Origin of the sequence: Tabrizicola sp., from assembly GCF_041913445.1 — a bacterium.
GTDB lineage: Bacteria > Pseudomonadota > Alphaproteobacteria > Rhodobacterales > Rhodobacteraceae > Tabrizicola.
Map to the genome: position 1 here is coordinate 188605 of NZ_JAYSFG010000003.1, position 108299 is coordinate 296903.

The 108299-nt window shown below is 66.6% G+C and carries 105 protein-coding genes (1 of these 105 running past the window's edge); 48 read left to right on the top strand and 57 right to left on the bottom strand.

The window, feature by feature from the left end; translation table 11 throughout:
* Together nusA and rimP are read right to left on the bottom strand one after the other, a co-directional pair.
* Positions 1-895 carry the 5' portion of a transcription termination factor NusA gene (gene nusA / locus ACE3Q6_RS05090; RefSeq protein WP_374429315.1) on the bottom strand. The gene continues 716 nt to the left of window position 1, outside the view, so only the first 895 of its 1611 coding nucleotides appear in the window; the start codon lies at positions 893-895; its stop codon lies beyond the left edge, outside the window.
* Between the two features lie 12 nt (positions 896-907).
* Entirely contained in the window at positions 908-1513 is a 606-nt protein-coding gene (gene rimP / locus ACE3Q6_RS05095) for a ribosome maturation factor RimP (RefSeq protein WP_374429317.1), read from the bottom strand.
* 234 nt (positions 1514-1747) lie between these two features.
* Here rimP and ACE3Q6_RS05100 point away from each other — a divergent pair, with 234 nt between their 5' ends.
* Together ACE3Q6_RS05100 and ACE3Q6_RS05105 are read left to right on the top strand one after the other, a co-directional pair.
* On the top strand, positions 1748-3565 hold the full coding sequence (locus tag ACE3Q6_RS05100) for an autotransporter assembly complex family protein (RefSeq protein WP_374429319.1): 1818 nt from the start codon (positions 1748-1750) through the stop codon (positions 3563-3565).
* On the top strand, positions 3565-7080 hold the full coding sequence (locus tag ACE3Q6_RS05105) for a translocation/assembly module TamB domain-containing protein (RefSeq protein ID WP_374429322.1): 3516 nt from the start codon (positions 3565-3567) through the stop codon (positions 7078-7080). Before ACE3Q6_RS05100 ends, ACE3Q6_RS05105 begins: the two co-directional genes overlap by 1 nt.
* Before the next feature lie 4 nt (positions 7081-7084).
* On the opposite strand, the gene ACE3Q6_RS05110 is transcribed toward ACE3Q6_RS05105, so the two are convergent.
* The 7 genes from ACE3Q6_RS05110 to ACE3Q6_RS05140 all read right to left on the bottom strand — a co-directional run bounded on the left by ACE3Q6_RS05110 (position 7085) and on the right by ACE3Q6_RS05140 (position 12610).
* Positions 7085-7279 (bottom strand): hypothetical protein, encoded by a 195-nt coding sequence (locus ACE3Q6_RS05110; protein WP_374429324.1) that lies wholly within the window; start codon positions 7277-7279, stop codon positions 7085-7087.
* A gap of 159 nt (positions 7280-7438) precedes the next feature.
* Positions 7439-8125: a YjbF family lipoprotein gene (locus tag ACE3Q6_RS05115; RefSeq protein WP_374429326.1), complete on the bottom strand. Its 687-nt coding sequence runs from the start codon at positions 8123-8125 to the stop codon at positions 7439-7441.
* Between the two features lie 5 nt (positions 8126-8130).
* Positions 8131-10206, bottom strand: coding sequence for a YjbH domain-containing protein (locus ACE3Q6_RS05120; protein ID WP_374429328.1), 2076 nt, complete (start codon positions 10204-10206; stop codon positions 8131-8133).
* 122 nt (positions 10207-10328) lie between these two features.
* Positions 10329-10769, bottom strand: coding sequence for a MarR family winged helix-turn-helix transcriptional regulator (locus ACE3Q6_RS05125; RefSeq protein WP_374429330.1), 441 nt, complete (start codon positions 10767-10769; stop codon positions 10329-10331).
* Entirely contained in the window at positions 10766-11596 is an 831-nt protein-coding gene (locus tag ACE3Q6_RS05130; RefSeq protein ID WP_374429332.1) for a carbon-nitrogen hydrolase family protein, read from the bottom strand. The genes ACE3Q6_RS05125 and ACE3Q6_RS05130 overlap by 4 nt, the downstream gene beginning before the upstream one ends.
* Entirely contained in the window at positions 11596-11853 is a 258-nt protein-coding gene (gene grxC / locus ACE3Q6_RS05135) for a glutaredoxin 3 (protein ID WP_374429334.1), read from the bottom strand. Before grxC ends, ACE3Q6_RS05130 begins: the two co-directional genes overlap by 1 nt.
* Positions 11854-11887: 34 nt before the next feature.
* On the bottom strand, positions 11888-12610 hold the full coding sequence (locus ACE3Q6_RS05140) for a double zinc ribbon domain-containing protein (protein ID WP_374429336.1): 723 nt from the start codon (positions 12608-12610) through the stop codon (positions 11888-11890).
* 23 nt (positions 12611-12633) lie between these two features.
* Here ACE3Q6_RS05140 and ACE3Q6_RS05145 point away from each other — a divergent pair, with 23 nt between their 5' ends.
* The 4 genes from ACE3Q6_RS05145 to ACE3Q6_RS05160 all read left to right on the top strand — a co-directional run bounded on the left by ACE3Q6_RS05145 (position 12634) and on the right by ACE3Q6_RS05160 (position 16713).
* Positions 12634-13470, top strand: a complete 837-nt coding sequence (locus tag ACE3Q6_RS05145; RefSeq protein WP_374429338.1) for a methyltransferase domain-containing protein — start codon at positions 12634-12636, stop codon at positions 13468-13470.
* 51 nt (positions 13471-13521) lie between these two features.
* Entirely contained in the window at positions 13522-14622 is a 1101-nt protein-coding gene (gene hemH, locus ACE3Q6_RS05150; RefSeq protein ID WP_374429341.1) for a ferrochelatase, read from the top strand.
* A gap of 122 nt (positions 14623-14744) precedes the next feature.
* Positions 14745-15506 carry an exodeoxyribonuclease III gene (gene xth, locus ACE3Q6_RS05155; protein WP_374429344.1) on the top strand — a complete coding sequence of 254 codons (762 nt, stop codon included), beginning with the start codon at positions 14745-14747 and terminating at the stop codon, positions 15504-15506.
* A 46-nt stretch (positions 15507-15552) separates the two neighbouring features.
* Positions 15553-16713: an amidohydrolase gene (locus ACE3Q6_RS05160; protein WP_374429346.1), complete on the top strand. Its 1161-nt coding sequence runs from the start codon at positions 15553-15555 to the stop codon at positions 16711-16713.
* 60 nt (positions 16714-16773) lie between these two features.
* Here the strand turns inward: ACE3Q6_RS05160 and ACE3Q6_RS05165 are convergent, their stop codons facing one another.
* The gene (locus tag ACE3Q6_RS05165; RefSeq protein WP_374429348.1) at positions 16774-17367 is read right to left on the bottom strand and encodes a L,D-transpeptidase; all 594 of its coding nucleotides are present in this window, start codon (positions 17365-17367) and stop codon (positions 16774-16776) included.
* 178 nt (positions 17368-17545) lie between these two features.
* Between ACE3Q6_RS05165 and ACE3Q6_RS05170 the strand changes: the two genes are divergently transcribed.
* The gene (locus ACE3Q6_RS05170; protein WP_374429350.1) at positions 17546-18052 is read left to right on the top strand and encodes a CAP domain-containing protein; all 507 of its coding nucleotides are present in this window, start codon (positions 17546-17548) and stop codon (positions 18050-18052) included.
* Positions 18053-18097: 45 nt separating this feature from the next.
* On the opposite strand, the gene ACE3Q6_RS05175 is transcribed toward ACE3Q6_RS05170, so the two are convergent.
* The 7 genes from ACE3Q6_RS05175 to ACE3Q6_RS05205 all read right to left on the bottom strand — a co-directional run bounded on the left by ACE3Q6_RS05175 (position 18098) and on the right by ACE3Q6_RS05205 (position 26685).
* On the bottom strand, positions 18098-18589 hold the full coding sequence (locus tag ACE3Q6_RS05175; RefSeq protein ID WP_374429352.1) for a murein L,D-transpeptidase family protein: 492 nt from the start codon (positions 18587-18589) through the stop codon (positions 18098-18100).
* Positions 18590-18680: 91 nt separating this feature from the next.
* Positions 18681-19892, bottom strand: a complete 1212-nt coding sequence (locus tag ACE3Q6_RS05180) for a class I SAM-dependent RNA methyltransferase (RefSeq protein ID WP_374429353.1) — start codon at positions 19890-19892, stop codon at positions 18681-18683.
* On the bottom strand, positions 19889-21745 hold the full coding sequence (locus ACE3Q6_RS05185; protein ID WP_374429356.1) for an ABC transporter ATP-binding protein: 1857 nt from the start codon (positions 21743-21745) through the stop codon (positions 19889-19891). Before ACE3Q6_RS05185 ends, ACE3Q6_RS05180 begins: the two co-directional genes overlap by 4 nt.
* Before the next feature lie 81 nt (positions 21746-21826).
* Positions 21827-23674, bottom strand: coding sequence for an ABC transporter ATP-binding protein (locus ACE3Q6_RS05190; RefSeq protein WP_374429359.1), 1848 nt, complete (start codon positions 23672-23674; stop codon positions 21827-21829).
* A gap of 160 nt (positions 23675-23834) precedes the next feature.
* Positions 23835-24992, bottom strand: coding sequence for a CCA tRNA nucleotidyltransferase (locus ACE3Q6_RS05195; protein ID WP_374429361.1), 1158 nt, complete (start codon positions 24990-24992; stop codon positions 23835-23837).
* Between the two features lie 113 nt (positions 24993-25105).
* Positions 25106-25702, bottom strand: coding sequence for a CoA pyrophosphatase (locus ACE3Q6_RS05200; protein ID WP_374429363.1), 597 nt, complete (start codon positions 25700-25702; stop codon positions 25106-25108).
* A complete protein-coding gene (locus ACE3Q6_RS05205) occupies positions 25699-26685 on the bottom strand; it encodes an Hsp33 family molecular chaperone HslO (protein ID WP_374429365.1) in 987 nt (328 codons plus the stop codon). Before ACE3Q6_RS05205 ends, ACE3Q6_RS05200 begins: the two co-directional genes overlap by 4 nt.
* A 78-nt stretch (positions 26686-26763) precedes the next feature.
* Here ACE3Q6_RS05205 and ACE3Q6_RS05210 point away from each other — a divergent pair, with 78 nt between their 5' ends.
* Positions 26764-27225, top strand: coding sequence for an NUDIX hydrolase (locus tag ACE3Q6_RS05210; protein ID WP_374429367.1), 462 nt, complete (start codon positions 26764-26766; stop codon positions 27223-27225).
* A gap of 18 nt (positions 27226-27243) precedes the next feature.
* Here ACE3Q6_RS05210 and ACE3Q6_RS05215 read toward each other — a convergent pair whose 3' ends face one another.
* From ACE3Q6_RS05215 to ACE3Q6_RS05225, 3 genes are all read right to left on the bottom strand, one after another.
* Positions 27244-27843 carry an invasion associated locus B family protein gene (locus tag ACE3Q6_RS05215; protein WP_374429369.1) on the bottom strand — a complete coding sequence of 200 codons (600 nt, stop codon included), beginning with the start codon at positions 27841-27843 and terminating at the stop codon, positions 27244-27246.
* Positions 27833-29206, bottom strand: a complete 1374-nt coding sequence (locus ACE3Q6_RS05220) for a hypothetical protein (RefSeq protein WP_374429371.1) — start codon at positions 29204-29206, stop codon at positions 27833-27835. Before ACE3Q6_RS05220 ends, ACE3Q6_RS05215 begins: the two co-directional genes overlap by 11 nt.
* 218 nt (positions 29207-29424) lie before the next feature.
* A complete protein-coding gene (locus tag ACE3Q6_RS05225) occupies positions 29425-30672 on the bottom strand; it encodes a PP2C family protein-serine/threonine phosphatase (protein ID WP_374429373.1) in 1248 nt (415 codons plus the stop codon).
* 166 nt (positions 30673-30838) lie between these two features.
* Here ACE3Q6_RS05225 and ACE3Q6_RS05230 point away from each other — a divergent pair, with 166 nt between their 5' ends.
* Entirely contained in the window at positions 30839-31171 is a 333-nt protein-coding gene (locus ACE3Q6_RS05230; protein WP_374429375.1) for an Hpt domain-containing protein, read from the top strand.
* Here the strand turns inward: ACE3Q6_RS05230 and ilvA are convergent.
* The gene (gene ilvA / locus ACE3Q6_RS05235) at positions 31168-32415 is read right to left on the bottom strand and encodes a threonine ammonia-lyase IlvA (protein ID WP_374429378.1); all 1248 of its coding nucleotides are present in this window, start codon (positions 32413-32415) and stop codon (positions 31168-31170) included. The genes ACE3Q6_RS05230 and ilvA overlap by 4 nt on opposite strands.
* A 138-nt stretch (positions 32416-32553) precedes the next feature.
* Between ilvA and ACE3Q6_RS05240 the strand changes: the two genes are divergently transcribed.
* Positions 32554-33780 carry an argininosuccinate synthase gene (locus ACE3Q6_RS05240; RefSeq protein ID WP_374429380.1) on the top strand — a complete coding sequence of 409 codons (1227 nt, stop codon included), beginning with the start codon at positions 32554-32556 and terminating at the stop codon, positions 33778-33780.
* 92 nt (positions 33781-33872) lie between these two features.
* Here ACE3Q6_RS05240 and ACE3Q6_RS05245 read toward each other — a convergent pair whose 3' ends face one another.
* Complete coding sequence (locus tag ACE3Q6_RS05245; protein ID WP_374429382.1) at positions 33873-35780, bottom strand: alpha/beta fold hydrolase; 1908 nt, start codon at positions 35778-35780, stop codon at positions 33873-33875.
* A gap of 203 nt (positions 35781-35983) precedes the next feature.
* Between ACE3Q6_RS05245 and msrA the strand changes: the two genes are divergently transcribed.
* Positions 35984-36586, top strand: coding sequence for a peptide-methionine (S)-S-oxide reductase MsrA (msrA, locus tag ACE3Q6_RS05250; RefSeq protein WP_374429384.1), 603 nt, complete (start codon positions 35984-35986; stop codon positions 36584-36586).
* Here msrA and ACE3Q6_RS05255 read toward each other — a convergent pair.
* Complete coding sequence (locus ACE3Q6_RS05255) at positions 36583-37326, bottom strand: SDR family NAD(P)-dependent oxidoreductase (protein ID WP_374429387.1); 744 nt, start codon at positions 37324-37326, stop codon at positions 36583-36585. The two genes, msrA and ACE3Q6_RS05255, sit on opposite strands and share 4 nt — an antisense overlap.
* A gap of 114 nt (positions 37327-37440) precedes the next feature.
* Between ACE3Q6_RS05255 and ACE3Q6_RS05260 the strand changes: the two genes are divergently transcribed.
* The gene (locus ACE3Q6_RS05260; protein ID WP_374429389.1) at positions 37441-38550 is read left to right on the top strand and encodes an alpha/beta hydrolase; all 1110 of its coding nucleotides are present in this window, start codon (positions 37441-37443) and stop codon (positions 38548-38550) included.
* 36 nt (positions 38551-38586) lie between these two features.
* On the opposite strand, the gene ACE3Q6_RS05265 is transcribed toward ACE3Q6_RS05260, so the two are convergent.
* The 3 genes from ACE3Q6_RS05265 to ACE3Q6_RS05275 are packed head-to-tail and all read right to left on the bottom strand — an operon-like array spanning position 38587 to position 40866.
* Positions 38587-39171, bottom strand: a complete 585-nt coding sequence (locus ACE3Q6_RS05265) for a Smr/MutS family protein (protein WP_374429392.1) — start codon at positions 39169-39171, stop codon at positions 38587-38589.
* A gap of 4 nt (positions 39172-39175) precedes the next feature.
* Positions 39176-40198, bottom strand: a complete 1023-nt coding sequence (locus ACE3Q6_RS05270) for a murein transglycosylase A (protein ID WP_374429394.1) — start codon at positions 40196-40198, stop codon at positions 39176-39178.
* An 8-nt stretch (positions 40199-40206) separates the two neighbouring features.
* Positions 40207-40866 carry a Tim44/TimA family putative adaptor protein gene (locus tag ACE3Q6_RS05275; RefSeq protein ID WP_374429396.1) on the bottom strand — a complete coding sequence of 220 codons (660 nt, stop codon included), beginning with the start codon at positions 40864-40866 and terminating at the stop codon, positions 40207-40209.
* Between the two features lie 106 nt (positions 40867-40972).
* Here ACE3Q6_RS05275 and ACE3Q6_RS05280 point away from each other — a divergent pair, with 106 nt between their 5' ends.
* The 4 genes from ACE3Q6_RS05280 to ACE3Q6_RS05295 all read left to right on the top strand — a co-directional run bounded on the left by ACE3Q6_RS05280 (position 40973) and on the right by ACE3Q6_RS05295 (position 45327).
* Entirely contained in the window at positions 40973-41353 is a 381-nt protein-coding gene (locus tag ACE3Q6_RS05280; RefSeq protein WP_374429397.1) for an FxsA family protein, read from the top strand.
* A 133-nt stretch (positions 41354-41486) separates the two neighbouring features.
* Complete coding sequence (locus tag ACE3Q6_RS05285; protein ID WP_374429399.1) at positions 41487-42698, top strand: glucose-1-phosphate adenylyltransferase family protein; 1212 nt, start codon at positions 41487-41489, stop codon at positions 42696-42698.
* Positions 42695-44740, top strand: a complete 2046-nt coding sequence (glgX, locus tag ACE3Q6_RS05290; RefSeq protein WP_374429401.1) for a glycogen debranching protein GlgX — start codon at positions 42695-42697, stop codon at positions 44738-44740. Before ACE3Q6_RS05285 ends, glgX begins: the two co-directional genes overlap by 4 nt.
* 68 nt (positions 44741-44808) lie before the next feature.
* Positions 44809-45327 carry a pyridoxamine 5'-phosphate oxidase family protein gene (locus ACE3Q6_RS05295; protein ID WP_374429403.1) on the top strand — a complete coding sequence of 173 codons (519 nt, stop codon included), beginning with the start codon at positions 44809-44811 and terminating at the stop codon, positions 45325-45327.
* Positions 45328-45329: 2 nt separating this feature from the next.
* Here the strand turns inward: ACE3Q6_RS05295 and ACE3Q6_RS05300 are convergent, their stop codons facing one another.
* A complete protein-coding gene (locus ACE3Q6_RS05300; RefSeq protein ID WP_374429405.1) occupies positions 45330-47180 on the bottom strand; it encodes an AI-2E family transporter in 1851 nt (616 codons plus the stop codon).
* 151 nt (positions 47181-47331) lie between these two features.
* On the opposite strand from ACE3Q6_RS05300, the gene ACE3Q6_RS05305 reads away from it, so the two are divergent.
* Positions 47332-47817, top strand: a complete 486-nt coding sequence (locus tag ACE3Q6_RS05305) for a hypothetical protein (RefSeq protein ID WP_374429407.1) — start codon at positions 47332-47334, stop codon at positions 47815-47817.
* 88 nt (positions 47818-47905) lie between these two features.
* On the opposite strand, the gene ACE3Q6_RS05310 is transcribed toward ACE3Q6_RS05305, so the two are convergent.
* Positions 47906-48067 (bottom strand): DUF1328 domain-containing protein, encoded by a 162-nt coding sequence (locus ACE3Q6_RS05310; protein ID WP_295072261.1) that lies wholly within the window; start codon positions 48065-48067, stop codon positions 47906-47908.
* A gap of 218 nt (positions 48068-48285) precedes the next feature.
* Between ACE3Q6_RS05310 and ACE3Q6_RS05315 the strand changes: the two genes are divergently transcribed.
* From ACE3Q6_RS05315 to ACE3Q6_RS05325, 3 genes are read left to right on the top strand one after another with little or no spacing between them, the layout of a single operon-like run.
* Positions 48286-48951: a hypothetical protein gene (locus ACE3Q6_RS05315; RefSeq protein ID WP_374429410.1), complete on the top strand. Its 666-nt coding sequence runs from the start codon at positions 48286-48288 to the stop codon at positions 48949-48951.
* Positions 48951-49361 carry a phage holin family protein gene (locus tag ACE3Q6_RS05320; RefSeq protein WP_374429412.1) on the top strand — a complete coding sequence of 137 codons (411 nt, stop codon included), beginning with the start codon at positions 48951-48953 and terminating at the stop codon, positions 49359-49361. Before ACE3Q6_RS05315 ends, ACE3Q6_RS05320 begins: the two co-directional genes overlap by 1 nt.
* A 1-nt stretch (position 49362) precedes the next feature.
* Positions 49363-50268, top strand: a complete 906-nt coding sequence (locus tag ACE3Q6_RS05325) for a hypothetical protein (RefSeq protein ID WP_374429414.1) — start codon at positions 49363-49365, stop codon at positions 50266-50268.
* 35 nt (positions 50269-50303) lie between these two features.
* Here ACE3Q6_RS05325 and ACE3Q6_RS05330 read toward each other — a convergent pair whose 3' ends face one another.
* From ACE3Q6_RS05330 to ACE3Q6_RS05340, 3 genes are read right to left on the bottom strand one after another with little or no spacing between them, the layout of a single operon-like run.
* Positions 50304-51962 carry a histidine kinase dimerization/phosphoacceptor domain -containing protein gene (locus ACE3Q6_RS05330; protein WP_374429416.1) on the bottom strand — a complete coding sequence of 553 codons (1659 nt, stop codon included), beginning with the start codon at positions 51960-51962 and terminating at the stop codon, positions 50304-50306.
* Positions 51963-52003: 41 nt separating this feature from the next.
* Complete coding sequence (locus ACE3Q6_RS05335; RefSeq protein WP_374429419.1) at positions 52004-52585, bottom strand: RNA polymerase sigma factor; 582 nt, start codon at positions 52583-52585, stop codon at positions 52004-52006.
* Positions 52582-52755: a NepR family anti-sigma factor gene (locus ACE3Q6_RS05340; protein WP_374429421.1), complete on the bottom strand. Its 174-nt coding sequence runs from the start codon at positions 52753-52755 to the stop codon at positions 52582-52584. The genes ACE3Q6_RS05335 and ACE3Q6_RS05340 overlap by 4 nt, the downstream gene beginning before the upstream one ends.
* Before the next feature lie 153 nt (positions 52756-52908).
* Between ACE3Q6_RS05340 and ACE3Q6_RS05345 the strand changes: the two genes are divergently transcribed.
* The 3 genes from ACE3Q6_RS05345 to ACE3Q6_RS05355 all read left to right on the top strand — a co-directional run bounded on the left by ACE3Q6_RS05345 (position 52909) and on the right by ACE3Q6_RS05355 (position 56522).
* Entirely contained in the window at positions 52909-53718 is an 810-nt protein-coding gene (locus ACE3Q6_RS05345) for a response regulator (protein WP_374429423.1), read from the top strand.
* A 31-nt stretch (positions 53719-53749) separates the two neighbouring features.
* On the top strand, positions 53750-55363 hold the full coding sequence (locus ACE3Q6_RS05350; protein ID WP_374429425.1) for a phospholipase D family protein: 1614 nt from the start codon (positions 53750-53752) through the stop codon (positions 55361-55363).
* Between the two features lie 121 nt (positions 55364-55484).
* Entirely contained in the window at positions 55485-56522 is a 1038-nt protein-coding gene (locus ACE3Q6_RS05355; RefSeq protein ID WP_374429427.1) for a PRC-barrel domain-containing protein, read from the top strand.
* An 81-nt stretch (positions 56523-56603) separates the two neighbouring features.
* Here ACE3Q6_RS05355 and ACE3Q6_RS05360 read toward each other — a convergent pair whose 3' ends face one another.
* Together ACE3Q6_RS05360 and ACE3Q6_RS05365 are read right to left on the bottom strand one after the other, a co-directional pair.
* Positions 56604-58238: a CHASE domain-containing protein gene (locus tag ACE3Q6_RS05360; protein ID WP_374429429.1), complete on the bottom strand. Its 1635-nt coding sequence runs from the start codon at positions 58236-58238 to the stop codon at positions 56604-56606.
* Positions 58239-58253: 15 nt separating this feature from the next.
* On the bottom strand, positions 58254-58988 hold the full coding sequence (locus ACE3Q6_RS05365) for a Crp/Fnr family transcriptional regulator (protein ID WP_374429431.1): 735 nt from the start codon (positions 58986-58988) through the stop codon (positions 58254-58256).
* A gap of 112 nt (positions 58989-59100) precedes the next feature.
* Between ACE3Q6_RS05365 and ACE3Q6_RS05370 the strand changes: the two genes are divergently transcribed.
* The 5 genes from ACE3Q6_RS05370 (at position 59101) to ACE3Q6_RS05390 (ending at position 63421) form a co-directional block, all read left to right on the top strand.
* On the top strand, positions 59101-59424 hold the full coding sequence (locus ACE3Q6_RS05370) for a hypothetical protein (RefSeq protein ID WP_374429433.1): 324 nt from the start codon (positions 59101-59103) through the stop codon (positions 59422-59424).
* Positions 59425-59575: 151 nt separating this feature from the next.
* A complete protein-coding gene (locus tag ACE3Q6_RS05375) occupies positions 59576-60442 on the top strand; it encodes a xanthine dehydrogenase family protein subunit M (RefSeq protein ID WP_374429435.1) in 867 nt (288 codons plus the stop codon).
* Complete coding sequence (locus ACE3Q6_RS05380) at positions 60439-60927, top strand: (2Fe-2S)-binding protein (protein ID WP_374429437.1); 489 nt, start codon at positions 60439-60441, stop codon at positions 60925-60927. The genes ACE3Q6_RS05375 and ACE3Q6_RS05380 overlap by 4 nt, the downstream gene beginning before the upstream one ends.
* Complete coding sequence (locus tag ACE3Q6_RS05385) at positions 60927-63176, top strand: xanthine dehydrogenase family protein molybdopterin-binding subunit (protein ID WP_374429443.1); 2250 nt, start codon at positions 60927-60929, stop codon at positions 63174-63176. The genes ACE3Q6_RS05380 and ACE3Q6_RS05385 overlap by 1 nt, the downstream gene beginning before the upstream one ends.
* The gene (locus ACE3Q6_RS05390) at positions 63176-63421 is read left to right on the top strand and encodes a MoaD/ThiS family protein (RefSeq protein ID WP_374429445.1); all 246 of its coding nucleotides are present in this window, start codon (positions 63176-63178) and stop codon (positions 63419-63421) included. The genes ACE3Q6_RS05385 and ACE3Q6_RS05390 overlap by 1 nt, the downstream gene beginning before the upstream one ends.
* Here ACE3Q6_RS05390 and ACE3Q6_RS05395 read toward each other — a convergent pair.
* Entirely contained in the window at positions 63418-64137 is a 720-nt protein-coding gene (locus tag ACE3Q6_RS05395; protein WP_374429447.1) for a GntR family transcriptional regulator, read from the bottom strand. The genes ACE3Q6_RS05390 and ACE3Q6_RS05395 overlap by 4 nt on opposite strands.
* Positions 64138-64269: 132 nt before the next feature.
* Here ACE3Q6_RS05395 and ACE3Q6_RS05400 point away from each other — a divergent pair, with 132 nt between their 5' ends.
* From ACE3Q6_RS05400 to ACE3Q6_RS05410, 3 genes are read left to right on the top strand one after another with little or no spacing between them, the layout of a single operon-like run.
* Positions 64270-65154 carry a dihydrodipicolinate synthase family protein gene (locus ACE3Q6_RS05400; protein WP_374429449.1) on the top strand — a complete coding sequence of 295 codons (885 nt, stop codon included), beginning with the start codon at positions 64270-64272 and terminating at the stop codon, positions 65152-65154.
* Complete coding sequence (locus ACE3Q6_RS05405) at positions 65151-66383, top strand: NAD(P)/FAD-dependent oxidoreductase (RefSeq protein WP_374429451.1); 1233 nt, start codon at positions 65151-65153, stop codon at positions 66381-66383. Before ACE3Q6_RS05400 ends, ACE3Q6_RS05405 begins: the two co-directional genes overlap by 4 nt.
* A gap of 10 nt (positions 66384-66393) precedes the next feature.
* Positions 66394-67407 carry a proline racemase family protein gene (locus ACE3Q6_RS05410; protein WP_374429453.1) on the top strand — a complete coding sequence of 338 codons (1014 nt, stop codon included), beginning with the start codon at positions 66394-66396 and terminating at the stop codon, positions 67405-67407.
* 85 nt (positions 67408-67492) lie between these two features.
* Here ACE3Q6_RS05410 and ACE3Q6_RS05415 read toward each other — a convergent pair whose 3' ends face one another.
* The 13 genes from ACE3Q6_RS05415 to chvE form a co-directional block, all read right to left on the bottom strand.
* Complete coding sequence (locus ACE3Q6_RS05415) at positions 67493-68212, bottom strand: FadR/GntR family transcriptional regulator (RefSeq protein ID WP_374429455.1); 720 nt, start codon at positions 68210-68212, stop codon at positions 67493-67495.
* A gap of 15 nt (positions 68213-68227) precedes the next feature.
* Positions 68228-69187 carry a galactofuranose ABC transporter, permease protein YjfF gene (gene yjfF / locus ACE3Q6_RS05420; protein WP_374429457.1) on the bottom strand — a complete coding sequence of 320 codons (960 nt, stop codon included), beginning with the start codon at positions 69185-69187 and terminating at the stop codon, positions 68228-68230.
* Positions 69184-70224, bottom strand: coding sequence for an ABC transporter permease (locus tag ACE3Q6_RS05425; RefSeq protein WP_374429459.1), 1041 nt, complete (start codon positions 70222-70224; stop codon positions 69184-69186). The genes yjfF and ACE3Q6_RS05425 overlap by 4 nt, the downstream gene beginning before the upstream one ends.
* Positions 70221-71735, bottom strand: coding sequence for a sugar ABC transporter ATP-binding protein (locus ACE3Q6_RS05430; protein ID WP_374429461.1), 1515 nt, complete (start codon positions 71733-71735; stop codon positions 70221-70223). The genes ACE3Q6_RS05425 and ACE3Q6_RS05430 overlap by 4 nt, the downstream gene beginning before the upstream one ends.
* A 102-nt stretch (positions 71736-71837) precedes the next feature.
* A complete protein-coding gene (gene ytfQ / locus ACE3Q6_RS05435) occupies positions 71838-72809 on the bottom strand; it encodes a galactofuranose ABC transporter, galactofuranose-binding protein YtfQ (protein ID WP_374429463.1) in 972 nt (323 codons plus the stop codon).
* 202 nt (positions 72810-73011) lie between these two features.
* A complete protein-coding gene (locus ACE3Q6_RS05440; RefSeq protein ID WP_374429467.1) occupies positions 73012-74028 on the bottom strand; it encodes an aldose epimerase family protein in 1017 nt (338 codons plus the stop codon).
* Between the two features lies 1 nt (position 74029).
* Complete coding sequence (locus ACE3Q6_RS05445) at positions 74030-75538, bottom strand: aldehyde dehydrogenase (NADP(+)) (protein ID WP_374429469.1); 1509 nt, start codon at positions 75536-75538, stop codon at positions 74030-74032.
* A 12-nt stretch (positions 75539-75550) separates the two neighbouring features.
* The gene (locus tag ACE3Q6_RS05450; protein ID WP_374429471.1) at positions 75551-76471 is read right to left on the bottom strand and encodes a Gfo/Idh/MocA family protein; all 921 of its coding nucleotides are present in this window, start codon (positions 76469-76471) and stop codon (positions 75551-75553) included.
* A gap of 132 nt (positions 76472-76603) precedes the next feature.
* A complete protein-coding gene (gene araD / locus ACE3Q6_RS05455; protein WP_374429473.1) occupies positions 76604-78349 on the bottom strand; it encodes an L-arabinonate dehydratase in 1746 nt (581 codons plus the stop codon).
* Between the two features lie 10 nt (positions 78350-78359).
* A complete protein-coding gene (araD1, locus tag ACE3Q6_RS05460; protein WP_374429475.1) occupies positions 78360-79328 on the bottom strand; it encodes an AraD1 family protein in 969 nt (322 codons plus the stop codon).
* A gap of 8 nt (positions 79329-79336) precedes the next feature.
* Positions 79337-80506 (bottom strand): multiple monosaccharide ABC transporter permease, encoded by a 1170-nt coding sequence (mmsB, locus tag ACE3Q6_RS05465; RefSeq protein ID WP_374429477.1) that lies wholly within the window; start codon positions 80504-80506, stop codon positions 79337-79339.
* Positions 80507-82060 carry a multiple monosaccharide ABC transporter ATP-binding protein gene (mmsA, locus tag ACE3Q6_RS05470; RefSeq protein ID WP_374429479.1) on the bottom strand — a complete coding sequence of 518 codons (1554 nt, stop codon included), beginning with the start codon at positions 82058-82060 and terminating at the stop codon, positions 80507-80509. It abuts the gene before it with no gap.
* 59 nt (positions 82061-82119) lie between these two features.
* Positions 82120-83166: a multiple monosaccharide ABC transporter substrate-binding protein gene (gene chvE / locus ACE3Q6_RS05475; RefSeq protein ID WP_374429683.1), complete on the bottom strand. Its 1047-nt coding sequence runs from the start codon at positions 83164-83166 to the stop codon at positions 82120-82122.
* A 165-nt stretch (positions 83167-83331) separates the two neighbouring features.
* Here chvE and ACE3Q6_RS05480 point away from each other — a divergent pair, with 165 nt between their 5' ends.
* Positions 83332-84258 (top strand): LysR family transcriptional regulator, encoded by a 927-nt coding sequence (locus ACE3Q6_RS05480; protein ID WP_374429481.1) that lies wholly within the window; start codon positions 83332-83334, stop codon positions 84256-84258.
* On the opposite strand, the gene ACE3Q6_RS05485 is transcribed toward ACE3Q6_RS05480, so the two are convergent.
* From ACE3Q6_RS05485 to ACE3Q6_RS05495, 3 genes are read right to left on the bottom strand one after another with little or no spacing between them, the layout of a single operon-like run.
* Positions 84255-85052, bottom strand: coding sequence for a 3-methyl-2-oxobutanoate hydroxymethyltransferase (locus ACE3Q6_RS05485; RefSeq protein WP_374429484.1), 798 nt, complete (start codon positions 85050-85052; stop codon positions 84255-84257). The two genes, ACE3Q6_RS05480 and ACE3Q6_RS05485, sit on opposite strands and share 4 nt — an antisense overlap.
* A complete protein-coding gene (locus ACE3Q6_RS05490) occupies positions 85052-85363 on the bottom strand; it encodes a MocE family 2Fe-2S type ferredoxin (protein WP_374429486.1) in 312 nt (103 codons plus the stop codon). The genes ACE3Q6_RS05485 and ACE3Q6_RS05490 overlap by 1 nt, the downstream gene beginning before the upstream one ends.
* 10 nt (positions 85364-85373) lie before the next feature.
* Positions 85374-86465: a fatty acid desaturase family protein gene (locus ACE3Q6_RS05495; protein ID WP_374429488.1), complete on the bottom strand. Its 1092-nt coding sequence runs from the start codon at positions 86463-86465 to the stop codon at positions 85374-85376.
* 150 nt (positions 86466-86615) lie between these two features.
* On the opposite strand from ACE3Q6_RS05495, the gene ACE3Q6_RS05500 reads away from it, so the two are divergent.
* The 7 genes from ACE3Q6_RS05500 to secB all read left to right on the top strand — a co-directional run bounded on the left by ACE3Q6_RS05500 (position 86616) and on the right by secB (position 93442).
* Positions 86616-87647 carry a LacI family DNA-binding transcriptional regulator gene (locus ACE3Q6_RS05500; RefSeq protein ID WP_374429490.1) on the top strand — a complete coding sequence of 344 codons (1032 nt, stop codon included), beginning with the start codon at positions 86616-86618 and terminating at the stop codon, positions 87645-87647.
* A gap of 130 nt (positions 87648-87777) precedes the next feature.
* A complete protein-coding gene (locus ACE3Q6_RS05505; RefSeq protein WP_374429492.1) occupies positions 87778-88584 on the top strand; it encodes a TIM barrel protein in 807 nt (268 codons plus the stop codon).
* Positions 88585-88739: 155 nt separating this feature from the next.
* Positions 88740-89681 (top strand): substrate-binding domain-containing protein, encoded by a 942-nt coding sequence (locus ACE3Q6_RS05510; protein ID WP_374429494.1) that lies wholly within the window; start codon positions 88740-88742, stop codon positions 89679-89681.
* 106 nt (positions 89682-89787) lie between these two features.
* On the top strand, positions 89788-90900 hold the full coding sequence (locus tag ACE3Q6_RS05515; RefSeq protein ID WP_374429496.1) for an ABC transporter permease: 1113 nt from the start codon (positions 89788-89790) through the stop codon (positions 90898-90900).
* Positions 90901-90912: 12 nt separating this feature from the next.
* Positions 90913-91680 carry an ATP-binding cassette domain-containing protein gene (locus ACE3Q6_RS05520; RefSeq protein WP_374429498.1) on the top strand — a complete coding sequence of 256 codons (768 nt, stop codon included), beginning with the start codon at positions 90913-90915 and terminating at the stop codon, positions 91678-91680.
* Between the two features lie 39 nt (positions 91681-91719).
* A complete protein-coding gene (iolG, locus tag ACE3Q6_RS05525) occupies positions 91720-92721 on the top strand; it encodes an inositol 2-dehydrogenase (RefSeq protein WP_374429500.1) in 1002 nt (333 codons plus the stop codon).
* A 193-nt stretch (positions 92722-92914) separates the two neighbouring features.
* Entirely contained in the window at positions 92915-93442 is a 528-nt protein-coding gene (gene secB / locus ACE3Q6_RS05530; RefSeq protein WP_374429502.1) for a protein-export chaperone SecB, read from the top strand.
* 101 nt (positions 93443-93543) lie between these two features.
* On the opposite strand, the gene dnaQ is transcribed toward secB, so the two are convergent.
* Genes dnaQ through ACE3Q6_RS05550 form a run of 4 tightly spaced genes read right to left on the bottom strand, consistent with a single transcriptional unit; the run spans position 93544 to position 96290 of the window.
* Positions 93544-94281, bottom strand: coding sequence for a DNA polymerase III subunit epsilon (gene dnaQ, locus ACE3Q6_RS05535; RefSeq protein ID WP_374429504.1), 738 nt, complete (start codon positions 94279-94281; stop codon positions 93544-93546).
* On the bottom strand, positions 94274-94870 hold the full coding sequence (coaE, locus tag ACE3Q6_RS05540; protein ID WP_374429507.1) for a dephospho-CoA kinase: 597 nt from the start codon (positions 94868-94870) through the stop codon (positions 94274-94276). The genes dnaQ and coaE overlap by 8 nt, the downstream gene beginning before the upstream one ends.
* Positions 94867-95706, bottom strand: coding sequence for a shikimate dehydrogenase (locus ACE3Q6_RS05545; RefSeq protein WP_374429509.1), 840 nt, complete (start codon positions 95704-95706; stop codon positions 94867-94869). The genes coaE and ACE3Q6_RS05545 overlap by 4 nt, the downstream gene beginning before the upstream one ends.
* A complete protein-coding gene (locus tag ACE3Q6_RS05550; RefSeq protein WP_374429512.1) occupies positions 95703-96290 on the bottom strand; it encodes a nucleoside triphosphate pyrophosphatase in 588 nt (195 codons plus the stop codon). Before ACE3Q6_RS05550 ends, ACE3Q6_RS05545 begins: the two co-directional genes overlap by 4 nt.
* A gap of 422 nt (positions 96291-96712) precedes the next feature.
* On the opposite strand from ACE3Q6_RS05550, the gene ACE3Q6_RS05555 reads away from it, so the two are divergent.
* From ACE3Q6_RS05555 to ACE3Q6_RS05585, 7 genes are all read left to right on the top strand, one after another.
* Positions 96713-97174, top strand: a complete 462-nt coding sequence (locus ACE3Q6_RS05555; protein WP_374429514.1) for a CopD family protein — start codon at positions 96713-96715, stop codon at positions 97172-97174.
* Positions 97175-97294: 120 nt separating this feature from the next.
* Positions 97295-98566 carry a transcription termination factor Rho gene (gene rho / locus ACE3Q6_RS05560; protein ID WP_374429516.1) on the top strand — a complete coding sequence of 424 codons (1272 nt, stop codon included), beginning with the start codon at positions 97295-97297 and terminating at the stop codon, positions 98564-98566.
* A gap of 9 nt (positions 98567-98575) precedes the next feature.
* Complete coding sequence (mnmE, locus tag ACE3Q6_RS05565) at positions 98576-99859, top strand: tRNA uridine-5-carboxymethylaminomethyl(34) synthesis GTPase MnmE (protein WP_374429518.1); 1284 nt, start codon at positions 98576-98578, stop codon at positions 99857-99859.
* Between the two features lie 9 nt (positions 99860-99868).
* The gene (mnmG, locus tag ACE3Q6_RS05570; protein WP_374429520.1) at positions 99869-101731 is read left to right on the top strand and encodes a tRNA uridine-5-carboxymethylaminomethyl(34) synthesis enzyme MnmG; all 1863 of its coding nucleotides are present in this window, start codon (positions 99869-99871) and stop codon (positions 101729-101731) included.
* Complete coding sequence (gene rsmG / locus ACE3Q6_RS05575; RefSeq protein ID WP_374429522.1) at positions 101728-102363, top strand: 16S rRNA (guanine(527)-N(7))-methyltransferase RsmG; 636 nt, start codon at positions 101728-101730, stop codon at positions 102361-102363. Before mnmG ends, rsmG begins: the two co-directional genes overlap by 4 nt.
* Positions 102356-103159 (top strand): ParA family protein, encoded by an 804-nt coding sequence (locus ACE3Q6_RS05580; RefSeq protein ID WP_374429685.1) that lies wholly within the window; start codon positions 102356-102358, stop codon positions 103157-103159. Before rsmG ends, ACE3Q6_RS05580 begins: the two co-directional genes overlap by 8 nt.
* A complete protein-coding gene (locus tag ACE3Q6_RS05585; RefSeq protein ID WP_374429687.1) occupies positions 103156-104058 on the top strand; it encodes a ParB/RepB/Spo0J family partition protein in 903 nt (300 codons plus the stop codon). The genes ACE3Q6_RS05580 and ACE3Q6_RS05585 overlap by 4 nt, the downstream gene beginning before the upstream one ends.
* Here ACE3Q6_RS05585 and hemW read toward each other — a convergent pair whose 3' ends face one another.
* The 3 genes from hemW to rph are packed head-to-tail and all read right to left on the bottom strand — an operon-like array spanning position 104059 to position 106552.
* The gene (gene hemW, locus ACE3Q6_RS05590) at positions 104059-105231 is read right to left on the bottom strand and encodes a radical SAM family heme chaperone HemW (protein WP_374429524.1); all 1173 of its coding nucleotides are present in this window, start codon (positions 105229-105231) and stop codon (positions 104059-104061) included. It abuts the gene before it with no gap.
* Entirely contained in the window at positions 105231-105836 is a 606-nt protein-coding gene (rdgB, locus tag ACE3Q6_RS05595) for an RdgB/HAM1 family non-canonical purine NTP pyrophosphatase (protein WP_374429526.1), read from the bottom strand. Before rdgB ends, hemW begins: the two co-directional genes overlap by 1 nt.
* Positions 105836-106552, bottom strand: coding sequence for a ribonuclease PH (gene rph, locus ACE3Q6_RS05600; RefSeq protein WP_374429528.1), 717 nt, complete (start codon positions 106550-106552; stop codon positions 105836-105838). The genes rdgB and rph overlap by 1 nt, the downstream gene beginning before the upstream one ends.
* A 73-nt stretch (positions 106553-106625) precedes the next feature.
* On the opposite strand from rph, the gene hrcA reads away from it, so the two are divergent.
* Entirely contained in the window at positions 106626-107696 is a 1071-nt protein-coding gene (gene hrcA, locus ACE3Q6_RS05605; protein WP_374429530.1) for a heat-inducible transcriptional repressor HrcA, read from the top strand.
* Between the two features lie 16 nt (positions 107697-107712).
* A complete protein-coding gene (locus tag ACE3Q6_RS05610; RefSeq protein WP_374429532.1) occupies positions 107713-108237 on the top strand; it encodes a nucleotide exchange factor GrpE in 525 nt (174 codons plus the stop codon).
* Positions 108238-108299 lie beyond the last annotated feature (62 nt).

The following is a 108299-nucleotide window of genomic DNA, read 5'->3' on the forward strand; positions in this document are numbered from 1 at the left end:
CGGCCGGCTGCAGCGCGTTCACGAGGAAGGTCGCGGTGTCCTGGTTCCACGGGATGATGTCGATCTTTTCGCCCTGGAGTTCGTTCACCACGGCCTGAACGCGCGAACCACGCATACCGACGCAGGCGCCGACCGGGTCGATGGAGTTGTCGTAGCTGATGACAGCGATCTTGGCACGGCTGCCCGGGTCGCGGGCGACGGCCTTGATCTCGATGATGCCGTCATAGATTTCCGGCACTTCCATCTTGAAGAGCTCGGCCATGAACTGCGGGTCGGTGCGCGAGAGGAAGACCTGCGGGCCGCGTGGTTCGCGGCGGACGTCCTTGATGTAGCAGCGGATGCGGTCGCCGATGCGGTAGGCTTCGCGGCCGATCTTCTCGTTCCGGCGCAGGATGCCTTCGCCCCGGCCGATGTCGACGATGACGTTGCCGTATTCCTCGCGCTTGACGGCGCCGTTGATGATGGTGCCCTTGCGGTCCTTGAATTCCTCGAACTGGCGGTCACGCTCGGCCTCACGCACCTTCTGCAGGATCACCTGCTTCGCGGACTGCGCGGCGATGCGGCCGAGGTCGACGGGCGGGACCTCGTCCACGATCTCGTCCCCGATCTGCGGGTCGGCGAGGTAGGATTTCGCCTGCTTTACGGTGATCTGGGCGTGGTGGTTTTCCACCGCGTCATCCTCGACCACCGTCCGCACGCGGGAGAAGGAGGCGCGGCCGGTCTTGCGGTCGATCTTCACCCGGATGTCCATCTCGGCCCCGTAGCGCGACTTGGCGGCGCGGGCGAGGCTGTCCTCCATCGCCTGGATCACCAGGTCGGGGTCGATCATCTTTTCGCGGGCCACGGCTTCGGCGGTCTGCAGAAGCTCCAGCTGGTTGGCAGAGGTGATTGCCATCGGGTCTACTCCCTAGTGTTTCGTCTCGGGGGTGGGATCTTCATCCTCGTCCCCGTCAATCTCTTCGATCTCGTCGAACTGGCCGTCCGTGGGCTCGGCCACCTTCTTCTGGCGCAGCATCTCGGTGATCAGCGCGTCGGACAGGATCAGCTTGGCGTCCGACAGCCAGTCGAACTGGAGTCCGATGGTCACGTCCTCGCCGCCTTCCTCGATGGTGATGAGGACTTCTTCGCCCTCCACGCCAGCGAGGTCGCCCTTGAAGCGGCGGCGGCCGTCGATGAGTTCGGTGGTCTCCACCCGGGCCTCCCAGCCCTTCCACATCTCGAAGTCCTTGAGCCGGGTCAGCGGCCGGTCGATGCCGGGGGAGGAGACTTCGAGGACGTAGTTGTCTTCGAGCGGGTCTTCCACGTCGAGGACGGCCGAGACGGCGGTAGAGATGTCGCCGCATTCGTCGACGCCGATGCCGCCATCGGGACGGTCGGCCATGATCTGAAGGACACGCGTCTTGCCGCCCATCAGCCGCAGGCGGATGAGTTCAAATCCCAGCCCTTCGATCACCGGCTGGACGATGTCCGCAAGGCGACGGTCGATGGCGGTCTTGGCGACGAGATCGGTCATGGAGTCCAGAAACAAAAAAGCGGACCCAGCGGCCCGCCCGTGACTTTCGGTCGCTTCAGGTTTGGACCCTGAAGCAGCTGTTGAGGTGCATATAGGCGCCTTCACCCGAGTCTGCAACAGGAACCTTGGACGCGCGCGGGGCGGAACCCAACTCCGCCCAGCCGGTTTCCTCTGATTGAAGGGGTCGACACAAGCTGCAATAGTCCGGCATGTGCCGATAAAGGGGATGGCGGAATGGGCTCCGGGCCTGAGGTGAAGCGGTTGCGGGGGGTCGTCGCGGCGGCCCTCTTGTGGGCCGCAGCGCCGGCCCTTGCGCTGGACCGCCTGGACGTCGTCGTCGCGGGCGGGTCGGAGGATCTGACCGAGGCGGTACAGGGCGCGTCCCAGGTGCGGGCCTTGCAGGTGCAGGGCCAAACCGCCCCGCAGGACCTGTTGGCGGCCGCGCGATCGGACTATTCGCGCATTCTGGCAGCGCTTTATGCGAAGGGGCACTATTCGGTGGTGGTCCGGATCCGCATCGACGGACGCGAGGCCGCTGCGATCCCGGCGCTGGAGGCACCGACGTCGATTTCCACGATCCGGATCGAGGTGGACCCGGGCCCACCCTTCCGCTTCGGCGTGGCGCGGGTGGCTCCGCTGGCGCCCGAGACAGAACTGCCGGCGGAATTCAGGTCCGGGGCGGTGGCGGAAAGCGGCGCCGTCTCCTCGGCTGTCGACGTGGCGATCACCGCCTGGCGCGAGACCGGCCACGCGAAAGCCTTCGTGGCGTCCGAGGCGGTGGTGGCCGACCATGCGGCGCGGCGGCTGGACGCGGATGTCCGTCTGGACCCGGGGCCGCGCCTGCGCTTCGGACGGCTGGAGATCACCGGCGAAGAGCGGATGCGGGAGCAGCGGATCCGCAAGATCGCGGGCCTGCCCGAGGGCGAGACCTTCAGCGAAACCGAGCTGCGTCGGGCCGAGACGCGGTTGCGGCGGACGGGGATCTTTTCTTCGGTGGCGCTAAGCGAGGATGAGGCGGTCACCGCACCGGCCCTTCTGGGCATCACAGCGACGGTCGTCGAGCAGAAGCCGCGGCGCTATTCTTTCGGGGTCGAGATCGCCAGTCTGGACGGGGTGTCGCTGACGGGGTCCTGGATCCACCGCAACCTTATGGGCGGGGGTGAGCGGCTGGGGATCGGGGCCGAGGTGACCAACATCGGGTCGGGCGAAAGCGGCATCGACTATGCGCTGGAGGTCACGCTTGACCGGCCGGCCACGCTGACGCCTGACACGACCGCCGGTCTGGTGCTGGGCTTCGAGCATCTGGACGAGATCGACTACTCGCTCGATTCGGTCTCGTTCGGGCTGCAGTTCTCGCATATCTTTTCCGAGGAGCTGACGGCGCGGGCCGGGCTGACCTACGATTACCAGGACGGCACCGACCCCGGCGGGGACTTCACCTTCCGCAACCTGTCGCTGCCCATCGGCGTGACCTGGGACAAGCGGGACAACCGCAACGATTCCACGCGCGGCTTCTACCTGGATGCGACGGCCAAGCCCTTCCTGGGCTTCGGCACCACGGGGTCCGGCCTGCGGACAACCGTGGACGGCCGGGTCTACCGCAGTCTGGGTGAGCCGGGCCGGTTCGTCGTGGCCGCCCGGGCGCAAGCGGGCGCGGTTCTGGGGTCGGCGTTGCTTGAGACACCGCGCGACGACCTGTTCTTCTCGGGCGGCGGAGGAACGGTGCGGGGTCAGCCCTACCGGTCGCTGGGGATCCCGGTCCTGCGCGGCTTCGGGCCGGAGTTCCAGATCGGTGGCAAGTATTTCCTGGGGGCCTCGCTCGAGCTTCGCGCCAAGGTCAGCGACAAGATCGGCGTTGTGGGCTTCGTGGACTGGGGCAGCATCGGTCTGGACGGCTTCACCGGCGGGTTCAGCGATTCGCATGCGGGGGCGGGGCTGGGGCTGCGCTATGACACCGGGCTTGGGCCGATCCGGCTGGACGTCGCCGCGCCGATCAGCGGCAGGACAGGCGACGGGGTGCAGATCTACGTCGGCCTGGGGCAGTCCTTCTGATGCGGCGGGCGCTTCTGATCGCGGCCTGCATGGTCCCCGGCCTCGCCTGGGCGCAGGAGGACGACCGCGACTACCTGACTGCGTTCCTTGAGGACACGTTGTCCGATGCGGGGCGGCAGGTGACAGTGACGGGCTTTGCCGGTGCGCTATCGTCGCGGGCGACCATCGAACAGCTGACCATCGCGGACGACCAGGGCATCTGGATCACCTTGAACGGGGTGGTGCTGGACTGGAGCCGGTCGGCCCTGTTCTCGGGCGAGTTGAACGTCAGCGAGCTTTCCGCGGAAGAGATCATCGTCGCGCGCCTGCCCGAGACGGACGATGGCACGCCAGAGGTCGAGGCTTCAGGGTTCAGCCTGCCGGAACTGCCGGTCTCGGTCAGCGTCGACCGGGTGGCTGCCGAACGGATCGTGCTGGCCGAGGAGGTGCTGGGCCAGCCGGTCGCCGGGACGCTGGAAGCCTCGCTGCAGCTGTCGGGGGGCGAGGGGCAGGCGAAGCTGGACCTCATCCGCCTGGGCGAGGGGCCGCAGGGCGAGATCACGCTGGATGCCTCCTATTCCAATGCCACGCGGGCCCTGGTGCTGGACCTTGTCGCTGAAGAGGATGCCGAGGGGATCGTGGTGAACCTGCTTGGCGTGCCGGGGCGGCCCTCGGCCTCGCTTCGGGTGCAGGGCGAGGGAACGATCGACGATTTCCTGGCGGATGTGGTGCTTGCGACCGACGGGGCGGAGCGACTGCAGGGATCGGTCCAGGTCCAAGAGGCCGAGCCGTCAGGCCACCGCCTGATCGCAGACCTTGCGGGCGACCTTGCGCCGCTGCTTGCGCCGGACCAGGTGGCGTTCTTCGGCAACGAGGTTGCCCTGAAGCTGGACGCGCGGCGGACAGCGGCGGGGCGGACGACGGTCGACCGGTTCGACCTGTCGGCGCGCTCGCTAGCCCTGGGCGGCACGGCCGAGATTGCCGCGGACGGTCTGCCGGAATGGTTCGATGTGACCGGAACGCTCGCCGCCCCCGATGGCGAGCCGGTCGGGCTGCCCTTCGCGGCAGATACCCTGATCACCCGCGCGGACTTCCACCTGCGGACCGAGCCGGGGCGGGAGGGCTGGTCGGGCGAAGCCGTGGTGGAAGGCCTGGACCGCCCGGACCTGAAGCTTGCGCGGGCGGAGCTGACCGGATCGGGCCGGATCGGCCGGACCTCGGCCGGGAACAGCTTTGGCGGGACGCTGGCGCTGAAGGCTTCGGGGATCGCGCCGACCGATCCGGCGCTGGCGCAGGCTCTTGGGTCAGAGATCGCGGGCTCGCTGCGGATGTTCCTGCAGGAAGGCGCCGGGGCGCTGCAGCTTTCGGATATCCGGCTGGAGGGCGCAGGGTTGACCGGGACCGGAGCGGTCAAGGTCGAGGGGCTGGAGGACGCCTTCCTCGCCAGCGGCAAGCTGACCGTGCGGGCTGAGGATTTCGCGCGTTTCTCGGGTCTGGCGGGGCGGCAGTTGGGCGGGTCGGGGACGCTGGTGGCCAGCGGATCGGCCAGCCGGCTTTCAGGCTTCTTCGACCTGGACCTGGCCTTCGACGGAACGGGTCTGCAGGTTGACGTGCCGCAGCTGGATCGCCTGCTGGCGGAGCGGTCCACCCTGTCCGCCTCGATCCGGCGGGACGAGGGCGGGACAGTGCTGCGTCGGTTGGACCTGGTGGCGGGGGGCCTGACGGCCAAAGCGGACGGGACATTGTCGAGCGAAGGGTCCAACCTTGCGGGAACGGTCCGGCTGGACGACCTGTCGGTTCTGGGACCGGGCTATGGCGGGGCGCTGGCCCTGGAGGGGAGCTTCACCGGCCGGCCCGAGGATGGTCGCGTGCAGCTGACCGGTACGGGGCGGTCGCTGCGGGTGGGTAGCCCCCAGGCCGACAGGTTGCTAGCCGGGGAAAGCCGGCTGGAGCTTGATCTTGGGGTGAAGGACGGGGCGCTGCAGGTGCAGTCGGCCCGGCTGGCGAACCCGCAGCTTTCCGCCACGGCTGCCGGCGAAATCACCGGCGATACAAGGCGGATCGAGCTTGAGGCACGGCTGGCCAACCTTGGCCTGATCGTTCCGGAACTTGAGGGACCGCTCACATTTGATGGGACAGCCACGCAGGATGCCTCGGGCTATGCGGTGAACCTTTCGGGCGCGGGACCGGGGCAGATCCGGGCCACGGTTACGGGGCGGATTGCCAATGGCTTCGGCTCGGCGGATCTGGAGATCCGGGGCTCGGGGGCGGCGGGGCTGGCAAACCTGTTCATCGCGCCGCGGTCGGCGTCGGGGAACATCGGCTATGACCTTCGGCTGAACGGCCCCCTGACGCTGGCGTCGCTGTCGGGGCGGGTGACGCTGTCGGACGGACGGATCGTGGACCCGAACCTGGGTCTGTCACTGCAGGGGGTCGAGGCGATTGGCAACCTGCAGGGGGGAAGCCTGCGGTTGCAGGCCACGTCGGCACTGTCCTCGGGTGGGAGGCTGCGGGTCGATGGGCCGATCCAGCTGACGGGCGCTCGCGATGCCGACCTTGCCCTGACCCTGGACGCGCTGCGCCTGTACGATCCGGAGCTTTATGACACCCGGGTCAGCGGCACGCTGTCCCTGCGCGGCCCGCTGCAGGGCGGTGCGCTTCTGTCCGGCGCGCTGTCCCTTTCGGAAACCGAGATACGGGTCCCGGCCTCGGGCTTCAGCTCGGCCGCCGCGCTGATGGACATCCGCCATGCGCGCGAGCCTGGGGCCGTCCGCGAGACGCGCCGGAAAGCGGGTCTTCTTGGCGAGGCGGGTGGCCGTGAGGGTCGCGAGCAGGCCCGACCGATTGCGCTAGATGTTACGATCTCGGCCCCGTCGCAGGTGTTCATTCGCGGCCGGGGGATCGACGCGGAACTGGGCGGTTCGGTGCGGCTGCTGGGCACGACCGAGAACGTCCTCCCCTCGGGCAGTTTCCAGTTGATCCGGGGGCGGCTGGATATCCTGGGCCGGCGGCTGGTCCTGTCGCGCGCCGACCTTAGCCTGGAGGGAAGCCTGATCCCGCAGATCAGTGTTGCGGCCAGCACGGAAAATGACGGGATCACCAGCACGGTGACCGTCGAGGGACCGGCGAACGATCCGGTGGTCAGCTTCGCCTCATCACCCGAACTGCCGCAGGAAGAGGTGCTGGCGCAACTGCTGTTCGGGCGCGGGCTGGACAAGATCTCGGCCCTGCAGGCGGCGCAGCTTGCCAATGCTGTGGCCGTCCTCGCAGGCCGCAGCGGCGAAGGCGTGGTGGGGAATCTGCGGCGCAACTTCGGGCTGGATGACCTGGACATCACCACGACCGAGGATGGATCGGCGGCGTTGAAGGCGGGGAAATACCTGTCCGAAAACATCTACACCGAGATCGAGATCGACCAGGAGGGCAAGAGCCAGATCAACCTGAACCTCGACCTGCGCGAGGGGGTCACGGTCAAGGGGCGTGTCGGCGCGGATGGCGAGACCGGGATCGGGGTGTTCCTGGAAAACGACTACTAGACCGTTACTCGGCATCCTCTTCGCCGCACATCACGACGCACAGAACCAAGGGCACCATCAGCCAGGGCAGCAAGCCCTTGCCGGAGGACGGGTTTTCCTCGACGACCACCGGAGGCTCTTCGACCACGACGACCGGCCCACCGGCCAGCGACGGCAGGGCGAGCGCCACGGAAAGGACGACGGCGAACAGCGATTTCATGACGACCCTCCTTTCAGCAACGTGCCGTGCTCAGGATAGGCATGTGACCCGTCCCGCAAACATCTGTCCGCGAGACAGGTAAAGAATACCTAAAAATGCGTGCATTTTGCAGCACTTTTCCAGGGATCAGCCTGGAAACGGGCGAATTCCGCCAGATGGTCAGTCGATGACGCGCGCGAAGTCGACGTAACCCAGTCCGGCGCTGACCCATTGGCGCGACTGGCGAATCGTTGTGCCCTCGATCCAGAATTCGTTGGTGACCTTCCCGCCGCCGGAACTCCGGGTGCAGGTTTCGGTCACATGGGTGGTCGCGTGGCTGCGGGCGAGGACGTCGATGCTTTCGCGGCCGACGGGGCTGGTGACGCAAGTGTAGGTGCGCCGCGTGCCCTGGTCGTCGGGGCCGAGGAAGAAGTAGACCCGTTCATAGGGCGTTCCGGTCCGCAGAAGCTGGCCGACCGAGGGGACCTGCGCCGACATCAGGTCGAAGCCAAGGCCTCGGGTCTGGATCAAGACACCGTCGCGCTGGGTGAAGGTCGCGCCGTCGGGCGTGGCCCAGGTCAGCACGCCCCCCTTCGCGTCGCTGACACCCAGGAACCCGGTTTGGCCAAGGGTCTTGGACGAGACGAGAAGGATCGGCTGACCTGCCTTCGCAAGCTCGGCCCGCAGGTCCTGGGGCGACGGGGCCTGGGCCGGGTTGGCCGGGGTGGCGTCGCTCTTGCCCTTCAGCTTGGCCATCCCGGTTTTCGCGGCAGCGCCCACCGCCGCAGCCAGGGGGTTCGGCGCGCGGTCGTTGCCGCAGCCGGCAAGCAGGGCCAGGCAAAAAAGCCCCGCCAGCGACGATTTCATCTGCTTCACCGCCAGACCCTTCCCCAGTCGGGATCAAGACCATCGGTGTGATAGTCGCGGATGGATTGGTAAAGCCGGTCGTCGACGTTCAGCCGCGCGCCGCCGTCGCCGCCGCTGGGCCGGAAGGTCAGGTCGAACCCGCGGCGGGTATCGCTGCCCAGCGCCCAGTTGAACGGAATGGTGATGCGAACGCCCTTGTCAAAGCCGCCCTCGCCGAACTCCTCGGCGCTGACGTCGGTGACCGTGGCGAAGGCGCCGACCCGCCAGCCGTTGGCGAACACGCGGTCCACCGACAGGGTGGCCCCCACGTCACCGGCCAGGTAGCGGCCCACGTCCAGCTGGCCGAGATAGCCGTTGCCGAAATCATAGTAGGCCGACACATGCCCCGTCATGACGTCGTAGTCGTATTCGCCAAAGCCCAGCCCACCATCGGTGTCGCGCTGCTTGGTGTAGTTGAGCTCGGCCCCGAGGGCGAGCTGGCTGTCCACCGGCTTCCACAGAAGCTCGCCCGAGACGCCCGCGTGCATCCGCTCCAGATAGCCGACCGACACGCGGGAGTAGAGGTTTTCCGCCGGGCGGGCGAACCAGGCCAGGGTCAGCTTCTCCAGCGCGGGGTCGCCGAATTCGGTGTAGCGCGACCCGTCGGTGCGGACGCGCGGCAAGGTCGAGGTCGAGGTGGAAAGCTCGCGGTTGCTGGCGATCTCCTTGTAGACCGAACCGGACAGCACCCAACCCGGGGCCATGTCGTAGCTGGCCTGAAGGCGCAGGCCGACGTCACCCTCCATCGGTTCGGACAGGCGGACGACGGGCCGCAGGCTCCAGCGGAACTTGGGATAAAGCTCTTCATCGCCGATCGACCAGGCCGGAGCGGGGCCTGCATCGGTCACGGTGATCCGTTCGCGCAGCAGGCTGGCGTTGTCGGCGGTGTATTCCAGCGCCTCAAGGTCGCTGCGGCGGATGGTGACCTTCGAGACGCCGATGCCGTTCACCACCGGGACGATCTCGAACACCTCGACCGAGGCGGGCATGACGTGGCTCAGCGCGCGTGCCGTGCGGCCGATGGCCTGCGATCCGGCGTCGATCCGGCCGTTGCGGATGCGGACCTGCACCGTGTCGGCGGTGTAGGCCAGGTCCTCGACCGCGATCCCGTCCTTGGCCAGCCGCTTGGCCAGGTTCTGGCGCAGGATCGGCCCGGCGTCAGGCTGGGTGACCCAGCCGCCGTCATAGGCCTCGGGGTCGGCGGCGCGGGCGGGGCGCGCCTTGACGGCGACCGGGGCCTTCCCGACGATCCCGCCCGTGGCGCGGCTTTTCGGGTCCAGGGTGATGTGGAAGGCCAGGGCGAATTCCGAGCCATAAAGCGAATAGGCCCCGAAGCGCATATACGGGTTGCGCTGGTACTCGATGCCGAAGTTGAAGGGGCTATCGCGTTCGATCAGCCCGCCCGTCTCCTCCAGCACATAGGCGTCCGAGGAGTATTCGGCCTTCAGCGTCCAGTTGTCGTTGACCTTGTATTCGACGCCCGCGAAGGGTGCCGCCTCGCCGCGGAACCACTGGTCGGTGTTGGGAACGCCCGTCGGGTCGACCGGAGGCCGGCTGCCGAAGGGTGATCCGATGCCACCATCCGTCCCCAGGCGGCCCCAGCCGAGGCCGGCAGTGACCTTCACCTTGTCCCCGAAGGTTTTCGTCGCCGCGACATATTCCGAGGAGTAAAGCCCCTTCCCCGTCAGGTCCTGCAACCCGATGGTCAGCGCCGGGGCGATCTTGCCTTCTTTCAGCACCTGGTAGCGCAGGTCGATGCTGCGATCGCTTTCATCGCCAGCGTCGTACCGCCAGGTCTGGAAGCGGAACGAGCCGGACAGGCGCTCCGAGAACTGGAAGCTCACCGTCGCACGGGTGATCGGCCCGATGAGCGAGGTCGAGAACGAGAAGGTCGCATCCTTCTGCGCATCGCCCGAGGGCATGTCGATCAGGCCAGTCGCGCCGTTCAGGTTCAGCGTGCCGGACATCTCGGCCAGGGCGGGAACGGTGACCAGCGCGGTGCCCAGGGCAAGCGAGGCAAGAAGGCGGGAGGAAGGCTGCATGGCGACCGGTTCTTGGGATGATGTCCCAAGTTATGCGAAGAACCCCAGGGCAGGGCAAGGGCGTTCCGTTGCGCAGGGCGTCAAAGCCGCTGGCTATGGCATTCCGGTCGTGACCCGAAGGGTCAACCCTCAAGCTTGATCCGCAACTCGCGCAGCACGGGCAGCAGCGCGCGCACCCGGTCGGCGCCCACGGCCTGAACGACCTCGGCAATCAGCGGCACGACGCTGGCCAGCGCGGATTCGCGGGCGGCCCGGCCCGAGGGGCTGATCGCGACGAATTTCTGCCGCGCGTCCTCCCAGTCGGGGCGGATATGGACGTGGCCGGCCCATTCCAGCTTGGTCAGCGTGTTGGTCATGGCGCCGCGCGTGACGTGGAACGACCGGGCAAGCTGCGCGGGGGTGCGTTCGTCGTTGACGCGCGCAAGGTGGTTCAGGACGCTGAAATGCGACAGCTCCATCCCCCGGGGCAGGACCTTCGAGATGCGGTTCCGCGCCAGCTGGTCGGCCATGAACAGCTCGCCAAACAGCGCGACCGCGATGTCGTCGGCCTTTTCCGCGCTCATGGCCCGTCGAAGTCCCGGTCGTGGCTCAGCGAGGGCACCCTGCCCCGCGCCTTCCCGACCTCGCCCAGGTCCAGGTCCACCAGCGTCACGCCCGGCTCGGTCCCGGCATCGGCGAGGATTTCTCCCCAGGGGGCGATGGCCAGCGAGTGGCCGTGAGTCTTCCGGCCCTTGCCGTTGGTTTCCGGGTGGAAGCCGGTCTGCGCGGGGGCAAGGACGAAGCATCCGGTCTCAATGGCCCGGGCGCGCAGCAGCGTTTCCCAATGCGCGGCACCCGTGATGTGGTTGAAGGCCGCCGGAACGGTGATGACCTGCGCGCCGCCTTGTGCGAGCCGGCGGTAGAGCGCCGGGAACCGGACGTCGTAGCAGACGGTCATGCCCAGCTTGGCAAAGGGCGTCTCGGCGACGACGGCCCTGGTGCCCGGCCGGTATCCTTCGCTCTCGCGGTAGACCTCGGTCGCCGAGACATTGACGTCGAACATGTGGATCTTGTCGTAGCGCGCGGCCACCGACCCGTCGGGCGCGATGAGGAAGCTTCGGTTGGCGAAACGTCCGTCGGCGTCGTGGGTCAGAAGGCCAAGCGACCCGATCAGCAGCCAGATTCCGGCCGCCTTCGCCTCGTCCCGCAGGGCGGTAAGGGTCGGGTCGTCCTCCTCATGCCGGAAGACGCTGCGCTGGTGGGCGCGGCTGGACGAGAGGCCGTTGGTCAGTTCGGGCGTCAGGACGAAGCCCGCGCCCTCTGCGACCGCCTGCCGGATGTACCCCACGGTCACCGGCAGGTTCGCCGCCGGATCATCGGTGACGGTCAGTTGGACCAGTCCGACACGCATCAGTCGGCCAGCATCGGGTCGAGCTTGCCGGCGTAATCCAGCGCGTGCAGGTCGTCCGATCCGCCGACATGCTGGCCGCCGATGAAGATCTGCGGAACGGTCCGGCGGCCATTGGCGCGCTGGGTCATCTTCGCGCGCAGGTCCGGGTCCTGGCTGACGTCGATCTCGGTGTAATCGGCCCCCTTCTTCTGCAGCAGCCGCTTGGCGGCATGACAGTAGGGGCAGAACGGCGTGGTGTAGATTTCGACCGGGCGCATGGCGGATTCCTCTTCCGCGCCAGTCTACAGGGGTTCAGCCGCCTTTCGCAACGCGTGCCAGCCCCAGCACGGAAACCGAGCGGGCCCCTGCCGCAAAAAGCGCCTCGCTTGCCGCCGCAAAGGTCGCCCCCGAGGTCATGACGTCGTCGACAAGCAGGATCTCACGGTCCCGGACACGCCGTTCCCGCGACTTCGGGACAGCGAAGGCATCGACCAGGTTCGCAAAGCGGGCCTCCCGCGTCTTGCCGTCCTGGTTGCCGGTGGACCGTCGCCGGATCAGGGCGTCGGGGCAATGCTCCAGCCCGGCGGCCTTGGCGATGTTCCGTGACAGAAGCGCGGCCTGGTTGAAGCGCCGGCGGAACAGCCGCATCCAGTGCAGCGGGACCGGCACCACCAGCATTCCGGGACGCAGGATCGGTTGCGCCGCCTTCAGCATCCAGCCCGAGGCGGGGCGGGCAAGGTCCATCCGATCGCCGTGCTTCAGCGCCAGGACCAGGCGTCGTCCGTTCTCGTCATACATCAGCGCGGCGCGACCACGGTCCCAGGGGCGGGCGATCGTCATGCAGTCATCGCAGAGCGCGCGTTCGCTGGCATCCTGACCGGGCAGCGGCAGCCCGCACTGGTCGCAGACGAGGCCGGAGATGAAGGGTGTCTCACGCCAGCAATCGGCGCAAAGGCCGAAGTCGGACTGCACCGGTTCGGAACAGGAGATGCATTGCGGCGGGTAAAGAAGCTGTAGCGCGCCTTGCAATCCCATCCCGCACCCCTAATGTCCCGGCGATGACCCAACCGCCGACCCTGACCGACCGCGAGGCGCTGGCCCGCCACCGTGCCCGTGCCCAAGCTTTGCCCGGGCATGAGGACGCACTGTTCCTGCACCGCCTTGCCCTTGCCGACCTTGAGGAGAGACTCAGCGAAGTTAACAAATCGTTTACGTCTGCAGCCGTGGTGACCGGTTTCCCTTCGATTTTCGCGGGTTGGCGGGAGGCAAGGGTCGTCCCGGACGACGAGGTGCTTGCACTTGAACCTGTCGCGCACGATCTTGTCGTGCATTTCATGGCGCTGCACTGGGCCAACGATCCCGTGGGCCAGCTTGTGCAATGCCGCCGGGCGTTGAAGCCCGACGGTCTTTGCCTCGTGGTCCTGCCGGGGGGCCGCAGCCTGCAGGAACTCCGTGCGGCTTTGGCCGAGGCAGAGGCGGCAGTGAGGGGCGGCCTCTCGCCCCGGGTGGTCCCGATGGGCGAGATCCGTGATCTTGGCGGGCTTATGCAGCGGGCGGGGTTTGCGCTGCCCGTCGCGGACAGCCTGCAGCAGACGGTTGAGTATCGCAGCTTCCCAGCCCTGCTGGCCGACCTGCGGGCCGCCGGGGAAACCAACGCGCTCCAGTCGCGACTTCGCCGCTTCACGGGGCGGTCCGTATTGACGGAAGCGGCCCGTATCTACGCGGATAGCTACAGCACCCCCGATCGCCGACTGGCCGCCACGGCCGAGCTTGTGGTCCTGACCGGCTGGGCCCCGCATGAAAGCCAGCAGCAGCCGTTGCGACCCGGCTCGGCCAAGGCGAGGCTGGCGGATGCGCTGGGGGTTCCCGAGAAGCCTTTGCCCAAAGACGGTTGACCCCGCCAACCAACCCCTTATGTCCCGTCCTGAACCATTGGGAAGAACACCATGCTGGATGCCCGGAGCACTGCCGTGACGGGGACCGTCGTCAATCCCGGCGAGGGACGCCTTGCCCATGCGCCCGCCAACCATCCGCCCGTGCGGCAAGCGAAGATCGGGGTGCTGCTGGCGAACCTCGGCACTCCGGACGCCTACGACTACTGGTCGATGCGGCGCTATCTGAACGAGTTCCTGTCGGACAAGCGGGTGGTCGACATCCCGGACTGGAAATGGCAGCCGCTTCTGCAGCTGATCATCCTGTCCCGGCGGCCTTTCACCAGCGGGGCGAACTACAAGCTGATCTGGAACGAGGAGCTGAACGAAAGCCCGCTTCTCACGATCACGAAGGCCCAGACCGCGGCGATTGCGGCGATGATGGCAGAAAGGCACGGGGCGGAGGTCATGGTCGACTTCTGCATGCGCTACGGCAACCCCTCGACCGAGGCGAAGGTGCGGGCGATGGTCGAGGCGGGGTGCGAGAAGGTGCTGTTCTTCCCGCTTTACCCCCACTACGCCGGCGCGACCTCGGCCACTGCGAACGACCAGTTCTTCCGGGCGCTGATGAAGGAGAAGCGGCAGCCGGCGGTGCGGACCGTGGCGGAGTATTTCGACCACCCCCTTTATATCGACGCGCTGGCGAAGTCGGTGGAGGCGGCCTATGCGAAGCTGGATCACCGGCCCGACGTGCTGGTGGCAAGCTATCACGGGATGCCGAAGCGCTACCTGATGGAGGGCGACCCCTATCACTGCCAGTGCGCAAAGACCTCGCGGTTGCTGAGGGAGAGATTGGGGTGGGAGAAGGGATCGATCGACACGACCTTCCAGTCGGTCTTCGGGCGCGAAGAATGGCTGCGGCCCTATACGGTCGAGCATGTGGCAGAGCTGGCGAAGCAGGGGAAGAAGCGGATCGCGGTGATGGCGCCGGCTTTTTCCGCGGACTGCATCGAGACGCTGGAGGAGATCAACGGGGAGATCCGGGAGGCCTTCGAACATGCGGGGGGCGAGGAGTTCACCTATATCCCCTGCCTGAACGATGACGAGGCCCATATTCAGGCGCTGGTCGCGGTGATCGAGGAGAACCTGGGCGGGTGGCTGCCCCGGAAGGGGTGATCTGTCCACGGTGGACATTTTCGGATTATCTAGCTGAATCAGATAGATGCTCGCGGACGGTAGGGGTTTGTTAACCCTGCCTCCGACCGGAACCGTGCGGCTTCGGCGGGCGTTTTCAGCCCATGCGGATCGCCACCTTCAACGTCAACGGGATCAACGGGCGCTTGCCGGTGCTGCTGCGCTGGCTGGAGGAGGCCTCCCCCGACGTTGTCTGCCTGCAGGAGTTGAAGACGGACCGCTTTCCTGCAAAGGCCACCGAGGCCGCAGGCTATGGGGCGATCTGGCAGGGGCAGAAAAGCTGGAACGGGGTGGCGATCCTGGCGAAGGGCCGCGAGCCGGTGGAGACGCGGCGGGGCGTGCCGGGGGTCGAGGATGGGCAGAGCCGGTATATCGAGGCGGCGGTGGGCGGGGTGCTGATCGGGGGGCTGTACCTGCCGAACGGCAATCCGGCGCCGGGGCCGAAGTTCGCGGCGAAGCTCGACTGGTTCCACCTGTTCCGCGACCATGCGGCGGACCTTTTGCGTCAGGAGGTGCCGGTGGTGCTGGCGGGGGATTACAACGTCATGCCGACCGAGCTTGACGTCTACAAGCCGGAACGCTGGAAGAAGGACGCCCTGTTCCGCCCCGAAGTGCAGGCGGAATATGCGGCTCTGCTGGAGCAAGGCTGGACGGATTGCCTGCGTCACCTGCATCCGGGAGAGCGGATCTATACATTCTGGGACTATTTCCGGAACGCCTGGGGGCGGGATGCCGGGCTGCGACTGGATCACCTGCTGATCTCTCCCGACCTGCGGCGGCGGCTGAAGGCGGCGGGGGTGGACCGGCACGTGCGGGGCTGGGAGAAGGCCAGCGATCATGCCCCGGTCTGGATCGAGCTGGACTAGACGGTTACGCCTTGCCGAGGCGGACGGTGGGGGCGATGCTGGCGGGATGGAGGACACCATGCGCCTGACCAACAGCGATATCGCCGAGCTGACCGAGTTCCGCCGCCACCTGCACCGCCATCCCGAGCTGTCCGGGCGGGAGGCCTGGACAGCCGCCGAGGTCGTGGCGGCGCTGCAGCCTCTGGCCCCCGACCAGATCCTGACAGGGCTTGGCGGACACGGCGTCGCGGCGGTGTGGGAGGCGACGGAACCGGGGCCGACCGTCCTCTTCCGGTCGGAACTGGACGCCCTGCCGATCGAAGAGTTGTCCGAGGCTCCTTATCGGTCCAGCGTGCCGGGCACGGCGCATCTGTGCGGGCACGAAGGGCACTCGACGATCCTGCTGGGACTTGCGCGATTGATCGCGCGCGATGGACCGAAGCGGGGCCGGGTGGTGCTGATGTTCCAGCCGGCGGAGGAGGACGGGTCCGGTGCCGCGGCAGTGCTGGCGGACCCGCGCTTTGCCGGGATCCGTCCGGACTGGGCCTTTGCGCTGCACAACATGCCCGGGATGCCCCTGGGACATGCGGTGATTGCGCCGGGAGCGGCCAACTGCGCCTCGGAGGGGTTGCGGGTGGTGTTCCGGGGGCGCACGGCCCATGCCTCGGCCCCCGATACCGGGGTATCGCCTGCCCTGGCACTGGCCGCGCTTATGCCCGCCGCGATGGCCGCCGGTCCGGGCGGGGCGCTGGGGCCGGGGTTCCGGCTGGTCAGCCTGTGCCATGCGCGGATGGGGGCGCCGGCCTTCGGGGTCACGCCCGGCGAGGGTGAGTTGTGGCTGACGCTGCGCACTCTGGCCGATGCCGACATGGCGGCACTGCGGGACGATGTGATGGGTCAGGCGCGCCATCTGGCGGAACAGCATGGGCTGGCGGTGGAGTTCAGCCACCACGACCGTTTCGCGGCCTGCACCAACGACCCCGAGGCGGCAGCGGCCATCGCCAAGGCGCTGGATGCGCTGGGACTGCGGCATGACAGCCGCGGCCTGCCGATGCGCGCGTCCGAGGACTTCGGGCTCTTCGGCAGCGTCTCGCGGTCGGCGATGTTTCTTCTGGGGTCGGGAGAGACCCTGCCCGCCCTGCACAACCCGGACTACGACTTTCCCGATGCGCTGATCCCGCAGGGCGTGGCGATCTTCGACCGGCTGAGACGCGATCTGCTGGGCTGAAATGACAGGGACCGCAGGCCGGATCGGCTGCGGTCCCCCAATCGCAGAAAAGTCCGTCGGTCAGATCAGGCGGACCTGCGTGCCGACCTTGGCGTATTCGTAGAGCTCTTCGATGTGCTCGTTGTAAAGACCGATGCAGCCGTTCGACGAGCGGCGGCCGATCTTGCGGGTGTCGTGCGTGCCGTGGACGCGGTAGTAGGTCCAGCCGAGATAAAGCGCGCGGGAGCCGAGCGGATTGTCCGGTGCGCCGCCTTCGACCACGTCGGGCCATTCCGGGTGGCGTTCCTTCATCGAGGCGGTCGGGCGCCAGGTCGGGTTGACGACCTTCTGGACGACCGAGGTCAGACCGCGGCGGGTCAGCTCTTCGGACAGCGGGACCGAGGTCGGGTAGAGACGGTAGATCGACTCATCCTCGGACCAGAAGTGCAGGGCGCGCGAGGTGGTGTCGGCCAGGATCGCCCCGTTCCGCAGGTTGTCGAAGTAGTCGCGCCACTGCAGCATCCGGAAGCTGGAGATGTTGTTGCGCACCGACGCCGAGGCCGGCTGGGCAAATTCGGTGGTGCCATCCTGTGCGAAGGACGGCAGGGCTGCCAGACCGGCGGCGCCAACCACTCCACCCAGGACCGCGCGACGGTTGATCGGACCGTTCGCCATGCTGATACTCCTCAAAGGCTGTCTTTTCCCGCGCATATAGCGGCTTTGTGACTTGGGCGCAAATCAAAGACCTGTCAGCGGGCCGCCGATTGCCGAGATGCCTGTTTGAACCTGCCGCAAGCTTCCGTTAAGGAGGGTCCGGAGAGCCGCAACAGACGGCGATGGACTGGTGGACAGAATGGATAGACGCGTTTTCCTGGTGCAGGGCCTGGCTCTGGCGCTTGCCGCCTGCGGGACGACGAGCGAGCCGCAAGTGGGCGCCGATGGCAAGCCCCTGCCGCGGGTGTACCGGATTTCGGACGAGCGCGAAGTGTCGTTCCGCTTCCTTGACGCGATGAACACGCTGCGGTCGGCGAAAGGGCTGCCGCAGGTGCAGTTCGACGCGAACCTGAACGCGGCGGCCGCGACTCATGCCCGGGACATGTCGGTGCAGAACCGGCCGTGGCACTTCGGGTCCGACGGCTCGTCGCCGCTGGTCCGGGCGCAGCGGGCGGGCTTCACCGGCCGGCTTCTGGGCGAGAACATCTCGGAGACCTACGAGACCGAGCTGGAGACGCTGTCTTCGTGGATGGCGCAGCCGGATACCCGCGTGGTGATCATGGACCCGCTGGCGACGCGGCTGGGCTTTGCCTGGTTCCAGGAGCCGGGCGGCAAGATCTGGTGGACGATGGTGACGGGGGCCTGAGCGGCCCTTCTGCCAGGCGGGATCAGGGGCCTTCGGGCCCCTTTTTCATGGCAGGATGAAGATGGGCGTGCCGGGCTTCACCATGGAATAGACCCGCTCCATCTCCTTGTCGGTGAGCGCGATGCAGCCCCAGGTCCAGTCGCGGCGGCTGACGCGTTCGTTCGGGCCGCCATGGATGAAGATGTCGCCGCCGGGGGATTTGCCCTGGGATTCGGCGAAGGCGATGTCGGTGGCGTTCGGGTAGGAGATGCCGAGCGACAGGTGGAACTTGGAATCCGGGTTCTTGTGGCTGATGAAGTACTGGCCCTCGGGCGTCTTGCCGTCGCCTTCGAACTGCTTGTGGCCTTCGGGCGCGAAGCCAAGGGCGATGTCGTAGGACTTCAGCACCTTGTCGTGGTGGAAGAGGTACATCTTGCGGTCGGCCTTGTGGACCTGGACCTGCGTCACCTCGGGTCCGTTGTAGCGTTTGAATTTCGAGCCGCAGCCGGCAAGCCCGAACACGACCACAAGGATCGTCAGAACCCGGATGAAGTGCATTCCCTAGTCCGCCTGTATTTTTTTCCAATGGATACAGGAAACTGGCCCGTTTGACTAGACGGATGGCGGGGCGGCGGGCTTCACGGATATGTCAGCGGGAGAGGCGCGCGACGAGCTCGATATGTGTGGACCAGCGGAACTGGTCGACGACCTGGATCCAGTCGAGGCGGTAGCCTGCGGCGACAAGGGCCCTGGCGTCGCGGGCGAAGGTGACGGGGTTGCAGGAGACGGCGGCGATCACCGGGATTTTGCTTGCTGCAAGGCGGTCCGTCTGCGCCTCGGCCCCGGCGCGCGGGGGGTCGATGACGGCGCCGGTGAAGGTGAGCAGTTCGTCGGGTTCCAGCGGGCGGCGGAAAAGGTCGCGGGTTTCCGTGGAGATGCGGTGGAGGTTCGGGGTGTTGCGGGCGGCAACGTCGAGCGCCTTGGTCATGGCGGCGTCGCCTTCGACGGCGTGGACCTCCATGTCCTGCGCGAGGGGCAGGGTAAAGGTGCCGACGCCGGAGAAGAGGTCGACGATGCGCTTCTGGGGACCGAGGGCTTGGCGGACGGCGTGGAGGAGGGCGGCTTCACCTTCCCGCGTGGCTTGAAGGAAGGCCCCGGCGGGGGGGACGACGGTGGCGGTGCCCATCGTCAGGGCCGGGCGGTCGCGGAGGGCGATGGTCTCTCCATCCCAGGTGAGGCGGGAGAAGCTGTGGGTTTCGACGAGGCGGGCGAGGTCCAGGCGGAGGTTCGCGTCGAGGGGTTTGCCGCCGGTGACCACGACATCTGGCCCGCCGCGCGTCAGGGTCACCTGCAAGGAGAGTTCCGTCGTGCGCGATCCTCCGGCCATGACCAGCGCCTGCAGGCCGGGGAAGGCCGCAAGGATGCCGGGGTGGAGGAGCTGGCAGTCGGGGATCTCCGCGATAGTGTCGGAGGCGCGGGCGTGGAAGCCGATCAGGACTCCGCTTTTGGTGCGGCGTGCCGAGAGGGTGGCGCGGCGGCGGGAATTCGGCGGTGAGGTCACGAGGGGGAGGAAGTCGGTGGAAAGGCCCTGACCGGCGAGCGCGTTGGCGACGACCTCTTGCTTCCAGGCGGCCACGAAGGGCTCCGAGGCATGTTGCAGCTGGCAACCGCCGCAGGCGCGGGCGTGGCGGCAGGGCGGCTTCACGCGGTTGGGCGAGGGGGTGACGATCTTGGGGTCAGCCAAGCGGTCGCCGTCGGGGGTGCCTTCCACGACTTCGCCGGGAAGGGTGCCGGGTACGTAGATCGGACCTTGGGCGATGCCGTGCCCAAGGTGCCCAAGCCGGTCGATGGTGACGATCACTCTGCCGCTTCCGCTTCTTCGTCTTCGGTACCGATGAAGCCGCCTGATTGCCGCTTCCAGTAGCGCGCGTAAAGCCCGTCTTTCTGGAGGAGCTCGTCATGGCTGCCGACTTCGACGATCCGGCCACGGTCGAGGACGATGATCCGGTCCATCGCGGCGATGGTCGACAGGCGGTGGGCGATGGCCAGCACGGTCTTGCCTTCCATCACGCGGCCCAGGGCTTCCTGGATCGAGGCTTCGACCTCAGAGTCGAGGGCGGAGGTCGCCTCGTCCAGCACGAGGATCGGCGCGTCCTTCAGGAAGGCGCGGGCAAGGGCGATCCGCTGGCGCTGGCCGCCGGAAAGCTTGACGCCGCGTTCGCCGAGGAAGGCGTCATAGCCCTTGCGGCCGTTGTGATCGAGCATGTTGGCAATGAATTCATCGGCTTCCGCGGCCTTGGCGGCGGCGATGATCTCTGCCTCGGAGGCCTCGGGTCGACCGTAGGCGATATTGTCGCGCGCGCTGCGATTGAACATCGCGGTTTCCTGCGTGACCATGCCGATCTGGCGGCGGAGCGACTCTTGCGTGACGCTGCGGACGTCCTGTCCGTCGATGGTGATGCGGCCCTGTTCGGGGTCGTAAAGGCGCAGGAGGAGCGAGACGAGCGAGGACTTGCCCGCCCCCGACGCGCCGACGATGCCCAGTTTCTCGCCCGCGCGGATCGTCAGGTCGATGTCCTGGACCCCGCCGCGGCTCCGGCCATAGGCGAAGGTAACGTGGTCGAACCGGATCTCGCCCTTGATGCGGGGGAGCGGGGTGGCGTCGGGGGCGTCGGCGAGGGTGTGCGGGACGGAGAGGGTGCGCATCCCGTCCTCGACCTCACCGACGCTGGTGTAGATCGACATGAGCGTGAAGCTGACCCAGCCAGACATCTGCGCGATCCGCAGCGCGATGGCCCCGGCGGCGGCGATGTCGCCCGCGGTGGCCGCGCCCTGTTGCCAAAGCATCACCGTACCGCCGATCAGAAGGACGGGCAGGACGCCCGCGAGCAGCATGAGCGCGAAGCGGAACCAGGTGGAGATGACGCCGAATTCAAGCGAGCGTTCGCGGAAGACCTCCATCGCGTCCAGCGCGACGCGGTCCTCGAAGGCGTGGTGGGCGAAGAGTTTGACGGTCTTGATGTTGGTGATCGTGTCGACGACCTGGCCCGAAACCATCGCGCGGGAGGAGGCGCGGGCGGCGGAGTTCTTGCGGACCATCGGCATGAAGAAGCGGATCAGCCAGATGTAGGCGATCAGCCAGACGAGCAGCGCGACGGCGACCTTGGCATCGACGGCGACGAGGAAGGCGACCGAGCCGATGACGGAGGCAAGCGCGAAGCAGACGGTGTTGATGACCTCGGTCGCCACGTCGGTGACGGCGCGGGCGGCCTGCATCTGTTTCTGCGCGATGCGGCCGGCGAAGTCGTTGTCGAAGAAGGTGACGGCCTGGCCGAGGGTCCAGCGGTGGAGGCGGGACAGGACGAGCGGCATCACGTTGGGGCCGATGATGATGCTGTTCGAGGCCGAGGAGACGGCGAAGGCGAGGGGGCGGAGGATCAGGTAGAAGACGAGGAACCAGACGACGAGGCTCCAGTGCGCGGCGAAGAAGTCGGTGGGGCCGGAGTTGACGGCGGCGTCGATGACCCAGCCGAGGATCAGGGCGCTGACCACTTCCGTGACGCCCGCGAGCGACGAGAGGATGCCCGCGACGATGAGCATCGGCCAGGAACCCGCCAGCGACCAGCGCATGAACGCGCCCAGCCGTTGCGGCGGGGGGCCGTCGGCGGGTCGGAAGGCATCGATGAGGGAGCCGAGGCTTTGAAGGGCGCTCATGGAGGAGAGGTAGGCCGGTCCTTGAGGGGAAGCAAGGGATTACGCCGTGCGGAGGTGCTCAGTTCCCTGTGAGGCGGGGGATCACTCCGCCGCTTCCTCTTCCAGGCCGATGAAGCCGCCGGACTGGCGCGCCCAGAAGCGGGCGTAGAGGCCGCCTTTGCGGAGGAGGTCGGCGTGGGGGCCGTCCTCGACCACCTCGCCGTCCTCCAGCACCACGATCCGGTCCATCGCGGCAATGGTGGAGAGGCGGTGGGCGATGGCGATCACCGTCTTGCCCTCCATCACGCCGTAAAGCGCGCCCTGGATGGCGGCTTCTGCTTCGGAGTCGAGGGCGCTCGTCGCCTCGTCCAGGATCAGGATCGGGGCGTCCTTCAGGATCACCCGGGCGATGGCGACACGCTGGCGCTGGCCGCCGGAGAGCTTGACGCCGCGTTCGCCGACATGGGCGTCGTAGCCCTTGCGGCCCTGCGGGTCCTCTAGCGTGAGGATGAAGTCATGCGCCTCGGCCTTCTTTGCGGCGGCGATCATCTGCTCTTCGCTCGCCTCGGGGCGGCCGTAGAGGATGTTGTCGCGGACCGAGCGGTGGAGGAGCGAGCTATCCTGCTGGACCATGCCGATCTTCTGGCGGAGGCTTTCCTGCGTCACGTCGCCGATGTTCTGGCCGTCGATCAGGATTGCCCCGCTTTCGGTGTCGTAGAAGCGCAGGATCAGCTTGACCAGCGTGGACTTCCCCGCACCGGAACGACCGACGACGCCGATCTTCTCGCCCGGACGGATCGTCAGGCTCACGTTCTTCAGGCCCCCGAAGCCGCGGCCGTAGTGGTGGGAAACGTTTTTAAGCTCCAGGAGGCCCTCGCGGAACTGGAGCGGCTTGGCGCCGGGCTTGTCGACCAGGGTGACGGGCTGGGCAATGGTCTCCATCCCTTCGGCGAGCGTGCCGAGGTTCTGGACGAGTTGGGTCGAGGCCCACATGATCCAGTAGGTCATCGAGTGCAGCCGCAGGACCAGCGCGACGGCCCCGGCGACGACGCCGACGGTGGCGAGGTCGTGGGTCCAGAGCCACATGGCCAAGGCGGAGACGGACAGGATCATCAGCCCGTTCAGGAAGGTCAGCGTGATGTCCATCTTGGTCACGATCCGCATTTCCTTCTGGAAGGTGCTGCGGGCGTGTTCGATGGCCTCCTTGGCGTAGTTCTCCTCGGATGCCTGGTGGGCGAAGAGCTTGACCGAGTGGATGTTGGTGTAGCTGTCCACCACGCGTCCCGTCACGGCGCTGCGCGCGTCGGAGGAGGCCGTGGCGGCGGGGCCGGCGCGGCGGATGGTCCAGCGCATCAGCGACAGGTAGCCGACGAGCCAGAGGAGGAGCGGAACCATCAGCCGGGGGTCCGCCTCGGCCAGCATGATCAGCGCGCCGAGGAAGGTGGCGGCGGCGAAGGCGGCCATGTCGAAGACCTGGAACACCGCGTCCCCGGCGGCGGGCGGGGCCTGCATGATGCGGTTGGCGATGCGGCCCGCGAAGTCGCTTTCGAACCAGCCGACAGGCTGGCGCAGGACATGGCGGTGCGCCCGCCACCGCATCATCGTGCCGAAGTTCGTCAGGATCGTGTTGTGGAGGAGGCCCACGGACCCACCCGCGACCAGGGGCCGGACGACCAGGATCACCAGCGCGGCGATCATGATCTCGGTCCAGTGGTTCTGCAGGAAGGCCTGGGGGGTCTGGCCGGACATCAGGTCGACGAGGCGGCTCAGGTACCAGATCATGCCGACGTCCAGCACCGCGTTGCCGACCGAGAAAAGGGCGGTGATCGCGAAGATGCCTTTGAACGGACGGATGTAGTCCTTCAGGAAGGGCCAGAGCTTGCGGGGCGGGGCGTCCTGCTCAGCATAGGGCTGATAGGGATCGACGAGGTTTTCGAGAAAACGGAACATTGGGGAGGACCCTGAAGAGATGCAGCAATGGGCTTGGGCGGGGCTGGTGAGCGACCGCCACGACGGGACCGGTCAACTCAGGCGAGCTGATGTGAGATCCCGTGTTCCATGCTGGTCTCCTTCTTGGGTCGGCCATGCGTAGCCGAGTCGCGGCGTTTTGTCACGCCCCTTTCAGCAGATCGTCCTTCGAGAGCGTCAGGTTGGAGGAAAGCCACTGCGATTCCAGCAGCTTGAGCTTTGCGCCAAGGGCTTCGCCCTGCAGGCCGGGCATCAGGTCGGCGGCGGAAACCGGGAAGCGGGCGGTCGCGCCGCGCTGGAGTTCGGCCTGCCAGTCGGTGGGGGGATGAGCGCCGAAGGTGGCGGCGCGAGCGAAGATAGCGTCGGTGCCAAGGGTCTCGCCCAGCCGCCAGCCCAGCGCGGCAGGGGTGTCGGAGGAGCCGGTGGCGGATCGGAGGGCGGTGAGGTCGCGGGCCTCGGCCTTGGAGAGGCGGAGCTGGTCGGTGTCGCCGCCGAGGACGGCCAGGCGGCGGAGCCAGCGGGGGTTTTCCTCGGCGTCGAGGTGGACGAGCGGGGCCAGGGCGCGGGGGTCGGCGCCGGGAAGGACCAAAGCGAGGATACCGGCGTGGGACATGGCGGCGACGGCGGGGGCGGGGTCGTGGGCGGTGAGGAGTTTCTTCAGCTCCGCGGTGATGCGTTCTTTCGAGATGCTGTTCAGGCCGTCGGCGAGCGCGGCGCAGGCAGCGAGCCCTTCGGGGTCGAGGCCCTCGGCCGGGTCGCCATAGGCGGCGTGGAAGCGGAAGAAGCGGAGGATGCGGAGGTAGTCCTCGCGGATGCGGATCTCGGGGTCGCCGACGAAGCGGACGCGGCGGGCTTGCAGGTCGGGGAGGCCGTGCAGGGGGTCGATCACCTGGCCGTGTCGATCGGCGTAAAGGGCGTTCATCGTGAAGTCGCGGCGTTGGGCGTCTTCCTCGATCTTGTCCGAAAAGGCCACCACGGCGCGGCGGCCGTCGGTCTCCACGTCACGGCGGAAGGTGGTGACCTCGTGCGGCTTGCGCTCGGCCACGACGGTGACGGTGCCGTGGTCGATGCCGGTCGGGACGGGTTTGAAACCAGCCCTTTCCGCGATGGTGGAGACGGTTTCGGGGGTCGCGTCGGTGGAAATGTCGACGTCGCTGACGGGTTCTTGGAGGAGCGCATTGCGGACGCAGCCGCCGACGAACAGCGCCTTGTGGCCCGCTGTTTCCAGCGCCTGCATCAGGCCTTGGGTGCCTGGGTGGGTCAGCCAGTCGCCGGTGATGGTGTTGGGTGAGACGCTCATGGGGGCAGGATAGGGGCGGATTCGCGAGACGGATAGGGGTGCGCTTGCGGCTGGCCCCCGGGGCGCTGCCCCGGACCCCGGGATATTTGGGGACATAGAATGGAAGGGGAGGGTTAGGCCTGCACTCGGTCCGCAAGCCCCCGCAGGATGCGCGCGGTGGCGCCCCAGATATAATAGGGGCCGTAGGGGACGGCATAGTAGCGGCGCCAGACGCCCATCCACCGGCGGCGCTCGATTGCGAAGCGGGCGGGGGTGAGGACGTGGGAGAGGGGGACAGTGAAGACCTCGTCGACCTCTCCGGCCTCGGGCACGGGGTCGAAGGGGCCGCGGATCAGGCCGACGAAGGGGGTGACGGCGAAGCCGGTGACGGTTTCGTGGATGGGGAGGTGGCCCAGGATTTCGACGCGGGGTTCGGGGAGGCCGATTTCCTCACGCGTCTCGCGCAGCGCGGCGGCCTCGGGGGTGGCGTCGGTAGGGTCGACCTTGCCGCCCGGGAAGGCGATCTGGCCGGGGTGGTGCTTCAGGTGCGAGGAGCGTTTGGTCAGGATCAGTCGGGGGCCATCCTCGCGCAGCCAGACCGGGACCAGCACGGCGGCGGGGCGGAGGGGTTTGTCCGTTAGGGGCCGGATGCCGGGGTTCAGGTCGAAATCCGAGGACGGCCCGGCGGGGCGGGCGAGCGCCGCGCGCAGGGCGTCCTCGGGGTTGGTCATTCCGGCTTGACCCCTTCGAACCCCAGGGTCTTGGGGTCCAGCTCGTAATGCGCGCCGCAGAACTGGCAGTCGGCGGTGACGACGCCTTCGGCGGTGGTCATCTGCGCGATGTCCTTCTGGCTGTAGATCGACATCGTGTTGCGCACCTTGTCCTCGGAGCAGGAGCAGCCAAAGCGCACCGGCTGGGCGTCGAAAACGCGGGGGCCTTCCTCGTGGAAGAGGCGGACGAGGAGGTCGGTGGGCGGGACCGAGGGGCCGATCATCTCCAGCGTTTCCACGGTGTCGAGGAGGAGGTTGGCTCGGTTCCAGTCCTCCGACTCGGCGCCGCCCAGGATGTCGGCGTGGGTCAGAAGGCCGCCCTCGCCCGAGCCCTGTTCGGCGGCGACACCACCCACGGCGGGCATGTGCTGCAGCATGATGCCGCCGGCGCGCCAGTGCATCGGGCGGCCGGGTTCGGTGCTTTCGCCGTAGGCGAGCTGGAAGCGGGTCGGGATCTGTTCGGACTGGGCGAAGTAGGTCTGGGCGCAGTCGGACAGGCTTTTCCCGGCGATGGGGGTGAAGCCCTGGTAGGGGAGCATGCCTTCGCCCTGGTCGATCATGACGGCGAAATAGCCCTCACCGATCTGGGAGAAGGGGTCGGCGTTCGGGTCCAGCCGGTCGGCGTCGTAGCTCGCGTAGGCGCGGATGCGGGCGGGCTCGCCGTCCTCGGTCGGGCCGTAGTAGTCGGTGGCGATGAGGCGGGCGGCGCCCTTGCCGCGGACCTGCAGCGAGAGCTTCCAGCGCAGCTTGATGGTCTGGCCGATCAGCGCGGTGAGCAGGGCGGTTTCGGCCACCAGGGCCTCGATCACCGAGGGGTAGGCGTGCTGCTTCAGGACCTGGTCGAGGACCCCGTCCAGGCGGGCGACGCGGCCGCGGATGCCCGAGGCGTCAAGCTGGAATGGCAGGACGGTATCGTCCCAGGCGATTTGCGAACCGGTGGTCATGGGGAGTTCCTGATGGTGCCAAATGCTGGCATATCGCGCCTATATAGGCAGAGCAACCGAAGGTCCAAGGGGTAAGGCATGATCCGGCGCTATGGCGAGGCGGTGAAACCGGGGCAGCGATACCGGCGGCGGCCGGGGGTCTATGCGGTGCTTCTGGACGGCGACCACATCCTTGCGACGCACCAGGCGGAACCGGTGCCGGAGTTCCAGCTGCCCGGCGGGGGGATCGACAAGGGCGAGCATCCGATCGCGGCGCTGCACCGCGAGGTGTTCGAGGAAACCGGCTGGAAGATTGCGGTGCGTCGGCAGCTGGGGGCGTTCCGGCGGTTCACCTACATGCCGGAATACGACCTTTGGGCCGAGAAGCTGTGCACGGTCTACCTGGCCCAGCCGGTGCGGCGGCTGGGTCCGCCGTCCGAGGCCGGGCACACTGCGGTCTGGCTGCCGGTCAAGGAGGCCCTGGTGCGGCTGGGGAATTCGGGTGACCGGGCGATGCTGGCGCGTGTGTTGGGCGTGCGCCAACAAGATCAGCGCCTGTAACTGAGCGGATGAACGCGGTCAGCTGCTGCGGTCAATCATGGCCGACCAGGCTTCGGCAAAGCCGGTAAGCGACAAGGGGACCGCCACTTGCGTTCCATCGGCCCGCGTCAGGGAAAAGCGCGTCAAGACCTGCGGATCGGCTGCGACCAGGGCAGCGACGACATCCTCGGGAAGGGGGCCGTCGGCCGCGCAGACCGCGCCGCGGCAGGCGCGCAAGGTCAGCGGGACCAAGGTCTCGCCCGCCGACCAGGTGATCGGCGCGGTTGCGACCACATCCACCGGGAACCGGGCCAGCATCGCGTAGTTCGGAGCCGGCTGATTGAAGAGACCGACCTGAAGCTGCATCACCGGCTTGCCGGTCGAATCGGCAATGTTCTGGTTCATTTCGCACGCCGTCGCCTTGCCGTCGTCGACGCAAGTCAGAACCCAGCTTCCAAAGGTCTCGCTGCTGGCGGTCGGCTGCGAAGGCTCCTGGGCCGCCACGGCGGATGCGAATGCCAGGGCGGCCAAGGTCAGACCTGCCGCGGAAACGTGGTGTCTTGCCGAGCGAGACATGGCTTTTTCCTTCATTCCGATTGCGCCGCCGGTTCGCCCGTCACCGCTGGTGTCAGCCGTCAATGCTGACGATTCCGTTCACGACCGCGTCCACACCGCTGGTGATCGTCCCGGTGTTGACGGCGCCAAGGGCCGTCGTCGACAAAGCACCCACCGTGCCGTTGACCGAGTACATGGTATTGGCAATCGACCCGTCGATGCCGGTCATGTTGGACGCGATGTTAAGCACGAGGACGCCAGTATCCGCGCTGCCGCCCAGCTGGTCGACCGCCGACGAGACGGCATAGGTCCGCCGGGTCTTGGCCTGGTCGACAGCTGAACTGACGCCCAGGGCGATTTCGCCGGTATTCACTGCGCCAAGCGCGGTGGTGCCCATGTCTCCGAAGGCAAGCGACGGCACTTCGAACTCGATCGCCTCGGTAGAGGCGTCGGCAACAACCCGTTGAGTGTGCTGGGTCAATCCCATGACCACGTTCGTGATCGAGCCGTCGATCCCCGCGCCCGCCGGGCCACCGAGATTTTCGGCGATGTTGACGAAAGTACCGTTCAGCTTCGCGAGATTGGTCCCCTCATCGACCTGGACGAGAACCCGCTCCAGCACGGAAAGCTGTGGCTCTTCTGGAACCGGATCGGGCTCGGGCTCGCTATCGTCTGGATTCGGGTCGAAAGGTGTCGGCGCAACGTTGCCGGTGCCGTCACCGAAGAGATCATAGACGGCAACCGTTTCACCGGCCGATTCGTTTTCGACCGTGGTCAGGCCGACGTTGACGCCGTGCCAGACCTCGACGCCGGTGATGGTCCAGCTGATGCTGTCATAAGTGCCCAGGAACTGGATGACACCGTTCCCCTCCTGCCCCGTAAGAGTATAGCCGGTCTCTGCGTCGCCCCCGGCGGTCAGGTATTCGTTGCCGCTCAGCACGACGAAAGGCTGGCTGAAGGTCAATTGCCCCTCGATGCCCGGCCTGCCCAACGAATAGATCCCCAGCACGGCGTTGGTGACATCGGTGCCGAATTCCAGCGTGTGCGCGAGGTACTGCGGCTCCGTGGCGCCTGTTGCGGTGATGATCTCGCCGGAGTTGATTTCCTCACCGCCATCAGGTGCGGTCGGCGACACCTCCGACTCATAGGCAGGACTGCCCCATTCGCTCCAGTCGAAATCCGTGGATGACGCTTGGTACACCTCTCCCGACAAGGTCAGGTTGATCGTGTTTCCCGTGATCGGATCAACAACGGAACCGGCAGCACCGGGAGCAAAGTAGATGCCCGGTTCGGTGCCCGTCAGCGGATACTCGGCCGGGAGCGTCCAGGTCGCCCAGTTGGTCGTATTCGCTTCGGCCATGGCCGCGCCCGACATCGAGAGGGTTATGGGAAGACCCAGGGCAACAGTGGTCAGCGCGGTGCGACCGGACAGGGCGAACTTGGTCATCTACTTCCCTTGCTGCAAGACCTGCCGGGTCAGGGGCAAGGCGCTTGACTTGTTATTATTCAAGAAATGGAGGTTATCCGGTCGGGCAGCATTTGACGCAGTTCCGGATGATAGTTGGCGACGCTCCTTCCATGAAGGGTGGTCCGAAAGATACTATCGGTCCAGTCGGGGGCGCGAGGCAGCGTTGCGCTTTGGTGAGTCCTTCAAGAGGAACACGGTCAGCCCAAAAGATCGAACACGATCCCCGATACGTCGTCTGGAAACGAGTCGGTCCCCGCCTTGGCGGTCAGGTCCCAGATCATCGCCTCCAGAAGGTCGGACCCGCTAAGATGGGCCGATAGGCGCAGGCTTTCGATCAAGCCGTCCTCGCCAAAATCGCGGCCATCGGGCAGCGGGCATTCGGTGAAACCGTCCGACACCAGAACCAGGCGGTCGCCGGGGGAAATTCGGGTCGTGATCTGGTCGTAGCGCGCGCCGTCGACAAGGCCGACGGGAAGGCCGCCGTGGCCAAGCTTCTGCACGCGCCCGTCGCGGTGGATAAGCATCGGATGGGGGTGGCCGGCCTGGACGAGGTCCATCCGGCCGGTCGCGCGGTCGATGACGGCAAAGGCCATGGTAAAGTATTGCTCTGCCTGGATTTCCTCCAGCATGAGGCGGTTGAAGCGGTCGACGACGGCGGCGGGGGGCAGCAGGATGTGCTCCCCCTCCGGTCCGGTCTGGAACGCGAGGTTCTGTTCCGGCGAGGACCCGGTCAGAAAACCGGCAAGCCGGGCTGTCATCATCGCCGAGGCCACGCCATGGCCGGAGACGTCGATGGAATAGACGACGACCCGGTCCTCGCCCACGCGGAAGCTGCCGACGAGGTCGCCGCCCACCCGGCCGGAATTCCGGAGGATCAGCGAGGCGCGCGACCAGCCGTAATCGCGGACGCGGTCGCGGATCAGCGTCTGCTGAAGCTTCCGCGCCTCGATCAGGTCGCGGTCGAGCGAATCGTAGAGTTTCTGCAACTCGACCAGGGTCGAGACGATGACCTTGTTCTTTGCCAGAAGCTCGGCCTGCATGGCGAGCATCCGTTCCCCGGCGCGCAAGCGGGCGCGCAATTCGCTGGACGCGACGGGTTTGGTCAGGAAATCATCGGCCCCGGCCTCCAGTCCGTCGGCGATTTCGGTCGTTTCGGACTTGGAGGTCAGCAGGATGAAATAGCCATAGCTTTCCCGATCCAGGCCCCTGAATTCGCGGCAGAATTCAAGGCCCGTCAGGCCCGGCATCATCCAGTCGCTGATGATGATGTCGATATCCGAGGAGCGGCACAAGTCCAGTGCGGCGCGGGCGTTTTCACATTCGCTGACGCGGTATCCCCAGCGGCGAAGCTGCATCGAGACCATGTGCCGTTGCGCCCGGCTGTCATCGACGACGAGCACGTGGCGCGGCACCTCGGCCACGGGCGTTCCATCCTGAAGTTTCATTGGGCTGACAAACACGCATCACCTCCGCTGCGGTCAGACTGGAGGCGGGGTGTTAACGGCGGGTGAAAGATCGAATGCGAGGGAAATCGGCGGCGGGCAGCCACGAATTGTTAAGGGCGATGTCGGCAGGATGCAGCCTTGGGTATGCCGAACGGGGTGTGGTGGCATGATTGACTGGAGACGGGTCGCAGAATTGCGGGAGGAGATCGGCGCCGACGGATTCGTCGAGGTCGCCGACATGTTCCTGGACGAAGCCGAGGGCGCGGTACAGGCGCTGGTCTCGGGACTTCCGCCAGCCGAGGTGGAGGGGCAGTTGCATTTCCTGAAGGGAAGCGCGCTGAACCTGGGCCTGTCGGACCTGGCCGCCATCTGCCAGGATGGTGAGCGGCGGGCGGCCGCAGGGCAGGTGATCGATACGGGCCAGGTCGCTGCGATCTGGCAGGCGTCGCGCGCCGGACTGCTGGGCGGGCTTGCCTCGGGCGAGGCGGGCGCGGCCTAGATCAGGAACTCGGACAGCGCCTCGTCGTTGGTGATGTCCCGGAAGGCAAGACCCGCCCCCTCCATCCGGCGGCGGAAGTCGTCGAAATGGCCGGCGGTCTTTGTCTCGATCCCGATCAGGACCGAACCGAAGTTGCGCGCGGATTTCTTCAGGTATTCGAACCGGGTGATGTCGTCATCCGGGCCGAGCAGATTCAGGAATTCGCGCAGGGACCCGGGGCGCTGGGGCATCCGAAGGATGAAGTACTTCTTCAGGCCGGCAAAGCGCTGGGCACGTTCCTTCACTTCGGGCAGGCGCTCGAAGTCGAAGTTCCCGCCAGAGGTGACGCAGACCACGGTCTTGCCTCGGATTTCCTCGGCGAGTTCCGGCAGCACGTCGACGGACAGCGCGCCTGCAGGTTCCAGGACGATGCCTTCGTGGTTCAGCATTTCCAGCATGGTGACGCAGATCCGGTCCTCGGGCGCGAGGAGGACATTGCCTGCATCGACCCAGGAGAGCATGCGGAAGGTGTTGTCGCCGATCCGCGCCACGGCGGCGCCGTCGACGAAGCTGTTCACGCGGGGAAGTTTCGTCGGAGTCCCTTCCTGCAATGCGGCCGTCAGGCTGGCCCCGCCCAAGGGTTCCACGAATCGGAAGTCGGTCTCGGGCGCCACATCGCGCAGGTAGCCGGTTACGCCAGAGGAGAGGCCGCCCCCGCCGACTGGCAGGACGACAAGGTCCGGGGCCTGTCCCAACTGCTCAAGCAGTTCGACGGCGACGGAGGCCTGGCCCTCGATGACGTCGGGATCATCGAAGGGGGACAGGAAATGCGCCTGGTGGTCGGCGCAATAGGACTGGGCGGCCGCGAGGGTCTGGTCGAAATAGTCGCCCGTCAGCTCGATCCGGATGTTGTCGCCGCCGAAGACGCGGGTCTTGTCGATCTTCTGTTGCGGCGTGGTGACCGGCATGAAGATCACGCCCTGGACCCCGAAGTGGCGGCAGGCGAAGGCGACGCCCTGGGCATGGTTTCCCGCACTGGCGCAGACGAACTGGTGCTGGTCCGGCTTGCGCTTGCGCACCTTGCGCATGGCGTTGAAGGCGCCGCGCAGCTTGTAGCTGCGGACGGGGGAGAGGTCCTCGCGCTTCAGCCAGATCTCGGCGTCGTAGCGGGCCGAGAGGAAGTCGTTCCGCTGGAGCGGCGTCTCGGGGAAGAGCTCGCGCAGGGCGGCGGTGGCTTGGCGGGCGGCGGTGCTGAACTGGGTCATGGAACCCAGATGCCGGAAGGGCGGGGCTGTGGCAAGGAATGCCTTGGTATGCCGGGATTGTAAGGGGCACAGGGCATTGCTTGCCCTTGGGGGCGTTTGGGATTAAGCGCCAGCAAAACCGCGCATGGAGCCTTCCCGATGCTGAAGCCCAAGAAAGTCGTCCTTGCCTATTCGGGCGGCCTTGATACCTCGATCATCCTCAAGTGGCTGCAGACGGAATACGGCTGCGAGGTGGTGACCTTCACTGCCGACCTGGGCCAGGGCGAAGAGCTGGAACCGGCGCGGGCGAAGGCGCAGCTGATGGGGATCAAGCCGGAGAACATCCACATCGTCGATGTCCGGGAAGAGTTCGTGCGAGATTTCGTGTTCCCGATGTTCCGGGCCAACGCGCTGTACGAGGGGCTGTATCTTCTGGGCACCTCCATCGCCCGCCCGCTGATCAGCCAGCACCTGGTGCGGATCGCGCATGAGACCGGGGCCGATGCGGTGGCGCATGGGGCGACGGGCAAGGGGAACGACCAGGTGCGGTTCGAACTGTCGGCCGCGGCGCTGGACCCCGCGATCAAGGTCATCGCGCCGTGGCGGCTGTGGGACCTGACCAGCCGGACGAAGCTTCTGGAGTTTGCCGAGGCGAACCAGATCCCGATTGCCAAGGACAAGCGCGGGGAGGCCCCGTTCAGCGTGGACGCGAACCTGCTGCACACCTCCTCCGAAGGCCGCGTGCTCGAGAACCCGGCGGAGGAGTTCCCGGAGTATGTCCTGCAGCGCGTGGTGCCGGTCGAGCAGGCCCCGGACACGGCCGAGATGGTGGAGATCACCTTCGAGAAGGGCGATGCGGTCGCCATCAATGGCGAGCGGCTGAGCCCGGCGACGATCCTGACCCGGCTGAACGAGCTGGGCGGCAAGCATGGCGTGGGCGTGCTGGACCTGGTGGAGAACCGCTTTGTGGGGATGAAGAGCCGTGGGGTCTATGAGACCCCCGGTGGGACGATCCTGCTGGAGGCGCACCGGGGGATCGAGCAGATCACGCTGGACGCTGGCGCGGGGCACCTGAAGGACAGCATCATGCCGCGCTATGCAGAGCTGATCTACAACGGCTTCTGGTTCAGCCCCGAGCGTGAGGCGCTTCAGGCGCTGATCGACAAGACCCAGGAACACGTGACCGGGACGGTGCGGGTGAAGCTTTACAAGGGCTCGGCCCGGACGGTGGCGCGGTGGTCGGAGCATTCGCTTTACAGCGAGAAGCACGTCACTTTCGAGGACGACGCCGGGGCCTACGACCAGAAGGACGCCGAGGGCTTCATTCGGCTGAACGCGCTGCGGCTGCGGCTGATCGCAAGCCGGAACGCCCGGGTGGCGAAGTAGGCTGTCCAGCGTGGACAGGATTGTCCACAAAGAGAAATCAAGGGGTTGCAGGGGGCGGTTTACGCCCCCTTAACTTTTGCGGCGACGGAGCCTCAGGGCGCGCGCGGCAACTCGGCCGGTTGACCGTTCCAGGTGCCCGAGAGGCTGAAGGATTCGTCCTTGGTGCGGTGGAGGTAGGTGAGCTTGCCCTCGGCAGCCCCGCGGACCGTCACGTCGATGCTGAGGCTGTCATCGGGTTCGTCCATCAGGATTTCGAGCGCCGTCCCGGTGAAGGAAAGATCCCGCCAGAAACTGCAGTCGATGAGAGAAAAGTCGGTCCCCTGGTCGCCGGGCGTGGCAAAGATCGTGCCGCCCAAGGGGCAACCGATCGAGACGGGATGGTCGCCATTCCAGGTGACCAGGGGGATATAGTGCAGAAGCTCGGTCTCGATGGCGCGGGCGACGTCGAGGGGCCGGGACAGCTGCTCGGGGTCGGTCAGGGTGAGGGGCACATAGGCGGCGATGGGGTCCTGTTCGCAAAGCTGCTCGCGCGCGGCAGGGAGCTTGCCGTCGTAGAGGAGGGCCTGGACGATCCGGTCGGGGCAGGGATGACCCCGGCCCCAGATGACGTGCGGACCGCCGGTCATGAAGATCCCGTAGGCGTTCCTTGCGTTGTCGAGGACGGAATAGGCCATCGAGATGGGCGTGATCGGGTCGTTGGACCCGTTCAGCACCAGGGTTGGCCAGTCGCCCCCGGCATAAGGCGCGGGGCGGGTCGCGGAACCCTGGTGGGGCCAGTAGGCGCAGGCCAGCCGCTCGATGAAGTAGGAGCGCAGAAGCCGCGGCGCCTGGGGCGCAAGGGCGCGGGCCTCGTCCAGGATGCGGCGGGCGCGGTCGTCGGGACTGCCCGCACCGCTGTCATAGTCAGAGCAGGTGATCCCGTAGTAGGCGGCGCCGAACCAGGCGGGATCCTCCATCCCGATTTCGGTTTCGGGGTCGATGAAGAGGTTGGAATAGCCAAGCTGAAGAAGCGGCACATGGTTGCCGCGTCCTGCGGCGGCCAGCGCCCGGAGAAACTCGGCCCGGCCTTCGGGTGAGTAGAGCGCATAGAAGGCGCTGGCTTCCAGGTGGCTGGCAGTGAGGCTGCGGTCGACCTGACCGCCGTGGCCGAGCGTGTAGGGTACGGTGACGGCGCCGGTGGCGAGGCGGGCGGCCAGGTCGTCGTAGACCTGCGCCGGGTCCGTCGCGAAATCCGCCTGGCAGGCCGGGATCCCACGGCAAAGCGCGAAGGTGTCGGACAGAAGCGCCTCGGCTGCAAGGGTGTAGCGGCGGTAAAAGGCTTCGGCGTCCAGCGTCAGGTCGACGACGCCGTCCAGGATCACGCCCTGCACCGCCTGCGGAACCTGGGTGGCATAGGCCTGCACAAGCTGGGTCCCGTAGCTTTCGCCGTAAAGCCAGACCTTTGGCGCGCCGATGGCCTGGCGGAAGGCCTCGGAATCGCGGATGGCCTGGTCGGTGTTCACCACGGGCAGCAGGTCGTCGGCCCCCATCTCGGCGGTGCAATCGGTGACATAGGTGCGGGCAGAGGCGAGGAGGGCCTCGGTTTCCGAGAGCGGGACGAAGGCGCTGTCGAAGCGGGCCTGGGCGATCGGGCAGGACAGGCCGTGGACCTGGCCGATGCCACGCTGATCGACGAAGACGATGTCCATGTTCTCGGTCAGCGATGGGTCGAAGGCGGAAAGGTAGCTGTCGGCCGAGGCAAGGCCCGAGCCCCCGGGGCCGCCGACGAAGTAGAACAGGATGCCCCGGCTTTCATTGGTGGCGAAGGACAGCGCGAAGGTGATGTCGAGCGTCCGCGCGGGATCGTTGGCGCGGTGGTCCAGGGGGACGGTCAGCGTCGTGCAGGTCAGGCTGCCCAGCTCGCAGGGAAAGAGGTCAAGGCCCGAGACCGCGTCCGAGAGCGAGGGGCCGGCGTGCGAGGGCGCGGCAAGAAGGCAAAGGGCAAGAAGGGCGTGGCGCATCCAGGTCCTGGGTCGGTTTCGGGTCAGCGGGATGGGCCCGCGCGCTGGGAGGCAGGCTATTGCGGGATCGGGGGCAGGCCAAGGAGTTTCGGACGGTCTGGCCCGGTCAGGCCGGGGCTTCACCTTCCGGTGAGCCACGGATCGGTGATTGGTCACGCGGTCCGGCTGGGGTCACGGTCCGCACGACAGCAGGGGAGGTGCGGATGTTTCGTTTGGCCATGGTGATGCTTCTGGGTCTGACAGGCGCGGTGAAGGCAGAGACGGCCATCCTCGCGGGCGGGTGCTTCTGGTGCGTCGAAGCGGATTTCGAGCCGGTGGCGGGGGTGAGCGATGTCGTCTCGGGCTTCACCGGCGGCGAGATGCAGAACCCGACCTACCGCAACCATGACGGCCACCTGGAGGCGGTGATGATCACCTTCGATCCGGCGGTGATCTCGTATGGCGAGCTGGTGGCGAAGTTCCTGCGGTCGGTGGATGTGCTGGATGCCGGTGGCCAGTTCTGCGACCGGGGCGCGTCCTACCGGACGGCGATCTTCGTGCAGGATGCGGCGCAGAGGAAGGCGGCCGAGGCAGCCGTGGCCGAGGCGGAGGCGGCGCTGGGGCAGAAGGTGGTGACGCCCGTTCTGGAGGCGGGGACGTTCTGGATGGCCGAGGGCTACCACCAGGATTACTACAAGTCGTCCGAGATCGTGCTGACCCGGGCCGGTCCGAAGAAGAAGTCCAACGCCTACAAGTTCTACCGCGAGGCCTGCGGGCGCGATGCCCGGGTGCGGGAGCTGTGGGGGGCCGAGGCCTTCCCGCGCTAAGGAAGGGGCGGCAGGCCCGCGGCGGCGCGGAGGTCCGGGGCGCGGACGTCAAGCTCTTGTCCCGCCAGCGGATCGGCGGCGGGGGTGCAGAGCCAGGCGATGGCGCGGGCGGGTTCGTGCGCGGGGGCGAGGTTCTCGCGCGGGATCTTCGAGACCGGGTTGATGCCCGAGGCGCGGATCGCGACCTGCATGTCGGTGTCGACGACTCCCGGGGCGAAGCCGAAGATCCGGATGCCCTGCTCCCCGTATTCCAGGTGGACGGAGCGCGTCAGCATGGCGAGGCCCGCCTTGCCGGCGCAGTAGGCCGACCAGCCTTCCTGTGGGCGGTGGGCCGCGCCTGAGGAGATGTTGACGATGGTCCCGCCACCCTTGGCAACCATTCCCCGCAGCGCGCGTTGGGTCGCGTGGAATTGCGAGGTGAGGTTGATGTCGATGCTGGTGGCCCAATCCTCGGCCGAGATGTCGAGGATCCGACCGATGGGGGCGATGACGGCGGCGTTGTTCACCAGGATGTCGAACGGCTGGTCCAGCAGGGTGGCCATCGCGATCCGGTCGGACATGTTCGCGAGGTGGCCGGTGGCGGGGATGTCCCCAAGCTCGCGCTGGGCGGCGGCGATGTTGGCGGCGTTTCGGGCGGTGAAGTGGACGGTGGCGCCCGCCTCGGCCAAGGCGCGTACCGTGGCGAGGCCGATGCCGCGATTGCCGCCGGTGACGAGGGCGGTCTTGCCGGAAAGGGTCATGGGGCCTCCTGTTCGATGGGAGTGCAGTGTGCGGCGGAGGGACGCCCGTGTCCACCGGGGTCGGGTTGACGCCGATCGGTGGGCGGGCGAGGGTCAGTGAAAGAGGAGATCGCGGTGCGCAAGCTGTTGATGGTTCTGGTGCTGGCGGGCTGCGCGGCGCGGGGCGAGTTCACCATGGCCCCCGAAGGTCTGGCCGGTGGAACGCCGGAGACGATCTTCGTCGGAACGACCCGGATGAAGGACGGCGAGGTCTATGCCTTCGGCCGGTCCGGCGAGCCGGGCTTCCTGCGCTATGACGTGGCGATCCCGCCCGAGCGGGAGCCGGGCGAGGTGAACTGGCCGCCGAAGACGCGGAAGCCGGACGGCAAGCGGGATTTCCTGACGCTGGACGCGCGCGGGTTCGATTCGGCGGATGCCTTCAGCGATGCGCTGCGGTCGGCGATGAAGCTGCGCGGGCAGACCGACGCGGTCGTCTATGTGCACGGCTTCAACAACACGATGGCCGAGGGCGTCTATCGGGTGGCGCAGATGCACCATGACCTGAAGGTGCCGGGCGTGGCGGTGCATTATGCCTGGCCCTCGCGCGGGTCGGCGCTGGGCTATGTCTACGACCGCGACTCGGTGATGTTCGCGCGGAGCGGGTTCGTCTCGCTTCTGGACGAGGTCGAGGATGCGGGGGCGCGGGAAATCATCATCATCGCGCATTCGATGGGGGCCTTCCTGACGATGGAGGGCCTGCGGCAGATGGCGTTGAAGGACGGGCCGGGCGCGCTGGACCGGATCAAGGGCGTGGTGCTGATCGCCCCGGACCTCGACCTGGACGTGTTCCGGGCACAGGCGCGCGACATCGGCAAGCTGCCCGAGCCCTTCGTGATCTTCGGCAGTTCGCGCGACCGCGTCCTGAACATTTCGGCCACGCTGTCGGGGACCGGAGACCGGCTGGGGAACATGGAAAGCGTGGCGCAGGTCGCGGACCTGAACGTGATCTACCTGGACACGGCGGCCTACAACACCGGGGACGGACACTTGAACCTTGGGGAAAATCCGGCGCTGCTCAGCCTGTTCGGCGGGCTGATCGGGATTGCGGATGCGTTCACGGCGGATGCCCGGGCGCGGGTCGGTCTGCTTCCCGGGCTGGTGCTGACGGTGCGCAATGCGACCGAGATTGTCCTGCGGCCCGTGGGGGCCATTGCAGAAGGGCGGCCGAGACTGGCGCCGCGCTGATCCGGGTGCGCGGCGGACTGATTGGCGACGCCTGGCCTAGCGGCGACGGAGGTAGACGTAGTAGGCCCCACCGCCCCCGTGCTTCAGGTGCGCCTCGCTGACCTGAAGCACCACGGGGCCGAGCGGCGGCAGGTACAGCCAGTGCGGCACCTGGTGGCGCAGCGCACCCATGCGCTGGGGGATCGGGCCGGTATCCTCGCGCCGCTTGCCCTTGCCGGTGATGACCAGCACAAGCCGCAGCCCGGCGGAATGGGCGTTGAGGATGAAGCGGATCAATTCGGGATGCGCCTCGGCCAGGGTCAGGCCGTGCAGGTCGATCCGCGCCTCGGGCTGAAGCTTGCCGCGCGTCATCTTGGCATGGGTGCCCGCGTCCATCCGCAAGGGGGCCTGGCCCAGAAGCTCGGGCAGGGTCGGGGCCAGTTCCCGCTTTTCCGGGGCGCGGTGCTTTTCGCCCAGGACGAAGGGCGAGAGGCGCGGCTTGGCATGGGCCATCGGCGGCGGCTCTGGCGCTTGGGGCGGTTCGGGCAGGTGGAGCGGCTGGCTGTGCAGCGGCCGCGCGGTCCGTGCGACGCTGCGCCAGAGGTCGGCTTCCTCGGGCGAGAGATGGCGGCGGCGGGGCATCGGACTAGTCTTCGAGCATCGCGAAGGCGCGGTCGATGGGCAAAAGAAGGACCATGCGGCCGGGGTCCTTGACCGTGCCTGCTGCCGCGCCTGCCTCCGCGCCGGTCCCGTAGAAGATGTCGGCGCGCTGCATGCCCTTGATTGCGCCGCCCGTGTCCTGGGCCACCATCAGGCTGCGGATCGGGCGCTTGCCATCCTTTTCGATCCAGACCGGGGCGCCCAGCGGCGTGAACTTGGGATCGATGGCGACCGACCGCAGCGTGGTGATCGACCGACCCATCGCACCGATGGGGCCGTCCTCGGGGTTCAGGGTGCCGATCTTGCGGAAGAAAACGTAGGAGGGGTTGGTTTCCAGCAGCTCCTTGCCGGACCCTGGGTTCGTCCGCACGTAGTTGGCGATCTCGGGCGCCGAGACCTGGTCCAGCGTATGGGTGCCGCGCCGGATCATTTCCTGCCCGACGGAGCGGTAGGCGTGGCCGTTCTTGCCCGCATAGCCCACCCGCATCACCGAGCCGTCCGTCAGCCGGATCCGGCCCGAGCCTTGGACCTGCAGGAAATAGACGTCCACGGCATCGTCCAGCCACGCGATCTCCAGCCCTCGGCCGGCGATGGCCCCGCCGTCGATGGCGGCGCGGGAATGGTAGACCATCCCTTCGCGCAATTCGGGCGGGCGGGCATAGATCGGAAAGCGGAAGCGGCCGGTGCGGGTCAGGGAGCCTTCAAGTTCAGGCTCGAAATAGCCGGTGAAAAGCGCGGGCGGCTGGCCGACGACGACGGGCTTGAAGAACAGCTCGAAGAAGCTGCGGGCAGAGGCTTCATCCTTCGGGACATCGGCGGCGAGGGCACAGATCGGTTTCCAGTCGGGCTGGTCGATCAGGTCGCAGGTGCCAAGGAAGGAATCCAGCGCGGCGAGATGGTTGTCATCGCGCCAGCCGTCGAGCGCTTCGAAATCAAGGACTTCGGCAGAAACGGGAACGGCGGCCATCACGGCCGCCGCGAAAGACAGGGTGCGGAGCGCGCGGCGCATCCCAAGGATCAGTCGCCAGTCGCGACCAGCTGCCAGTTCGGGTCGTCCGACCCCATCTGGCGGGCGAAGGTCCAGATGTCGCGGGACTTCTTCACCTCGCGCGGGGAGCCTTCGACGATCTCGCCGGCCTTGTTGCGCACGACGTAGTTCTGTTCGCCGACGAAGCGGACGGTGATCTCGGCCATGCGGGTATCGGGGGCGAAGGTCGCGTCGTGCAGCACCAGTTCCTTGATGCCAAGGAAGCTCGCCTCGACCGTCAGACCCTCGGCCTCGCGCGCGGCGATGGCTTCGGCGAAGCTCGCCTCGACGTCATCGGCGAGGAAGGGGCGGATGCGGTCAAGCTCGCCCTTTTCGAAAGCCATGAGGATCATCTCGTAGGCACCCCGGGCGCCCTGGAGGAAGGGGCCGACAGTGAAGGACGGTTCTGCCTTCTTCATCTCGGCCAGGGCGCGGGCGGCGTCCGAGCCTTCGGGAACGTGGTCGGTGATGTCGCGGTCGGGACCGCCCTCAATCACCTCGAAGTCGCGGCGGACGCGGGGGCGGACCTCATCCAGCGGGATCGGGGGCTTTTCGAAGCCGTCGCGGGTGCCAAGGACGGAACGGAGCTTCAGGATGAGGAAGATCGCGATCCCGGCAAGGACCAGGAGTTGGATCAGGCTTCCGTTCATGAATGACCTCGGACTTTCCGTTTAAAACCTTCGGGCTCGCCCTTATGTAGGGTGGGGTCGCAGCGAAGTCTACCATGCGACCGAAGAACGCAATCGGAGATTGGCGATGTGGGTCGTCCTGGCTGTCCTGGCTTTGCCGCTGGTGGAAATCGCCCTGTTCGTCACGCTGGGCGCGGAGCTGGGCCTGGGGCTGACGCTGCTGTGGGTTCTGCTGACGGCGGTGGTGGGCGTGCTGCTGCTGCGGGGCATGGCACTGGGCGGCCGCCGGGGCCTGCGCGAGGGGTTCCAGGAGGGGCTGCAGGACCCCCTGTCGCCGCTGGCGCACCGGGCGCTGATCGGTATGGCGGCGGTTCTGTTGATCCTGCCGGGTTTCTTCACCGATGCGCTGGGGCTGATCCTGTTGTTGCCGCCCGTACGGACTGCGATGATCCGGATGCTGGCCCGCAGGGTGCGGGGCGTGCGCATCATTCCCCGGGATTTTCCCTGAACATCCGTGGGTTGAAAGGCTTGGCAAGGTCTGGGTCTTAGCCGGAAATCTGCCGTTGTGGCGGGAACCTTTCGCCGCGTGGCAGGTTTAAGTCGGACTACCCGTCCCTTCCCAAAACCAAGCGAGGCCGCCCGTGGGTAATTCCCCCGAACTGAAGGATACTGTCGCGATCGTTCTGGCCGGTGGTCAGGGGACGCGGTTGTTCGAGCTGACGGGGCGCGACTGCAAGCCCGCCCTGCCCTTCGCGCGCTTTCATCGCATCGTGGACTTCACCATGGCGGCCCTGGCGCGGTCGGGGGTGGAGAGGGTGATGGTGGCGACGCAATATCGCCCGGAGGGTCTGTCGGCCCATCTGCGCGATGTCTGGAGCCCGGTCTGGGCCGAGGGCGGACTGATGTTGAGGGACGGGGCCGCTGCCAAGGGCGGCAGCTACCGCGGGACGGCGGACGTGCTGCGCGCCAATGCGGCAGAGCTGGACGCGATGGGTGCGCGCGAAGTGCTGGTGGTCGCGGCCGACCACATCTATTCGATGGATTACCGGGGCTTCGTCGAGGCCCACCGCGAGACGGGCGCTCCCCTGACGCTGGCGGCCATGCCGGTCCCGCGCGAGGAGGCCGGGCGGTTCGGCATCGTGACCGAGGGGCCGGGCCACCGGATCGCAGGCTTTGCGGAGAAACCCGACCAGCCGGCCGCGATCTTCGGGGATCCCAAGCACTCGCTGGCGTCCCTGGGGATCTACGTGGTCGACTGGCCCTGGCTGCGCGAGATGTTGGCTGATCCCAAGATCCTGGACTTTGGCGAGGACGTGATCCCGCTCGCCGTGCATGGCGGCGAGGCGGCGGTATGGCGCTGGGACGGCTACTGGCGGGACGTGGGCACGCTGGATGGGCTGCGGGAAAGCTGGCTCGACTTCGAGGCCGGACCTCCGCCCTGCCGGCGGCCTCTGGTGCCGGGGATGAAGGTGCGGATGCAGGCGGCGACGCTGCCGCGCGATGCCTTCCATGCCAGCGTGAACCTGGGCGGGTTGCGGCTGATGTCGCCGATGCTGGGAAGCGGCAACCCTGAACGCTGGACCGCGCTGGACCGGTCGATCCTGATGCCGGGGGCGCGGGTGTCTCCGGGCGTGCGGCTGACGAATGTCATCGTCGCGCCGAATACGGTGATCCCGCACGGGCTGCACATCGGCGAGGACCCCGAGGAGGATGCCCGCTGGTTCCGCGTCGCGGGTGAGACCACGCTGGTCAACTCGGCCATGCTGGCGCGACGGGGTGCCTTGCGGACGCCCGTCTTCTCGCTCTTTCACGGCTCGGTGGCCGGGACCCGCAAGGTGCAGGGGGCACAATGATCCACGAGCAACCTGCCGTATTGGCGTTTGATGCACTCAAGGGCCGCCCCGACACGATCGGGGCGGTTCCGGATGGAGAGGGCACCAACTTTGCGCTGTTTTCGGAAAACGCGACCCGGGTGGAGCTTTGCCTTTACGACGAAGCGGGCGAGGTCGAGACGGCGCGGCTGGACCTGCCCGAGATGCAGGGCGGCATCTGGTTCGGCTATCTGCCGGGCATCGGCGCGGGGCAGGTCTATGGCTACCGGGTGCATGGCCCCTGGGAGCCGGAGGCGGGCCACCGTTTCAATCCGGCCAAGCTGGTCCTGGACCCCTATGCGCGCGAGTTGCGCGGTGAGCTGGTCTGGGACCCGGCGGTCTTTGGCCACACCGGCGACGACCTGACGCGGGATGATCGGGACTCGGCGCCCTTCGTGCCCAAGGCGGTGGTGGTGGACCCGGACTTCGACTGGAACGCCGACGAGGCCTTGCGCCACCGCTGGGAGGACACGCTGATCTGGGAGGTGCATCCCAAGGGCGCGACGATGCGCCACCCGGAGGTGGATGAGGAGGATAGGGGATCGCTGTGCGGGTTGGCCTCGGACGCGATCATCGCACACCTTCAGCGGGTCGGGGTCACGGCCGTCGAGCTTCTGCCGATGCACGGCTTCCTTCATGACCAGTTCCTGCTGGACAAGGGGCTGAAGAATTACTGGGGCTACAATACGTTATCCTTCTTTGCGCCGCACCGTGCCTATCTGAAAACCGGGCGCGCGGACGAGGTGAAGGAAGTCGTGCGCAAGCTGCACAGGGCCGGGATCGAGGTGATCCTGGACGTGGTCTACAACCACACGGCGGAGGGGTCTGAGCTGGGGCCGACGCTGTCGTTCCGGGGGATCGACAATGCGTCCTACTACCTGCTGGCCGACAACAAGCGGCACTGTTTCGACACGACGGGCTGCGGCAACACGCTGAACGTGGCGCATCCGATGGTGCTGCGGATGGTGATCGATTCCTTGCGCTACTGGGTGCAGGTGATGCACGTGGACGGGTTCCGCTTCGACCTGGCCTCGACTTTGGGGCGCGAGGCCGCGGGGTTCGAGCGCGAGGGGTCGTTCTTCGCGGCGATCCGGCAGGACCCGGTGCTGAGCCAGGTCAAGCTGATCGCCGAACCCTGGGACATCGGCGAAGGCGGCTATCAGGTGGGAGGTTTCCCCTTTCCGTTCCGCGAATGGAACGACAAGGCCCGGGACGACATGCGCGCCTTCTGGCGGCGCGATCCGGGGTTGAAGGGCGACCTTGCCCAGCGGCTTCTGGGCTCGCCCATCCAGTTCGATCATTCGCAGCGGCCGGCAACGTCTTCCATCAACTTCCTGGCGGCCCATGACGGCTTCACCCTGCGCGACGTGGTGAGCTACGACGGGAAGCACAACGAGGCCAACGGCGAGGACAACCGCGATGGCCACGACCACAACCTCAGCCACAACCTAGGCGCCGAAGGGCCTACCGACGACGAAGGCATCCTGGAGGCGCGGCACCGGCGGTCGAAGGCAATGCTGGCGACGCTGATGTTGAGCCAGGGCGTGCCGATGCTGCTGGCGGGCGACGAGTTCGGCCAAAGCCAGGGCGGCAACAACAACACCTATGCCCAGGACAGCGAGATTTCCTGGCTGCATTGGGAGGCGGCGGATGAGCGTCTGGTCTCTGCCGTGGCTGACCTGGTGGCCTTCCGGCGCAAGGTCGGGCTGGCAGACTCCCGCTTTGCCCGCGCGCCGGGCGACGGCAACGACGGGCCCGAGATCAGCTGGCTTGGCCCCGATGGGCCGCTGGACGAAAGTGGCTGGGGACAAGAGACAGCGCTGGGGCTGCGCTATCACAGGGCGGAGGACGATCTGCTGATCGTCCTGAACCAGGGCCACGACGCGGAATTCGACCTTCCAGAGGGGTCGTGGCGGCGGCGGATGGACACGGCGGCTGATCCCATCGTGTGCGACAGGATCGAGAGCGGCAGGATCAAGCTGGGCTGGCAATCGGTGTCCGTCTGGCAGGAAGCCGCGGGGTAAGGGCCGGAACCCCGCAGGCCACCGAGGCGTTGGATTGGGGACTTCCCTCAACGCAACGGAGACGACAAATGGCCCTCGTCAGCGACCACGAGAACACCCAGAACCCGCCGAACATCCAGACCCTTCCCGCCGCCCGGATCTGGGAGATGCTGAAGGCGATCGACATTGCGATGCTGGTCACCCACAGCCCCGAAGGGCCGAAGGGCCGGCCGATGTCCACCATCCCCACGCCTGAAAAGGGGGTGATCTATGTCCTTACGGAAAGCGAAAGCTCGGCGGCGCGGGATATCCGCGTCAATGGCGCGGTGTTCCTGGGCTACCAGGGCCGTGGCGACTATGTCGCGCTGATCGGACAGGCGACGGTCAACCCGGACCAGGGCCTGGTCAAGGACCTGTGGAACCCCGGTGCCGAGATCTTCTGGCCCGGCGGGCCGGCGGGGCACGACATCGTGGCGCTGGAGATCGATCCCGGCCATGCCGATGTCTGGGACGGCCCGGGCATCCTGCGCGGGATCGCCGAGATCTTTGCGGGCGCGGTCAAGGGCAAGTCGCCCGACCTTGGCACGCGGGGCCAGGCCGAGCTGTAAGCTTACGCCGCGGCGGAGGTCGTCCTGTCGAAGGCATGGGAGAAGAGATCTTCCATGCCGTCGACGGCGAAATCCGCCGAGCCCTTCGCCGGGGGCAAGGGCTTGGTCTCGGTCGGGTCGGACCAGCGCGCCAGCCCAAGCTTCACGCCGGGCATCCGGCGGCGCAGAAGGCGCATCTGCAGGTCAACCGCGGCGCTGCGCGTCGCATCAAGCGTCACCACAACCACGGTTTCGGGTCTGAAGTCGGCCAGCATCCGCGGCAGCGCCGCACGCGGCGGGACGGTCAGCACCTCGGCCCCCTCCGCCTTCAGTGCCTGCGACACCATCCGGGCCGCGGCCTCGTCCAGCCGGGTCAGCGCGCCCATCACGACGATCTTCCGGCCCAGCCCGTCCAGGAGGCCGTTGCCGACCAGCGTGGAGGGGTCCGTGTCCAAGGACGGCCCGGTGGTTTCTTCGGCAAGGGCAAGCTCTTCTTCGACGACGGTTTCCAGCTCTTCCGTCAGCGTCCAGGCGGCATTGGCGATGCGCTGGGTCTGGTAGTCGGACAAGAGACCCGTCGAGTGGTCCGACTGCGCCAGGACAAGGGCGGGGATCGCGGTCTTGTCGTAGTAGTCCGCGAGGTAGCGCTTTGCAGTCGAGGTGGTGGCGGCCTCGGTGAACTCGACGATGCGGCCGGCGAGCAGGCGGTCGTAGAGCCGCGCGGAATCGGCAAGCACGGGCTGGTCGCCGAAGAGGATCGGGAAGACGCGCAGGCTGGGCACGTGGTGGCCGATCACCACGAGGCAGACCGTGAGCGGCGTGGCGATGATCAGGCCCATCGGCCCCCAGAGCCAGGTCCAGAACATCGCGGATACGATGACGGCCAGCGGCGAGACCCCGGTGCGGCTACCGTAGAAGAAGGGCTCGATGATGTTCGAGGTGACGAATTCGACGACCAGGAACAGCGCTCCGGTCCACAGGACGAGCGACCAGTCGGGCGAAACGGCGAAGGCCATCAGAAGCGGCAGGATCGCCGAGATGGCCGAGCCGATGTAGGGGACGAAGCGCAGGACCAGGGTGACAAGGCCGAAGAAGAGCGCGTTTGGCACGCCGATCAGCCAGAGGCCAAGCCAGATCGGAATGGCGTAGATCACGTTCACCACCAGCTGCGCCAGGAGGTAGGTGGAGACGCGCCCCCCGGCCTCGGCCAGAAGGCGCGAGGTGGCCAGGATGTTCGACCCTCCGATCAGCTGGACCAGCCGGTCGCGCAGGGTGGCGCGTTCGAGAAGGGCGAAGATGACGACGACGAAGATGAGGCCGAAGATCCCCACGGGGGCAAGTGCCGGCAGGATGATGTCGGTCAGCCATTCCCGCATGCCGGGTTGTTCAACGACCTCGACCTTCATGGTCGGGTCGGTGGCCTCGGTATCCGCGGCGAGACGTTCCGAGATCCGGTCCACCATGACCTGCAGGTGGGCGACGATCCGGCTGTCGGTGCCGGCGGCCAGAATGGTGTCCACCTTGGTCAGGACGTTGCCCTGGTACTTGGGAAGGTTCATGCCGATCTGGCTGAGCTGGTAGGCCAGGACCAGAACGAAGGCCGCCACGGCTGCCCCGGCGGCGACGACGGTGACGATGACCGCAGCCGTGTCGCGCAGGCCCCAGCGGCGCAGGTGGTTGACGACCGGCGTCAGGATGAAGGCGAACAGCATCCCCAGCGCCAGGGGCAGGAACAGGTCCTGCGCGACGTAGAGGATAGCGCAGACGGCGGCGATGGTGGCCAGGGTGGTGAGGGAAACGATGGAGTGGCCGGAGTCGGTCCACAGGTCGTCGCGATCCTGCCGTGTCATGGCAGCGTCATCGGTCTTCGGCATTCTCTCCCCCCGCGGAACCGCCTTGAAGAACGCCGCTGCCGGATCGGAGGTTCCCTGTCGCCCCGACACCCCCTGACTGGCAGGGCCGGGAACTTCCGGGCCGGTTCAGCGTTTGCGGTCGTTGGAGTGCGATAGTGCGAGGAGGGCGAAGATGACGTCACAGGAAGCCGGACGCAATGTCATCCTGATCAATGCAGCGGTGCTGTCCCTGCCGCGCGAGACGATCACGCTGGACGAGGCGGCGACGGTCTTCGTCGCGGGCCGGTCGGTGGTGCAGATGACCCTGGCCGAGCTGGCCCTTCCCGATGCCCATATGGTGCTGACCGATTTCAGCCAGAGCGCCTCGTTAAGTGCGCTGAACGCGACGCTGCAGGCAGCGGGCGGTCTGGACCGGCTGATCCTGGCGGCGGACGGCGAGGAAAGCGAGGCGGTCTTCTCGCTGATGTGCGCGGTCCTGACCTTCCGCCCGGCCCTGCGGCGGCGGCGGGGCGGTCGGATCGAGCTGATCCTGGAAGACGGGCGGGCGGTGCCTTCTCTGGTGGAGTTCCTGCAGCGGATCGGCGGCACCCTGGACCTGGACGGGATCGCGACCGAGCTTCGCATCACCGAGCGGCGCATCGTCCCGGCCGTCGCCTGACCCCTAGACAGAAAAATGGGCTGCGAGGTCATCGCAGCCCAGTAGAAGGGAGGCGGCAGGGAAGAACCGCTTCCTCAGGGGTTGGAGATCACCGCGTCATCATTCCGCGCACGAGCGAGATGACGAACAGGATGATGAAGATGACGAACAGGATCTGCGCGATCCCGGCCGAAGTGCCAGCGATGCCGCCGAAGCCGAGAACACCGGCGATGATCGCGATGATCAGGAAGGTAACTGCCCAACCAAGCATGGGATTTCTCCTTTGATTACATGAAGCCCCGCAGGGCCAAGCGTCCGATTGCTGGACAAACACGGGTCGGGCGTGTCGGTTCCCTGGGCACGGCAAGAATTCGCCCCGCGCCGCCTGCGGGGGAACCGGAAGCCCCTTTGACGATTGTATCCACACAGTGCCGGCGCCGTGACGCAGGGGCCGCGCAGGACATCCCAAAGGATTTCAGGAGAAGTGCGATGAACGCGAGCGACAAGGACACCTCACAGCGCGGCCAGATGTCGGGTTCGACCGGCGAGATGGAGCGCAACGGGCAGAATGCCGGCAAAAGCGCGACCCGCGCGGCGGGCTCTGCGGCGGATACCGCCAAGCGCGGCATGGAAGACATGGGCAAGTCGGTCCGCGATGGGGCCTCGACCATGAAGGACGAGGCGACGGACGCGATGGAAGAGGGCCGTTCGCGCGTGAGCGGCATGGTCGGCAAGGTCCAGGACATGGCACAGGACGCCAAGGAAGCCGTCGTCAGCGGGGCGGGCTCTACCCTGTCCGCAGTCAAGGACGTTGCCGTCGAAAAGGCGGACATGGCGCGCGAAAGCCTGTCGGACGTGGGCCAGAGGATCGCGGCGACGTTGGAGAGAGCCTCGGCCGAAGGCGACAACGACGCGCTGAAGTCGCGGGTGATGACCTCGGTCGCGCAAGGTCTTAGCACGGCCTCGGACGCGCTGCGGCAGCGGTCGGTGGCCGACCTGACCTCGGACGTCAAGGAACTGGCCAAGCGGCACCCGGGGGCCTTCATGGCCGCGGCGGCCGTCGCCGGTTTTGCGGCGGCGCGCTTCATCCGGTCGTCGAGCCGGCGTCGGATGGCGGATCGGGACACCGATTACGGCCAGGGACCGCGGGTCTGATGCGCGGGGTCGAGCCAGAGAGAGAAGGCACGCGGGCGCTTCTGTCCGAGGTCATCTCGGGCATGAGCCGGCTGATCCGGGGCGAGCTGAAGCTGGCGAAGGCCGAGGCGGCCGAGGGCGTCAAGCACGCCCTGGGCGGCCTGGTGAAGATCGCCATCGCGGCTGTCCTTGCCCTGGTCGGCCTGAATGTCCTTGCCGGGGCCGCCGTGGCCGCGCTGGCAGCCACCGGGATGGGTCCAGCCTGGGCCTCGCTGATCGTCGGCGTGGCGCTGTGTGTGCTGGCCGTGGTCCTGGTGCTGGCCGGCAAGGCGGCGCTGACGCTGCGTGGCCTGTGGCCGGACCGGGCGATGCGGGGCGCGCGCCGCGACGTCGAGGCGGTGCAGGCCGGGCTTAACGAGACGGGAGCATGAGATGGCTGAGAAAAGCATGACCGAAATCGAGCAATCGCTCGAACGTGACCGCCAGGCGTTGGCCCAGGCCCTTGTGGCGCTGCGGCACCGCCTGGACCCCGCAACCCTGATCGCCGAGGGCAAGGAGGCGCTGATGTCCAGGGCCTCGCCGCTGGTGTCGCGGGTGGACAGCACGGTGCGCGAGCATCCGCTGGCCGCTGCGGCAGCCGGCGTGGCGCTGGCGGCGCTGATCTTCGGGCGAAAGGCGATCAGCAGCCACGACGGGCCGGTGGTAACCCCCGTCACCACGGGCACGCGCTACGAGGCGTTGACCCGCTGGGAAGGCGAGGGCGGCCCTCCGGCCCCCGAGCCGGTGGACCCGGAGGAAGAGTGGCTGACGGAGGCACGTGGGCTGCGCCGGAACGCCAGGAAGATGCTGCGCCAGATCGACGATGCGGCCCGGCGCGGCCTGGCACCGGCCGCCCAACTGGCCAAGCACCGGGCCGAAGTCGTCTCCGCCCTTGCGGTCGACACGCGCGACGCCCTTGGCCGGGGGCTTGAGTCCCTGACCGGGACCGCGCGCGAACAGGCGATCCTGGCGCGCGAGCGGATCTACATGGGCAAGGTCGCCCTGGCCGAGAAGAGCCGCGTCCAGGTCGAGGAGCATCCGCTTCTGACCGGGGCAATCCTGGCGGCGGCGGGGGCGGGGCTTGCCTTCCTGTTCCCGCAGACGGAAACCGAGGATCGCCTGATGGGCGAAGCGCGGGACCGGCTGATGAACGACGCGATCAATGCCGCCAAGGCCGAGGCGATGAAGGCCAGCGAGCTGGCGCAGACGCTGAGATCGGCGCTGAAGAGCGACATCGAAAGCGCATCCGCGCTGCTGTCGCCCAACGATCAGCGACGACCCACCTTCCGGCACCACTGAGCCTTCCGGAACCGGCCCCTCGCGGGCCGGTTTCTTCATGGATGGCGCAGCGGGCTTCGACGCGGAAAGACGAGGTCGACCGACGCCCGCCCGTCGTGCAGCCGGACGCTGATCGTCCCCGAGAGCTGTGCCGCGAATTGTCTGAGCATCCGCTGCGGCAAGGAGACGAGTCCCTCGCTCACCTGCGGGCGGAGCTCGGGCACCTCGGGTCCTTCGACCAGAAGGTGGATGGTGCCCTCGTTCTCGGTCAGCGCGACGGCAACGGCATCCTTTTCAAGACCTCCGCGCGAAAAGTAGCATCCGATCGCCTCGGCCAGCGCGAGGGCCAGCGGGACCGCCGCCTCGGCGTCGATCTGGACAGGTTGCAGGCGCTTCGACGCCACGCCCAGCGCCACGCCGTGGATCTCTTTCAGCCGCTTGATCACGTTGCCGAGGATGACATCGACCGAGACATCCCGCTGGCCGGACACGGTGTAGAGGCTGGTGTGCGTGGACGAAAGCGCGATGACCCGGTTGATCAGACCGTCCAGCACGGCGCGCAGCTTGGTGTCCTCTGCCTCGCGACGGTACATCCGCATGATGGAGGCGATGATCTGCAGGCTGTTGCCGCTGCGGTGGCTGACCTCGCGGATCAGCAGGTCCTTGTCGACGACGAGGTTCTGCAGCTCGGCCTCTTCCTGCTCGATGGTGCGGATCATCTCTTCGTAGGCGGCGTGGAGACGCTGGATCTCGTCCGGGGCGCCGGCCATGTCGGGGATCTGCATCCGCTGGCGCGAGGACACGTAGTCCGCCATGGACCGGGACAGCGCACGGACGTGCCGCACGACAAGCCGGCTTGAGGCGAAGGCAGCAGCGACGAGGGCGGCAAGCCAGGTCAGAAGCGGCATCATGTAGGGGACGGCGACGTTGGTCCAGAAGCTGGCGCTGAGGGGCCGCCAGACCGATACCAGGACCAGGTCGTGCGCGATTGGCACCACGGAAAGGATGTGGCGTCCCCGGTCGTCTTTGACGAAGGTCGCCAGCTCTTTCTGCCTGGCAAGTTCCGCAAGCGTAACCTGGCCGGGGATGGCCACTTCGGGGTCTATCTCGGGATCAGAGGCGACAAGCACGCTTCCGTCGGCCACGACCGTTGCCAGATAGGTCGGTTTCCACTGCGACAGCGCATCGTCGTAGACCGAAGGCGACACGGCCTGGTAGGCAAGGGAAATCCCGACATACCCCTGGCTCACGCCCGCCGAGTCGAACACCGGGTGGCGAACGCCGACGATGGGCTGTTTCGAGAGCAGGCCGTGGCGGTCATATTCGAGCCCCGGAACTGCCAGCGCGACCAGTTCCTGGAACCTGGGATTCTGGGAAAGGTCATAGACCTTGCCGTCGGACGCGCAGGTGACGAGGCCGTTCTTCGGAGCATAGGCGACCATCGTGGCCTGAGGAAACTGGCGCTTGATGGCGGCCACCTGCTCCATGCAGGAGGGGCCACCGGAATTGGGCCGGCCAAGGACGGACGCAAGGATGCGGGCCGAGACCTGGGCCTCCTTGATCAGTTCGACCTGCGAACGGACGGACTGCAGCGCCGCCCCACCGACCCCCTTCAGGGTAGAGGCGTCCACCTGCTGAAGCGCGTCGCGGGTCTGGACCACGGACAGGATGCCCAGCGGCATGAGCGCAAGGATGATCGTCGAGCCCAGGCGCACGCCAAGGCCGCTGAAGCTTAGAAGTTGTTTGAGTCTTCGGATCAAAACCCGACTGCGGACGTTCGCATCACGACCGCCTGGGTTGCTCCGTCCGTACCGGAAAACATGTCCTCTCCGTTCTGCAGGTGCAGCAGTTCTGCCAGACGTTTCCGGGCGCGGCTAGCGCGGCTTTTGACGGTGCCGATGGCAACCCCCATCATCTCTGCCGCTTCTTCGCAGGAAAAGCCGGACGCGCCGACCAGGATCAGCACCTCGCGGTGTTCGGGGCTAAGCGTGTCGAAGGCGCGCTGGAATTCCTGCATCGCCATGTGCCCGTCATGGGCCGGCTTCACCGACAGGCTTGCGGCATGGATGCCCTCGCTGTCCTGCACCTCGCGCCGGGTCTTGCGGAGCGACGAGTAGAAGGTGTTGCGAAGGATGGTGAAGAGCCAGGCGTCGAGGTTGGTCGCGGGGTCGAATTTCTCGATGTTGGACCAGGCCTTCAGGATCGTGTCCTGTACAAGGTCATCCGCCATGGTCGCGTCGCGCGCGAGGCTGATCGCGAAGGCTCGCAGCTTCGGAATGGCCCCGGCGAGCCGATCACGGGGATCTGCCTGCTGCGGAGCTGGGAAGGCAGCGGTCATTCCGCCCCGTCCTTTCCTGCCGCCTTATTCTGGAGCTGGGCGAGAAGGTCCCGAAACCGGTCCGGCAGTTCCTCGTTCAAGGTCGCCGCGTAAACGCGTTTCAGGTTCTCGTCGATTTGCGCGCGGATGGCCTGCCGGTTTGGCACATCCCCCTCCTTATCCTTCTTCATCACATTCCATTCCCAACTTTGCGCCTTAACTCGCGCGACTACGTCATGGTTCCGGCCTATCATGCACCCGGATAATTTTGTTGCAGCGCTGGGAACCAAACGTCGTCTCGCAGGTTTGGTTCCCGTCGAATTGTGCAATCAGGGAGATTTTTTATGTTCGCACAGGAAGCGGTCGATCATTCCGCAACGGTGGCACGTCACCTCCCCTATCTTCGGCGCTATGCCCGGGCGCTGACGGGGAACCAGTCCAGCGGGGACAAGTATGCCATAGCCGTCCTGGAGTCGATCATCGCGGATCCTTCCCTGCTGACCGCACAGCCCGATCCCAAGGTGTCGCTGTTCGCAGTGTTCCACTCGATCTGGGCGACCGCCGGGGCCCCGGTGACCGATGCCGAGGATCACCTCACCAGCGCCGCGCAGGCCCATATGGCCGGGCTGACGCTGAATTCGCGCGAGGCGCTGCTTCTGAACACGGTGGAAGGTTTCGACCATGACCAGGTCGCGGCAATCATGGGCATCGACGCGGACGAGGCGCGCCACCTGATCGACGTTGCCGTGCAGGAGATGGAGCGGTCGGTCCGCGGGTCGGTCCTGGTGATCGAGGACGAAGCGATCATCGCCATGGACATTGTCGCCATCGTGGAAGGGATGGGCCACCGCGTCACGTCGAACGCCCGGACCCATACCGAGGCGGTCGAGATGGCGGCGGCGGAAAAGCCGGACCTGATCCTTGCCGACATCCAGCTTGCCGACAACTCTTCCGGCGTCGAGGCGGTCAACGAGATCCTGGCCCAGTTCGGGGACATTCCGGTCATCTTCATCACCGCCTTCCCCGAGCGGCTTCTGACCGGCGAACGGCCCGAGCCCGCGTTCCTGATCAACAAGCCGTACACCGAGGAACAGGTGCGCTCGGCAGTCAGCCAGGCGATGTTCTTCTCATCCACGGCCACGCTGCGGGCCTGAACCGACGGGAACCGGGGCGTGCGCTTGGGGGTTGACCCTCGTTGCATCCCCGGAAGCCCAAGTGCCGCAGGCCGCCATCCATCGTCATCCGTCCTCTCCGCCGCCGATCGAAATCTTCGTTACGGCGGCCGAGGCCTATCCGGCGCTGGAGCGCGCCTTCCTGCAGGCCGAACGCGAGATCGTGGCGGGCTTCCGGGTCTTCGACCTGAAGACGAAGCTGCGGTCGCCCGAGGGACAGTCCATCGGTCCGACCTGGTTCGAGCTGATGATCCACACCCTGCGCCGTGGGGTGTCGGTCCGGATCGTGCTGGCGGACTTCGATCCCCTAGCCCGGCCGCGTCTGCACCGGGCGACTTGGCGCAGCGTGCGGATGTTCTGGGCAGCGGCAGAAATGGCCGGTCCGGGCGCGCGGCTGGAGGTCGTGCCGTCGATGCATTCGGCGGTCGCGGGGATCTGGCCGCGGATCCTGTTCTGGCCCGTGGTGAAGACGCGCCTTGGCCGGGTGACGGGATGGTTGCGGCGGCAGGTCTCCTCGCGCCGGTTGCGAGCGCTGCGCGAGATGCCGGGGATCGAGGAGATGCTGGTTGCCAAGGACGAACTGCCGCGGCCAAGGCTGTTCGTCGTCCCGCCGCTGTATCCCGCCACCCATCACCAGAAGCTGGCGGTGTTCGACGAGCGGCGGCTTTACATCGGCGGGCTGGACCTGGACGAAAGGTTTTACGACACGCCGCAGCACCGCCAGCCGGGCCACCAGACATGGCATGACGTGCAGCTCATGCTCGACGGGCCCATCGCCCGGGATGGCCGGGCGCATCTGCTGGACTTCCTCGATATCATCGACGGAAAGGCAGAAGCGAGCGATCCCTTCCCCGACCGCACCGGTCTGCGCTTTGTCCGCACGCTGTCGCGGCGCCGGGGGCGAGGTGCGTGGCGGTTCATCTCGCCAGAGCCGGCGGTGGCCGAGATCGAGGCTGCGCACCGCGCCGGGATCGCCGGGGCGACGCAGCTTGTCTATGTCGAGACACAGTATTTCCGTGACCGCAGATTGGCGCGTCTTCTGGCCGAGGAAGCGCGGCGGAAGCCGGATCTGCGGATGATCCTGATCCTTCCCGGCGCACCCGACGACGTGGCGTTCGAGGGTTCGACCAGGTTGGACGCGCGTCTGGGGGAGTTCCTGCAGGCCAAGTGCCTGCGCATCCTGCGCCGCGGATTCGGCCGACGGCTTTTCGTGGGCGGGGCAGCGCAGGCGCGACGGACGGACGCGACGGGCCGGGCGCAGTTGCGGGGCGCGCCGCTGGTCTACATCCACGCCAAGGTCAGCATCTTCGATGACGCCCAGGCCATCGTCGCCTCGGCCAACCTGAACGGCAGGTCCCTGCGTTGGGACACCGAGGCGGGTGTGGTGCTGACCCGGCCGGCCGAGGTCGCTCGGCTGCGGCAAAGGCTGATGGCGCACTGGCTGCCGAAGGATGCGGCAGGGGAGTTCTTCGATCCCGACCGCGCGGTCGCTGCGTGGTGGCGATTGGCGGCGCAGAACGCCAAGCTGCCCCCCGAACGGCGGCGCGGCTTCCTGCTGCCTTACGACCTGCGCTCGGCCGAGGAATTCGGGCGCGCCTTTCCGCTTGTCCCCGACGAAATGGTGTGATGCGCGGTTTCTTGCCGGATCGCACCGATCGGGCATCGCGGTCGGAACTGATCCCGCCAACCGACGTTGGGATTTCACAAGCGGTCAGGTGCCGCAAGAAATCGCAACCAAGGAGATTCACGTGAAAGCTCTGCTTCTTACAACCGCTCTGGCGGCTGGCTTCGCATTGCCTGCGATGGCGCAAGACGCCGCCTCCCCGTTCCAGACCGAGGCCGCCGGCCCGTCGCTTGCGGCGTCCGAGGTGATCGGTGCCCGCATCTATGCAAGCGAAGGCGCGATCGATGCCGACGCCTATTCGGGCGTGCAGGAAGGCTGGGAAGACATCGGCGAAGTGAACGACATCATCCTGGGCCGTGACGGCACCGTCGACGCGGTCCTGGTGGATATCGGGGGCTTCCTCGGCATGGGTGAACGTCAGATCGCCGTGGACATGGCGGCGCTGAAGGTCGTCCAGGACGATGCGACCGATGCCGATGACTGGTTCCTGGTGCTGCAGTCCGACCGGGCCGGCCTGGAGAGCGCGCCGGAATACGTGATGCCGGGCGCCCAGCCGATGGCCGAGGGTGACGCCAACGCTGATGCGAATGCCGACGCAAATGCTGACGCAAATGCCGGTGCTGCCGAAACCGATGCCAATGCGGAAGCTGGCACCGATGCCGTCCAGCCCGACACCACCCAGCAGGGCACGGCAACGGACGAAGCCGTGGCCGAATCGACCGAAGGTGCGGCCACCGAAGGTGTCGGCAATGCGACCGAGACCGAGATGCCCGCGGATGGCGACGTGGCCGCCGAGGGCAACGAGACCGAAGGCGCTTCCGCCTCGGCCCCGGCTGTCAACGCGGACGGCACCATGACGCTGCCCGATGGCTACACGGCCGTCGAAAGCGACGTGCTGACCGCCGAGCTGCTGACGGGCGCCGACGTCCGCGACCCGAACGATGCTTCGATCGCGGAAGTGTCGGACCTTGTGCTGACCGGCGAAGGCCAGGTGACGGACGTGGTGCTTGACGTCGGCGGCTTCCTCGGCATCGGCGCCCGTTCGGTCGCCATCCCGATGGACCGCCTGACCGTGGCGCAGACCGAAGGTGGCGCTGTGCGGATCTGGGTCAACATGACCAAGGAAGAGCTTGAAGCCCTTCCCGAGCACACCGTGCAGTAAGCAATGGTCGTCCGCTGTGGCAGTGCCCTCTGACAGCGGAAGGCCCGGCCCGCATCCACTCCGGTGGGTGCGGGCCACTTTCTAGGGAGTCGGGTTCAGCGCCGGTTCCACCGGGAACGACAGGCGGATCACCAACCCCTCGGGTCCGTATTCCCGCTGAATGTTCCCCCTCAGTTCGCCTTTCAGACTGGCATCGATCAGACGCGATCCAAAACCGGAGGTCCGGTTGTGCGGTTCGTGCGGCAGGTCGATACGCTCGGTCCAGACGAGGTCGAGCCAAGGAATGCCCATCTCGGGCCGCAGGGACCAGCGGATTTCCAGGCCCTGCCCACCCACGGAAAGCCCGCCGTATTTCATCGCGTTGGTGAAAAGTTCATGCACCACGAGCGCGAAGGCATGGGCCTGTCGTTCGTCCAGTCGGACCGATGGCCCATCGACCCGGTGCGCGACTTCGGTGGCATCCAGGCTTTGCTGCAGCTCCTTCATCAGGACGGACCGCAGATCGGCCTGTGCCACCGCATCACCGACCAGGATCTCCTGCACCGCCGACATGGCCTGCAGCCGCGCGTCGAAGTCGGTGGTGAAGGCCTTGACGTCCGTCGCCCCCCGCGCACTTTGCCGGGCGATCGACTGGATGCGGGCGATGTGGTTCTTGATGCGGTGCTTCATCTCTTGCAGGAGAAGCTCGCGGTAATCGGCCTCGCGGGCAGCGGCGGCGGCCACGGCGCGGGCCTGCACGGCCTCTTTCTGGCGCGCCACCACGGCGTAGGCGGCGGCGGCGGCGAAGAGAAAGCTCGTCAGGCCCAGAAGAAGGCTGTTCAGGTGCCAACCACGGCCCGAAGTCGCCGCGTCGGACCAGGTGTCGAAGGTCCATTTCCGACCGAAGACCACCAGATCGTGGCGATGGTGCCAGGGACGCTCACCCGCCTGGGCGCTGTCGTCGAAGAGCGGCAGGTCGGGTTGTTCCAAGTCGACGATGCGCATGACCACCGGCAAAGGCGGGCCCGCGGCCAGGGCCGCGCGGATCAGGTCCCCGCCCCGGAAGGGAGCGTAGACGAAGCCGTTCACCGGACGCGCCTCGGTGCCGGGTGGAGGGGTGCTGTCCTTGAATGGAAGATAGATCAGGAAGCCCGCCTGCTTTTCGCTGGTGATTTCCTGCACAAGGTGCACCGGCGCGGTCATCTGCGCCTCGCCGGTCAGCATGGCCAGTTCCATGGCCGCGCGGCGATGGGCTTCCGAATACATGTCGTATCCCAGGGCGGCGCGGTTGCGGTCGTTCTGCGGCTCGAGAAGGACGATGGGGGTCTGCCAGGGCTGGCCCGTCTCGGGATGGACCTCGACCCCAAGGCCGTAGTGCCGGCGCACTTCCTCTTCCGCCAGCGCGGTGTCGGTCCGCGCGATCATCCGGGCAAAGCCAATGCCCTGGACGCCCGCAAGCTCGTTCACGATGTCGACCGAGGACAGGAAGCGCAGGAATTCGTCCCGCAAGATGTGGCCACGGGTGGCAGAGAGAAGCCCACGCGCGGCGCGGAGCACGATGACATGCTGCTGCAGGCGGGACACCACGCGGTCGACGGCAAGTTCCGAGCTTCGTAGGAACTCGGCCTCCTGCCGCCGCTCGGCGCCGGAATAGACCGCGACGGTGACCGCGATTCCTGGCAGGAACGCCAGTACGAAGACAAGCTTCGGAAGCTGGGCGGACAGGAATTCCTTCAACGCCTGGCGCTTCGGTCAGAGGATCGGCCGCACATCTTCCTTCTCCATATCCATCAGCGCCAGCCGGGACAGTCCGGGATGATCCAGCATCTCCAGCCGCCGACCCGCGATTCTGACCAGCCCCTCTGCCCGAAGAGCGACGATGACCCGGCTGGTGTGCACCACCGACAGGCCCAGCGCGTCCGACAGGTCGTGCTGCCGGAAGGGAAACGGGACTGTACCGCCGTCCTCCATACCAAGTGCCACAAGCCGTCGCCAGATGCGCACCAATGCCCAGGCGATGCGTTGGGTTGCATCGCGCTGGCCAAGGGTCGCCACCGTCTCGCCCAGGAAATGCTCTTCGACGGCGGCAATCCAGGTCAGGTCATAGGCCCGCGGGGGATGACTGCGGAACAGGTCCCACACTCCGTTGCGGGGAAAGGTGCAAAGCACGGTGTCGGTCACCGCGGTCACCGTGTGGCGCGCTTCGCCCATGATCCCGGATTGCAGGCCGACCAGGTCGCCAGGAAAGACGAAGCTGATGACCTGGCGCTGCCCGCTTTCCAGCGTGACCGAACGGACCGCCAGCCCCGACAGCACCGTGTAGAGCGAGGCCGAGGGCTGTCCCTGGACCAGGATGTCGCCACCGGCGGGGACGAGTGTCTCGCCCCGCTTGAACTGGCGCTGGAACTGCAGCTCGTCCCCGGTCATCGGAACGAACAGCGGGCGGCAGCGCAACGGGCAGTCCAGGCAATCGGTGACGGCCGTCATCGTTGTCCTTCCGGATTCATCACAGGTTGATGCGGGTGGTGCGCTTTACCTTCATGGTGTCCGGCGGGCACGTCAACGAGGCAAAGGCAGGATATTGCAGAATCGATACTTCGTGATCGAACCCGACCCGATCATTGCGCAGGATCTGGCGCATGCTATCCAGGTGCATGACCCGGCGGCCGAGGTCCTGGTCTTCCCGTCACCGGACGCAGCCCTTGGCGAGCTTGCGCTGCGGCCGCCCAAGGCGGCGTTGATCCACTATGCGCCCCGGGGGTTCAGGCGGACTCCGGCGGGGATCGAACTGGACCGCCTGGCGGTTCCCTATGCCTTTCGCGGTATCGTCGAGGACGACGGCGATGGCGCGCCTGTGCTTGCTTCCCCGTTCAGCGAGAACTCGGTTGCTGACCTGCTGCGGCGGATGCTGGCCCAGGGCTAGGCCTTGGCCACCAGGATGTCGCTGGCGGCGCCCATCTGGTCGGCGACAGACCGAGGGCGTCGCAGACTGGGATTGCGGCGAGCGGCTGGCTGCAGCAAAGTCGGGATAATCGGCGACGACGAAACGCCTGTCCAAAGGTCAGGGAGACGACATGCGATATCATACACCCACCAGCTTTGCGGACGCTGCGGCGATAGCCGCCCAGGCCACGGGAACCCTGCGCTTTCTGGCGGGGGGGACGGATGTCCTGGTGCAGATGCGCGCGGGCATGGTTCAGCCGGATGACCTGATCGACCTCAAGCACATCCCGGGCGTGGACAAGATCGAACGGACGCCCGAGGGCGGCTGGCGGATCGGAGTCGCGGTGCCGGGGATCGTCCTTGGGAGCCATGCCGAGCTGGTGCGCGACTGGCCGGGCGTGGTCGAGGGGATGAACCTCGTCGGCTCGACCCAGGTGCAGGGCCGTGCGACCTTGGCGGGGAACCTGTGCAACGGCTCACCCGCCGCCGATTCGGTGCCGGGGCTGTTCGCGGCGGGGGCCGTGGTGACGGTCACGGGGCCGAACGGTTCTCGTGATATTCCGGTGGAGCAGGTTCCGGCCGGGCCGGGCAAGACCAATCTGGCGAAGGGCGAGGTGATTTCCTCGATCACCCTGCCGCCGCGCGGGAAGAACGGCGGGGATGCATACCTGCGGTTCATTCCGCGGACCGAGATGGACATTGCGGTCGTGGGCTGCGCGGTGAGCCTACGGCTGGATGGCGACAAGGTGGTGGAAGCCCGGGTGGCGCTGGGGGCGGTGGCTCCGACGGTGCTGCTGTCCGAGACCTGCGCCAAGGCGATCATCGGCACGACGCTGGACGATTCGGCCATGGCGGCGCTGGCCAAGGCGGCGGAAGGGGAAGCGAAGCCCATTTCGGACAAGCGCGGGACCAAGGAGTTCCGGATCGAAGTGGCGGGGGTATTGGCGCGGCGGGCGGCGAAGATCGCCTATGACCGGGCGAAAGGAATGACCAAATGAGCAAGATTCACGTCACCACCACCGTCAACGGCGACCCGGTCGAATTCCTCGCCGACCCGCGCGAGACGCTGCTGGATGCGCTGCGGAACCACCTGGACCTGACCGGCACCAAGGAAGGCTGCGGCACGGGCGACTGCGGGGCCTGTTCCGTGACCGTGGACGGGACGCTGGTCTGCTCCTGCCTGATGCTGGCCGCCGAGGCGAACGGGAAGCGGGTCGAGACCATCGAAGGCATGGCCAAGGAAGAGCTGCACCCCTTGCAGCGCAAGTTCATCGAACATGCGGCCCTGCAGTGCGGTTTCTGCACCCCCGGCATCCTGGTGGCCGCGAAGGCTTTGCTGGAGCGGAACCCGGACCCCACGGATACCGAGGTGCGCTACTGGCTGGCCGGGAACCTGTGCCGCTGCACGGGCTATGACAAGATCATCCGCGCCGTTCAGGACGCGGCGGCGGAGATGCGGCAGGAACATCGGGGGGCTGCGTGATGGCACGGGATGATGTGAAGACTGGATACAAGTACGTCGGCACCCGCCCCAACCGTCCCGACGGGCTGGACAAGGTGACGGGTCGCGCGCGCTATGGTGCGGACTTCTCGCTGCCCGGGATGCTTTGGGCCGCCGTTGTGCGTTCGCCCCACGCCCATGCACGGATCGTGAAGATCGACGCGTCGAAGGCGCTGGCGCTGGAGGGGGTGAAGGCCGTGGTGACTCGCGCCGACCTGCCGACGGGGCTGACGGGCGAGGACCTGAACCTGCAGGACAACACTCTGGCCGGGGAGAAGGCCCTTTACGACGGCCACGCGGTGGCGGCGGTGGCGGCGACCTCGCAGCTGCTGGCGCAGGACGCAGCGCGGCTGATCGAGGTGACCTATGAGGTCCTCCCGCATGTGACCGACGTCGATGCGGCGATGGCCCCCGGCGCTCCGGTGATCCGTCCCGGCGTGGCGGACTATTCGGTGCCGGAAGGCATGCACGGCAACGTGGCCCGCTACATGGAGTTCGGGCACGGCGACGTCGAGGCGGGCTTTGCCGCCGCCGACGTGGTGCGCGAGCACACCTACAAGACCGAGGCGACCCATCAGGGCTACATCGAACCCCATGCCGCCGTGGGCCAGCTGGGCGAGGACGGCCGGGGCGAGATGTGGGTCTGCACGCAAGGCCACTGGTACATCCGCCGGATGTCGGCGGCGGTCGTCGGGATCGAGGCGGCAAACCTGCGCGTCACCCCGTCCGAGATTGGCGGCGGCTTCGGCGGCAAGACCACGATCTTCATGGAGCCGCTGACGCTGGCCCTGTCGAAGAAGGCGGGCGGGCGGCCGGTGAAGCTGGTGATGTCGCGGTCCGAGGTGCTGCGGGCGACGGGGCCGACGGCCTCGGCCTCGATGGACGTGAAGATCGGGATGAAGAAGGACGGCACGATCACCGCCGGGCAGGTCTTCTTCCGGATGCAGGGCGGGGCCTTCCCCGGCATGTCCCCCATCGGTGAGGCGCTGCCTTGCGCCTTTGCCTGCTACGATATTCCTAACCTCAAGCACGAGGCGGTGGAGGTCATCGCCAACCGTCCCAAGGCCGCGGCCTACCGCGCTCCGGGTTCGCCGATGGCGGCCTTCGCTGTGGAAAGCATGGTCGACGAGCTGTGCCGTGAGCTGGGTCTCGACCCCATCGAGGTGCGGCTGAAGAACGGGGCGAAGAACGGGTCGAAGTCGTCCTACGGGCCGGTCTACAACGTGATCGGTCTGCAGGAAACTCTGGAGGCCGCGAAGGCTCACCCCAACTACGCGATCCCCTTGGGCAAGAACCAGGGCCGTGGCGTCGCCTCGGGCTTCTGGTTCAACCACGGCGGCGAGACCTCAGTCTCTCTGGCCATCGGTGAAGACGGCACGGCCACCGTGATGATCGGCACGCCCGACATCGGCGGCAGCCGCGCCTCCATCGGCCTGATGGTCGCCGAGACGCTGGGCATTCCGTATGAGGACGTGCGGGTGAACGTCGTGGAAACCGGGGCTCTTGGCGTCAACGAACCCACCCACGGCAGCCGCGCGACCTTTGCCAGCGGCAAGGCGGCGGTCGAGGCGGCGAACCAGGCGATCAAGGAGATGTGCAAGCGCGCAGCGGCGGAGTGGGAGATCGATGCCGAGGCGGTCGAATGGAAGGACGGCGCGGCGCATCCGGCTGGCCCGAACGCGGGCAAGTTCCCGCCCATGACCATCGGCGAGATCGGGTCCAAGATGGGCGGCTCGGGCGGGCCGATCTCGGGTCACCACGAGGTGACGGCGGGCGGCTATGGGGCGAGCTTCGGCACGCATGTCGTCGACGTCGAGGTGGACCCGGAGACGGGGCGGACCACGGTGCTGCGCTATCTGGTGGTGCAGGATGCGGGGACGGCGATCCATCCGGCTTACGTGGAAGGCCAGTATCAGGGCGGCGCGGCGCAGGGGATCGGCTGGGCGCTGAACGAGGAGTACGTCTACGGCCCCGACGGGCGGCTGCAGAACCCGGTCTTCCTCGACTACCGCATCCCCGTGGCCAGCGACCTGCCGATGATCGATACGGTGATCGTCGAGGTCCCGAACCCCGGCCACCCCTACGGCGTCCGCGGTGTGGGCGAGACGGGGATCACTCCGCCGCTGCCCGCCATCGCCTCGGCCATCGCGGGGGCCACGGGCGCGCGGATCCGCAGCCTGCCGTGTTCTCCGCCGAAGGTGCTGGCGGCGATCAAGGCGCTGAAAGGCTGATGGCGAAGGTCCATCTCTGGGCCAGCCTGCGGCGGTTCGCCGACGGGCAGGAGGTGGTGGAGGTGGACGCCGCGACCGTGGGACAGATGCTGGATGCGCTGGAAAAGGCGCATCCGGGTCTGGGACCCGCGATCAAGGCCGGGCTGTCGGTGGCGGTGGATGGCGAGGTCATCGCCAACAACCGCGCCGCGCCGGTGAAGCCGGACAGCGAGGTCTTCCTGCTGCAACGCCTGAAGGGCGGTTAGGCCGCCGGTCCGAGCGACACGATGGGCGCGTCGGTCAGGTAATTCTGCTTCATGTAGCTGATGAAGTTGTCGCGGAACTGGCGCGTGTGGGCATGGGCCAGCGCATCGGCCCGCGCCACGTCACGGTCGCGGATGGCGGCCAGCATCTCGTCATGCTCATCGGTCAGAAGGACCTCGCCGCCGCCCTGTTCGAGATAGTCGAAGTGCAGGTGCAGCATGCGGCGACCCTGGTTCAAAAGGCGTTCGTAGAAGGCCGCAAGATAGGGGTTCCGCCCAGCGTGCGCGATGGCCATGTGGAAATTCTTGTTCGCCTCGGACATCGCCAGATGCTCGCCCTTCGACACCGTGGCGACGAATTCCTTCTGCCGCCGGGCGATGGCCTTGAGGTCCAGATCAGTCCGCAACTCGGCCGCCAGCCGGGTGTTCATCCGCTGGGCGACATCCAGTGCCTCGACGTATTTCGGAAAGCTTTGCAGGTCGATGGGGGCCACCACGGTGGAGCGGTTCGACAACGTCACCACCAGATCGTCGCCCGCCAGCCGGATCAGCGCCTCGCGCACCGGGGACCGGGACATGCCGAACCTCTCCGCCAGTGACGTCTCGTCCAGCACTGCGCCGGGTTCGAGGTCCAGCGACAGGATCTCGTCCCGCAGGGTTTCGTAGGCGAATTTCACGCCTGTGCCCTTGACCCGTTTGGGTTCCGTCTCGTCACGCATGGCGGGCCTCCCCTCTGTATCGGAGGATACCGGAAGGACGGCAACAAGTCGACACGGTACATTCTGAGTTTGACATGTCGTCACTCTGTCGTCATGTTGCGCGGGAAAGTCCATGCCCGAAGGAGTTCCATGATGTTGAAGCTGTCCGGCGTCATGCCTGCGCTTGTCACCCCGTTCGATGCGAAGGGTCAGATCGACTTCAAGGCCTTCGAAAAGCACCTCGTGGCGCTGCGCGAGGCCGGGGTTTCCGGCTGGGTGCCCTGCGGGTCCTCGGGCGAATACAACCTGATGAGCGACGACGAACGCGACCAGGTGCTGCGGTTCGTGGCTGATTTCGCCAAGCCGGGCGAGACGCTGATCGCCGGGACCAACGCGCCCTCCACCGCAGGGGTGATCGCCAACACGAAGCGCGCCAAGGAGATGGGCTATCACGCAGTGCTGCTTGCGGTGCCGTTCTACACCAAGCCGACGCAGGCGGAAATCATCCGGCATTTCAACGCGGTGATCGACGCGACCGACATGAACATCGTCCTCTACTCCTACCCCGGCAAGGACGGGGTGGAGATCGAGTACGAGGCGCTGGACGCTCTGGCCGACAACCCGCGGATCATCGGGATCAAGGAAAGCTCGGGCGTGCTGCAGCGGGCCATCGGGATTTCGCAGCGCTATGCGGGGCGGATCCAGCTGGTCTCGGGGTCGGACGACATTGCCTGGGACTTCATGCACTGGGGCGCGGACAGCTGGATCTGCGGGCCGGCCAACTGCATGGCGAAGCCCGTGTGCGAGATGGATGCGGCCTTCCGCGCCGGCAACCATGCGCGGGCGAAAGAGATCATGCAGGCGGTCTGGCCCGCGATGAACGTGCTGGAATCGGGCAAGTTCGTGCAGAAGCTGAAATATGGCTGCGAGCTGCAGGGCAACCCCGTGGGCGAGTGCCGGATGCCGTTCGGCCCGCTGACCGACGCCGAGAAGGCCGAGTTTGCCGCCGCGATGCAGCCGATCCTGAACTGGAAATGACCACGGTCGTTATCGGCGCGGGCATCATCGGGACCGCCATCGCCCATGACCTGCAGAAGCGCGGCCGTCAGGTCGTGCTGCTGGACCGCGATGCGCCCGGCAAGGGGGCGTCCTTTGGCAACATGGCCTCGATCGCGGTGACCGAGTTCATGCCGGCCTCGCGCCCCTCGGTCTGGAAGCAGATCCCGGGCTGGATGCTCGACCCGGAAGGCCCGGTGCGGGTGCGGCCATCCCACATGCCGAAGCTGGTGCCGTGGTTCCTGCGGTTCATCGCAGCCTCGCGTCCTTCGAAGCTGCGCGAGCTGGAGGCGCAGGGGGCCGCACTGTGCAGCCGCGCCTTGGGGGACACGCTGGACCTTCTGCGGGAGACGGGGCTTGAGGACCAGATCAGCGACGAGGGCTGCCTGTCGCTTTACACCGACGAGGCGGAGTTCAAGGCGGATCGCGACCATATCGAGATCCTGGAGCGCTTCGGTTTCCCGCATGAGGTGATTGGACGGCAGGCGATCAAGGCTCTGGAGCCGGAGCTTTCGGACAAGATCGGGATGGCGGTCCTGTTCTCGCAGAACCGGTCGATGAAGGACCCCTACAAGCTTGTGCTCGCGCTGGCGGATCGGTTCCTGGGCCTTGGCGGGCGGATCGAACAGGGCGAGGTCGTGGGCTTCTCGCGTTCCGACGCGATGCGTGAGGTGATGCTGAAGGACGGGCGTCGGCTTGCCGCAGACGAGGTGGTGATCTGCGCCGGGGCCTACTCGGCCAAGTTGGCGAAGGATTTGGGTGAGCCGATCCCGCTGGAGACGGAGCGGGGCTATCACACCCAGATCATGGCGCCGGGCATCTCGATGAAGCACTCGATCATCTGGCCAGCGAAGGCGTTCATGGTGACGCCGACGGCGGGGGGCATCCGGGTTGGCGGGACCGTGGAGATGGCGGGGCTGGACGCCGCGCCGGACTATCGGCGGTCGAAGGTGACGGTTAAGCGCGCGCGGGAAGCTTTGCCGAACCTGCGCTGCGAGGACTTCACCGAATGGATGGGCCACCGCCCAGCGCTGCCGGATACCGTGCCGATCCTGTCGGCCAGCGCCCGGACGAAGGGGCTGTTCTATGCCACCGGCCACGGGCATCTTGGCCTGACCTATGCCGCCACCACGGCCCGGCTGATGGGAGAGCTGATCACGGGGGCGAAGCCGTCGGTCGATCTGCATCCCTACCGGGTCAACCGCTTCTGAGGAGACCGCGATGCGCTGGAGCCGGACGATACAGACGGTGGATGTCCATTGCGAGGGCGAGATCGGGCGGGTCATCACCGGGGGGGTGCTGAACGTCCCCGGGGCGACGATGGCCGAGAAGCTGCACCACCTGAACTCGGTCGATGACGGGTTGCGGCGGTGGCTGTGCTCGGAGCCGCGGTCGGGCCCGGCGGGCTCGTTTTGCCTGCTGACCCCGGCGTGTGATCCGCGGGCGGATGTCGGGTTCATCGTCCTGCAGCCGGACCAGGCGCACGCGATGTCCGGGTCGAACGCGATCTGCGCGACGACGGCTCTGCTCGAGACCGGGATGGTCCCGATGGTCGAGCCGGTGAGCCGGGTCACGCTGGACACGGCCGCAGGGCTGGTGGTGGCGACGGCGGACTGCAAGGACGGGAAGGTCGTGCGGGTCACGCTGGACATGCCGCCCGCGTTCCTCGCGAAGCGGGGGGTGATCGAGACGGAGGAGTGGGGGGCGGTGGAGTACGACCTCTGCTTCGGCGGGGTCTTCTACGCGCTGGTCGACGTCGATCAGGTGGGCCTGACCATCGTGCCGGAGAAGGCGCGGGAGCTGGCGGTGACGGGGGTGGAGCTGCGCGCCCGGATCGCCGAGGTTGAGCCTGCCCTGCATCCGACGACACCTGCCTTGAACGGGCTCTCCTACGTGATGTTCCGGTCGGCGGAGCCCGACGGGGCGGTGCGGACCTGCACGACCCTGCGGCCGGGGCGGGTAGATCGGTCGCCCTGCGGGACGGGGTCGAATTCCAACATGGCGGCCCGGTTCGCGCGGGGGTTGGTCAAGGTGGGGGACCGGGTCGTGTCACGGTCGACCATCGGGGGGGAGTTCGTGACGGAGCTGGTCGAGGAGACCGAGGTCGGCCCCTACAAGGCGGTGCGGAACCGGGTTTCGGGGCGGGGGTGGATCTACGGGATCAGCCAGATCGGGCTGGACCCGTCGGACCCGTTTCCCGCCGGATTCCGGCTTTCGGATACTTGGGGCGGGTAAAGTGTCCACGGTGGACAGACCGGTATTTTCCCTTTGGAATCATCGACATCCTCATTTCCGTTAAGGATTCCGAAAGGTTTGCCGATCAGCGGGTAAGGGCGGTCATCTGGGCCGCTGCCGCGTCGGCGTCGCCGCGTTCGATGGCGCGGATCAGGGCTTCGTAGGCGGGGGCCTGGGGGTCCGCGAGGCCCTCGGGCGGGGCGGTGAGATCGTCGTTCAGGCGGGCGCGGACAGAGACGGCCACGCCGAATTCCATGACGGCAGAGGCGGCGCGGAGGAAGGGGTTGCCGGAAGCCTCGGCCACGACGCGGTGGATCTCGAACTCGGCCATCGCGAAGGGCTCGGGCTGGTGGGACATCACCGCGCGCTGGTTGAGCCAGTAGTTGAGGAGGCGGACGTGCTCGGCCTCGCGGTGCTGGGCGGCGAGCCGCGCCGCCTGCACCTCGAGGCTTTCGCGGATGGTCTGGAAGGAGGCGAGGAAAGCAGGGGACGGGCCGCTTTCCAGCTTCCACGCCAAAATCTGGCGGTCGAAGAGGTTCCAGCGCGACTGCGGCAGGACTCGGGTGCCGACCTTGGCGCGGGCTTCGACGAGGCCCTTGGCTTCCAGCGTCTTCAGCGCCTCGCGCAGGACGGTTCTCGACACACCGAAGCGGTCCATCATCTCGGCGTCGCCGGGCAGGCTTGAGCCGACGGGCATGTCGCCGGAGACGATGGCCCGGCCGACCTCGTTGATCACGTAGGAATGGTAGTTCCGCGCCGCTGGCCGCCCGGAGAGCGTTCGGATCAGGCTCCCGGGTTCGCTCATGTCACTCCACGGCCCTTAGGTTCGGCGCGGCCCGGCCCGGAAGACCAGCCGTTGCAGCAGGATGAACATAAACAAAAGCACGCCGACGACAATCTTGGTCCACCAGCTGGAAAGGGTTCCGTCGAAGACGATGTAGGTTTGCACCAATCCCTGCAGCATGACGCCGATGAAGGTCCCCGCGACGAAGCCATAGCCGCCGGTGAGGAGCGTCCCACCGATGACGACGGCGGCGATGGCGTCTAGTTCGACGCCGAGAGCATTCAGGGAGTAGCCGGCGGAGGTGTAGAGCGAGAAGACCACCCCGGCGAGACCGGCGAGGAAGCCCGAGAGCGCGTAGATTGAGATGGTGGTGCGGGCCACGGGGACGCCCATGAGGGCGGCGGAGGTCTCGGACCCGCCGAGGGCGTAGACGTTGGAGCCGAAGCGGGTGCGGTGGGCGAGGAGGATCGCGCAGGCGAAGACGACCAACATGATGATGCCCACGACGGTCAGGCGGCCGCCGCCCGGCAGGAGGATGTAGCTTTTCTGGACGGCGGTGAAGAAGGGGTGCTCGATCCCGATGCTATCGGGGGAGAGGACCGAAGCACCCCCCCTTGCAAGGAACATCCCTGCAAGAGTGACGATGAAGCTGGGGACTTTCAGGTAATGGATCGCGGCCCCCATGATCGCGCCGAAGGCGGTGGCGACAGTTAGCGCGATGGCGAAGGCGATCAGCGGGTGGAGGTTCAGCCACATGATCAGGACGGCGACGAGGACGGTGGTGAAGCCGATCACCGCACCGACGCTGAGGTCGATGCCACCCGAGAGGATCACGAAGGTCATGCCCACGGCGGCGATGCCGAGGAAGGCGTTGTCGGTCAGGAAGTTGCCGAGGACTCGGGTGGAGAGCATCGCCGGTTGCTGCGACACGGCCAGTGCGTAGGCGAAGAGAAAGATCAGGGTCGTCGCCAGAAGCGGGCGCAGGCTGCGGGTCATTTCGGGGCTCCGGGCAGGCGTCGGACCAGGCGGGCCGAGAGGGGCGATTGCAGGACGAGGATCACGATGATCACCGCCGATTTGACCACGAGGTTGAATTCCGGCGAGAAGCCCGAGATCAGGATGCCGGTGTTCATCGCCTGGATGATCATCGCGCCAAGGACCGCCATCGGGATCGAGAAGCGCCCGCCCATGAGGGAGGTGCCGCCGATGACGACAGCGAGGATGGCGTCGAGCTCCAGCCAGAGACCGGCGTTGTTGGCGTCTGCGCCGCGAATGTCGCCCGCGACGATCAGGCCGGAGACGGCGGCGCAGAAGCCAGCGAAGGTGTAGACGATCAGGAGGAGCGTTCCGGCCTTGAGGCCCGCGAAACGGGCGGCGGAGCGGTTGACGCCCACCGCCTCGATCAGAAGGCCGAGGGCGGTGCGGCGGACAATCAGGGTGGCGAGGATCATTAGGACCAGGGCGATGACCACGGGCATCGGGAGGCCGAGGAAGCTGCCGGTGCCGATGAAGATCAGAAGCGGGTCGGAGAAGGTGACGATGGTCCCTTCGGTTATCAGCTGGGCGAGGCCCCGGCCCGCGACCATCAGGACCAGGGTGGCGATGATCGGCTGGATTTCCAGCACGGTGACGAGGATGCCGTTCCAGAGGCCACAGAGGAGACCCACGCCGAGGGCCGCCAGGACGGCGGTAGGGGCAGGGGTGCCGGAGGTGACGAGGGTGGCGGCGGTGGCGCCCGCGATCGCCATCACGGCGCCGACGGAGAGGTCCACGCCCTTGGTCGCGATGACCATCGTCATGCCGATGGCCAGGATGGCGACGGGGGCGCCGCGGTTCAGCACGTCGATCAGGCTGCCGAAGAAGCGACCGTCCTGCCAGGTGATGGTGAAGAAGCCGGGGAAGAGGATCCAGTTGACCAGAAGCACGGCGGCAAGCGCGATGACCTGGGGTTTGGTCAGGAAGCTGGTGATCGGGCGCGCCCTCGGCAGGGGCGGCTGGGTCGTGGGGCGCAGGTCGACGGTGGGGCGGGTCACGGGCGGGCCTCTTGCGGTGTTCCGGCGATGGCCTGGACGATGGCGTCGGGGGCGATGGAGTCTCCGTCAAGCTCGGCCACCATCTCGCGGTCGCGCATGACGACGATGCGGTTGGAATAGGCGACGACCTCGTCCAGCTCGGAGGAGATGACGAAGAGGGCGAGGCCTTCCTCGCGCAGGCGGTTGATGGTGCGGACGATTTCGGCGTGGGCGCCGACGTCGATGCCGCGGGTGGGTTCGTCGAGGATGAGGAAGGTCGGATCGATGGCGAGCCAGCGGGCGAGGATGACCTTCTGCTGGTTGCCGCCGGAGAGGAGCTTGACCGGCATGTCATGGTCGGCGGCGCGGATGTCGAGCGCCTCGGCGTAGCGGCCCGCCAGTTCCACCTGGTCCTCGCGGTTCAGGGCCTTGAACCAGCCAAGCTTGGCTTGCAGGGCGATGATGATGTTTTCGCGGACGGAGAGGTCGCCGAAGATGCCGTCGAGCTTGCGATCCTCGGGGCAGAAGCCGAAACCGGCGGCGACGGCCTGGGCGGGGTTGCGGATGGTGATGGGGGTGCCGTCGACGGTGATCTGGCCGGTTTCCGAGCCGTCGACGCCGAACATCAGGCGGGCGACCTCGGTGCGGCCCGAGCCGAGGAGGCCCGCGACGCCGACGACCTCGCCTTCGTGGACGGAGAGGTCGAAGGGGGCCATGCCCTTGCGGCCGATGCCCTGGAACTGGACGCGGACGGCGCCTTTCGAGCTTCCGGCGAGGGCAGTGGGGTGGTGGTCGAAGGCCACGTCCTTGCCCAGCATCATGCGGACGACGTCGGTGGTGTTGAGGGTGTTCAGCGGCTGGCTGGCGACCTTCTTGCCGTTGCGCAGGATCGTCACGCGGTCGGCAAGGTCGAAGACCTGGTCGAGGAAGTGGGTGATGAAGATGATCGCAAGGCCCTTGGCCTTGAGGGTGCGGACCACGTCGAACAGGCGCTGCACCTCGTTGCGGTCGAGGCTGGCGGTGGGTTCGTCCAGGACGAGCACCTTGCCAGAGAGCTCGACGGCTCGGGCGATGGCGACAATCTGCTGGACGGCGACGGAGTATTCGGAGAGCTCGGCGCGGACGTCGATGTCGAGGCCGTAGCGGGAGAGGAGGTCCTTCGCGGCGGCGTCGATGCGCTTGCGGTCGACCATGCCCCAGCGGGTGGGCTGGCGGCCGAGGAAGAGGTTCTCGGCGACCGAGCGGTTGGGGAGGAGGTTGACCTCCTGGTAGACGGTACCGATGCCGTAGGTCTGGCCGTGCAGGGGGTCGCGGAGCGTGATGGGCTGGCCGTCGAGGAGAAGCTCGCCGCCGTCGGGCTGGTAGGCGCCGGTCAGGATCTTGATCAGCGTCGATTTCCCCGCGCCGTTTTCGCCGAGAAGGGCGTGGACCTCGCCGGCGTTGGCGGTGAAGTCGACGGTATCAAGCGCCCGGTGCTGGCCGAAGATCTTGACGATCCCCCGCGCCTCGAGGACTGGTTTTGGGTCTGTCATCATCGTCCCTCCCCCGCAAACTGTCCGCCGAACGGGCGGATAAAGCAATTCCGCCGGGCGAAGCCCCTCAGACTTCGCCCGGCGGCGCCTTGGCGAGGAAACCTAGTAGCCAAGGCCTTTGCGGCGGTCGTATTCGCCCTGCGGGTCATCCGCCGGCGTGTACAGTTTCGACTCGGTGATGATGAACTTCGGCGGCTCGGTGCCCGCATCCCAGTAGGCCTGGAGCGCGTCGAAGGCCGGGCCGGCCATGTTGGGGGTCAGCTCCACCGTGGCGTTGGCTTCACCGGCGACCATCGCGGCGAAGATGTCCGGCACGGCGTCGATCGACACGACGAGGATGTCGGAGCCCGGCTTCAGGCCCGCGTCCTTGATCGCCTGGATGGCGCCGACGGCCATGTCGTCGTTGTGGGCGTAGACCGCGCAGATGTTCTTGCCGCCGTCTTCGGCCTTGATGAAACCTTCCATCACTTCCTTGCCCTTGGACCGGGTGAAGTCGCCGGTCTGGCTGCGGGTGATGGTCAGGTTGGCCTTGCCGGCGATGGCTTCCTCGAAGCCCTGCTTGCGGTTGATCGCGGGCGAGGAGCCGACGGTGCCCTGCAGCTCGACGATGTTGCACTGCTTGTCGCCCACGGTGCCGACGAGCCATTCCCCGGCGACGCGGCCTTCCTTCACCTGGTCGGAGGCGACGGAAGTCAGGTAGAGGTCTTCCGGGCCTTCGATGCCACGGTCAAGGAGCACGACGGGAATGTTCGCTTCCTTGGCTTCGGTCAGAACCTCTTCCCAGCCGGTGGCGACGACGGGGGCCACGAGGATCGCATCGACCCCTTGCGCGATGAAGCCGCGGATCGCCTTGATCTGGTTTTCCTGCTTCTGCTGTGCATCCGCGAACTTGAGGTCGATGCCACGGGCCTCGGCCTCGGCCTTGGTCACGCTGGTCTCGGCGGCACGCCAGCCAGATTCGGAGCCGATCTGCGAGAAGCCGATGACCTTGCCCTGCAGGCCTTCGGCGTAGGCGGTCGAAAGCAACAAGCCAGCCAGTCCCGCGCCAAGCGCGAGAGTCTTGATAACACTCATGATTTCCCTCCCAGTGGAAACTTTGGCCACTCTCCTCGGGTGGCTGGGATGACGGTAGCAAAAGTAATACTATATGCAAGAACTCTGTTCACGGGGCCGTGTGCGGGATGCTGCGGCTGCGTGGGCGGGTGGCGGAAGAGCTGTCCTTTCAGCGGGTTCGTGGCAGAGGATTGACGCTGCAGCGCGGCAAGAACGGGCGCTCTCAGTCCGGGGTAAAGTCGAAGCGCATCACGTGGCGGTAGGTCTGACCGGGATCGAGGCGGGCAGACGGGAACTGCGGACGGTTTGGCGAATCAGGGAAGCGCTGGGTTTCCGCCGCGAAACCGGCGAAGCGGGGATAGTGCGCGCCGCCCTTTCCTGGTGTCCGGTCGAAGTGCGCGCCGGTATAGAGCTGGACGCCGGGTTCGGTGGTGGAAAGCCGCATCCGCCGGCCCGAGGCCGGATCGACCGCCTGAAGGCAGCGGCGCAGGCCGTTCTGGCCGACCGGACCGAAGAGGCAAAGGTTGTGGTCAAAGCCTCCTTCGCCCGGCATGTCCTGCCCGATGGTCCGTAGTGCGCGAAAATCGAAGGGCGTGCCGGTGACGGACAGGACCTCGCCCGTCGGGATCAGCCGGTCGTCCACCGGGACGTAGAACCCGGCTTCGACCTGCAGCTTTTGGCCGAGGATGTCGCCCGCCCCCTGGCCGGCCAGGTTGAAGTAGGCGTGGTTCACCAGGTTCACGACGGTGGGCGCGTCGGTGGTCGCCTCCATCTCGATCACCAGGCCGTCGTCGATCCGATAGGTCGTGCGGGCGGACAGGGTGCCGGGGTAGCCCATCTCTCCGTCCGGGGAAGTGGTGGTGAAGGTGACGTGGGTGCTGGAGTGGCTTTCGATCTCCCAGATCTTGAGGTCAAAGCCGTGCCCGCCGCCGTGCAGGTGCTGGGCGGCCTCGTTCTGGTCCAGTTGCACGACGCGTCCGTCCAGGGTGAAGCGTCCCCCGGCGATGCGGTTGCCATAGCGGCCGCACGTCGCACCGACATAGGTGCCGTGGGTCTGCCAATCGTCCAGGCTGTCGTGGCCCAGCACGATGTCCGCCAGGGACCCCCAACGGTCGGGGACCCAAAGCTCGGCCAGGCGCGCGCCCCAGGTGAGGAGTTTCAGGCGGAGGCCTTCGCCTTCCAGGGTGATGGCCTGAACTTCGTGGCCACCGGTGTGGCCGATGGGGGTTGGGGTGGACATCTCAGTTGGCCCAGTCCTGAGGGAGAAGCGCGTCGGGCATGTTCTGGTAGGCGACGGGGCGGAGCCAGCGGCGGATGGACATGGTGCCCACGGAGGTCGCGCCGAAGTTGGTGGAGGCCGGATAGGGGCCGCCGTGGACCTGGGCGTCGACGACTTCGACTCCGGTGGGGAAGCCGTTGGCGAGGACGCGACCGGCTTTCCGTTCCAGGACGGGCATCAGGGCTTTCGCGAGGTCCAGGTCGGCGTCGTCGAGGTGGAGGGTGCAGGTGAGCTGGCCTTGCAGGCTGCGGGCGATGTCCTGCATTTCCGCCGCGTGGCGGACGCGGACGACGAGGCCGAGGGGGCCGAACACTTCCTCGGCCAGGGCGTGGTTGGACAGCCAGTCGTGGCCGGAAACCTCGAAGAGGTAGGGAGTGGCGTTGCGCAGGTCGCAGGTGGTGGTGAGGACGGAGCGGACCCCGGCGCCTTGGGCCACGCGGTCGCGGCCCTGGCGGTAGGCCTCGGCGATGCCGTCGGTGAGCATGGTCTGCGGGCCGACGGCGGCGACGGCGGTCTTGGCAGTTTCGACGAAGCGGTCGGCTTCGGGGCCGTCGATGACCACTGCGATGCCGGGGTTGGTGCAGAACTGGCCCGCGCCGAGGGTGAGGGACCCGGCCCAGCCCTTGGCGATCGCCTCACCGCGGGCGGCGAGGGCCGCGGGGAGGAGGAACATCGGGTTCACGGAGCCGAGTTCGCCGAAGAAGGGGATGGGCTCGGGGCGGGCGGCGCAGAGGTTGAAGAGCGCGCGGCCCCCGGCGAGGGAGCCGGTGAAGCCGACGGCCTTGATGTGGGGGTGCTGGACGAGCGCCTCGCCCACGTCGCGCTTGCCGCCCTGGATCAGGGAGAAGGTGCCTGCGGGCATGCCGGTGGCCTTGATGGCGGCGTCGATGGCCTGGGCGACGATTTCGGCGGTGCCGGGGTGGGCGGAGTGGCCCTTGACGACGACCGGGCAACCGGCAGCGAGGGCGGAAGCGGTGTCGCCCCCGGCGGTGGAGAAGGCGAGGGGGAAGTTCGAGGCGCCGAAGACGGCGACGGGGCCGATGGGGCGCTGGATGAGCTTGAGGTCCGGGCGCGGGGCGGGCTGGCGGTCGGGCAGGGCGGCGTCGTGGCGGCGGTCGAGCCAGTCGTCCTTGAGGATGTGGGTGGCGAAGAGGCGGAGCTGCATGGTGGTGCGGCCGCGTTCGCCCTCCAGCCGCGCGGCGGGGAGGCCGGTTTCCTGGGTGCCAATCTCGGTGATCTCGGGTCCGCGCGCCTCGATCTCGTCGGCGATGCGGTTCAGGAAGGCGGCGCGTTCGACGCGGGTCTTGGCGGCGTAGGCGGGGAAGGCGGCTTCGGAGGCGTCACAGGCTTTGGCGACATGGGTGGGGGTGCCGACGGAGAACTGGTGCGAGGGGCCGTGGGCGGGGGAGGAGGCGAAAGTCTGGTCGTTCCCGATCCAGTCGCCCGCGATCAGGTGTTTTCCGGTCAGCATCTGGTGTCTCCTTCAGAAGTCGAAAGCGTCGGTGACAAGCCGCTCGCCCAGGGTGAGGGCGTCGGCGACGTGGACCATCGGGGCGAGGTCGACGTCGGATAGGCCCCGGCGGACAAGGTCGGCCATGCGGGCATAGAGGGCGGGGTATTCGCCCATGATGGTGTTCTCGCCAGCGGAGGGTTTGCCGTCGATCTCCAGCACGTTGCCGCCCATGCGGAGGGCGAGTTGGCCCTTGTCGGTCTGGATGTCGATGTCCCAGGTCTGGGGGCCTTCCTGCCGCCAGTCGAAATCGGCGGTGACGTTGCCCGAGAAGGTCAGCTGCGCGGCGATGGGGGTCTGGCGGTTGGCGGGGAATTCCAGCGTGGCTTTGGTCAGGTGGACGGGCCTCGGCAGAATTTCGGTGAGGATGGAGAGCGCGTTGATGCCGGGGTCGAAGACGCCCATGCCGCCGGGCTGGAAGACCCAATCCTGGCCGGGGTGCCATTTTCGGACGTCCTCGCGCCAGGTGATGTGGGCTTTTTGGATGGTTTTGTCGGCGAGCCAGGCCTTGGCGGGGGCGACGGCGTGGGCCATGCGGCTGTGCCAGGTGGCGAAGAGGGTGAGGCCTTTGGCTTTCGCCATCGCCTCCAGCGCGTGGACTTCGGCGAGGGTCGCGCCCGGGGGTTTCTCCAGCATGACGTGGCGGCCTGCCTGGAGCGCGGCATAGGCATAGGCATAGCGGGGGACGGGGGGCATGCAGAGCGAGACGACGGGGACGTCGGGACGCTCGGCGAGGAAGGTGGCGAAGTCGGTCCAGGCGGGAACGCCGTCGACCTTGCCGCTGCGGGAGATGGTGGCGGCGAGTTCGAAGTCCGGGGAGGCGCTCAGCGCGGGGACGTGCTGGTCCAGGGCGATCTTGCCGATGCCAACGAGGGCGACTTTGGTGCGGGTCATGGGGTGGCCTTTCTGTCAGGCGTCGCGTTCGGGGATGCCGGGGTGCCCCCCTCCCCATCCCTCCCCCACGGCGGGGGGAGGGAGGTTCCTGGGCGCAGCGTCGGTCCCGGTCCGGGGGCGCTGCGCGTGTCGTCAGTGGCTTTCGCGGGCAACCGCGTTGCCGCGGCAGCCGACGAGGAAGTCCATGTCCGCGCCCTTGTCGGCGCCCTGGACGTGGTCGTGGTAGAGCTTGGCGTAGCCGGAGCCCGGCGGTTCGACGGCGGGTTTCCACGCGGCGAGGCGGGCTTTCAGCTCTTCGTCCGAGATGTCGAGGTGCAAGCGGCGGTTGGCCACGTCCAGCTCGATGAAGTCACCGGAGCGGACTACGGCCAAGGGGCCACCGCGAGCGGCTTCGGGGCTGGTGTGGAGGACCACGGTGCCGTAGGCGGTGCCGGACATGCGGGCGTCCGAGATGCGGACCATGTCGGTGATCCCCTTGCGCAGGACCTTGGGCGGGAGGCCCATATTGCCGACCTCGGCCATCCCCGGGTATCCGCGCGGGCCGCAGTTCTTCAGGACCATGACGCAGGTTTCGTCGATATCCAGCGCCTCATCCTCGATCCGGGCCTTGTAGTCGTCGATGTCCTCGAACACGACGGCGCGGCCACGGTGCTGCATCAGGTGCGGGCTTGCGGCGGAAGGTTTCAGGACCGCGCCGTCGGGGGCGAGGTTACCCTTCACGACGACGATGCCGCCGGATTGGGTCAGCGCCTTTTCGGTCGGCAGGATCACGTCGTCGTTGTGCGACTTCACGTCCTTGACCTCATCCCAGATCGCGCCGCCCGAGACGGTGAGCGCGTCCTTGTTCAGAAGCCCCGCCTCGCCCAGGCGCTTGATCACGGCAGGGATGCCGCCGGCGTAGAAGAATTCCTCCATCAGGTATTTGCCCGATGGCATCAGGTTGACGATCGTGGGCACGTCCTTGCCCCAGGCGTCCCAGTCGTTCAGCGTCAGGTCGATGCCGCAACGGCCCGCGATGGCGAGGAGGTGGATCACCGCGTTGGTAGACCCGCCGATGGCCGCATTGGTGCGGATCGCGTTCTGGAAAGCCTCGCGGGTAAGGATGTCGGAGGGTTTCAGGTCGTCCTTCACCATCTGGACGATGCGGCGACCCGTGAGGTGGGCCATGACGCGGCGGCGCGAGTCCACGGCAGGGATCGCGGCGTTGCCGGAGAGGGTCATGCCCAGCGCCTCGGCCATGCTGGCCATCGTCGAGGCGGTGCCCATCGTGTTGCAGGAACCGGGGGAGCGGGACATCGACGCCTCGGCCTCGACGAATTCCTCGGCGGTCATTTCACCGGCTTTGACGGCCTCGGAGAACTTCCAGAGGTGGGTGCCCGAGCCGACGCGTTCGCCCTTGTAGTAGCCGTTCAGCATCGGGCCGCCCGAGACCATGATCGTGGGCAGGTCGACCGACGCCGCGCCCATCAGGAGCGAGGGGGTGGTCTTGTCGCAGCCGACGATGCAGACGACGCCGTCCATCTGCTGGCCGCGGATGGTTTCTTCCACGGCCATCGCGGCGAGGTTGCGGAACATCATCGCGGTGGGGCGAAAGCCGGATTCGGAGACGGAGAAGACGGGGACGATGACGGGGAAGCCGCCCGCCTCATACACGCCGTGCTTGACCCGTTCGGCCAGGTCGCGGGAGTGGGCGTTGCAGGGGTTGAGCTCCGAGAAGGTGTCGAGGATCCCGATCACCGGGCGGCCGTCGAAGAGGTCGGCCGGCAGGCCCTGGTTCTTCATCCAAGAGCGGTGGTAGATCGCGTCCTTCGAGGTTCCGGCGAACCATTCCTGGCTGCGAAGCTTGCGGGGCCAGGGGGCGGGTTTGAACTTGGTCATGGCTGGCCTCTTACAGCTGGTGAACGCGGGTTGCGCCCTTTTCCTTCGGGGCGAAGGTCAGGGTGTTGCGGAGGGGTTGGCCGAAGTCGGGGACCTCGATCTCGAACGTGTCGCCGGGTTGCGTCTTGATGCCGTCGGCGAAGGAGAGCGTCGCGGTGCCGAAGTAGTGGACGTGCAGGTCGCCGGGCTGGCGGAAGATGGAATACTTGAAGTGGTGGTGTTCCAGGTTCGCCAGCGTGTGGGACATGTTGGCCTCGCCACTCAGGAACGGTTTCTCCCAAAGGGTCTTGCCGTCGCGGAGGATGCGGCTGGTTCCGCGCACGTCGGACGGAAGGTCTCCGACAAGGATTTCCGGGCCGAAGGAGGCGACGCGGAGTTTGGAATGGGCGAGCCAGAGGTAGTTCACCCGTTCCGTCACATGGTCGGAGAATTCGTTGCCCAGCGCCCAGCCGATCCGGTGCGGCGTGCCGGTGGGGCAGTTGAGGTAGATGCCGACGATTTCCGGTTCCTCGCCGCCATCCTCGGCAAAGCCGGGGGCTTCCAGGGCGGCACCCGGGGCGACAGCGGCGTAGCCGTTGCCCTTGTAGAACCATTCGGGCTGGGCGCCGACCTCTCCCGCAGCGGGGCGGCCGCCTTCGAGGCCCATGCGGAACATCTTCATGCTGTCGGTCAGGGTTTCCGCGCCCGAGAGCTTGGCGTGCATCGCGTCGCGGGCCGAGGCCGAGCCGAGGTGGGTGAGGCCGGTTCCCGTCAGGTGCAGGTGCGCCGGGTCGGGGTGGCTGACCGGCAGGTCGAAGGTGGCGCGGGTCAGGTCCACCGTCTCACCAAGGCCGCGGCGTTCGATCTCGGCCGCGATGCCGTGGCTGGCGTTGATCGCGGCGGCGGCAAGTTCGTAGACCGAGGGCGTGTTGCGGATCGCGCGGGCCTCGGTGCCCTGGCGGACGACGGGGCCGATGCCCTTGACGGTGGAAAGGTGCATGGCGGGTCTCACTTGTTCTTGTTGTAGACGTCGAAGATGACGGCGGCGAGGAGCACGAGGCCTTTGATCATCTGCTGGTAGTCGATGCCGATCCCAAGGATGGACATGCCCATGTTCATCACGCCCATGATCAGCGCGCCGATGACGACGCCGACGATGGTGCCGGACCCTCCGGCCATCGCGGCCCCGCCGATGAAGACAGCGGCGATGGCGTCAAGCTCGAACCCGGTGCCAGCCTTGGGGGTGGCGGAGTTCAGGCGGGCGGTGACCATCATGCCCGCCAGCGCGGCGAGGACGCCCATGTTCACGAAGCAGAAGAAGACCAGCCGCTCGGCCCGGATACCGGACAGCATGGCGGCCTTGTAGTTCCCCCCGACGGCATAGATGCGGCGGCCCTGGACGGTGTTTTCGGTGAAGAAGGCGTAGAGGATGATCAGGATGGCGAGGACCACCAGCACGTTCGGCAGGCCCCGGAAGCTGGCGAGCTGCCAGCCCACGAAGGCCATGGCGGCGGCGATGATGATGGTGCGGCCCCAGAAAAGGCCGGTGGGTTCGGGGGTGATGCCGAATTCCGCGTCGCGGGAGCGGGCGCGGAGGCCGATCCAGATGACGACGGCGATCGCGATGGTGGTGACGATCAGGGTCAGGCCGTGGGGTTTCTCCAGTCCCGTGAGGTCGGGGATGAAGCCCGAGGACATGGCCTGGAAGGCCTTGGGGAAGGGGCCGATGTTCTGGCCGCCGAGGAGCCAGAGGGTCGCGCCGCGGAAGACGAGCATCCCGGCGAGGGTGACGATGAACGACGGGATCCGCCAGTAGGCGACCCAGTAGCCCTGGGCGGCTCCGATCAGGCCGCCGACGATCAGCGTCAGGGGGATGACGGCATAGATGGGGAGGTCTAGGTCGACGGTCAGGTAGGCGGCGACGGCCCCGGTGAAGGCGGCGACGGAGCCAACGGAAAGGTCGATGTGCCCGGCGACGATGATGAGCAGCATCCCCAGCGCCAGGATGATGACGTGGCCGTTCTGCAGGAAGATGTTGGTGATGTTCGGGGCCTGCAGGAACATCGGTTTTCCCTGCATCGCCACCAGCACCGAAAAGAGCGCCACGATGGCGACCAGCGCCAGCAGCATGCCGTTTTCGCGGAGGTGCCCGCCCAAGGAACTTTGCTTGTCAGCCATTCACGCCACCTTCCCTGTGGTCTTGCCGCCGTTTCTGTTGTTGTCCTTCACGATAAGCGCCATGATCCGTTCCTGGCTTGCTTCCTCACGCGAAAGCTCACCCACGATACGGCCCTCGTTCATCACGTAGATGCGGTCGCACATGCCGAGGAGTTCCGGCATTTCCGACGAGATCATCAGCACGCCCCTGCCCTGTTCGGCGAGGTCCTTCATGATCGTGTAGATCTCGAACTTCGCGCCCACGTCGATGCCGCGCGTGGGTTCGTCGAGGATCAGGAGTTCGGGATCAGTGAAAAGCCACTTGGACAGGACAACCTTCTGCTGGTTGCCGCCCGAGAGGTTGACCACCTTCTGCTGCACGCCGGGGGTGCGGATGGCGAGCTGCTTGCGGTAGCCCTCGGCCACCTGCGCCTCGCGTCGTTTGTCGAGGATGGAGTTCTTGACCATGCCGAAGAGGTTGGCGAGGGAGATGTTCTTCAGGATCGGTTCTTCCAGGATCAGGCCCAGCGCCTTGCGGTCCTCGGTCACGTAGGAGATGCCTGCGTCGATCGCCTTGGTCACGGTGGAGACGTCGACGGGTTTTCCGTGCATCTTCACGGTGCCCTGGTGGCCTTTGCCGTAGCTGCGACCGAAGAGCGACATGGCAAGCTCGGTGCGGCCGGTGCCCATCAGGCCGGCGATGCCGACGATCTCGCCTTTGCGGACGTTGAGCGAGACGCCCTTGATCATCTGCCGCCCAGCCTGTTCTGGGTGCATGCAGGACCAGTTTTCCACCTCGAACAGCATTTCGCCGGGGTTCGGCGTGCGTTCGGGGTAGCGGTGGGCCATGTCGCGGCCGACCATGTCGCGGATGATGCGGTCTTCCGAGATCTCCTCCTTGGACAGGGTGGAGACGGACGTGCCATCACGGATCACGGTGATGCGGTCGGCGACGCGCCCGATTTCGTTCAGCTTGTGGCTGATGATGATCTGGGTGACGCCCTGGGCCTTGAGTTCCAGCATCAGGTCCAGCAGGCGGTCGGCGTCGGCTTCCTGCAGGGCTGCGGTGGGCTCGTCCAGGATCAGGAGGCGGACGTTTTTCGACAGGGCCTTGGCGATCTCGATCAGCTGTTGCTTGCCGACGCCCAGCTTGCCGACGACGGCGCTGGGGGGTTCGTTGAGGCCGACCTGGCGGAGAAGCTCGCCGGTCTTCTGCATGGCAAGGGGCCAGGAGATGACGCCGTTGGTCGCGACCTCGTTGCCCATGAACAGGTTCTCGGCGATCGACAGCAGAGGGATCAGCGCAAGTTCCTGGTGGATGATGATGATGCCCTTCGCCTCGGAATCGCGGATCGAGCGGTTCTGCAGGGGCTGGCCGTCGTAGACGATCTCGCCGTCGTAGCTTCCGTGCGGGTAGACGCCCGACAGGACCTTCATCAGCGTGGATTTGCCCGCGCCGTTTTCGCCGCAGATGGCGTGAATTTCACCGGCCTCGACCGTCAGGCTGACCCGGTCCAATGCCTTGACGCCCGGGAAGACCTTGGTGATCCCGCGCATTTCCAGAAGTGTCGACATGTCCCCTCCCGAAAGGGAACTGCCCGCGCGGGAGCGGCGCGGGCAGGCCCAGGATCAGCTTACTGCAGCTGGTCCGCGGTGTAGTAGCCCGAACCGACGAGGACTTCCTCGTAGTTCGACAGGTTCACCGACACGGGTTCCAGAAGGTAGGACGGCACGACCTTGACGCCGTTGTCGTAGGTCGAGGTGTCGTTGATCTCGGGCTCGCCGCCCGCAAGGACCGCGTCCACCATCTTGACGGTGACCTTGGCCAGCTCACGGGTGTCCTTGAAGATGGTCGAGTACTGCTCGCCCGCGATCATCGACTTGACCGAGGGGATCTCGGCGTCCTGGCCGGTGACGATCGGCATCTTCAGGTCGCCCGAGCCGTAGCCCACGCCCTTCAGCGAAGACAGGATGCCGATGGACAGCCCGTCATAGGGGGACAGCGCGCCGTGCAGCTGCTTGTCGCCGTAGTTCGAGGACAGGAGGTTGTCCATCCGGGCCTGCGCCACGGCGCCGTCCCAACGGAGCGTGCCGACCACGTCCATGCCCATCTGGCCCGACGGGATGACGATGTCGCCTGCGTCGATCAGCGGCTGCAGAACCGACATCGCGCCGTCGTAGAAGAAGAAGGCGTTGTTGTCGTCAGGCGAGCCGCCGAACAGTTCGACGTTCCACGGCTTCACGTCGCCGAAGCGCTCTTTCAGACCGGCAACCAGCGATTCCGCCTGCTGCACGCCGACCTTGAAGTTGTCGAAGGTGGCGTAATAGTCGACCGAGCCGGATTCACGGATCAGGCGGTCATAGGCGATGACCTTGATGCCCTGGGCGGCGGCGTTGTCCAGCGCGTTCGACAGCGTGGTGCCGTCGATGGCCGCGATCACCAGCGCCTTGACGCCCGAGGTGATCATGTTCTCGATCTGGCTCAGCTGGGTCGGAATATCGTCTTCGGCATATTGCAGGTCGGTGGCATAGCCAGCCTCCTGGAACGCCTTCACCATCGACTCGCCGTCCGAGATCCAGCGCGACGAGGATTTGGTGGGCATCGCGATGCCGATGGTGCCCTTGTCCTGGGCGAAGGCAGGCAGCGCGGACAGGGCGGCGGTGGTGCCGGCAAGGGCCATAAGGCCGCGGCGGGTCAAGATCATCTTGTTTCCTCCCGATGATTCTTACTGTGCATCCGCTTTGGGCGCGCATTTGCGGCCCCTGCTTACGGACGCGGCGCAGATTGCGCGGGGCAGACATGTCTGTCAAATAGGGCTTGTGCGTGAAATCATAACAGTATCGTCATGAATCTGTCCGAAGCCGGTCTTGTGGCGCAGTTGCGCCGGATGAAGCCCGTGCAACTGCGACTGCTGGCCGAACTGGACCAGGTGGGGGCCCTTGGGCTTGCGGCGGCGCGGATCGGGATTGCGCAGCCTGCGGCTTCGCGCCTTTTGGCCGAGATGGAGGCCTTGCTGGGGATCGCGCTGCATGAACGGCAGGGGCGCGGTTTGCAGCTGACCCCGGTCGGGCAGGCCTTGGCACGGCGGGCGGCGCGGATCGAGATCGAGCTTGCGGATGCGGCGCGCGAACTGGCCGAGGCGGCGACGGGACGGGCCGGGGTCGTGCGGGTCGGCGCGGTGACCGGCCCGGCGCTGAGCCTGGTGATGCCGACGCTGATCGCCCTGCAACGCGAGTTGCCGGAGTTCCGCTCCGAAGTGACGGTGGCGACCTCGGTCACCCTCTGCGAGCTTCTGCGCGAAGGTCGGTTGGACTTTGCGCTGGCCCGGCTTAGCCCCGGGGAGACACAGCTTTCGGCCCGGGTCATGGCGGGAGAGCCGCTGTCGCTGGTGGTGCGCCGCGGGCATCCGCTGCTGGTGCGGCCGATCCTGTCGGTCGATGACCTTCTGGCTTACGACTGGGTGATGGGGGACGACGGGACGCTGCTGACGCAGACGGTTGTCGGGCGGTTGACCGAGTTGGGGTTGCCACAGCCGAAGCGGCGGATCTCGACCTCGTCCTTCCTGTTCACGCTGGCCCTTTTGAACCAGACCGACGCCATTGCGCCGCTGGCGCGGCCGGTGGTGGACAGTTTCGCGGGCAATCCTTCTGTGCCATTCGTGTCGCTGCCGATCGACCTGGGGCTGCAGGTGGCGCCGTTCAGCCTGGTGACGCGGGCCGGGGCGCAGATGACGCCCTCGGCCCAGAGGTTGATCGACGCGATGCTGGCTTAGGCGTTGCGGTCCAGCCAGTCGGCGAACTGGGACACCACGTCCGGGTCGCAATCCACCAGGTGCTGCGGGGCGGGGTAGTCGCCTTCGTGCACATCCTTGGCGAAGCGGGACATGGCGTCGATCCGCAAGGCCTGCAGCCGGTCATACTCGGCAGCGAAGTCGGCGTAGACCTTGGCGTGGCGCGGGATCTTGCCGCGGTTCTGGCCGAGCACGTCGTCAGTGAACAGGTACTGCGCATGCCCGCCGGCGCCCGCCCCCATCGAGATGAGGAAGAGGTTGGTCTTCTCGGCGATGAGGCGGGTGATGGAATGAGGCACGACCTCGATTTCCACGGCGAAGGCCCCGGCTTCCTCCAGCGCCTTGCATTGGTTCCAGACGAGCTGCGCGGTTTCCAGTGTCTTGCCCACGGCCTTGAAACCGCCGGTCCAGGTGCGTTTCGAGGGGATCAGGCCGACATGGCCGCAGACCGGGAGGCCGTTGTCGGCCATCGCCTTCACGGTCGCCAGCGAGCCCGAGCAGTAGAAGGCGTCGGCGCCGTGCTTGTAGAGCGGGAAGGCCCAGCGCAGGAAATCGTCGGTGGCGCCGATTTCGTAGAAGTTCTCGCCGGGGAAGATGAAGGCATCCGGCGCGACCTCGCGGAACCGGCGGTCGTAGACCATCGCGGGGGGGACGGAGAGAAGCTCGACCCCCGCCTTCGCGGCGGCCTCGGCTTCCTCCAGCGTCTCGACGCGAAGCATGGCGAACTGGTGCTTGCCGCGCTGGTCCAGCAGGTCCTTGACGGTGGGCGGGGCCATCACGCCACCTCGACGTAAACGCGGTCGCCTTCGACCTTCACGGGGAAGGTTTTCAGGTTCACGCAGACCGGGGCGCGCATCGCCTCGCCCGTGCGATAGTCGAACTGGCCGTTGTGCTTGGGGCATTCGATCAGGTGGCCCATCACGAGACCGTCGCAGAGGTGGACGTTTTCGTGGGTGCAAAGGCCGGCGGTGGCGAAGAACTCACCATCGGGCGAGTGGTAGATCGCGAAGGTCTTGCCGGCGTGATCCCAGCGGATCAGGTCTTCTTCGTCCACGTCCGAGGTGGAGCAGGCGTCAATCCAGGGCATGTGCTTGTCCTTATTCTGCGGCGGCGGGGGGCATCATGCCCGGCACGTATTGGTGGAAGTCCTCGCGATAAGGTTTCGCGGTGGGCGGCAGGTCACGGCGGATGAAGTAATCTTCGTTCATCACCTGGCGCTTGATGGCGGGCCACATCTCGGCGAACGCCTGGGCGATGGAGGTGTTCGGCGGGGGAAGGTCGTTCTTGATGACCTCATGCAGGCGCGGCAGCGCGTGGTAGGGGACCATCGGGAACATGTGGTGTTCCACGTGGTAGTTCATGTTCCAGTAGATGAAGCGGCTGATCGGGTTCATGTAGACCGTGCGGCTGTTCAGCCGGTGGTCGATAACGTTGTCGGCGAGGCCCCCGTGCTGGAGTAGCCCGGTCATGATGTGGTGCCAGGCGCCGTACATCCGGGGCAGGCCGATCACCATCAAGGGCAGGATCGAACCCATCCACAGCGCCAGCGCGATGGTTGCGGCGTAGATCGAGACGTGGATGATCGCGACGCGCTGGACCTTGCCCCATTCGCTTTGCGGGACATAGGTGCGTTCCTCTGGCGTCGGGCCGGAGATGGCGTTCCGCAGAATCCGGGGCACGAAGGCGATGACGTCGAGAATGCCGAAGAAGTTCAGGATCAGCTTGGCCACTTCCGGCGGGCGCATCACGGCGATCTCGGGGTCGCGGCCGACGAAGTAGGTCTCGGAATGGTGGCGCGCGTGGCTCCACCGCCAGGTGGCCGAGTTGCGCATGATCATGAAGCTGGCGATCTCGTAGACCCAGTTGTTCATCCACGGGGTCTTGAAGGCGGTGCCGTGGCCACATTCGTGCCAGCGGGAATCGGACGCCGAGCCGTAGAGGACGCCATAGGCCAGCCAGAACGGCGCCGACCACCACGACGGCCAAAGCGCGATGCCGATCCCGGCGAACAGAACCATGCAGCCATACAGGATGATCGTGTCGCGAATCGCCGGCTGGTCGCTACGCGCCATCAGGTCCTTCATCACCTTGCGCGGCACTTCTGTATGGTACCATTCGGCCGCCGTAAGCCCGCTTTCCACCGCGCGCCTGGCGTCGGGTCCGAACAAAGAGTAGTCCCGCTTGCCCATCCTTGACCTCCACTTCCGCGTCCCCGGCGGGGAACGCCTCCTCCCCCACGTGGATAAGTCGGGGTTGGGCAAATCTCCAAGAGGAAAGCTTGCAGGTTTCGTCACGGTCCATCATGATCCGGCATCTCCTTGATGGAATTTCGTCAGATCATGGCAAACCGGCCCACCATCCATGACGTCGCGCGGGAAGCCGGCGTTTCCAGCGCCACGGTCGACCGGGTGCTGAACGGCCGCGAACGGGTGCGCGAGGAAACCGCCCGCAAGGTCTATGAGGCCGCGCGGCTGATCGGCTATCACGCCGCGCCGCTGATCGGGCAGCGGGTGCAGGCCGACCTGCCGCGTCTGCGCCTGGGGCTGGTGCTGCACAAGGAACGCCAGTCCTTCTACCAGCAGTTCAAGGAGGAAGCGGAGCGGGCCGTGACCCAGGCGACGGGGGTTCGCGCCTCGCTGCAGGTGGCCTTTGCCGCCTCGCAGTCGCCCAAGGACTTCACCGAGCTGATGGAAGGGATGGCGGGGCGCGTCGATGCCATCGCCGCGACGGCGGTGACCCACCCGGAAGTGACCGAAGCGGTGATGCGGCTGAACGCGAAGGGCATACCCTGCTTTTCGCTGCTGAACGACTTCGGCCAGGGCGTGCGGCAGAACTATCTGGGGCTCAACAACCTGAAGGTCGGGCGGATCGCCGCGCATATGATCGCCACGGCGTCGCACAATGCCGGAAAGATCGCGGTCTTCGTCGGTGGCTATCGCTGGCACGGGCACGAGTTGCGGGAAACCGGGGTGCGCAGCTATTTCCGGGAACATGCGCCGCAGTTTCAGGTGCTGGATACCCTGATCAACCTGGAAACCCGGCAACTGACCTACGAGGCGACGCTGGACCTCTTGAACCGCCACCCGGACCTGCGCGGGATCTATTGCGCCGGCGGCGGGATGGAGGGGGCCATCGCGGCGATCCGCGAGGCACGACAGCCGGGCGAAGTGGCGCTGGTGGTCAACGAGCTGACGCCGGAAAGCCGGGCGGCACTGATCGGGCGGCACGTGACAATGGTCATCGCCACGCCCCTGCAGCGCCTGTGCGACGACCTCGTCCGCCTGGCGACCGAAGCGGTAAGCGACGGGTTGAAGCCGGTCCAGGGCCAGCACTTCCTGCAGCCCGATCTCTATTTGCCCGAGAGCGTCTGACGAAAAACAATCAACCTCCTGCGCGCGTTTTCGTCAGAGATGATGGGAACTCCCCCGCGACGGATTGACGCGACGGCAGAGTCTCGCGGATGGTCCGGCCCAAGAAATTGCCGCGGTTGGGAGGCCGGGAATGATCCACTTCGCACTGAACCACATGACGGTGGCCCGCCTGTCCTTCCGCGAGCTTGTCGCGCTGGCAAAGGACCTGGGCTGCGTCGGAATCGAGGTCCGCAATGACCTGCCTCAGCCGCTGTTCGACGGGATGGACCCGGCGGAAGCGGGTACCCATGTCCGCGCAAATGGACTGCGGCTGCTGGCGGTGGCCGAGGTGAAGCGGTTCAACGACTGGTCGTCGGACAAGGAAGCCGAGGCGCTGGCGCTGATGAAGATCGCCAAGGCCGCCGGTGCCGAGGCGGTCAGCCTGATCCCGCGCAACGACAACCTTGGCATGGGCAACGGCGAGCGGCAGGCGAACCTGCGGGTGGCGCTGAAGGCGCTGAAGCCGATGCTGGAGGATCACAACCTGGTCGGCATGGTGGAGCCGCTGGGCTTCGAGATCTGCGCTTTGCGCTACAAGGCGGAAGCGGTTGAGGGGATCGAGGCTGTGGGCGGCAAGGGCCGGTTCAAGCTGGTCCATGACACCTTCCACCACACGCTGGCCCATGGCGGCCCGCTGTTCCCCGAACATACCGGGATCGTCCACGTCTCGGGCGTGGTGGACCAGGAGGTCGGGATCAACGACATGCGCGACCCGCACCGCGTCCTGGTGACCCAGGGCGACCGTCTGGGGAACGTCGAGCAGGTCGCCGCACTGCAGGCGGCGGGCTGGAATGGCCCCGTCAGCTATGAGGCGTTCTCGCCCGAGGTTCACGCACTGGCGGACCCTGCAACAGCCCTCCGCGCCAGCATGGACTTCATGGCGCGGGTTCCGGCTTGAGTGATTTTGCAACCGGTTGCAAGAATCGGTTGACGCAGTGCGGGCGACTGCACAGTCTGATGCACACGACCCTCGCGCCCCGCAGGGAGGCGGTGCCGAGGCCACATGATTGAACCGCTGTAACGGACAGCGGCAATAACCGGGAGGAGATACCCATGAAGAAGACCCTGATCGTTGCAGGCTTTGCCTCGCTGCTGAGCACCACCGCGATGGCGGAAGGGATCGGCGTATCGATGGCGCTGTTCGACGACAACTTCCTGACCGTCCTGCGCAACGGCATCCAGGAGCAGGCGGATGCCGCCGGCCTGAAAGTGCAGATCGAGGACGCGCAGAACGACGTCGCCAAGCAGCTGGACCAGATCAACAACTTCATCGCCTCGGGCGTCGATGCGATCATCGTGAACCCGGTCGACACCTCGGCCACCCAGGCCATGTCGGACGCCGCCGCTGCTGCGAACATCCCGCTGGTCTATGTGAACCGCCAGCCGATCAACGTCGACTCGCTGCCCGACAACCAGGCTTTCGTCGCTTCCAACGAGTCGGAATCGTCGCGCCAGGGCTTCATCGAGCAGTGCAACCAGTGGAAGGCTGCCGGCAAGGATGAAGTCAGCGTCTACGTGATGCAGGGCGAACTGTCGAACCAGGCCGCCGTCCAGCGCACGCAAAACTACTACGACGTGATGGAAGCCGGCGAATGCGCGGTGAAGGTCAACGTGATCGACCAGCAGACCGCCAACTGGTCGCGGGATCAGGCGCAGTCGCTGATGACCAACTGGCTGTCGACCGGCACGGCCTTCGACGGCGTGCTGGCCAACAACGACGAGATGGCGCTGGGTGCAATCCAGGCGATGAAGGCGGCCGGGATCGACATGGCGTCGGTGATCGTTTCGGGCGTCGATGCGACCCAGGACGCGCTGGCCTCGATGCAGGCCGGTGAGCTTGACATCACCGTGTTCCAGAACGCAGCGGCCCAGGGCGGCGGCGCGCTGGATGCGGCGGTCAAGCTGTCGAAGGGCGAGGCGGTGGACCAGAAGGTCTACATCCCGTTCGAGCTGGTGACCCCGGCGAACATCGACGGCTACCTGTCGAAGAACTAAGCCCCTTCCGGGCACCTCGGGGCGGCTGGCAGCAGTCGCCCCGTTTTTCTGGCAGGATGGTGTACCATCGGCCAACCTGATTGCATCCTGGGGGAGGGACGGCGACGTGGCAGAGGCAACGCATGGCCTGGGCGGCCTGAAATACGATCCGGCAAAGCGGACGCGGGCGCCGGAATGGAACGTGTTCGGTGCGCTGGTGCTGATCGTCCTGGTCTTCGAGATCCTGAACCGGATGCAGGGGGGATCGTTCCTCTTCAACATGCGGGACAACGTCGACGCGATCTTCAACCAGCAGCGTCTGGACATCATGATCCTGCAGGTCGCGATCATCGGGATCATCGCTCTGGGGGTGACGCAGGTCATCATCATCGGGGGGATCGACCTGTCCTCTGGATCGGTCGTGGGGGCCACCGCGATGATCGTGATGAGCTTTGCCCAGACCGCGATGGTCAACGGCAACCCGAACCCGAAGGCGATCTTCGGCGATTGGGCGATGGACCTGCCGGTGATCGTGCCGATTGCCGTGGGTCTGGCCTGCGGGCTTCTGGCCGGACTTATCAACGGCTTGCTCGTGGCCTACACGAAGATCCCGCCCTTCATCGCCACGCTGGGCGTGATGGTCAGCGCCCGGGGCGTCGCGCGCTGGTGGTCGAACGGCCAGCCGGTGAGCTTTCCCACGGAAACCTATGGCACACTGGCCAACGGAGACCTCTTGGGCGGCATGACCTTCGGCCTTCTGTCCTGGCCGGGCCAGAACCCCGCCGTGGTCTTCGTCCTGCTGGCGATCCTGTTCCACGTCATCATGAGCTACACCCTTTACGGCAAGCGCTGCTATGCCATCGGGTCGAACGAGGCCGCAGCGCGGATGTCGGGGATCAACGTCGACCGCCACAAGGTGCTGGTCTATGCCATCGCCGGGCTGCTGGCGGCCGTGGCGGCGGTGCTTCTGACCTCGAAGAACCTGACGGCGCAGGCGGGCATGGGGGTGATGTATGAACTCGATGCCATCGCGATGGCGGTGATCGGCGGGGTCAGCCTTGCAGGTGGACGGGGGTCGATCCTGGGCACCGTCCTTGGCGCGGCGATCTTCTCCGTCATCATCTCGGGCTTCACCTCGATCAAGCTCGACGCCTACTACCAGGAGATGGTGAAGGGCGCGATCATCGTCGGCGCCGTGGTGCTGGACCAGTGGCGGCAACGCAAGCGGACTCGCGGGTAAGGGGGCAGAAGCATGTCGAAAATCATTCTGGAAACCCGTGGGCTGACCAAACACTACGGCGGCGTCCACGCGCTGGAAGACGCGAACTTTATCCTGCACGAGGGCGAGCATGTCGCCGTCGTGGGCGACAACGGGGCGGGCAAGTCCACCTTCGTGCGCCAGGTGACGGCGGTGGAGCAACGGACGAGCGGCGACATCATCTTCGACGGGCAGCCGGTAAGCTTCGCGGGACCGCTGGAGGCTCGGCAGGCGGGGATCGAGACCGTGTTCCAGACGCTGGCCCTGGCTGACGACCTGGACGTGCCGTCGAACCTGTTCCTCGGGCGCGAGCTCTTCAAGTTCAAGCTGGGGCCGTTCTCCTGGCTGGACCGCAAGACGATGCGTGACCGGACTCTGGAGGCGCTGAAGACGACGGCGGTGAAGATCCCCAACGTCGACAACCCGATCCGAAACATGTCGGGCGGGCAGCGGCAGTGCGTGTCGATCGCGCGCACGGCGGCCTTTGCCTCGAAGCTCGTCATCATGGATGAACCCACGGCGGCGCTGGGGGTGCAGGAAACGGCGCAGGTCGAGAACATCATCCGCGGGCTGAAGGACCGGGGCATCCCGATGATCCTGATCAGCCACAACCTGCGGCAGGTCTTCGATCTGGTGGACCGGATCGTGGTTTTCCGCCGGGGACGCATCGTCGCCTCCTTGCGGAAGGACGAGACCGACGGCAATGACATCGTGAGCTACATCACCGGCGTGAAGGGCGGCAGCGACGCCGCTTACGCCTGAGATTCGAAAGCCGGGGTCAGCCCGGGACAAGGAGAGACTATGACGATCAGGTTCGGGCTTCTGGGTGCGGGGCGCATCGGGAAGGTTCATGCGAAGGCGGTGACGGGGAACCCGGCGGCCAAGCTGGTGGCGGTAAGCGACGCGATGCCGGCGGCGGCGCAGGCGATTGCCGACCAGTATGGCTGCGACGTGCGGACGATCGACGCGATTGCGGCGGCCAAGGACATCGATGCGGTGGTGATCTGCACGCCGACGGACACCCATGCCGACCTGATCGAGCAGTTCGTGAAGGCGGGGAAGGCCGTGTTCTGCGAGAAGCCCATCGACCTGAGCCTCGCCCGTGTGAAGCAGTGCCTGGAGGTCGTGCGCGCCAACAAGGGCACCCTGATGGTCGGCTTCAACCGCCGCTTCGACCCGCATTTCCAGGCGGTGCGGGGGGAGATCGACAAGGGTACCATCGGGACGGTGGAAATGGTGACGATCACCAGCCGCGACCCGGGGGCTCCGCCGGTCGACTATATCAAGCGGTCGGGCGGCATCTTCCGGGACATGACGATCCATGACTTCGACATGGCGCGGTTCCTCTTGGGTGAGGAAGTGTCCGAGGTTTCGGCGATGGCGGCGGTTCTGGTGGACCCGGCGATCGGGAAGGCGGGGGACAGTGACTCGGTCCAGGTGATGCTGAAGACGGCGTCGGGGAAGATGGCGGTGATCTCGAACTCGCGCCGGGCGACCTATGGGTACGACCAGCGGATCGAGGTGCACGGGTCGGGCGGGTCTGTCGCGGCGGAGAACCAGCGGCCGGTCAGCATCGAAGTGGCTACCGGGGCGGGCTATACCCGGCCGCCGCTGCATGACTTCTTCATGACCCGCTATACCGAGGCCTATGCGGCCGAGATCGCGGCCTTCATCGACGCGATGGCGGGCAAGGCCAAGGCTTCGCCGTCCGGCGAGGATGGGCTGCTGGCCCTGGCCCTGGCCGAGGCGGCGCTGAAGTCGGTCGCCGAGGGTCGCGTCGTGAAGATGAGCGAGATTCTCTGAAATCTGTCCACGGTGGACAGTCTTTCCGGCTGAATGAAATCAGGCGCTTAGCCGTATGCATTCAGGAAGTGTTAGCAATGGCCGGCCCTCGGGTCGGCCATTTTCGCATGGCCCGGGGGCCACACACGGCTTTGCATTGAGACCGGCCCCCCGGTCTGATAGAAGGCCGCAAATCCCGTGAGGAGAGACGGATATGGGTCAGGAAACCCCAGCAGACAACGGCGCGGCGACGACGGCGGCGGCACCGCCGCAGATCAAGATGCAGGTTCTGGCGCAGTACGTGCGCGACCTTTCGTTCGAGAATGCCGTGGTGCAGAAGGGCCTGAGCGCCGGAGAGGTCCAGCCGGACATCCAGGTCGCGGTCAGCCTGGACGCACGCAAGCGCCCGGTGGCGAACCAGTATGAGGTCATCACCAAGTTCAAGGTGACCTCGAAGAACAAGGTCAACGGCGACGTGCTGTTCCTGCTGGAGCTGGAATATGGCGGGACCTTCCACATCGAGGGCGTTTCGGACGAGCAGATCCACCCGTTCCTGCTGATCGAATGCCCGCGGCTGCTGTTCCCCTTCGTGCGCCGGATCATCTCGGACGTGACGCGCGACGGTGGCTTCCCGCCGCTGAACGTGGATACGGTGGATTTCATGGCGCTGTACCGGCAGGAGCTGGCACGGCGGGCGCAGGCGCAGGCGGCTTCGGCGGCGCCGACCGAAAAGGTCAACTGACTTTTGGTCGGGTGGGGGGGCGGCGTCCCCCTCACCCTGACCCTCTCCCCCCCGGGGAGAGGGGACGCTTGGGGAACGGGCAGCGCCCGGTTCTTTGGGCGTCAGACGTCCTTCTTCCAGATTGCGGCGTCCCCCAACTTGGCCAGCATCGCAGCGTGGGCGGCGAGTTCCTCTTCGGTGATCCGGGGTGGAAGCGGTTCGGGCCGAGGGCGCGGGCGCCAGGTGATAAGGTCACCCGAGGCACTGCGGGCCGGCGCCGGGGCGGCGCTGGAGAGAACCAGGTCGGGCTGGCGGCCGCCAATCAGCTCTAGATAGACCTCGGCCAGGATTTCGCTGTCGAGCAGCGCGCCATGCTTTTCGCGCATCGAGTTGTCGATGCCGAAACGGCGGCAGAGCGCGTCGAGCGAGGCGGGGGAGCCGGGGAATTTCGACCGGGCGATCATCAGCGTGTCGGTCGCGCGGGCGAAGGGAAGGCCCGGGAGGCCGCAGCGTTCGAGCTCGAAATTCAGGAATTTCATGTCGAAGGCGGCGTTGTGGATCACCAGCTGCGCGTCGCCGACGAAATCGAGGAAGGCCTGTCCGATGCGGGCGAAGACCGGCTTGTCGCGCAGGGTCACGCCGCCGGGGACGGGCTTGCCGGGGGTTTCCAGGATGTCATGGCCGATCCCGTGCACCTCGAAGGCCGCGACGGGCATGCCGCGTTCGGGGTTGATGTACTGGTGGTAGGTGCGGCCGGTGGGCAGATGGTTGTACAGCTCGACTGCGCCGATTTCGACGATGCGGTGGCCCTCGGCGGGCTCGAAGCCCGTGGTTTCGGTGTCGAGGACGATTTCACGCATCTTTGGCCCGCCGGATGTCTGTCAGCACTTGTTTCACAGCCTGGCGGGCGGCTTCAAGGCTGGTCGTGGGGATGATGTAGTCGGCGCGAGCGCGCTTCTCGGCGTCGGGAAGCTGGCGGGCGAGGATGGTCTGGAATTCAGCCTCGGTCATCGCGCCACGGTCAAGGACGCGCTGGCGCTGGACCTCGGGCGGGGCGGAGACGACGGCGACGGCGTCACAGGCCTTGTCGAGGCCGATTTCATACAGGAGGGGGACGTCGAGGAGGAGGATTTCGGCATCCTTGTGGGCGGCGATGAAGGCGGCGCGGTCGGCGGCGACGAGGGGGTGGACTGCGGCGTTGAGACGGTCAAGTGCGGTGGGGTCGGCCTGGATCAGCGCGCGGAGCGTGGCGCGGTTGACGCTGCCGTCAGGGTCGATGGCGTTGGTGAAAAGGCTTTTCACGGCCAGTGCGGCAGGCTGGCCGGGTTGGTACAGGCGGTGGACGGTGGCGTCGGCGTCCCAGACGGGGATACCTTCCTCGGCGAACATCTTCGCCGTCGTGGACTTGCCCATGCCGATTGAGCCGGTAAGGCCAAGGATGAAGCTCATGCGGAAAGCACGGCCTTGCGGGTGGCCTCGTCCACTTCGGGCCTGGTGCCGAACCAGCGTTCAAAGCCGGGGGCGGCCTGGTGGAGGAGCATCCCAAGGCCGTCGACGATGATGCCGCCGCGTTCCTCGGCCTCGATCAGGAATTGGGTCTTGAGGGGCGTGTAGACGAGGTCGTTGCAGACCGCACCGGGGTTCAGGCGGTGCATGGGCACGTTGAAGTCCTGCTTGCCGGTCATGCCAAGCGCGGTGGTGTTGATGACGGTGACGGCGTCATCGAGAAGGTTCGGGGCCTGCACCCATTCGTGGACGTGGATCTTGGCACCGAAGTCCTGGCGGATCGCGTCGGCGCGGGCGCGGGTGCGGTTGGCAAGGCGGATTTCGGGGACGCCGACCTCGATCAGCGCGGCGACGACGGCGCGGGCGGCACCGCCTGCCCCAAGCACGACGGCGGGGCCGGAGGCGGGTTTCCAGTCGGGGACATGTTGGCGGAGGTTCGCGATGAAGCCCGAGCCGTCGGTGTTGTCGGCGTGGATCTTGCCATCCTTGCGAAAGATCAGCGTGTTGGCCGCCCCGATCAGCGCGGCGCGGTCGGTGACAACGTCGGCGATCTGGAGGATGGCTTCCTTGTGCGGGATGGTGACGTTGCAGCCGACGAAGCCGAGTTCCGGGAGGGTTCGCAGGAGGCGGGGCAGGTCGACGGGGGCGATGTCGATCGGGATGTAGTGGCCCTTGATGCCGTAGCGTTTCAGCCAGTAGCCGTGCAGCGCGGGGCTGCGGCTGTGGGCGATGGGGTGGCCCAGGACGGCGGCAAGCGGGATGCGGGGGTGATCGGTCATGTGGCGATCATGCCCCGGTTCCCCATCCAAGCCAACAGCGGCAGAAGCGGTAGGCCGAGAATGGTGAAATGGTCGCCGGTGATGGCCGAGAAGAGGCGGACGCCTTCCTCCTCGACCTTGTAGCAGCCGACGGAGTGGCGGATGGAGTCCCAGTTCCGGGTCACGTAGTCGTCCAGGTAGGCGTCGGAGATGGGGTGCATGGTCAGGCGGGCCTCAGACACGTGGCGCCAGACGGGTTCGGCGTTCTCATAGACGACGGAGGCGGAGAGGAGTTTGTGGGTCTTGCCTCTGAGCTGGCGGAGTTGGTTGCGGGCGTCGTCGGGGGTCTCGGGTTTGGCGAAGGTCTGGCGGTCGAGCGCGAGGACCTGGTCGCAGCCGAGGACGAGCGAGGTGGGGTGCTTTTCGGCGACCTTGCGGGCTTTCATCTCGGCCAGGGCATCGGCGATGTCGCGGGGGGAGGCACCCTCGGCCACAAGGGCGTCGCGGATGGTCGCCTCATCGACGCGGGGGGCGACAGGGGTGGGATCGAGGCCCGCGGCGCGGAGCATCTGGAGCCGCGTGGGGGAGGTGGAGGCGAGGATCATGGACGGGGGCAAGGCTGTGAATATCCTCGGTTTGTTCCTGGGTCCCGGATGGGGGTCATCTGGGGCCTTCGGCGGGTTCTGTGGGCAGACGGGCAGTCCTGCGGAGACTGGGCCAGAGATATCCCGCTGTGCGCGGGTTTGTCACGCGGGACGGGAGAAATGGTTGTGCCGGGGGTGGGGATGGCCGTTTCCTGTGGATAGTCTGCGGCATTAACTTTTCATAAATACTTGTTTTCACGGTATTTTATTACGTTCCGGCGCCGGGGCAGCCAGTTTTCCCGGATTTGTCCCCAATGCCCTCCTTGTGGATGGATCTGGGGGCCGGCAAGGAAATCCCGTCTTCCACAGGGCCTACATCATCCACATTCCTTCTTTTCTTTATTCTTTATAGAAGGAGGGGCGCAGCGACCGAGGACAGGGACATGCTTGAGACGATCACCGATTTCCTGGCCGACTGGTACCTGGTGACCAAGTCGCTGCATGTCGTCTCGGTGATCTCGTGGATGGCGGGGATCTTCTACCTGCCGCGGCTGTTCGTCTATCACGTCGAGCAGGTGGAGGCCGGGTCGAAGACGGATGCGATGTTCCAGACGATGGAGCGGCGGCTCCTGCGCGGGATCATGAACCCGGCGATGGTGGGGACCTGGGTCTTCGGCCTGGCGCTGGTGTTCACGCCCGGCGTGGTCGACTGGTCCTTCGTCTGGCCCTGGGTGAAGGCGGCGGCCGTGCTGGGGATGACCTGGTTCCACCACTGGCTGGGCTACCGCCGCAAGGAGTTCATCGCAGGGACCAACACGCGCTCTGGCCGGACCTACCGGCTGATGAACGAGGTGCCGACGATCCTCATGCTGGTCATCGTGTTTGCAGTCATCACCCGCTTCTGATTGACTTTCGCGACGTCTGCGCTTAGGTGCGGCTTTGCAGGGCCGTCCGGTCCATCGCATCTCCCGTTGCACATCTGCTGAGACCCCCGCGAAAGGGCGTGGTCCGCACAAAGGTATCCCATGACTGTTGAACGCCTGAACCTTGCCGAACTGAAGGCCAAGACCCCCGCCGATCTGCTGGCGATGGCCGAGGAGTGGGAGATCGAGAACGCGCCCAGCATGCGCAAGGGCGAGATGATGTTCTCGCTTCTGAAAGAGCATGCCGAGGAAGGCTGGGAGATCGGCGGCGACGGCGTGCTGGAAGTGCTGCAGGACGGGTTCGGGTTCCTGCGGTCGCCGGAAGCCAACTACCTGCCGGGTCCGGACGACATCTACGTTTCGCCCGAGATGATCCGCCAGTTCTCGCTTCGCACCGGCGACACCATCGAAGGCGTCATCAAGGCACCGCAGGACAACGAGCGCTATTTCAGCCTGACCAAGGCCACGAAGATCAACTTCGACGACCCGGAGAAGGCCAAGCACAAGGTCCACTTCGACAACCTGACGCCCCTGTACCCCGATGAGCGGCTGAAGATGGAAGTCGAGGACCCGACGATCAAGGACCGTTCGGCCCGGATCATCGACCTCGTCTCGCCCATCGGGAAGGGCCAACGCGGGCTGATCGTGGCGCCGCCGCGGACCGGCAAGACGGTGCTTCTGCAGAACATCGCGCATTCCATCGCGACCAACCATCCCGAGTGCTACCTGATCGTCCTTCTGATCGACGAACGGCCCGAAGAAGTCACCGACATGCAGCGCACGGTGAAGGGGGAGGTCGTCGCCTCGACCTTCGACGAACCGGCGACGCGGCACGTGGCGGTGGCGGAAATGGTGATCGAGAAGGCCAAGCGGCTGGTCGAACACAAGCGCGACGTGGTGATCCTTCTCGACTCCATCACCCGTCTGGGCCGCGCGTTCAACACGGTGGTCCCGTCCTCCGGCAAGGTGCTGACCGGTGGTGTGGACGCGAACGCGCTGCAGCGGCCGAAGCGGTTCTTCGGTGCGGCGCGGAACATCGAGGAAGGCGGGTCGCTGACCATCATCGCCACCGCGCTGATCGACACCGGCAGCCGGATGGACGAAGTGATCTTCGAAGAATTCAAGGGCACCGGTAACTCGGAAATCGTGCTTGACCGCAAGGTCGCCGACAAGCGCGTCTTCCCGGCGATGGACATCCTGAAGTCCGGCACCCGGAAAGAGGACCTGCTGGTCGACAAGACCGACCTGCAGAAGACCTACGTGCTGCGCCGCATCCTGAACCCGATGGGCACGACGGATGCGATCGAGTTCCTTATCTCGAAGCTGAAGCAGACGAAGACGAACTCGGAATTCTTCGAGTCGATGAACACCTAAGGCGGGGCGATGGACACGATCTATGCCCTCGCCACGGCGCGGGGTCGGTCGGGCCTCGCTGTGGTACGGATCTCGGGACCGGGCGCGGTGGCGGCCGGTCTTGCGCTTTGTGGGACGCTGCCTGCGCCGCGCGTGGCGGGGTTGCGCCGGCTGGTCTGGGGCGGGGAACTGCTGGACGAAGCTTTGGTGGTTTCCTTCGCCGAGGGCGCAAGCTTCACCGGCGAGGCGGTGGTGGAGCTGCACTGCCACGGCGGCCCGGCGGTGGTGGGCGCGGTGCTGCGAGCACTGTCCGAGCAACCGGGGTTGCGGCTGGCTGAGCCGGGGGAGTTCACGCGGCGGGCGCTGGAGAACGGCGTGCTGGACCTGGCGCAGGTCGAGGGGCTGGCGGACCTGATCGATGCCGAGACCGAGGCGCAGCGGCGGCAAGCGGTGCGGGTGCTGTCGGGGTCGGTGGGCCAGAAGGTGGACGGCTGGCGGCGCGATCTGATCCGGGCGGGGGCGCTTTTGGAGGCAACCATCGACTTTGCGGACGAGGACGTGCCGGTGGACGTCTCGCCCGAAGTGCTGGCGCTGATCGATGGTCTTATGGCTGACCTGGGGCGCGAGGCAGCGGGGGTGACGGCGGCGGAGCGGATCCGAGACGGGTTCGAGGTCGCCATCGTCGGTGCTCCTAACGCCGGGAAGTCGACGCTGCTCAATCAGCTGGCGGGACGCGAGGCGGCGATCACATCCGAGATCGCGGGGACGACGCGCGACGTGATCGAGGTGCGGATGGAGATCGCCGGGCTGCCGGTGACCTTCCTGGACACGGCAGGCCTGCGCGAGACCGAGGATCGGCTGGAACGCGCCGGGATCGAGCGGGCTTTGGCCCGGGCCGAAGTGGCGGATTTGCGGCTGTTCCTGACGGATGGGTCGCCTCTGCCGCTGGATCCGGTCGGCGATGATCTGGTGGTTCTTGGGAAATCGGATACCAAATCTGGTTGGTCGGGGCTGGCTGTGTCTGGGAAAACGGGTTTGGGCGTGCCGGAATTGATGGCGCGGATTGGCGAAATCCTTGGGGAACGCGTGGGGTCCGCCGGCGCGTTGGTGCGCGAGAGGCATCGCGTCGCTGTTACAACGGCGATTGCTGCTCTGGCCGAGTCACGGGCGGAAGTGGTAAGACCTGACTCGCGCGTCGAGCTGGCGGCGGAGCATCTTCGGCAAGCCGTCCGGGCCTTGGATGCCCTGGTCGGCCGAGTGGATGTCGACGACCTTCTGGGCGAGATTTTCGCCAGCTTCTGCATCGGTAAGTGAGGGTTTCACGTGAAACACTACGACGTCATCGTGATCGGCGGCGGCCATGCGGGGGCCGAAGCGGCTGCCGTTGCGGCGCGGATGGGCGTGTCTGTTGCGCTGGTGACGCTGCGAGTGGAGACGCTGGGCGCGATGTCCTGCAACCCGGCGATTGGCGGGCTTGGGAAGGGCCACCTTGTTCGCGAGATCGACGCGTTGGACGGAGTGATGGGCCGGATGGCCGACCGGGCTGGGATCCAGTTCCGGTTGCTGAACCGTCGGAAGGGGCCTGCTGTGCAGGGTCCGCGCGCGCAGATCGACCGGCGTCTTTACCGTGAGGCAATGCGGGCAGAACTGCTGGCGACACCAGGGCTCGATGTAATCGAAGGGGAAGTTGCCGGGCTTCGGATGGCTGGCGGCGCAGTGTCCGGCGTGGTGCTGGCCTCGGGCGTGGAGCTGGCTTCGGGCCGGATCGTGCTGACGGCCGGGACGTTCCTGAACGGGGTGATCCACATCGGCGACCGTCGGATGTCGGGCGGGCGGATGGGCGATTCGCCGTCGAAACTGCTGGCGGCCCAACTGTCGGAACTGGCGCTGCCCGTCGGGCGGCTGAAGACAGGCACTCCGCCGCGACTGGATGGGCGGACCATCGACTGGGCGCGGTTGGAAAGCCAGCCGGGGGATGAAGTGCCGTCGGTGTTTTCCTTCCTGAACCGGGCCCCGGAAGCACGGCAGATCAGCTGCGGAATTACTCATACGTCCGAGGCAACACACCAGATCGTGCGGGATAACCTCGACCGCTCTGCCATGTATGGTGGTCATATCGAAGGCGTCGGTCCGCGCTATTGCCCGTCAATCGAGGACAAGGTGGTGCGCTTCGCCGACAAGACCTCGCATCAGGTCTTCCTGGAGCCGGAGGGGCTGGACGACCACACGGTCTATCCGAACGGCCTCTCGACCTCGCTGCCGGAAGAGGTGCAGCATGCCTATATCCATACGATCCCGGGCCTGGAGCAGACAGTGATCCTGCAACCCGGCTACGCCATCGAGTACGACTATTTCGACCCTCGGGGCCTGCATCGAACGCTGGAAACCCGCGCAGTGGCGGGCCTGTACTTCGCAGGACAGATCAACGGAACGACGGGGTATGAGGAAGCGGGGGCACAAGGGCTTGTAGCTGGTCTGAACGCAGCTGCTGCAGCTAGTGGCCGTCCAGCGGTCGAGTTCAGCCGGACAGACAGTTATATCGGCGTCATGATCGACGACCTGACGTCCCGAGGCGTGACTGAACCCTACCGCATGTTCACCTCGCGTGCCGAGTTCCGGCTGACAGTGCGGGCAGACAATGCAGACCGGCGGCTGACGCCACTGGGGTTGGCGGCCGGGTGTGTTTCGGATCTCCGGCGTGCGGCCTTCGAAGCCAAAGTGGAAGCGCTGGAGGCGGGCCGCGAGGCTTTGTCCGCGGTGATGATCGGACCCAAAGCGCTGAACGACGCCGGGATCGCCGTCAGCAAGGACGGTGGCAAAAGGTCGGCTTACGATGTGCTGTCGCTTCCTGGCGTCGAGCTCGATGTTGTTGCAAAGGCCTTCCCTGCCTACGAGATGCTGAGTTTCGAGGTTCTTGAACAACTACAGGTCGATTCCACATACGACCGCTATTCGGACCGGCAAGCGAAGGAAGTCGCGGATCTGCGGAAACAGGAAACACAGCGAATCCCGGTGGACTTCGATTACAGCCGGATTTCCGGCCTTTCGAATGAACTCAAGCAGAAGCTGACACGGGCGCAACCTGAGTCGATTCTCCAAGCTTCCCGCATAGAAGGTGTTACGCCCGCTGCGCTTCTTCTTGTCCTTGCGCACTTGCGCAAACCCAGCGACCGGCTTGCGGGATGACAAAAGTCGACGCGCTTTCCGTAGGCGGAGTGAGTGTTTCACGTGAAACATTCCAGGCTCTCCAGAATTTCGAAGCCCTCGTCCGCCGTTGGAACACAGCGATCAATCTCGTCAGCAAGTCTACGCTTCCCCAGCTGTGGGAGAGACACATCGCTGATTCGGCGCAGATTTTCTCTTTGTGCCCGGCTGACGCGCGAGTCTGGGTCGATTTGGGAGCTGGGGGAGGCTTTCCGGGGCTAGTCGTTGCGATCATCGCGCAAGAGAGACTGCCCAACTTCCGCGTGACGCTTGTCGAGTCGGACCTCCGCAAAGCCACGTTTCTGCGCCAGGCCGCGAAAGCTTTGGATTTGGCAGTTACTGTACGCGCGGAACGGATCGAAGCGCTTGAGCCGATGCACGCGGATGTCCTGTCGGCGCGAGCACTCGCAGCGCTGCCCGCGCTCATTGGTTATGGTGCGCTTCACTTGAAGCCTGATGGCATCGGGATCTTCCCGAAAGGTGCGCGCCATCAGGAAGAGCTTGCCCAAGCCCGAAAGGACTGGGCTTTCGATGTTGACTCGCAGCCAAGCCTGTCAGATGGCGAGGCTGCAATACTTGTGATCAGGAACATCCATCGTGTCCGCAATGACTGACGGCCCCTACATCCTTGCGCTTGCCAACCAGAAGGGCGGCGTCGGAAAGACGACGACAGCGATCAACCTGGCTGCGGGGCTGGCAGAACTTGGCAAGAGAGTCCTTCTTGTGGACATCGATCCACAAGGCAACTCGTCCACCGGATTGGGCGTACGACCGGACGCGCGGAAGAAGACCAGCTATGACCTGATTGTCGACGGCGCTGACCTACAAGATGTAGTAATGGAGACCGGGGTGCCGGACATCCTGATCATCCCGGCCAATGCGGACCTGTCCTCTGCGGATCTGGACATCGTGTCGAACGAGAAGCGCAGTTTCCTGCTGCACGACGCCTTGCGCCGGCCCGAGATGGACCAGTACGGGTTCGACTACATTCTGATCGACTGCCCGCCTGCGCTGAGCTTGCTGACAGTCAACGCTCTAGTCGCCGCGCATTCGGTCCTTGTCCCACTGCAGTGCGAGTTCTTTGCGCTGGAGGGTCTGTCGCAGCTGATGCTGACGATTCGCGACGTCCGTCGTTCCGCCAACCCGGACCTGAGGATCGAAGGTGTTGTGTTGACGATGCATGACCGCCGCAACAGGTTGACAGCGCAAGTCGAAGCGGACGCGCGGGCGAATATGGGCGAGCTGGTGATGAAGACGACGATTCCCCGGAACGTCCGCATCAGCGAGGCGCCGTCCTATGCCCTGCCGGTGCTGACCTATGATCCGGGATCGAAAGGCGCGGAAGCCTACCGGGCCTTGGCGAAAGAGATCGCGGATCGCCGTAAAACCCCCGAAGTTTCAGAGGCCTGAGCATGTCGAAGAACGAAAGAAGAGGCCTTGGCCGTGGGTTGTCCGCGTTGATGGCAGACGTCCATCTCGCGGGTCCGGAGCAGATGGCATCGGCACGGAAGGCCGAGCTGCACGTGCCTGTAGACAAGCTGGAGCCGAACCCGCAGCAGCCGCGTCTGGATTTTCGGCAGGAAGAGCTCGAATCATTGGCTGATTCGATTCGGCAAAAGGGAGTTATCCAACCGCTGATTGTGCGGCGGAAGCCCGGGCGGGACGCTTATGAAATCGTGGCCGGAGAGCGGCGCTGGCGGGCGGCGCAATTGGCTCAGCTGCACGAAGTTCCCGTTGTTGTACGGGACCTTAGCGACTCGGAAGTGCTGGAAGTCGCGATCATCGAAAACATCCAGCGCGCGGACCTGAACGCCATTGAAGAGGCGCTGGGGTTCCGCCAACTGATGTCCCGATTCGGGCATACGCAGGAAAAGCTGGCCGAGGCCCTGTCGAAAAGCCGCAGCCATGTCGCGAATCTGTTGCGGCTGCTGACGCTGCCCGATGATGTGCAGAACCTGGTGCGCGACGGGAAGCTGTCTGCGGGCCATGCACGCGCGCTGATTGGCAGCCCGAGGGCCTCGGAACTGGCGGCGCAGATTGTCGCGAAGTCGCTTTCAGTCCGCGAAGTCGAGCGGCTGATGAAGGCGCAGGACAGCGCGAAGCCCTCCAGTCCAAGGGCGGCCAAGGGCGCGGAAAAGGATGCGGACACGCGGGCGCTGGAGGGGGACCTTTCTGCGAACCTGAAGATGCCGGTACGGATTGAACACTCGTCGGGTGGCGAGAGTGGGGAGTTGGTGATCCGGTACGGTTCGCTGGAGGACCTCGATAGGTTGTGCCGAATTTTGTCCCAGCTACCAGATGAAGATTGATCAGTCGGCGGACTGACGGTCGGCCAGAAGGGCGCGGAGGATGCCGTTCAGCATCATCACGCCCTGGTCCGTCGTGCGGATGGTGTCGCCGTCGCGGGTGAGAAGGCCGAGGGCCTCGACCTCGGCGAGGGCCTGTTCCGACAGGGGCTGTCCGGCAAGACCGGCGAAGCGCGAGAGCGATGCGCCTTCGCGGAGGCGGAGAGCGAACATCAGGTATTCGCTGGCGCGGTCCTCGGCGGCGAGGCGGTCGGTGGTTTCGGCGGACCCTGGGTTGGCGAGGGTGCGGGTCAGCCAAGGGGTGGGCTGGCGTTCGGCCTCCGTCGCGAATCGGGCCGAATCAAGGGTGAGTCGGCCGTGGGCGCCGGGGCCGATGCCGGCGTAGTCGCCCATGCGCCAGTAGATCAGGTTGTGGCGTGATTCGTCGCCGGGTCGGGCGTGATTCGACACCTCGTAGGCGGGGAGGCTGGCTTGCCGCGTGATCTCTTGCGTCAGTTCGAACATGTCGGCGGAGAGGTCTTCCTCGGGGAGGCCCTTGAGCAGGTTCTTGGCGTGCATCTGGCCGAAGACGGTGCCGTCCTCGATGGTCAGTTGGTAAAGCGAGAGGTGGCTGGTGCCGAAGTCGATCGCGCGGTGGAGTTCGTCGCGCCAGGCGGGAAGGGTCTGGTTCTGGCGGGCGTAGATCAGGTCGATGGAGACGCGGTCGAAGGTGAATTGAGCGATGGCGATGGCTTTGGCCGCCTCATCCACCGTGTGCATCCGGCCGAGGCGGCGGAGGTCGTCGGGGTCAAGGGATTGGATTCCAAGGGAAACGCGGTTGACGCCGGCTTTGGCGTAGCCGTCGAAGCGGGCGGCCTCGACGCTGCCGGGGTTGGCTTCGAGGGTGATCTCGACGTCGTTCGCGAGGGTCCAGGTGGCGCGGATGCGGTCGAGGATGCCCTGGACGGTTGCGGCCTCCATCAGGGAAGGTGTGCCGCCGCCGAAGAAGACGGTGTTGAGGATGCGGCCTTCCGTGAGGGCGCCGATGCGGTCGATTTCGAGTTCGAAGGCGCGGAGCCACTGGGTCTGGTCGATGCGGGCGGCGACGTGGCTGTTGAAGTCGCAGTAGGGGCATTTCGACTGGCAGAAGGGCCAGTGGAGATAGAGGCCGAAGCCGGCGTGGCGCCAGTCTTCCATCAGGGGAACAGGGCGGCGACGAGTTTCTGGAAGGCGTCGGCGCGGTGGGAGAGGCGGTTCTTCTCCCAGCGGTCCATCTCGCCGAAAGTCTGGGTGTAGCCGTCGGGCATGAAGATGGGGTCGAAGCCGTGGCCTTGTTCGCCGCGGCCGGGCCAGACCAGGCGGCCGGGGGATTTACCTTCAAAGACAAGGTCTTGGCCGTCTGGGTGCGCGAGGACGAGGGTGCAGCAGAACTGGGCGGTGCGGGGTTCAGGGGCGTTGATGGCCTCCAGCTCGCGCCAGACACGCTCCATGCCTACGGCGAAGTCGCGGCCTTTGGCGGTGGTGGCCCAGTCGGCGGTGAAGACGCCGGGGGCTCCGCCAAGCGCGTCGACGGCGAGGCCGGAGTCGTCGGCTAGCGCAACGAGGCCAGAGGCTTTCGCGGCGGCGTGGGCCTTGAGGCGGGCGTTGCCGACGAAGGTGGTCTCGGTTTCCTCCGGTTCGGGGAGGCCGAGGTCTCCGGCCCCCACGACGGTGATGTCGAAGGCGGCCAGATGATCGGCGATCTCTTCCAGCTTGCCACGGTTGTGGGTGGCGACCAGGAGGCGATCCCCGCGGTGCAGCATCAGAGGCCCAGGGCCGCTTTCTGGGCGGCGACAAGGGCGGCGTTGCCCTGGCGGGCGAGGTCGAGGAGGTGGAGGAGTTCGTCCTGACTGAAGGCGGAGCCCTCGGCGGACATCTGGACCTCGATCAGCTTCCCGGCGCCGGTCATCACGAAGTTGCCGTCGGTCCCGGCGGCCGAATCCTCGGCGTAGTCGAGGTCGAGGACGGGCTGGCCGGCATAGACGCCGCAGGAGACGGCGGAAACGTGGTCGAGGATCGGGTCGGAGGTGATCACGCCGGAGGTCAGGAGCTTGTTGACCGCCAGCCGCAGAGCGACCCAGCCCCCGGTGATCGAGGCGCAGCGGGTGCCGCCGTCGGCCTGGATCACGTCGCAGTCGACGACGATCTGGCGTTCGCCCAGGGCCTGACGGTCCACGCCCGCGCGGAGGGAGCGACCGATAAGCCTTTGAATTTCCTGGGTTCTTCCGGACTGCTTGCCCGCCGCCGCCTCACGACGCGTCCGCGAATTGGTGGCGCGGGGCAGCATCCCGTATTCCGCCGTCACCCAGCCCTGGCCGGTGTTCTTCAGAAAAGGGGGCGCCTTGTCCTCGATCGTGGCTGAACACAGGACATGCGTTTCGCCCATCTTGATCAGGCAGGAGCCTTCGGCATGTTTCATCACGTTGGTTTCGATTGAAACCGCCCGAAGATCGCTTAGTTTTCTGCCTGACGGGCGCATTGCTGGACCTTTCGCTGGAATGCGGCCACATATGCAACCACAGGCACCGGATGCAAGGCCGATTGCTGAACCCATGACCACCCCGCAACCCATCCTTAGCGACATGAACGACCGCACCCGCGAGGTCTTCCGGCGGGTGGTCGAGGGCTATCTGTCCTCCGGTGAGCCGGTGGGCTCGCGGACGTTGACGCGCACGATGTCCGAGAAGGTCTCGGCCGCGACGGTGCGGAACGTGATGCAGGATCTGGAGTATCTGGGGCTGCTGGACAGCCCGCATGTCTCGGCGGGGCGCATTCCGACGCAGATGGGTCTGCGGATGTTCGTCGACAGCCTGCTGGAGGTGGGCCAGGTCGCGCCGGAGGATCAGGAGAAGATCGACGCCACTCTGGGCGTGAATGACCACGACGTGACGACCCTCCTGGACGAGGTCGGCGCTGCGCTGTCGGTCATCACGCGAGGGGCGAGCGTGGTGCTGGCGCCGAAGCGGGAAGCGGCGATCCGGCATATCGAGTTCGTGAGCCTTGGGCCGGATCGGGCGCTGGTGGTGCTGGTCTTTGCCGACGGGCAGGTGGAAAACCGGGTTTTCGTGCCGCCGCCGGGGCAGACGCCGTCCTCGATGCGTGAAGCGGCGAATTTCCTGAATGCTTTGGCCGAGGGGCTGACGCTGTCCGAGCTTCGGGCGCGGATCGTCAGCGAGATCGCGCACCGGCGGCAAGAGATCGACTCCCTCGCGCGGGACCTGGTGGAAAGTGGCCTTGCGCTCTGGGAAAACGCGGGCGAACCGTCCGAGCGGCTGATCGTCCGCGGCCGGTCGAACCTGATTGGCGAGGCAGCGGATCAGGCCGAGATCGACCGAATCCGCGTGCTGTTCGACGACCTGGAACGCAAGCGGGACATTGCCGAATTCCTGAACCTGACCGAGGCGGGCGAAGGTGTGCGCATTTTTATCGGGTCCGAGAACAAGCTTTTCTCACTTTCCGGTTCAAGTCTGGTGGTTTCTCCCTATATGAACGCTGATCGAAAGATCATCGGCGCGGTGGGCGTCATCGGTCCGACTCGGCTGAACTATGGCCGCATCGTCCCGATCGTCGATTACACCGCCCAGCTGGTGGGCCGCCTGGTCAGTGACCGCGGCAAGGGCTGAAGAAGGACGAAGCGCAATGTCGCAGGAAGAAACCACCTCGCCTCAGGTGGACGTGGAAGAGTTTGAACCGCAAGTCGATGAGCTGGAGGCCCTTCGGGCCGAGCGCGACGAGCTGCGCGACAAGTTCATGCGGGTGCTGGCGGATGCCGAGAACAGCCGCAAGCGGGCCGAGCGGGACCGGAAAGAGGCCGAGATGTATGGCGGCACGCGCCTGGCGCGCGACCTGCTGCCGGTCTACGACAACCTGAACCGCGCGATTCAGGCGATCCCGGAGGAGTCTCGGGCGGCCTCGGCCGCGCTGATCGAGGGGGTTGAGCTCACCCTGCGTGAGCTGACCAATGTTATGACGAAGCACGGGATCACGATGATTTCTCCGGCGGTCGGGGATCAGTTCGACCCGCAGCTGCACCAGGCGATGTTCGAAGCGCCTCTGCCGGGGACCAAGGCCGGGCAGATCATCCAGGTGGCGACGGAAGGCTTCCTGCTCCACGACCGGCTGCTGCGCCCGGCGCAGGTCGGGGTGTCGTCGAACGTCGGTTGAGCTGTAGGGTGCGCCAACAAGTCGCACCCGCCCGGTGTGGGCCAACAAAGGCGACACCACGC

Coding starts and splice junctions, on each gene's coding strand:
- ACE3Q6_RS05495 (WP_374429488.1), bottom strand. CDS start 86,465: ATGGGCAAGCGGGACTACTCTTTGTTCGGACCCGACGCCAGGCGCGCG.
- ACE3Q6_RS05545 (WP_374429509.1), bottom strand. CDS start 95,706: ATGACCGATCACCCCCGCATCCCGCTTGCCGCCGTCCTGGGCCACCCC.
- yjfF (WP_374429457.1), bottom strand. CDS start 69,187: ATGACCCGCAGCCTGCGCCCGCTTCTGGCGACGACCCTGATCTTTCTC.
- ACE3Q6_RS05320 (WP_374429412.1), top strand. CDS start 48,951: ATGCGCGGGGTCGAGCCAGAGAGAGAAGGCACGCGGGCGCTTCTGTCC.
- ACE3Q6_RS05400 (WP_374429449.1), top strand. CDS start 64,270: ATGTTGAAGCTGTCCGGCGTCATGCCTGCGCTTGTCACCCCGTTCGAT.
- ACE3Q6_RS05265 (WP_374429392.1), bottom strand. CDS start 39,171: ATGCCCCGCCGCCGCCATCTCTCGCCCGAGGAAGCCGACCTCTGGCGC.
- ACE3Q6_RS05205 (WP_374429365.1), bottom strand. CDS start 26,685: ATGACCACCGGTTCGCAAATCGCCTGGGACGATACCGTCCTGCCATTC.
- dnaQ (WP_374429504.1), bottom strand. CDS start 94,281: ATGCGTGAAATCGTCCTCGACACCGAAACCACGGGCTTCGAGCCCGCC.
- ACE3Q6_RS05100 (WP_374429319.1), top strand. CDS start 1,748: ATGGGCTCCGGGCCTGAGGTGAAGCGGTTGCGGGGGGTCGTCGCGGCG.
- ACE3Q6_RS05195 (WP_374429361.1), bottom strand. CDS start 24,992: ATGAGCGTCTCACCCAACACCATCACCGGCGACTGGCTGACCCACCCA.
- ACE3Q6_RS05385 (WP_374429443.1), top strand. CDS start 60,927: ATGGCACGGGATGATGTGAAGACTGGATACAAGTACGTCGGCACCCGC.
- grxC (WP_374429334.1), bottom strand. CDS start 11,853: ATGCGCCCGGTCGAAATCTACACCACGCCGTTCTGCCCCTACTGTCAT.
- ACE3Q6_RS05145 (WP_374429338.1), top strand. CDS start 12,634: ATGACCCAACCGCCGACCCTGACCGACCGCGAGGCGCTGGCCCGCCAC.
- hemH (WP_374429341.1), top strand. CDS start 13,522: ATGCTGGATGCCCGGAGCACTGCCGTGACGGGGACCGTCGTCAATCCC.
- ACE3Q6_RS05365 (WP_374429431.1), bottom strand. CDS start 58,988: ATGACGGCCGTCACCGATTGCCTGGACTGCCCGTTGCGCTGCCGCCCG.
- ACE3Q6_RS05450 (WP_374429471.1), bottom strand. CDS start 76,471: ATGACCCGCACCAAAGTCGCCCTCGTTGGCATCGGCAAGATCGCCCTG.
- ACE3Q6_RS05415 (WP_374429455.1), bottom strand. CDS start 68,212: ATGAGCGAACCCGGGAGCCTGATCCGAACGCTCTCCGGGCGGCCAGCG.
- ACE3Q6_RS05200 (WP_374429363.1), bottom strand. CDS start 25,702: ATGACCAACCCCGAGGACGCCCTGCGCGCGGCGCTCGCCCGCCCCGCC.
- ACE3Q6_RS05550 (WP_374429512.1), bottom strand. CDS start 96,290: ATGATCCTCGCCTCCACCTCCCCCACGCGGCTCCAGATGCTCCGCGCC.
- ACE3Q6_RS05160 (WP_374429346.1), top strand. CDS start 15,553: ATGGAGGACACCATGCGCCTGACCAACAGCGATATCGCCGAGCTGACC.
- ACE3Q6_RS05380 (WP_374429437.1), top strand. CDS start 60,439: ATGAGCAAGATTCACGTCACCACCACCGTCAACGGCGACCCGGTCGAA.
- ACE3Q6_RS05500 (WP_374429490.1), top strand. CDS start 86,616: ATGGCAAACCGGCCCACCATCCATGACGTCGCGCGGGAAGCCGGCGTT.
- ACE3Q6_RS05555 (WP_374429514.1), top strand. CDS start 96,713: ATGCTTGAGACGATCACCGATTTCCTGGCCGACTGGTACCTGGTGACC.
- coaE (WP_374429507.1), bottom strand. CDS start 94,870: ATGAGCTTCATCCTTGGCCTTACCGGCTCAATCGGCATGGGCAAGTCC.
- hemW (WP_374429524.1), bottom strand. CDS start 105,231: ATGGAAGACTGGCGCCACGCCGGCTTCGGCCTCTATCTCCACTGGCCC.
- ACE3Q6_RS05510 (WP_374429494.1), top strand. CDS start 88,740: ATGAAGAAGACCCTGATCGTTGCAGGCTTTGCCTCGCTGCTGAGCACC.
- ACE3Q6_RS05190 (WP_374429359.1), bottom strand. CDS start 23,674: ATGTTCCGTTTTCTCGAAAACCTCGTCGATCCCTATCAGCCCTATGCT.
- ACE3Q6_RS05395 (WP_374429447.1), bottom strand. CDS start 64,137: ATGCGTGACGAGACGGAACCCAAACGGGTCAAGGGCACAGGCGTGAAA.
- secB (WP_374429502.1), top strand. CDS start 92,915: ATGGGTCAGGAAACCCCAGCAGACAACGGCGCGGCGACGACGGCGGCG.
- ACE3Q6_RS05130 (WP_374429332.1), bottom strand. CDS start 11,596: ATGCGTGTCGGACTGGTCCAACTGACCGTCACCGATGATCCGGCGGCG.
- ACE3Q6_RS05170 (WP_374429350.1), top strand. CDS start 17,546: ATGGATAGACGCGTTTTCCTGGTGCAGGGCCTGGCTCTGGCGCTTGCC.
- ACE3Q6_RS05610 (WP_374429532.1), top strand. CDS start 107,713: ATGTCGCAGGAAGAAACCACCTCGCCTCAGGTGGACGTGGAAGAGTTT.
- ACE3Q6_RS05505 (WP_374429492.1), top strand. CDS start 87,778: ATGATCCACTTCGCACTGAACCACATGACGGTGGCCCGCCTGTCCTTC.
- ACE3Q6_RS05295 (WP_374429403.1), top strand. CDS start 44,809: ATGGCCCTCGTCAGCGACCACGAGAACACCCAGAACCCGCCGAACATC.
- ACE3Q6_RS05300 (WP_374429405.1), bottom strand. CDS start 47,180: ATGCCGAAGACCGATGACGCTGCCATGACACGGCAGGATCGCGACGAC.
- hrcA (WP_374429530.1), top strand. CDS start 106,626: ATGACCACCCCGCAACCCATCCTTAGCGACATGAACGACCGCACCCGC.
- ACE3Q6_RS05230 (WP_374429375.1), top strand. CDS start 30,839: ATGATTGACTGGAGACGGGTCGCAGAATTGCGGGAGGAGATCGGCGCC.
- mmsB (WP_374429477.1), bottom strand. CDS start 80,506: ATGGCTGACAAGCAAAGTTCCTTGGGCGGGCACCTCCGCGAAAACGGC.
- ytfQ (WP_374429463.1), bottom strand. CDS start 72,809: ATGAGTGTTATCAAGACTCTCGCGCTTGGCGCGGGACTGGCTGGCTTG.
- ACE3Q6_RS05390 (WP_374429445.1), top strand. CDS start 63,176: ATGGCGAAGGTCCATCTCTGGGCCAGCCTGCGGCGGTTCGCCGACGGG.
- ACE3Q6_RS05580 (WP_374429685.1), top strand. CDS start 102,356: ATGACTGACGGCCCCTACATCCTTGCGCTTGCCAACCAGAAGGGCGGC.
- ACE3Q6_RS05245 (WP_374429382.1), bottom strand. CDS start 35,780: ATGCGCCACGCCCTTCTTGCCCTTTGCCTTCTTGCCGCGCCCTCGCAC.
- araD1 (WP_374429475.1), bottom strand. CDS start 79,328: ATGCACCTTTCCACCGTCAAGGGCATCGGCCCCGTCGTCCGCCAGGGC.
- ACE3Q6_RS05440 (WP_374429467.1), bottom strand. CDS start 74,028: ATGTCCACCCCAACCCCCATCGGCCACACCGGTGGCCACGAAGTTCAG.
- ACE3Q6_RS05240 (WP_374429380.1), top strand. CDS start 32,554: ATGCTGAAGCCCAAGAAAGTCGTCCTTGCCTATTCGGGCGGCCTTGAT.
- ACE3Q6_RS05305 (WP_374429407.1), top strand. CDS start 47,332: ATGACGTCACAGGAAGCCGGACGCAATGTCATCCTGATCAATGCAGCG.
- mnmE (WP_374429518.1), top strand. CDS start 98,576: ATGGACACGATCTATGCCCTCGCCACGGCGCGGGGTCGGTCGGGCCTC.
- ACE3Q6_RS05280 (WP_374429397.1), top strand. CDS start 40,973: ATGTGGGTCGTCCTGGCTGTCCTGGCTTTGCCGCTGGTGGAAATCGCC.
- ACE3Q6_RS05220 (WP_374429371.1), bottom strand. CDS start 29,206: ATGACCAAGTTCGCCCTGTCCGGTCGCACCGCGCTGACCACTGTTGCC.
- msrA (WP_374429384.1), top strand. CDS start 35,984: ATGTTTCGTTTGGCCATGGTGATGCTTCTGGGTCTGACAGGCGCGGTG.
- ACE3Q6_RS05310 (WP_295072261.1), bottom strand. CDS start 48,067: ATGCTTGGTTGGGCAGTTACCTTCCTGATCATCGCGATCATCGCCGGT.
- ACE3Q6_RS05120 (WP_374429328.1), bottom strand. CDS start 10,206: ATGCAGCCTTCCTCCCGCCTTCTTGCCTCGCTTGCCCTGGGCACCGCG.
- ACE3Q6_RS05325 (WP_374429414.1), top strand. CDS start 49,363: ATGGCTGAGAAAAGCATGACCGAAATCGAGCAATCGCTCGAACGTGAC.
- ACE3Q6_RS05270 (WP_374429394.1), bottom strand. CDS start 40,198: ATGCGCCGCGCGCTCCGCACCCTGTCTTTCGCGGCGGCCGTGATGGCC.
- araD (WP_374429473.1), bottom strand. CDS start 78,349: ATGACCAAGTTCAAACCCGCCCCCTGGCCCCGCAAGCTTCGCAGCCAG.
- ACE3Q6_RS05485 (WP_374429484.1), bottom strand. CDS start 85,052: ATGGCCCCGCCCACCGTCAAGGACCTGCTGGACCAGCGCGGCAAGCAC.
- rph (WP_374429528.1), bottom strand. CDS start 106,552: ATGCGCCCGTCAGGCAGAAAACTAAGCGATCTTCGGGCGGTTTCAATC.
- rho (WP_374429516.1), top strand. CDS start 97,295: ATGACTGTTGAACGCCTGAACCTTGCCGAACTGAAGGCCAAGACCCCC.
- ACE3Q6_RS05445 (WP_374429469.1), bottom strand. CDS start 75,538: ATGCTGACCGGAAAACACCTGATCGCGGGCGACTGGATCGGGAACGAC.
- ACE3Q6_RS05210 (WP_374429367.1), top strand. CDS start 26,764: ATGATCCGGCGCTATGGCGAGGCGGTGAAACCGGGGCAGCGATACCGG.
- glgX (WP_374429401.1), top strand. CDS start 42,695: ATGATCCACGAGCAACCTGCCGTATTGGCGTTTGATGCACTCAAGGGC.
- ACE3Q6_RS05140 (WP_374429336.1), bottom strand. CDS start 12,610: ATGGGATTGCAAGGCGCGCTACAGCTTCTTTACCCGCCGCAATGCATC.
- ACE3Q6_RS05520 (WP_374429498.1), top strand. CDS start 90,913: ATGTCGAAAATCATTCTGGAAACCCGTGGGCTGACCAAACACTACGGC.
- ACE3Q6_RS05125 (WP_374429330.1), bottom strand. CDS start 10,769: ATGAGCGCGGAAAAGGCCGACGACATCGCGGTCGCGCTGTTTGGCGAG.
- ACE3Q6_RS05175 (WP_374429352.1), bottom strand. CDS start 18,589: ATGCACTTCATCCGGGTTCTGACGATCCTTGTGGTCGTGTTCGGGCTT.
- ACE3Q6_RS05410 (WP_374429453.1), top strand. CDS start 66,394: ATGCGCTGGAGCCGGACGATACAGACGGTGGATGTCCATTGCGAGGGC.
- ACE3Q6_RS05275 (WP_374429396.1), bottom strand. CDS start 40,866: ATGAACGGAAGCCTGATCCAACTCCTGGTCCTTGCCGGGATCGCGATC.
- ACE3Q6_RS05105 (WP_374429322.1), top strand. CDS start 3,565: ATGCGGCGGGCGCTTCTGATCGCGGCCTGCATGGTCCCCGGCCTCGCC.
- ACE3Q6_RS05375 (WP_374429435.1), top strand. CDS start 59,576: ATGCGATATCATACACCCACCAGCTTTGCGGACGCTGCGGCGATAGCC.
- ACE3Q6_RS05480 (WP_374429481.1), top strand. CDS start 83,332: ATGAATCTGTCCGAAGCCGGTCTTGTGGCGCAGTTGCGCCGGATGAAG.
- ACE3Q6_RS05165 (WP_374429348.1), bottom strand. CDS start 17,367: ATGGCGAACGGTCCGATCAACCGTCGCGCGGTCCTGGGTGGAGTGGTT.
- mmsA (WP_374429479.1), bottom strand. CDS start 82,060: ATGTCGACACTTCTGGAAATGCGCGGGATCACCAAGGTCTTCCCGGGC.
- rsmG (WP_374429522.1), top strand. CDS start 101,728: ATGACAAAAGTCGACGCGCTTTCCGTAGGCGGAGTGAGTGTTTCACGT.
- ACE3Q6_RS05335 (WP_374429419.1), bottom strand. CDS start 52,585: ATGACCGCTGCCTTCCCAGCTCCGCAGCAGGCAGATCCCCGTGATCGG.
- ACE3Q6_RS05255 (WP_374429387.1), bottom strand. CDS start 37,326: ATGACCCTTTCCGGCAAGACCGCCCTCGTCACCGGCGGCAATCGCGGC.
- ilvA (WP_374429378.1), bottom strand. CDS start 32,415: ATGACCCAGTTCAGCACCGCCGCCCGCCAAGCCACCGCCGCCCTGCGC.
- iolG (WP_374429500.1), top strand. CDS start 91,720: ATGACGATCAGGTTCGGGCTTCTGGGTGCGGGGCGCATCGGGAAGGTT.
- ACE3Q6_RS05315 (WP_374429410.1), top strand. CDS start 48,286: ATGAACGCGAGCGACAAGGACACCTCACAGCGCGGCCAGATGTCGGGT.
- ACE3Q6_RS05405 (WP_374429451.1), top strand. CDS start 65,151: ATGACCACGGTCGTTATCGGCGCGGGCATCATCGGGACCGCCATCGCC.
- ACE3Q6_RS05340 (WP_374429421.1), bottom strand. CDS start 52,755: ATGAAGAAGGATAAGGAGGGGGATGTGCCAAACCGGCAGGCCATCCGC.
- ACE3Q6_RS05345 (WP_374429423.1), top strand. CDS start 52,909: ATGTTCGCACAGGAAGCGGTCGATCATTCCGCAACGGTGGCACGTCAC.
- ACE3Q6_RS05430 (WP_374429461.1), bottom strand. CDS start 71,735: ATGACAGACCCAAAACCAGTCCTCGAGGCGCGGGGGATCGTCAAGATC.
- ACE3Q6_RS05185 (WP_374429356.1), bottom strand. CDS start 21,745: ATGAGCGCCCTTCAAAGCCTCGGCTCCCTCATCGATGCCTTCCGACCC.
- xth (WP_374429344.1), top strand. CDS start 14,745: ATGCGGATCGCCACCTTCAACGTCAACGGGATCAACGGGCGCTTGCCG.
- ACE3Q6_RS05225 (WP_374429373.1), bottom strand. CDS start 30,672: ATGAAACTTCAGGATGGAACGCCCGTGGCCGAGGTGCCGCGCCACGTG.
- ACE3Q6_RS05110 (WP_374429324.1), bottom strand. CDS start 7,279: ATGAAATCGCTGTTCGCCGTCGTCCTTTCCGTGGCGCTCGCCCTGCCG.
- ACE3Q6_RS05490 (WP_374429486.1), bottom strand. CDS start 85,363: ATGCCCTGGATTGACGCCTGCTCCACCTCGGACGTGGACGAAGAAGAC.
- rdgB (WP_374429526.1), bottom strand. CDS start 105,836: ATGCTGCACCGCGGGGATCGCCTCCTGGTCGCCACCCACAACCGTGGC.
- chvE (WP_374429683.1), bottom strand. CDS start 83,166: ATGGCCCTTGCCGGCACCACCGCCGCCCTGTCCGCGCTGCCTGCCTTC.
- rimP (WP_374429317.1), bottom strand. CDS start 1,513: ATGACCGATCTCGTCGCCAAGACCGCCATCGACCGTCGCCTTGCGGAC.
- ACE3Q6_RS05115 (WP_374429326.1), bottom strand. CDS start 8,125: ATGAAATCGTCGCTGGCGGGGCTTTTTTGCCTGGCCCTGCTTGCCGGC.